Annotated in this window: 105 protein-coding genes, 2 tRNA genes, 4 pseudogenes and 1 riboswitch (2 of these 112 cut by a window edge); of the genes and pseudogenes, 57 read left to right on the top strand and 54 right to left on the bottom strand. The window is 71.5% G+C overall.

Translation table 11 applies throughout. From position 1 onward, the window contains the following. From ABZ659_RS08435 to ABZ659_RS08420, 4 genes are all read left to right on the top strand, one after another. A protein-coding gene (locus tag ABZ659_RS08435) for a UPF0182 family protein (protein WP_360215093.1) crosses the window boundary here: on the top strand, positions 1 to 1062 show its final stretch. Its footprint begins 1863 nt before the window's first position; only the last 1062 of its 2925 coding nucleotides appear in the window; its start codon lies off the left edge, out of view; it ends in the stop codon at positions 1060 to 1062. Positions 1063 to 1106: 44 nt separating this feature from the next. Beyond that, positions 1107 to 1180: transfer RNA gene (locus ABZ659_RS08430), tRNA-Met, on the top strand. 206 nt (positions 1181 to 1386) lie between these two features. Then, the gene (locus tag ABZ659_RS08425; RefSeq protein ID WP_360214890.1) at positions 1387 to 3312 is read left to right on the top strand and encodes a tetratricopeptide repeat protein; all 1926 of its coding nucleotides are present in this window, start codon (positions 1387 to 1389) and stop codon (positions 3310 to 3312) included. Positions 3313 to 3421: 109 nt separating this feature from the next. Then, a tRNA-Met gene (locus ABZ659_RS08420) sits at positions 3422 to 3495 on the top strand. 123 nt (positions 3496 to 3618) lie between these two features. Here ABZ659_RS08420 and ABZ659_RS08415 read toward each other — a convergent pair. The 3 genes from ABZ659_RS08415 to hisN all read right to left on the bottom strand — a co-directional run bounded on the left by ABZ659_RS08415 (position 3619) and on the right by hisN (position 5520). Then, on the bottom strand, positions 3619 to 4035 hold the full coding sequence (locus ABZ659_RS08415; RefSeq protein ID WP_360214887.1) for a Fur family transcriptional regulator: 417 nt from the start codon (positions 4033 to 4035) through the stop codon (positions 3619 to 3621). Positions 4036 to 4208: 173 nt separating this feature from the next. After that, complete coding sequence (locus ABZ659_RS08410) at positions 4209 to 4601, bottom strand: CBS domain-containing protein (protein WP_360214884.1); 393 nt, start codon at positions 4599 to 4601, stop codon at positions 4209 to 4211. Positions 4602 to 4719: 118 nt separating this feature from the next. Next, positions 4720 to 5520, bottom strand: coding sequence for a histidinol-phosphatase (gene hisN, locus ABZ659_RS08405; RefSeq protein ID WP_360214881.1), 801 nt, complete (start codon positions 5518 to 5520; stop codon positions 4720 to 4722). Positions 5521 to 5909: 389 nt separating this feature from the next. Here hisN and ABZ659_RS08400 point away from each other — a divergent pair, with 389 nt between their 5' ends. Then, on the top strand, positions 5910 to 6530 hold the full coding sequence (locus tag ABZ659_RS08400) for a TetR/AcrR family transcriptional regulator (RefSeq protein WP_360214878.1): 621 nt from the start codon (positions 5910 to 5912) through the stop codon (positions 6528 to 6530). Here the strand turns inward: ABZ659_RS08400 and ABZ659_RS08395 are convergent. The 4 genes from ABZ659_RS08395 to ABZ659_RS08380 all read right to left on the bottom strand — a co-directional run bounded on the left by ABZ659_RS08395 (position 6496) and on the right by ABZ659_RS08380 (position 10169). Next, a complete protein-coding gene (locus tag ABZ659_RS08395; RefSeq protein ID WP_360214875.1) occupies positions 6496 to 6819 on the bottom strand; it encodes a multidrug efflux SMR transporter in 324 nt (107 codons plus the stop codon). The genes ABZ659_RS08400 and ABZ659_RS08395 overlap by 35 nt on opposite strands. Before the next feature lie 133 nt (positions 6820 to 6952). After that, positions 6953 to 7963, bottom strand: a complete 1011-nt coding sequence (rsgA, locus tag ABZ659_RS08390) for a ribosome small subunit-dependent GTPase A (protein ID WP_360214872.1) — start codon at positions 7961 to 7963, stop codon at positions 6953 to 6955. Positions 7964 to 7979: 16 nt separating this feature from the next. Then, positions 7980 to 9320 carry a 3-phosphoshikimate 1-carboxyvinyltransferase gene (aroA, locus tag ABZ659_RS08385; protein ID WP_360214869.1) on the bottom strand — a complete coding sequence of 447 codons (1341 nt, stop codon included), beginning with the start codon at positions 9318 to 9320 and terminating at the stop codon, positions 7980 to 7982. Between the two features lie 135 nt (positions 9321 to 9455). After that, positions 9456 to 10169 (bottom strand): M50 family metallopeptidase, encoded by a 714-nt coding sequence (locus ABZ659_RS08380; RefSeq protein ID WP_360214866.1) that lies wholly within the window; start codon positions 10167 to 10169, stop codon positions 9456 to 9458. 50 nt (positions 10170 to 10219) lie between these two features. Between ABZ659_RS08380 and ABZ659_RS08375 the strand changes: the two genes are divergently transcribed. From ABZ659_RS08375 to ABZ659_RS08325, 11 genes are all read left to right on the top strand, one after another. After that, a complete protein-coding gene (locus tag ABZ659_RS08375; RefSeq protein ID WP_360215090.1) occupies positions 10220 to 11035 on the top strand; it encodes an SOS response-associated peptidase in 816 nt (271 codons plus the stop codon). A 1-nt stretch (position 11036) separates the two neighbouring features. Further along, complete coding sequence (locus tag ABZ659_RS08370; RefSeq protein ID WP_360214863.1) at positions 11037 to 11696, top strand: alpha/beta family hydrolase; 660 nt, start codon at positions 11037 to 11039, stop codon at positions 11694 to 11696. A gap of 289 nt (positions 11697 to 11985) precedes the next feature. After that, positions 11986 to 12672, top strand: coding sequence for an RNA polymerase sigma factor SigR (gene sigR / locus ABZ659_RS08365; protein WP_210926231.1), 687 nt, complete (start codon positions 11986 to 11988; stop codon positions 12670 to 12672). Next, complete coding sequence (rsrA, locus tag ABZ659_RS08360) at positions 12669 to 12980, top strand: mycothiol system anti-sigma-R factor (protein ID WP_360214860.1); 312 nt, start codon at positions 12669 to 12671, stop codon at positions 12978 to 12980. The genes sigR and rsrA overlap by 4 nt, the downstream gene beginning before the upstream one ends. Before the next feature lie 121 nt (positions 12981 to 13101). Further along, positions 13102 to 14436 (top strand): HD-GYP domain-containing protein, encoded by a 1335-nt coding sequence (locus tag ABZ659_RS08355; protein WP_360214857.1) that lies wholly within the window; start codon positions 13102 to 13104, stop codon positions 14434 to 14436. Next, on the top strand, positions 14433 to 15671 hold the full coding sequence (locus tag ABZ659_RS08350; protein WP_360214854.1) for an HDOD domain-containing protein: 1239 nt from the start codon (positions 14433 to 14435) through the stop codon (positions 15669 to 15671). The genes ABZ659_RS08355 and ABZ659_RS08350 overlap by 4 nt, the downstream gene beginning before the upstream one ends. A 102-nt stretch (positions 15672 to 15773) precedes the next feature. After that, on the top strand, positions 15774 to 16754 hold the full coding sequence (locus tag ABZ659_RS08345) for a hypothetical protein (protein ID WP_360214851.1): 981 nt from the start codon (positions 15774 to 15776) through the stop codon (positions 16752 to 16754). A 72-nt stretch (positions 16755 to 16826) separates the two neighbouring features. Then, on the top strand, positions 16827 to 17477 hold the full coding sequence (def, locus tag ABZ659_RS08340; RefSeq protein WP_360214848.1) for a peptide deformylase: 651 nt from the start codon (positions 16827 to 16829) through the stop codon (positions 17475 to 17477). Between the two features lie 275 nt (positions 17478 to 17752). After that, positions 17753 to 18838: an epi-isozizaene synthase gene (gene cyc1 / locus ABZ659_RS08335; RefSeq protein WP_360214845.1), complete on the top strand. Its 1086-nt coding sequence runs from the start codon at positions 17753 to 17755 to the stop codon at positions 18836 to 18838. Continuing rightward, positions 18835 to 20214: a cytochrome P450 gene (locus ABZ659_RS08330; RefSeq protein ID WP_360214842.1), complete on the top strand. Its 1380-nt coding sequence runs from the start codon at positions 18835 to 18837 to the stop codon at positions 20212 to 20214. Before cyc1 ends, ABZ659_RS08330 begins: the two co-directional genes overlap by 4 nt. A 63-nt stretch (positions 20215 to 20277) precedes the next feature. After that, the gene (locus tag ABZ659_RS08325) at positions 20278 to 21069 is read left to right on the top strand and encodes a hypothetical protein (RefSeq protein WP_360214839.1); all 792 of its coding nucleotides are present in this window, start codon (positions 20278 to 20280) and stop codon (positions 21067 to 21069) included. Between the two features lie 13 nt (positions 21070 to 21082). Here the strand turns inward: ABZ659_RS08325 and ABZ659_RS08320 are convergent, their stop codons facing one another. The 6 genes from ABZ659_RS08320 to ABZ659_RS08295 all read right to left on the bottom strand — a co-directional run bounded on the left by ABZ659_RS08320 (position 21083) and on the right by ABZ659_RS08295 (position 28226). Further along, the gene (locus ABZ659_RS08320; RefSeq protein WP_360214836.1) at positions 21083 to 22096 is read right to left on the bottom strand and encodes a ribonucleotide-diphosphate reductase subunit beta; all 1014 of its coding nucleotides are present in this window, start codon (positions 22094 to 22096) and stop codon (positions 21083 to 21085) included. Further along, a complete protein-coding gene (locus tag ABZ659_RS08315) occupies positions 22096 to 24459 on the bottom strand; it encodes a ribonucleoside-diphosphate reductase subunit alpha (protein WP_360214833.1) in 2364 nt (787 codons plus the stop codon). The genes ABZ659_RS08320 and ABZ659_RS08315 overlap by 1 nt, the downstream gene beginning before the upstream one ends. Positions 24460 to 24603: 144 nt before the next feature. Then, positions 24604 to 24681: riboswitch (cobalamin riboswitch) on the bottom strand. Between the two features lie 77 nt (positions 24682 to 24758). Then, positions 24759 to 25265 (bottom strand): GNAT family N-acetyltransferase, encoded by a 507-nt coding sequence (locus tag ABZ659_RS08310; RefSeq protein WP_360214830.1) that lies wholly within the window; start codon positions 25263 to 25265, stop codon positions 24759 to 24761. Positions 25266 to 25342: 77 nt separating this feature from the next. Next, positions 25343 to 26956 carry a monocarboxylate uptake permease MctP gene (gene mctP / locus ABZ659_RS08305; protein ID WP_360214827.1) on the bottom strand — a complete coding sequence of 538 codons (1614 nt, stop codon included), beginning with the start codon at positions 26954 to 26956 and terminating at the stop codon, positions 25343 to 25345. Next, positions 26953 to 27216 carry a DUF3311 domain-containing protein gene (locus ABZ659_RS08300; protein ID WP_360214824.1) on the bottom strand — a complete coding sequence of 88 codons (264 nt, stop codon included), beginning with the start codon at positions 27214 to 27216 and terminating at the stop codon, positions 26953 to 26955. The genes mctP and ABZ659_RS08300 overlap by 4 nt, the downstream gene beginning before the upstream one ends. A gap of 245 nt (positions 27217 to 27461) precedes the next feature. After that, positions 27462 to 28226, bottom strand: a complete 765-nt coding sequence (locus ABZ659_RS08295) for a GntR family transcriptional regulator (protein ID WP_360214821.1) — start codon at positions 28224 to 28226, stop codon at positions 27462 to 27464. A gap of 412 nt (positions 28227 to 28638) precedes the next feature. Here ABZ659_RS08295 and ABZ659_RS08290 point away from each other — a divergent pair, with 412 nt between their 5' ends. The 4 genes from ABZ659_RS08290 (at position 28639) to ABZ659_RS08275 (ending at position 33344) form a co-directional block, all read left to right on the top strand. Then, complete coding sequence (locus tag ABZ659_RS08290) at positions 28639 to 29922, top strand: extracellular solute-binding protein (protein ID WP_360214818.1); 1284 nt, start codon at positions 28639 to 28641, stop codon at positions 29920 to 29922. Between the two features lie 96 nt (positions 29923 to 30018). After that, positions 30019 to 31011, top strand: coding sequence for a sugar ABC transporter permease (locus tag ABZ659_RS08285; RefSeq protein ID WP_360214815.1), 993 nt, complete (start codon positions 30019 to 30021; stop codon positions 31009 to 31011). Next, the gene (locus ABZ659_RS08280; RefSeq protein WP_360214812.1) at positions 31008 to 31838 is read left to right on the top strand and encodes a carbohydrate ABC transporter permease; all 831 of its coding nucleotides are present in this window, start codon (positions 31008 to 31010) and stop codon (positions 31836 to 31838) included. Before ABZ659_RS08285 ends, ABZ659_RS08280 begins: the two co-directional genes overlap by 4 nt. A gap of 9 nt (positions 31839 to 31847) precedes the next feature. Further along, on the top strand, positions 31848 to 33344 hold the full coding sequence (locus tag ABZ659_RS08275) for a glycoside hydrolase family 3 protein (protein ID WP_360214809.1): 1497 nt from the start codon (positions 31848 to 31850) through the stop codon (positions 33342 to 33344). A 60-nt stretch (positions 33345 to 33404) separates the two neighbouring features. On the opposite strand, the gene nagB is transcribed toward ABZ659_RS08275, so the two are convergent. Next, positions 33405 to 34190 carry a glucosamine-6-phosphate deaminase gene (nagB, locus tag ABZ659_RS08270; RefSeq protein ID WP_360214806.1) on the bottom strand — a complete coding sequence of 262 codons (786 nt, stop codon included), beginning with the start codon at positions 34188 to 34190 and terminating at the stop codon, positions 33405 to 33407. Between the two features lie 166 nt (positions 34191 to 34356). Here nagB and ABZ659_RS08265 point away from each other — a divergent pair, with 166 nt between their 5' ends. Together ABZ659_RS08265 and ABZ659_RS08260 are read left to right on the top strand one after the other, a co-directional pair. Further along, entirely contained in the window at positions 34357 to 35430 is a 1074-nt protein-coding gene (locus tag ABZ659_RS08265) for an SIS domain-containing protein (RefSeq protein ID WP_360214803.1), read from the top strand. Positions 35431 to 35931: 501 nt separating this feature from the next. Further along, entirely contained in the window at positions 35932 to 37398 is a 1467-nt protein-coding gene (locus ABZ659_RS08260; protein WP_360215087.1) for a PAS domain-containing sensor histidine kinase, read from the top strand. Between the two features lie 214 nt (positions 37399 to 37612). Here ABZ659_RS08260 and ABZ659_RS08255 read toward each other — a convergent pair whose 3' ends face one another. Together ABZ659_RS08255 and ABZ659_RS08250 are read right to left on the bottom strand one after the other, a co-directional pair. Next, positions 37613 to 37870 carry a WhiB family transcriptional regulator gene (locus tag ABZ659_RS08255; protein WP_029383210.1) on the bottom strand — a complete coding sequence of 86 codons (258 nt, stop codon included), beginning with the start codon at positions 37868 to 37870 and terminating at the stop codon, positions 37613 to 37615. 320 nt (positions 37871 to 38190) lie between these two features. Beyond that, the gene (locus ABZ659_RS08250) at positions 38191 to 39159 is read right to left on the bottom strand and encodes a diacylglycerol kinase family protein (RefSeq protein WP_360214800.1); all 969 of its coding nucleotides are present in this window, start codon (positions 39157 to 39159) and stop codon (positions 38191 to 38193) included. Between the two features lie 359 nt (positions 39160 to 39518). On the opposite strand from ABZ659_RS08250, the gene ABZ659_RS08245 reads away from it, so the two are divergent. Continuing rightward, positions 39519 to 39977, top strand: coding sequence for a hypothetical protein (locus ABZ659_RS08245; RefSeq protein WP_360214797.1), 459 nt, complete (start codon positions 39519 to 39521; stop codon positions 39975 to 39977). 12 nt (positions 39978 to 39989) lie between these two features. Here ABZ659_RS08245 and ABZ659_RS08240 read toward each other — a convergent pair whose 3' ends face one another. The 3 genes from ABZ659_RS08240 to ABZ659_RS08230 form a co-directional block, all read right to left on the bottom strand. Beyond that, positions 39990 to 41102 carry an RNA polymerase sigma factor SigF gene (locus ABZ659_RS08240; protein ID WP_360214794.1) on the bottom strand — a complete coding sequence of 371 codons (1113 nt, stop codon included), beginning with the start codon at positions 41100 to 41102 and terminating at the stop codon, positions 39990 to 39992. Beyond that, positions 41099 to 41512, bottom strand: coding sequence for an anti-sigma regulatory factor (locus ABZ659_RS08235; RefSeq protein WP_004925829.1), 414 nt, complete (start codon positions 41510 to 41512; stop codon positions 41099 to 41101). Before ABZ659_RS08235 ends, ABZ659_RS08240 begins: the two co-directional genes overlap by 4 nt. Before the next feature lie 264 nt (positions 41513 to 41776). Then, on the bottom strand, positions 41777 to 42037 hold the full coding sequence (locus ABZ659_RS08230; RefSeq protein ID WP_360214790.1) for a UBP-type zinc finger domain-containing protein: 261 nt from the start codon (positions 42035 to 42037) through the stop codon (positions 41777 to 41779). Between the two features lie 61 nt (positions 42038 to 42098). Between ABZ659_RS08230 and ABZ659_RS08225 the strand changes: the two genes are divergently transcribed. Beyond that, a complete protein-coding gene (locus ABZ659_RS08225) occupies positions 42099 to 43697 on the top strand; it encodes a Na+/H+ antiporter (protein ID WP_360214787.1) in 1599 nt (532 codons plus the stop codon). A 10-nt stretch (positions 43698 to 43707) separates the two neighbouring features. On the opposite strand, the gene ABZ659_RS08220 is transcribed toward ABZ659_RS08225, so the two are convergent. Together ABZ659_RS08220 and ABZ659_RS08215 are read right to left on the bottom strand one after the other, a co-directional pair. Next, on the bottom strand, positions 43708 to 44622 hold the full coding sequence (locus tag ABZ659_RS08220) for a pyridoxal-phosphate dependent enzyme (protein ID WP_360214784.1): 915 nt from the start codon (positions 44620 to 44622) through the stop codon (positions 43708 to 43710). Positions 44623 to 44671: 49 nt separating this feature from the next. Beyond that, positions 44672 to 44803, bottom strand: a pseudogene (locus tag ABZ659_RS08215) (N-acetylmuramoyl-L-alanine amidase); the annotation flags it as partial. 354 nt (positions 44804 to 45157) lie between these two features. On the opposite strand from ABZ659_RS08215, the gene ABZ659_RS08210 reads away from it, so the two are divergent. From ABZ659_RS08210 to ABZ659_RS08200, 3 genes are all read left to right on the top strand, one after another. Continuing rightward, entirely contained in the window at positions 45158 to 46564 is a 1407-nt protein-coding gene (locus tag ABZ659_RS08210; protein WP_360214781.1) for a family 2B encapsulin nanocompartment shell protein, read from the top strand. 89 nt (positions 46565 to 46653) lie between these two features. Continuing rightward, positions 46654 to 47724 (top strand): family 2 encapsulin nanocompartment cargo protein polyprenyl transferase, encoded by a 1071-nt coding sequence (locus tag ABZ659_RS08205; RefSeq protein ID WP_360215084.1) that lies wholly within the window; start codon positions 46654 to 46656, stop codon positions 47722 to 47724. Between the two features lie 138 nt (positions 47725 to 47862). Beyond that, a complete protein-coding gene (locus tag ABZ659_RS08200) occupies positions 47863 to 48477 on the top strand; it encodes a GNAT family N-acetyltransferase (RefSeq protein WP_360214778.1) in 615 nt (204 codons plus the stop codon). Between the two features lie 29 nt (positions 48478 to 48506). Here ABZ659_RS08200 and ABZ659_RS08195 read toward each other — a convergent pair whose 3' ends face one another. After that, positions 48507 to 49103 (bottom strand): TetR family transcriptional regulator, encoded by a 597-nt coding sequence (locus tag ABZ659_RS08195; RefSeq protein ID WP_360214775.1) that lies wholly within the window; start codon positions 49101 to 49103, stop codon positions 48507 to 48509. Positions 49104 to 49234: 131 nt separating this feature from the next. Here ABZ659_RS08195 and ABZ659_RS08190 point away from each other — a divergent pair, with 131 nt between their 5' ends. Genes ABZ659_RS08190 through ABZ659_RS08175 form a run of 4 tightly spaced genes read left to right on the top strand, consistent with a single transcriptional unit; the run spans position 49235 to position 50699 of the window. Further along, positions 49235 to 49822 carry a dihydrofolate reductase family protein gene (locus ABZ659_RS08190; RefSeq protein ID WP_360214772.1) on the top strand — a complete coding sequence of 196 codons (588 nt, stop codon included), beginning with the start codon at positions 49235 to 49237 and terminating at the stop codon, positions 49820 to 49822. Between the two features lie 26 nt (positions 49823 to 49848). After that, a complete protein-coding gene (locus ABZ659_RS08185) occupies positions 49849 to 50079 on the top strand; it encodes a hypothetical protein (protein WP_360214769.1) in 231 nt (76 codons plus the stop codon). Between the two features lie 22 nt (positions 50080 to 50101). Next, complete coding sequence (locus tag ABZ659_RS08180) at positions 50102 to 50428, top strand: DUF952 domain-containing protein (RefSeq protein ID WP_360214766.1); 327 nt, start codon at positions 50102 to 50104, stop codon at positions 50426 to 50428. A 58-nt stretch (positions 50429 to 50486) separates the two neighbouring features. Continuing rightward, the gene (locus tag ABZ659_RS08175; protein ID WP_360214763.1) at positions 50487 to 50699 is read left to right on the top strand and encodes a hypothetical protein; all 213 of its coding nucleotides are present in this window, start codon (positions 50487 to 50489) and stop codon (positions 50697 to 50699) included. A gap of 358 nt (positions 50700 to 51057) precedes the next feature. On the opposite strand, the gene ABZ659_RS08170 is transcribed toward ABZ659_RS08175, so the two are convergent. From ABZ659_RS08170 to ABZ659_RS08155, 4 genes are all read right to left on the bottom strand, one after another. Further along, on the bottom strand, positions 51058 to 51321 hold the full coding sequence (locus tag ABZ659_RS08170) for a hypothetical protein (protein WP_360214761.1): 264 nt from the start codon (positions 51319 to 51321) through the stop codon (positions 51058 to 51060). Positions 51322 to 51478: 157 nt separating this feature from the next. Beyond that, entirely contained in the window at positions 51479 to 51847 is a 369-nt protein-coding gene (locus ABZ659_RS08165; protein ID WP_360214758.1) for an ASCH domain-containing protein, read from the bottom strand. Continuing rightward, positions 51844 to 52959, bottom strand: coding sequence for a hypothetical protein (locus ABZ659_RS08160; protein WP_360214756.1), 1116 nt, complete (start codon positions 52957 to 52959; stop codon positions 51844 to 51846). The genes ABZ659_RS08165 and ABZ659_RS08160 overlap by 4 nt, the downstream gene beginning before the upstream one ends. Positions 52960 to 53457: 498 nt before the next feature. Then, a complete protein-coding gene (locus ABZ659_RS08155; protein WP_360214754.1) occupies positions 53458 to 53919 on the bottom strand; it encodes an ATP-binding protein in 462 nt (153 codons plus the stop codon). Positions 53920 to 54092: 173 nt separating this feature from the next. Here ABZ659_RS08155 and ABZ659_RS08150 point away from each other — a divergent pair, with 173 nt between their 5' ends. Continuing rightward, entirely contained in the window at positions 54093 to 55337 is a 1245-nt protein-coding gene (locus ABZ659_RS08150) for an XRE family transcriptional regulator (RefSeq protein ID WP_360214752.1), read from the top strand. Positions 55338 to 55378: 41 nt separating this feature from the next. Continuing rightward, the gene (locus ABZ659_RS08145; protein WP_360214750.1) at positions 55379 to 56197 is read left to right on the top strand and encodes a class I SAM-dependent methyltransferase; all 819 of its coding nucleotides are present in this window, start codon (positions 55379 to 55381) and stop codon (positions 56195 to 56197) included. Between the two features lie 12 nt (positions 56198 to 56209). Here ABZ659_RS08145 and ABZ659_RS08140 read toward each other — a convergent pair. Continuing rightward, positions 56210 to 57228, bottom strand: a pseudogene (locus ABZ659_RS08140) (mobilization protein); the annotation flags it as partial. Between the two features lies 1 nt (position 57229). Between ABZ659_RS08140 and ABZ659_RS08135 the strand changes: the two are divergent. After that, positions 57230 to 57532: pseudogene (locus ABZ659_RS08135) on the top strand (tyrosine-type recombinase/integrase); the annotation flags it as partial. A 7-nt stretch (positions 57533 to 57539) separates the two neighbouring features. On the opposite strand, the gene sodN reads toward ABZ659_RS08135, so the two are convergent. Then, the gene (gene sodN, locus ABZ659_RS08130; RefSeq protein ID WP_360214748.1) at positions 57540 to 57935 is read right to left on the bottom strand and encodes a superoxide dismutase, Ni; all 396 of its coding nucleotides are present in this window, start codon (positions 57933 to 57935) and stop codon (positions 57540 to 57542) included. Between the two features lie 144 nt (positions 57936 to 58079). Here sodN and sodX point away from each other — a divergent pair, with 144 nt between their 5' ends. Further along, on the top strand, positions 58080 to 58514 hold the full coding sequence (gene sodX, locus ABZ659_RS08125; protein WP_360214746.1) for a nickel-type superoxide dismutase maturation protease: 435 nt from the start codon (positions 58080 to 58082) through the stop codon (positions 58512 to 58514). Here sodX and ABZ659_RS08120 read toward each other — a convergent pair. Then, a complete protein-coding gene (locus ABZ659_RS08120) occupies positions 58418 to 59047 on the bottom strand; it encodes a CGNR zinc finger domain-containing protein (RefSeq protein WP_360214744.1) in 630 nt (209 codons plus the stop codon). The genes sodX and ABZ659_RS08120 overlap by 97 nt on opposite strands. 100 nt (positions 59048 to 59147) lie before the next feature. Between ABZ659_RS08120 and ABZ659_RS08115 the strand changes: the two genes are divergently transcribed. Continuing rightward, positions 59148 to 59930: a class I SAM-dependent methyltransferase gene (locus ABZ659_RS08115; RefSeq protein ID WP_360214742.1), complete on the top strand. Its 783-nt coding sequence runs from the start codon at positions 59148 to 59150 to the stop codon at positions 59928 to 59930. A gap of 100 nt (positions 59931 to 60030) precedes the next feature. Here ABZ659_RS08115 and ABZ659_RS08110 read toward each other — a convergent pair whose 3' ends face one another. The 3 genes from ABZ659_RS08110 to ABZ659_RS08100 are packed head-to-tail and all read right to left on the bottom strand — an operon-like array spanning position 60031 to position 62765. After that, complete coding sequence (locus tag ABZ659_RS08110) at positions 60031 to 60816, bottom strand: amino acid ABC transporter ATP-binding protein (protein ID WP_360214740.1); 786 nt, start codon at positions 60814 to 60816, stop codon at positions 60031 to 60033. Next, the gene (locus tag ABZ659_RS08105) at positions 60813 to 61751 is read right to left on the bottom strand and encodes an amino acid ABC transporter permease (RefSeq protein WP_360214738.1); all 939 of its coding nucleotides are present in this window, start codon (positions 61749 to 61751) and stop codon (positions 60813 to 60815) included. The genes ABZ659_RS08110 and ABZ659_RS08105 overlap by 4 nt, the downstream gene beginning before the upstream one ends. A gap of 42 nt (positions 61752 to 61793) precedes the next feature. Next, positions 61794 to 62765, bottom strand: a complete 972-nt coding sequence (locus tag ABZ659_RS08100; RefSeq protein ID WP_360214736.1) for an ABC transporter substrate-binding protein — start codon at positions 62763 to 62765, stop codon at positions 61794 to 61796. 570 nt (positions 62766 to 63335) lie between these two features. Here ABZ659_RS08100 and ABZ659_RS08095 point away from each other — a divergent pair. From ABZ659_RS08095 to ABZ659_RS08080, 4 genes are all read left to right on the top strand, one after another. Beyond that, positions 63336 to 64565, top strand: a complete 1230-nt coding sequence (locus ABZ659_RS08095) for an NADP-dependent malic enzyme (RefSeq protein WP_360214734.1) — start codon at positions 63336 to 63338, stop codon at positions 64563 to 64565. Positions 64566 to 64749: 184 nt separating this feature from the next. Continuing rightward, positions 64750 to 65715 carry a zinc-binding dehydrogenase gene (locus tag ABZ659_RS08090; protein WP_360214732.1) on the top strand — a complete coding sequence of 322 codons (966 nt, stop codon included), beginning with the start codon at positions 64750 to 64752 and terminating at the stop codon, positions 65713 to 65715. A 137-nt stretch (positions 65716 to 65852) separates the two neighbouring features. Continuing rightward, positions 65853 to 66062: a helix-turn-helix domain-containing protein gene (locus ABZ659_RS08085; protein WP_360214730.1), complete on the top strand. Its 210-nt coding sequence runs from the start codon at positions 65853 to 65855 to the stop codon at positions 66060 to 66062. Further along, complete coding sequence (locus ABZ659_RS08080; protein ID WP_360215081.1) at positions 66062 to 66649, top strand: Clp protease N-terminal domain-containing protein; 588 nt, start codon at positions 66062 to 66064, stop codon at positions 66647 to 66649. The genes ABZ659_RS08085 and ABZ659_RS08080 overlap by 1 nt, the downstream gene beginning before the upstream one ends. 50 nt (positions 66650 to 66699) lie before the next feature. On the opposite strand, the gene ABZ659_RS08075 is transcribed toward ABZ659_RS08080, so the two are convergent. Beyond that, positions 66700 to 67767, bottom strand: coding sequence for a helix-turn-helix transcriptional regulator (locus ABZ659_RS08075; RefSeq protein WP_360214728.1), 1068 nt, complete (start codon positions 67765 to 67767; stop codon positions 66700 to 66702). A gap of 1 nt (position 67768) precedes the next feature. Next, complete coding sequence (locus tag ABZ659_RS08070; RefSeq protein WP_360214726.1) at positions 67769 to 68710, bottom strand: hypothetical protein; 942 nt, start codon at positions 68708 to 68710, stop codon at positions 67769 to 67771. 190 nt (positions 68711 to 68900) lie between these two features. Between ABZ659_RS08070 and ABZ659_RS08065 the strand changes: the two genes are divergently transcribed. Beyond that, positions 68901 to 69755: a hypothetical protein gene (locus tag ABZ659_RS08065; RefSeq protein WP_360214724.1), complete on the top strand. Its 855-nt coding sequence runs from the start codon at positions 68901 to 68903 to the stop codon at positions 69753 to 69755. Positions 69756 to 69780: 25 nt separating this feature from the next. Here ABZ659_RS08065 and ABZ659_RS08060 read toward each other — a convergent pair whose 3' ends face one another. After that, a complete protein-coding gene (locus ABZ659_RS08060; protein ID WP_003992906.1) occupies positions 69781 to 69960 on the bottom strand; it encodes a DUF6104 family protein in 180 nt (59 codons plus the stop codon). Positions 69961 to 70289: 329 nt separating this feature from the next. Between ABZ659_RS08060 and fxsT the strand changes: the two genes are divergently transcribed. Then, positions 70290 to 73958 carry an FxSxx-COOH system tetratricopeptide repeat protein gene (fxsT, locus tag ABZ659_RS08055; RefSeq protein WP_360214721.1) on the top strand — a complete coding sequence of 1223 codons (3669 nt, stop codon included), beginning with the start codon at positions 70290 to 70292 and terminating at the stop codon, positions 73956 to 73958. A gap of 64 nt (positions 73959 to 74022) precedes the next feature. Here fxsT and ABZ659_RS08050 read toward each other — a convergent pair whose 3' ends face one another. From ABZ659_RS08050 to ABZ659_RS08030, 5 genes are all read right to left on the bottom strand, one after another. Next, entirely contained in the window at positions 74023 to 77850 is a 3828-nt protein-coding gene (locus ABZ659_RS08050) for a multifunctional oxoglutarate decarboxylase/oxoglutarate dehydrogenase thiamine pyrophosphate-binding subunit/dihydrolipoyllysine-residue succinyltransferase subunit (protein ID WP_360214719.1), read from the bottom strand. A gap of 291 nt (positions 77851 to 78141) precedes the next feature. Continuing rightward, entirely contained in the window at positions 78142 to 79251 is a 1110-nt protein-coding gene (locus tag ABZ659_RS08045) for an ATP-binding protein (protein WP_360214717.1), read from the bottom strand. Further along, positions 79248 to 79988: a response regulator transcription factor gene (locus ABZ659_RS08040; protein ID WP_210923949.1), complete on the bottom strand. Its 741-nt coding sequence runs from the start codon at positions 79986 to 79988 to the stop codon at positions 79248 to 79250. Before ABZ659_RS08040 ends, ABZ659_RS08045 begins: the two co-directional genes overlap by 4 nt. Positions 79989 to 80101: 113 nt before the next feature. Continuing rightward, positions 80102 to 80779, bottom strand: a complete 678-nt coding sequence (locus ABZ659_RS08035; RefSeq protein WP_360214715.1) for a spermidine synthase — start codon at positions 80777 to 80779, stop codon at positions 80102 to 80104. A gap of 41 nt (positions 80780 to 80820) precedes the next feature. Beyond that, entirely contained in the window at positions 80821 to 81663 is an 843-nt protein-coding gene (locus ABZ659_RS08030; RefSeq protein ID WP_360214713.1) for a GNAT family N-acetyltransferase, read from the bottom strand. A gap of 177 nt (positions 81664 to 81840) precedes the next feature. Here ABZ659_RS08030 and lon point away from each other — a divergent pair, with 177 nt between their 5' ends. Beyond that, the gene (lon, locus tag ABZ659_RS08025) at positions 81841 to 84264 is read left to right on the top strand and encodes an endopeptidase La (protein WP_360214711.1); all 2424 of its coding nucleotides are present in this window, start codon (positions 81841 to 81843) and stop codon (positions 84262 to 84264) included. Between the two features lie 72 nt (positions 84265 to 84336). Here the strand turns inward: lon and ABZ659_RS08020 are convergent, their stop codons facing one another. Further along, entirely contained in the window at positions 84337 to 85164 is an 828-nt protein-coding gene (locus tag ABZ659_RS08020) for a lysozyme (protein ID WP_360214709.1), read from the bottom strand. Positions 85165 to 85411: 247 nt separating this feature from the next. Between ABZ659_RS08020 and ABZ659_RS08015 the strand changes: the two genes are divergently transcribed. Continuing rightward, a complete protein-coding gene (locus ABZ659_RS08015) occupies positions 85412 to 85903 on the top strand; it encodes a MarR family transcriptional regulator (protein WP_360214707.1) in 492 nt (163 codons plus the stop codon). Between the two features lie 81 nt (positions 85904 to 85984). Here ABZ659_RS08015 and ABZ659_RS08010 read toward each other — a convergent pair whose 3' ends face one another. Then, positions 85985 to 86773 carry a protein phosphatase 2C domain-containing protein gene (locus ABZ659_RS08010; RefSeq protein ID WP_360214705.1) on the bottom strand — a complete coding sequence of 263 codons (789 nt, stop codon included), beginning with the start codon at positions 86771 to 86773 and terminating at the stop codon, positions 85985 to 85987. A 403-nt stretch (positions 86774 to 87176) separates the two neighbouring features. Between ABZ659_RS08010 and ABZ659_RS08005 the strand changes: the two genes are divergently transcribed. The 5 genes from ABZ659_RS08005 to ABZ659_RS07985 are packed head-to-tail and all read left to right on the top strand — an operon-like array spanning position 87177 to position 92742. After that, positions 87177 to 89957: a nitrate- and nitrite sensing domain-containing protein gene (locus tag ABZ659_RS08005; RefSeq protein WP_360214703.1), complete on the top strand. Its 2781-nt coding sequence runs from the start codon at positions 87177 to 87179 to the stop codon at positions 89955 to 89957. Beyond that, a complete protein-coding gene (locus ABZ659_RS08000; RefSeq protein ID WP_360214701.1) occupies positions 89954 to 90460 on the top strand; it encodes a roadblock/LC7 domain-containing protein in 507 nt (168 codons plus the stop codon). Before ABZ659_RS08005 ends, ABZ659_RS08000 begins: the two co-directional genes overlap by 4 nt. Further along, positions 90457 to 90882, top strand: a complete 426-nt coding sequence (locus ABZ659_RS07995) for a DUF742 domain-containing protein (RefSeq protein WP_360214699.1) — start codon at positions 90457 to 90459, stop codon at positions 90880 to 90882. Before ABZ659_RS08000 ends, ABZ659_RS07995 begins: the two co-directional genes overlap by 4 nt. Then, positions 90863 to 91474 carry an ATP/GTP-binding protein gene (locus ABZ659_RS07990; protein WP_360214697.1) on the top strand — a complete coding sequence of 204 codons (612 nt, stop codon included), beginning with the start codon at positions 90863 to 90865 and terminating at the stop codon, positions 91472 to 91474. The genes ABZ659_RS07995 and ABZ659_RS07990 overlap by 20 nt, the downstream gene beginning before the upstream one ends. Before the next feature lie 14 nt (positions 91475 to 91488). Beyond that, the gene (locus tag ABZ659_RS07985) at positions 91489 to 92742 is read left to right on the top strand and encodes a styrene monooxygenase/indole monooxygenase family protein (RefSeq protein ID WP_360214695.1); all 1254 of its coding nucleotides are present in this window, start codon (positions 91489 to 91491) and stop codon (positions 92740 to 92742) included. Positions 92743 to 92828: 86 nt separating this feature from the next. On the opposite strand, the pseudogene ABZ659_RS07980 reads toward ABZ659_RS07985, so the two are convergent. The 4 genes and pseudogenes from ABZ659_RS07980 to ABZ659_RS07965 all read right to left on the bottom strand — a co-directional run. After that, positions 92829 to 93425, bottom strand: a pseudogene (locus ABZ659_RS07980) (hypothetical protein); the annotation flags it as partial. Between the two features lie 104 nt (positions 93426 to 93529). Continuing rightward, a complete protein-coding gene (locus tag ABZ659_RS07975; protein WP_360214693.1) occupies positions 93530 to 93859 on the bottom strand; it encodes a hypothetical protein in 330 nt (109 codons plus the stop codon). A 33-nt stretch (positions 93860 to 93892) separates the two neighbouring features. Next, positions 93893 to 94552, bottom strand: coding sequence for a TetR/AcrR family transcriptional regulator (locus ABZ659_RS07970; RefSeq protein WP_360214691.1), 660 nt, complete (start codon positions 94550 to 94552; stop codon positions 93893 to 93895). An 85-nt stretch (positions 94553 to 94637) separates the two neighbouring features. Further along, the gene (locus ABZ659_RS07965; protein WP_360214689.1) at positions 94638 to 95576 is read right to left on the bottom strand and encodes a diiron oxygenase; all 939 of its coding nucleotides are present in this window, start codon (positions 95574 to 95576) and stop codon (positions 94638 to 94640) included. Between the two features lie 158 nt (positions 95577 to 95734). Here ABZ659_RS07965 and ABZ659_RS07960 point away from each other — a divergent pair, with 158 nt between their 5' ends. Then, the gene (locus ABZ659_RS07960) at positions 95735 to 96862 is read left to right on the top strand and encodes a ferritin-like domain-containing protein (RefSeq protein WP_360214687.1); all 1128 of its coding nucleotides are present in this window, start codon (positions 95735 to 95737) and stop codon (positions 96860 to 96862) included. 110 nt (positions 96863 to 96972) lie between these two features. Here ABZ659_RS07960 and ABZ659_RS07955 read toward each other — a convergent pair whose 3' ends face one another. The 6 genes from ABZ659_RS07955 to ABZ659_RS07930 all read right to left on the bottom strand — a co-directional run bounded on the left by ABZ659_RS07955 (position 96973) and on the right by ABZ659_RS07930 (position 103222). Further along, on the bottom strand, positions 96973 to 98433 hold the full coding sequence (locus ABZ659_RS07955) for a penicillin-binding transpeptidase domain-containing protein (RefSeq protein WP_360215078.1): 1461 nt from the start codon (positions 98431 to 98433) through the stop codon (positions 96973 to 96975). 44 nt (positions 98434 to 98477) lie between these two features. Next, entirely contained in the window at positions 98478 to 99914 is a 1437-nt protein-coding gene (locus tag ABZ659_RS07950) for an FtsW/RodA/SpoVE family cell cycle protein (RefSeq protein ID WP_360214685.1), read from the bottom strand. A gap of 41 nt (positions 99915 to 99955) precedes the next feature. Next, complete coding sequence (locus ABZ659_RS07945; protein WP_360214683.1) at positions 99956 to 100402, bottom strand: SH3 domain-containing protein; 447 nt, start codon at positions 100400 to 100402, stop codon at positions 99956 to 99958. A 69-nt stretch (positions 100403 to 100471) separates the two neighbouring features. Beyond that, entirely contained in the window at positions 100472 to 101767 is a 1296-nt protein-coding gene (locus ABZ659_RS07940; protein ID WP_360214681.1) for an ATP-binding protein, read from the bottom strand. Next, positions 101764 to 102597 carry a hypothetical protein gene (locus tag ABZ659_RS07935; protein WP_360215075.1) on the bottom strand — a complete coding sequence of 278 codons (834 nt, stop codon included), beginning with the start codon at positions 102595 to 102597 and terminating at the stop codon, positions 101764 to 101766. Before ABZ659_RS07935 ends, ABZ659_RS07940 begins: the two co-directional genes overlap by 4 nt. Positions 102598 to 102715: 118 nt before the next feature. Beyond that, positions 102716 to 103222: a dual specificity protein phosphatase family protein gene (locus tag ABZ659_RS07930; protein ID WP_360214679.1), complete on the bottom strand. Its 507-nt coding sequence runs from the start codon at positions 103220 to 103222 to the stop codon at positions 102716 to 102718. Between the two features lie 99 nt (positions 103223 to 103321). Here ABZ659_RS07930 and ABZ659_RS07925 point away from each other — a divergent pair, with 99 nt between their 5' ends. Beyond that, complete coding sequence (locus ABZ659_RS07925) at positions 103322 to 104134, top strand: nuclease-related domain-containing protein (protein WP_360214677.1); 813 nt, start codon at positions 103322 to 103324, stop codon at positions 104132 to 104134. A 24-nt stretch (positions 104135 to 104158) separates the two neighbouring features. On the opposite strand, the gene ligD is transcribed toward ABZ659_RS07925, so the two are convergent. After that, positions 104159 to 105040 carry a non-homologous end-joining DNA ligase gene (gene ligD / locus ABZ659_RS07920; protein WP_360214675.1) on the bottom strand — a complete coding sequence of 294 codons (882 nt, stop codon included), beginning with the start codon at positions 105038 to 105040 and terminating at the stop codon, positions 104159 to 104161. A 61-nt stretch (positions 105041 to 105101) separates the two neighbouring features. Here ligD and ABZ659_RS07915 point away from each other — a divergent pair, with 61 nt between their 5' ends. From ABZ659_RS07915 to ABZ659_RS07905, 3 genes are all read left to right on the top strand, one after another. Next, the gene (locus ABZ659_RS07915; RefSeq protein ID WP_360215072.1) at positions 105102 to 106127 is read left to right on the top strand and encodes a Ku protein; all 1026 of its coding nucleotides are present in this window, start codon (positions 105102 to 105104) and stop codon (positions 106125 to 106127) included. A 67-nt stretch (positions 106128 to 106194) separates the two neighbouring features. Beyond that, a complete protein-coding gene (locus ABZ659_RS07910) occupies positions 106195 to 106692 on the top strand; it encodes a DUF4396 domain-containing protein (RefSeq protein WP_360214673.1) in 498 nt (165 codons plus the stop codon). 103 nt (positions 106693 to 106795) lie between these two features. Further along, positions 106796 to 108280 (top strand): penicillin-binding transpeptidase domain-containing protein, encoded by a 1485-nt coding sequence (locus tag ABZ659_RS07905; RefSeq protein ID WP_360214671.1) that lies wholly within the window; start codon positions 106796 to 106798, stop codon positions 108278 to 108280. A gap of 46 nt (positions 108281 to 108326) precedes the next feature. On the opposite strand, the gene ABZ659_RS07900 is transcribed toward ABZ659_RS07905, so the two are convergent. Further along, positions 108327 to 108743, bottom strand: coding sequence for a MerR family transcriptional regulator (locus ABZ659_RS07900; protein ID WP_360214669.1), 417 nt, complete (start codon positions 108741 to 108743; stop codon positions 108327 to 108329). A gap of 169 nt (positions 108744 to 108912) precedes the next feature. Between ABZ659_RS07900 and ABZ659_RS07895 the strand changes: the two genes are divergently transcribed. The 3 genes from ABZ659_RS07895 to ABZ659_RS07885 all read left to right on the top strand — a co-directional run. After that, positions 108913 to 110415 (top strand): SulP family inorganic anion transporter, encoded by a 1503-nt coding sequence (locus ABZ659_RS07895; protein ID WP_360214667.1) that lies wholly within the window; start codon positions 108913 to 108915, stop codon positions 110413 to 110415. A 109-nt stretch (positions 110416 to 110524) separates the two neighbouring features. Further along, positions 110525 to 110881, top strand: coding sequence for a hypothetical protein (locus ABZ659_RS07890; RefSeq protein WP_360214665.1), 357 nt, complete (start codon positions 110525 to 110527; stop codon positions 110879 to 110881). 86 nt (positions 110882 to 110967) lie between these two features. Beyond that, positions 110968 to 111296, top strand: partial view of an RNA-guided endonuclease TnpB family protein gene (locus tag ABZ659_RS07885; RefSeq protein ID WP_360214663.1) — the 5' end (the start) only. Its footprint extends 484 nt past the window's final position; only the first 329 of its 813 coding nucleotides appear in the window; its start codon is at positions 110968 to 110970; its stop codon lies beyond the right edge, outside the window.

Raw genomic sequence — 111296 nt, 5'->3', positions numbered from 1 at the left:
GCGGTGGTGGCCCAGCAGAACCAGGTCAACTACATCCGCAACTCGGTGAAGGCGACCGTCGACGCGTACACCGGCGAGGTCAAGCTCTACGAGTGGGACACCCAGGACCCGGTCCTGAAGACGTGGAAGAAGGCGTTCCCCGGCACGGTCGAGCCCAAGAGCGAGATCAGCGACGAGCTGATGGCACATCTGCGCTACCCGCAGGACCTGTTCAAGGTGCAGCGCGAGCTGCTCACCCGCTACCACGTGAAGGACGCCGACACGTTCCTCAGCGGCAGTGAGGTGTGGCAGGTCCCGGACGACCCGACCAACAAGGCGGGCGAGTCGGTGCCGCCGTACTACCTCAGCATGAGGATGCCGGACCAGAAGGAACAGGCGTTCTCGCTGACGACGACGTTCACACCCAACGGGCGTGACAACCTCAGCGCGTTCATGGCGGTCGACGCCGAGGCGGGCACCGAGGGGTACGGCCAGATCAGACTCCTCAAGCTGCCCACGAGTACGACCGTTTCGGGACCCAAGCAGATCCAGTCCCAGCTCAACTCCGAGCAGGACATCGCCGAGACGATCCGGCTGCTGAGAGGCGGCGACTCGGAAGTGGAGTACGGCAACCTGCTGGCCGTACCACTCGACGGCGGACTGCTGTACGTGGAGCCGGTCTACGTCCGCGGTGGCGACCTCAAGTACCCGCTGCTGCGCAAGGTGCTGGTCTCCTACGGCGGCGCCACCGCCTTCGAGGACACCCTTGATGAGGCCCTCAACAAGGTCTTCGGCGCGGACGGCGCGACCGAGACGCCGCCGGACCAGGACACGGGCACGGGCGAGGACGACGGCGGCGGGACCACGCCACCGCCGACGGCCGAGAACCCGACCGTCCAGGACGCCCTCGACGACGCCCAGAAGGCCTTCGAGGCCGGTCAGGAAGCCCTGAAGAAGGGTGACTGGGAGGCGTACGGCCGGGCGCAGGAGGATCTCCAGGACGCGTTGGAGCGGGCCGAGAAGGCCCAGTCGCAGCCGGACAGCACCGGGGGCGGTGAGGGGGCCGGCGGCTCCGAGAGCTGAGTGAAGGGTCCACCCCGCGCCGTGATACGGTTGCAGAACAACGGCGCGGGGTGGAGCAGCTCGGTAGCTCGCTGGGCTCATAACCCAGAGGTCGCAGGTTCAAATCCTGTCCCCGCTACTTGAAACGAAGGCCCGGATCCTGATCAGGATCCGGGCCTTCGTGATGTGCGAACGCATGTGCCGGGGTGGGGGATCGCCGTGCCGCCGTGGGGAGTTGGGGGATCTGTGTTTGACTTGTCTCTCTGTGGGCATGTCGACAAAACGCTGAAGTGACCTCAATGGCTGCGGTATACCAGGTGTACCCAGGTTGCAGGTGGTGCGACGATGGACGTTATGGGGGACAAGGCAACTCTGTACGAGACAGGGCGGTTTGAGCACGCTTCGGGGCGGTACGAGGTGCTCGACGCACCCCGCGCCGAGATCCCGGGCACCCCGGAGACTCCGCTGACCTCGGAGACGCCGGACGAGACGACGGACACCGCCGAGCTGGCGGCCGAGGAACTGCGCCAGCGGCTCGCGGCCGAGGCCGGTGACGTCGAGGCGATGAGCGTCCTCGGCGCCATGCTGCTGCGCCGGGGGGATCTCGACGGGGCCGAGGCCCATCTCCGTGCCGCCACCGCCGCGGGTGACCGCGCCGCCGCCAACAACCTCGGGGTCCTGCTGCACCAGCGCGGCTACGCCGACGAGGCCGCCGGATGGTGGCGCATCGCCGCCGTCGCCGGATCCGCCGCGGCGGCGCACGCGCTGGGGCGCCACCACCGTGAACGCGGGGACGAGCCCGCCGCCGAGTACTGGCTGCGGCAGTCCGCCGAACAGGGACACGTCCTGGGCGCCTACGCGCTCGCCGACCTGCTCGACCACCGAGCGGACGCCGCGGCCGAGCGGTGGATGCGGGCCGCCGCCGAACGGGGGCACCGGGAGGCGGCGTACCGGCTGGCGCGCGTGCTGGACCGGAGAGCGCCCCGCGGGGGCGAGACCGGGGGAGCGGGCGGCGTCAGACGGCGCGCTGGCGACGGCGAGCGCGGGGGCGCCGCCGACGGTCCGCTGGCGGAGGCCGAGCAGTGGTACCGGCAGGCCGCCGCACGCGGGCACCGCCGGGCCGCGCTGCACCTCGGGGCGATCCTGGAGAAGCGCGGGGAGCTGAAGGAGGCGGGGCGCTGGTACCTGACGTCAGCGAAGGACGGGGAGCCGCGCGCGGCCTGCGCGCTGGGGTTCCTGTTGCGGGACGCCGGGGACACCGAGAACGCCGCCGTGTGGTGGCTGCGGGCCGCGCAGGAGGGCGACGGCAACGCGGCCAACGCGCTCGGCGCGCTGCACGCCGAGCGCGGGGAGACCCAGACCGCCGAGCGGTGGTACCGGGCCGCGATGGACGCCGGGGACGTCAACGGCGCGTACAACCTCGGGCTGCTCTGCGCCGAGCAGGGGCGTACCCCGCAGGCCGAGCAGTGGTACCGGCGCGCGGCGTACGCCGGTCACCGGGAGGCCGCGAACGCGCTGGCCATCCTGCTGCTCCAGGGCGGGGACGCGACGGGCGCCGAGCCGTGGTTCTCCAAGGCGGCCGAGGCCGGGAGCGTGGACGCGGCGTTCAACCTGGGCATCCTGTACGCCGGGCGCGGCGCGGAGCGGGACGCGCTGCGGTGGTACGAGCGCGCCGCGGCGGCCGGGCACACCGAGGCGGCGTTGCAGGTCGGGATCGCCCGGCTGCGGGAGGGTGACGAGCGGGCCGCCGAGCGGCACCTCCGGTGCGCGGCGGGGGGCGGCAGCGCGGAGGCGGCGTACCGGCTGGCGACGGTGCTCGACGCGCGGCGACCGCGGACGTCGGGGCACGAGCTGGGGGAGTCCGTGCACCAGAAGACCGAGTGCGAGGAGTGGTACGAGCGGGCGGCCTCCCAGGGGCACCGGCGCGCGCAGGTGCGGGTGGGGATGCTCGCCGCGGCGCGGGGCGACCTGGTGGAGGCGGCGCGGTGGTACCGCTCGGCGGCGGAGGCCGGCTCGCGGAACGGGGCGTTCAACCTGGGGCTGCTGCTGGCCCGGGAGGGCAGCGAGCCGGAGGCGGCGGTGTGGTGGACGCGGGCCGCTGACGCGGGGCACGGGCGGGCGGCGCTGCGGCTGGCGCTGGTGTACGCGCGGCGGGGGGAGCTGGCGGAGGGGCAGCGGTGGGCCGACCGGGCGGTCGCGTTGGGGCCGGGGGAGGTGGCTGAGCGGGCGGCTCGGTTGCGGGACGCGCTGGGGGAGGAGCTGTCGGCGTGACGCCGCGCCCACTCGTGCCGCCGCAGGGGCGCGGCTGCCCGTAGCTACCGGGGGTAGTCGGGGGCGTTTGCTTATCGGGGCGGGGGTGACGTAGTGTTGCGTTTACCGACGCGGGGTGGAGCAGCTCGGTAGCTCGCTGGGCTCATAACCCAGAGGTCGCAGGTTCAAATCCTGTCCCCGCTACTGAAGGCCCGAGGGCCGGGATCCTGAGTTCAGCTCAGGATCCCGGCCCTCGGTTCTTGTGTACGAGAACGGCCCCGACGCTCTCAGGGCGGCCGGGGCCGTTCGTGTCGCTGTGGGGTGGGGTCAGGCCGCCGCGCAGTTCGGGCAGACGCCCCGGTAGGTGACCTCGACGTCCGACACCGTGAAGCCGAAGCGCTCCGAGGCCGGGAGGTCGGCCAGGGGGTTGCCGATGGGGTGGACGTCGCGGATGGCGCCGCACTGGGCGCAGACCAGGTGGTGGTGCGGCCGGTGCGCGTTCGGGTCGTAGCGCTTGGCGCGCTTGTCCGTGGCGACTTCGAGCACCTCGCCCAGGGAGACCAGTTCCCCGAGGGTGTTGTAGACGGTCGCCCGGGAGATCTCGGGCAGCTTGGCGACGGCCCGCGTATGCACCTCGTCGGCCGTCAGGTGGACGTGTTCGCCGTCGAGGACCTCGGCGACGACACGCCGCTGTGCGGTCATGCGCCATCCGCGTCCGCGCAGCCGTTCCAGAAGGTCACTCATGGAGTCCAGCCTAACAGTAGGGGGACCAGGTCCCGAATGGGTGTGACTTTGGATGCCTACTCGACTTAGACACTATCTATTATGGGATCGGGGCTGGCTTCAGCCAAGGGGGAGAAGCGGTACGGCGGAGGCCGGACCCTTCGGGGCCCGGCCTCCTGGTGTGTCCGGTGCGGTCAGGCGGGCGCGTGCTGCCGGGCCGGGACCCAGCAGCGGATGATGTCGCGGACCGAGACGACGCCGACGGGCTCGCTGGCGTCCAGGACGATCAGGTGGCGGAAGCCGCCGTGGGTCATCGCGCTGGCCGCCTCCTCCAGGGTCCAGGCCGGGGCGGCGAAGACGACGTCCGTGGTGGTGTGGGCGTGGGCGGGTTCGGTGTCGGGGTTCTGGCCGCGGCCGAGGGAGTTGAGGATGTCCCGCTCGGTGAGGATGCCGATGCCGTCGGCGTCGGGGTCGTGGACCACGGCCGCGCCGACGCTGCGGGCGGACATGAGTTCGGCGGCCTGGCGGAGGGTGTGGGTCGGGCCGATGGTGAGGACCACTGTGCTCATGGCGTCGCGGACAAGCATGGGTTGGAGCCACCTCCTGGAGAGTGTCCCGCCCCTTGTTCCTGGATTCACAAATTCACAAGTGGGGGGTTCTCAGAGTGGCAGGCAAAGAAGGGGTCAACAAGGGGGCGCGAAGGCGTTAGTAGCGCTCGTTGAGGTGGTCCAGGAGCGGGTCGTGCAGGAGGCCGTTCGAGGCCGCCGCGTTGCCGCTGTGCGGGCCCGGGCGTCCGTCGAGGCCGGTGAAGGCGCCGCCCGCCTCGGTGACGATGATCGCGTTGGCCGCCATGTCCCAGAGGGACAGCTCCGGTTCGGCGCACAGGTCGACCGCGCCCTCGGCGACCAGCATGTACGGCCAGAAGTCGCCGTACGCGCGCGTGCGCCAGACCTCTCGGGTGAGGTTCAGGAAGCCGTTCAGCTGGCCGCGTTCCTCCCAGCCGGAGAGGGAGGAGTAGGCGAAGGAGGCGTCGGAGAGCTTGGACACGGCGGAGACGTGCAGGCGGGTGGCGGAGGAGAGGCTGCGGCCGGTGTACGCGCCGTGGCCCTTCGCGGCCCACCAGCGGCGGCCGAGGGCGGGGGCGGAGACGACGCCGACGACGGGCTGGTAGCCGCCCTCTCCCGCCTCCATCAGGGAGATGAGGGTGGCCCAGACGGGGACGCCGCGTACGTAGTTCTTGGTGCCGTCGATGGGGTCGATGACCCAGCGGCGGGGGCCGGTGCCCTCCACTCCGTACTCCTCGCCGAGGATCGCGTCGCGGGGGCGGGCGCGGTGGAGCTGTCCGCGGATGAGCTCCTCGGCGGCCCTGTCCGCCTCACTGACCGGGGTCATGTCCGGCTTGGTCTCCACCTTGAGGTCGAGGGCCTTGAAGCGGGCGGTCGTCGCGGCGTCGGCGGCGTCTGCGAGGACGTGGGCGAGGCGGAGGTCATCGCGGTAGTCGGGCATGTCGGAACGGTATCTGGCGGGGGTGGGGTGGGGCCATGGGGGGCGGTGGGGGTACGGGGGTGGGAAGCCAGTGCTCGCTGGGTGCCGCCGCGCCCACCCGTGCCGCCCCAGCGGCATGACTGCCCGCAGCTACGGCGGATGGCGGCCTCACCGCCACGCCGCTGCCGGGTGGGCTCCGCCCCGACGGTACGGGTGCCCGCGGTCATGGCGGATGGCGGCGCCCGTGTCACGCCGCTGCCGGGTGGGCTCCGCCCCGGCGCTACGACTGCCCGCAGCCGCGCCGGCTGCGGCAGGGCGCTGCCCGCTGCCATGTCGCCCCCGCAAGGCCCCTTGACAGTGTCATGGAGGGCGTCAAACCTGGGCGGAGGGGTGGGCCCCTGAAGGAGGCGATGATGCCTGCTGCGCGGGAGTCTCTGCTGGATGCCGCCTATACGGCGTTGCTTCGGCGGCCGTGGTCCGCGGTGCGCATGGTGGACGTGGCCGCCGCCGCCGGGGTGTCCCGGCAGACGCTGTACAACGAGTTCGGCAGCAAGGAGGGCCTCGCCCGGGCACTCGTGCGCCGTGAGGCGGACGGCTACCTCGCCGGGGTCGACCGGGCGCTCGGCGCGCACGGCGACGCCCGTGAGCGGCTGACCGCGACCGCGGAGTGGACCACCGCCGTCGCCCGCGACAACGCCCTGGTGCGGGCGATGCTCACCGGCTGCTGGGGCGAGCGGCTGCCCGCGCCGACGCTGTCGTCGGTGCCGTCCTCCTCGTCCGTGCCCGCGCAGCGGCGGGCCGACGGGCCGTTGCCCTCGCCCGGGGACCTGGTCTCGATGGTGCGTGACCGTGCCGTCGCGGTGATCTCGGCGCCGGGGCCCGGGACGGGCAGCCGTGAGCTGGCCCGGTCCTGCGAACTCGCCGTCCGGCTCGCGCTGTCCTGCGTCGCCGCGCCGCCCGACGCGTGCGGGGTCGGTGAGTTGGTGCGCAGCGCGCTCAGTGCGCCGAGCCCGACAGCTGCAGGCCGATGACGCCGATGATGACCAGGCTGATCGACACGATCTTCAGCGTGGAGACCAGGTCACCGAGGAAGACCATGCCGTAGATCGCCGTGCCCGCCGCGCCGATGCCGGTCCACACCGCGTACGCCGGGCCCACGTCGAGCTTGCGCAGGGAGAGGGTGAGGAGACCGAAGCTGCCCAGCGCGAAGGCGGCGAACGCGATCGTCGGCCAGAGCCGGGTGAAGCCGTGGGACAGTTTCAGACAGACGGCGAAGCCGGTTTCGAGCAACCCGGCAACAACGACCAGCAGCCACGCCATGGCTGTCCTCCCCGTACGTGCGCACCCTCGGTGACTGCATGTCAGCTTTTGCTCGGGCTTGGTTCCAGCTTTGCGATTATGCCCTTACCGGGACCGCCCGACGACAAACCCCGCGACGCCCACCCCGTGAAGGTCAGTCATCTTCCTTCGCCTCCCGCGTCGACAGCAGCCGACGCAGGGAGTACAGCCGGGCCGGGTCGGCGTGGCCCCCCGCCACCCAGTCGTCCAGGGCGCAGTCCGGCTCGTCGTGACTGCACGCGCGGGGGCAGCCCTCCGTGCCCGGCTCCAGGTCGGGGAACGCGTGGATCACCCGGGACGGGTCGATGTGGGCCAGGCCGAAGGACCGTACGCCCGGGGTGTCGACGACCCAGCCCGTCGCGTCGGCGAGGGGGAGGGCGAGGGCGGAGGTGGTGGTGTGCCGACCGCGGCCCGTGACCGCGTTCACCAGGCCCGTCGTACGGCGGCGTTCCTCCGGCACCAGCGCGTTGACCAGCGTCGTCTTGCCGACGCCGGAGTGGCCGACGAACGCCGTGATCTTGCCGTCCAGTTCGGCGCGCACCCGGTCGGCCGCGCCGCCGTCGTCCAGCTCCTCGCGGCTGGTGACGACGTAGGGGATGTCCAGGTCGCCGTACAGCTCCAGGAGCTTGTCGGGTGGGGCGAGGTCGGACTTGGTGAGGACCAGCAGCGGGGTCAGGCCGCCGTCGAACGCCGCGACCAGGCAGCGGTCGATCAGCCGCGGGCGCGGCTCGGGGTCCGCGAGGGCGGTGACGATGGCGAGCTGGTCGGCGTTGGCGACGACCACCCGCTCGTAGGGGTCGTCGTCGTCCGCGGTGCGGCGCAGTACCGAGGTGCGCTCGGCGATGCGGACGATGCGGGCCAGGGTGTCCTTCCTGCCCGAGAGGTCACCGACCAGGGCGACCCGGTCGCCCACCACCGCGGCCTTGCGGCCCAGTTCGCGGGCCTTCATGGCGAGGACGACCCGGTCCTCGACGAGGCAGGTCAGCCGCCCCCGGTCGACGGTGAGGACCATGCCCTCGGCGGCGTCCTCGTGCTTCGGGCGGATGTTCGTCCGGGGGCGGGTGTTCCGGCGGCCGGGGCGGCTGCGGATGTCGTCCTCGTCGGTGTGCTTGCCGTAGCGGCGCATGACTGGTCCCCGCGTCCTACGCCGCCCCGAGCATCCCGGTCCACAGGTCGGGGAAGTCGGGCAGTGTCTTGGCGGTGGTCGCCACGTTCTCGATCCGTACGCCGTCGACCGCCAGGCCGATGATGGCGCCGGCCGTCGCCATGCGGTGGTCCTCGTAGGTGTGGAAGACGCCGCCGTGCAGCGGGCGCGGGCGGATGTGCAGACCGTCGGCGGTCTCGGTGACGTCGCCGCCGAGTTCGTTGATCTCCTTGGTGAGGGCCGCCAGCCGGTCCGTCTCGTGGAGGCGGAGGTGCGCGACGCCGCGCAGCGTGGACGGGGAGTCGGCGAGGGCGGCGACGGCCGCGATGCCGGGGGTCAGCTCGCCCACGTCACCGAGGTCCACGTCGATACCGTGAACGGCACCCGAACCGGTGAACTCCAGACCGTAGTCCGTCAGTTCACAGGAACCGCCCATTTCGGTGAAGATCTCGCGGAGCCGGTCCCCGGGCTGGGTGGTGCGCGCGGGCCAGTCGGGGATGAGGACCTTGCCGCCGGTCACCAGGGCCGCCGCGAGGAACGGCTGGGCGTTGGACAGGTCCGGCTCGATGGTCAGGTCCCGGCCGAGCAGCGCGCCCGGGGTGACCCGCCAGACGTTCGGCTCGCCGCCCGACTCCGGGGTGTCCACCTGCGCGCCGACCGAACGCAGCATGTCGACCGTCATCCGGATGTGGGGGAGCGAGGGGAGCGTCGCGCCGATGTGGCGGACCTCCACGCCCTGGTTGAAGCGTGGGCCGGACAGCAGCAGCGCCGACACGAACTGCGACGACGACGAGGCGTCGATCTCCACCGGGCCGCCGTCCAGGGCGCCGCCGCCGTACACCGTCATCGGCAGCGTGCCCCGGCCGTCGTCGTCGATCCGGGCGCCGAGCACGCGCAGCGCGTCGATGACGCCGTTCAGGGGACGCTCGTACGACCTCGGGTCGCCGTCGAAGCGGATGGGGCCGTCGGCGAGGGCGGCGACCGGGGGCAGGAAGCGCATCACGGTGCCCGCGTTGCCGACGTCGACCGTGGCGGGGCCGTGCAGATCGGTGGGGAGGACCCGCCATGCCTCACCGGTGACGCGCTCACCCGAGACGGAGGAGGCGGAGGACACCGTCTCCTCGATGCCGACGCCCAGGGCGCGCAGGGCGCCCGCCATCAGCAGGGTGTCGCGCGAACGCAGCGGGCGGCGCAGCCAGCCGGGCTCGGAGGCCAGCGCGGCCAGCACCAGGGCCCGGTTGGTGACCGACTTGGACCCGGGCACGTGGACCGTCGCGTTGACGGCTCCGCTCGCGTGCGGGGCGGGCCAGAGGGCGGTGTGGGCGGGGTGAACGGTCATGCGCCCCACTTTAGTGGGGGTTCGCCCTCCGGGGTTCGGTCGGGGAACGCGGTTGTGGACCGGTGGCGGGCGCGTTGTGGCTGGTCGGGCCCGCGCGCCGAGCGCCGTCGGGCGCGGCCTGGCGCCCGGTGGCGCTCAGACCCCCAGCAGCCACCGTCCCCCGCCCATCAGCGAGCACAGGGACACCGCGTGGAACAGGAACAGCCACAGCCCGGCGGGTGTGTGGGTGAGCCGGGACAACTGGTCCGCGTCCGAGTCGCCCGCGCCGCCGCGCCGCCGCTTGCCCTGGAGTTCGAAGGCCGGGCGCACCCCGCCGAGCAGCAGGAACCACACCACCGCGTACGCGAACGCCGCCTGCACCTGCGGCCCGGTCAGCCAGGAGACCAGCAGGAACGTGCCGCCGGTGAGGACGACGGTGAGCGCCCCGTAGGCGTTGCGGATCATCACCAGCATCGCCAGCAGCAGCGCCGTGGCCAGCCACAGCAGCAGTGTGATCTTCCCGGCGCCGAGCAGCGCGGCACCGCCGAGGCCGAGCAGCGGGGGCGCCGTGTACCCGGAGGCGGCCGTCAGGATCATGCCGAGGCCGTACGGCTTGCCCCGGCTGACGGTCAGGCCGCTGGTGTCGGAGTGCAGCCGTATGCCGGTCAGGGTGCGGCCGGTGAGCAGGGCGACCAGGCCGTGGCCGCCCTCGTGGGCGATGGTGACGGCGTTGCGCGAGACGCGCCAGACCGCGTGCGGCACGATCACCGCGAGCGCCGCGACCAGCGTGGCGATCACCACCCACAGGTCGGGCTCCGGCTGCGTGCCGGTCAGTTCGTCCCAGAGTGAGGTGGCTGTCGTGCTGTCCATGTGTCCGGAGCGCTCCCTCTGGTCGTACGGAGTCTGGCAGTGTGGCACGTATGTGTGGACGGTATGCATCGAGTCGTGGGCCCGAGGATCTCGCGGGAATCTTCGAGATCGAGAAGAGGGAGCCGGAGGAGACCCTCGCGCCCGACTACAACGTGGCCCCGACCAAGGACGTCTACGCCGTTCTCGACCGTCCCGTGAAGGACGCGGACGACCCGCGGCCGGTTCGGCAGCTGCGCAGGCTGAAGTGGGGGCTGGTGCCCTCCTGGTCCAAGACGCCCGAGGGCGCCGCGCGGATGATCAACGCGCGCGCCGAGACGGTGCACGAGAAGCCGTCGTACCGCCGCGCCTTCACCACCCGGCGCTGCATCATCCCCGCCGACGGCTACTACGAGTGGGTCACCGGCAAGCAGGAGCGGGACCTGGAGGTCGAGGGGAAGAAGAAGCGGCCCCGCAAGCAGCCGTACTTCGTGCTCCCCGCGGACGGGTCGGTGTTCGCGATGGCCGGGCTGTACGAGTTCTGGCGGGACCGGACGCTCCCCGACGACCACCCGCGGGCGTGGTGGGCGACCTGCTCGGTGATCACCACCGAGGCGGAGACCACCCCGCTCGCCGTGGCGCCCGCCGACGGGCCGCACGCCCTCGCCGAGATCCACCCCCGGATGCCGCTGATGCTCACCCCGGACCGCTGGGACGCCTGGCTGGACCCGGTCCGGACCGACCCCGACGACCTGCGGGAGCTGCTCGCCCCACCGCCCGCCGGACTGATGCGCGCCTACCCGGTCTCCACCGCCGTCAGCAACGTCCGCAACAACGGGCCGGAGCTGCTGAAGGAGCTGTCGGGGCCGGAAGAGGGCACACTCTTCTAGCGTGACGAGCGAGACGCCCAGGACCCGGACCAGCGGTACGGAGACCATCCACACCGAGGCCGGGGACGCCCGCGTCACCTGGCACCCGGCGGACGACGCCCGGCTCGTCCTCGCGGTGAGCCACGGCGCGGGCGGCGGCATCGAGGCCCGCGACCTCCGGGCCCTCGCGGCCGTGCTGCCGGAGCACGGGGTGAGCGTGGCGCTGGTGGAGCAGCCCTGGCGGGTCGCCGGGAAGAAGGTCGCGCCCGCGCCGAAGACCCTCGACACCGGCTGGCGCGGGATCTGGCCCGCGGTCGCCGCGCCGGGCCTGCCCGTGGTCTCCGGCGGACGCAGCGCGGGCGCCCGGGTCGCCTGCCGCACCGCCGCCGAGCTGGGCGCGCACGCCGTCCTCGCGCTCGGCTTCCCGTTGCACCCGCCGGGCCGGCCGGAGAAGTCCCGCGCCGCCGAACTGCTCGGCACCCGGGTCCCCACCCTCGTCGTCCAGGGCGGCAACGACCCCTTCGGGCGGCCGGGGGAGTTCCCCGAGGGCGACCACGAACTCGTCGAGGTGCCGTACGGCGACCACGGGTTCGCCGTGCCGAAGCGCGCGGAGGTCGGGCAGGAGGAGGCGGTGCGGATCATCACCGACGCGGTGCTCGGCTGGACCCGGAGGCTCGGGTAGGGCCCGGGAATGCGAAAGGCCCGGTCCCTGTTATGGCGGTCAGACGAAGTTCGTAGGAGAGGATGACCGCCGCATGGGTTCGACCATCTGCCCACCCGCCTCCCACCATCCCGTGGACGGGCTGCGCCAGGCAGCGTCTGATTCGAGCCGCAGCAGCCGCACTGAACTGGACTGGACAGTGCTGCACGTGGCGACGGCCACCCCTATTCAGGCGGCGGATGGACCGGATCGTCGTCTATCCTCCGATTCTGGTGGGACCGATCTCGGTCCCGCGCGGACACTGGAGGAGGTGGGTCCGGTTCCCGGTACCGACGCAGGGACCGACAACGGCCAGGCGGAGCAGCCCGAGGGCCTGGGCGGTACGGGCGCGGAGTCGACCGCGGAGCGCAGCGCGCGCTTCGAGCGGGACGCGCTCGAATTCCTCGACCAGATGTACTCGGCCGCGCTGCGCATGACGCGCAACCCGGCCGACGCCGAGGACCTGGTGCAGGAGACGTACGCCAAGGCGTACGCGTCCTTCCACCAGTTCCGCGAGGGCACCAACCTCAAGGCGTGGCTGTACCGGATCCTCACCAACACGTTCATCAACTCGTACCGCAAGAAGCAGCGTGAACCGCAGCGCAGCGCGGCCGAGGAGATCGAGGACTGGCAGCTCGCCCGCGCCGAGTCGCACATGTCGACCGGTCTGCGCTCCGCGGAGTCGCAGGCGCTCGACCACCTGCCCGACTCGGACGTGAAGGAGGCGTTGCAGGCGATCCCCGAGGAGTTCCGCATCGCCGTCTATCTCGCCGACGTAGAGGGCTTTGCGTACAAGGAGATCGCGGACATCATGGGGACACCCATCGGTACGGTGATGTCCCGGCTGCACCGGGGCCGTCGCCAACTGCGCGGCATGTTGGAGGACTACGCCCGCGAGCGGGGTCTGGTCCCGGCCGGCGCGGGAGAGTCGAACGAAGCGAAAGGCTCGGGCTCATGAGCTGCGGAGAGCCGCACGAGACGGACTGCGGTGAGGTCCTCGACCATCTGTACGAGTTCCTCGACAGTGAGATGCCGGACGTCGATCGCGCCAAGTTCAAGCAGCACTTCAGGGAGTGCTCGCCCTGTCTTGAGAAGTACGGTCTCGAACAGGCGGTGAAGAAGCTGGTCAAGCGGTGCTGCGGCCACGACGACGTGCCCACCGACCTGCGCGCCAAGGTCATGCAGCGCATCGACGTGATCCGCTCCGGACAGGCCGTCCCCGACCACGACGTGGCCGCGGGTCCGGCCGCCGCGCAGGAATCCTGACCACCTGCCCTATCACCCGAAGGTGCTAATCCGGGACGCAACCCGTCCCGGACTCCCCCCGCCCCCACCTAGGCTCCGAGCCTGAACCGACGGCCGGGCGGTGGGGAAGGGGCGCTGCGTCATGGAGGCGGTACCGGGGCGGGCACGCGTGTACGTCGCCTGTGTCGCCCTCGGCGCCCTGTTCTGTCTGCGCCCGCTCACCGCCCTGCACACGCCCTGGTGGGCCGTCGGCCTGCTCGCGGTGCTGTACGCGGGCGGCGAGCTGCTCACCCGGCGCGGTGTCGCCGGGACCTGCTACCCCGTCCTGCTCGCCGGAGCGTTCCTGCTGCCCCCGCCCGCCGCCGCGCTCGTGGCGGTACCGGGGGCGCTGCTGTCGTACGTCGGACAGCGGCCCGCCGGGCTGCGGCGGGTCTGGCGGGCCGCACAGCTCGCGCTCGCCGTGTGGGCCGCCGCCCGCACGCACTGGGCGCTCGGCGGCCGGGACGCGGTCGTGGCGCCCCACTTCCCCTACGCGCTGCTGCCCGCGGGGGCGGCGGTGCTGGTCTTCTGCCTGGTGCTCACCGCGCTCGACGGGGGCGTCCTCGTGCTCGCCGAACGGGTGCCGGCGCGCCGCGCCTGGCGGGGGCTGTTCGGGCGCTCGCTGGCGGCGGTCGCCGTGCACGGGCTCGCCGGGCTGATGATGGCCGTACTGTGGCGCAGTCCCTACGGGTCCGCCGCCGCGCTGCTTGTGCTGCTGCCGATGTGGGTGTCCTGGTGGGTGTTCGCCCAGTACCACCGGGAGCGGGCCGCGCACCGGGCGACCATCCGGGCGCTGGTGCGGGCCGTCGACATCAAGGACGGGTACACGCGCGGGCACAGCGAGCGGGTCGGCCAGGCGTCCATGATGATCGCCCGGGAGCTGGGCATGGCCGACGACCGCGTGGAGACGCTCCGCTTCGCCGGGATCCTGCACGACGTCGGCAAGCTGGGCGTGCCCACCCGGCTGCTGCGCAAGGACGGGCCGCTGACGCCCGAGGAACGCCGGGTGATCGAGCTGCACCCCGAGTACGGGCACGAGGTGGTGCGCGGCATCGCCTTCCTCGGCGAGGCCAGGGCGGCGGTCCTGCACCACCACGAGCGACTGGACGGCAGCGGGTACCCCTACGGGCTGGTCGGCGCCCAGATCCCCGAGTCCGCCCGCGTGGTCGCCGTCGCGGACGCCTTCGACGCGATGACGTCGACCCGCGCCTACCGGCGGGCCCGGCCGGTGCCCGTGGCGCTCCGGGAGCTGGAGCGGTGCGCGGGCGCGCAGTTCGACCCGCGGATGGTGGGGGCGCTGGTGCGGGTGGTACGGCGGTGGGGGTGGGGGCCGACGGTGACGGCGGACGAGGCGGGGGGCGCCCTGCCCGCGCCGCGGGCCACGGCGGTTCCGGCGGTCGGTGACCGCGGCCCCCGTTCCCTGCGGAGGGGCCCGTGAGCGCCCACCGGGTCATCCACGTCTGTGCCGTCGTCCTCGGCGGCGTCGCGGTCGGTCTCACCTTCTGGCACGGGCTCGCGGACCGGGGCGTGGCGCTCGCGTTCGGGGCGTTCGTCACGGTCGGGGAGGTGACCCGGTGGACCGGGGTCCCGCCACGGGAGGCGGCACCGCTGGGGGCCGCGGGGGCGCTGGCGTACGCGCTGCTCGGGGAGGCGGCGGGGGAGCCGACCCGGCACGGTGTCGCACAGGTCGTCGCCGTGGTGGTGGCCGCCTCGCTGGTCGGCGCCGTACCGCACCTCGCGCGCGGAGAGCGCGGCACGGCGGACCACCTGGCACGCCGGGTGCTCACCGTCGGCTTCGCCGCCGTCTGCTTCCAGCCGCTCTACAACCGGGGCGTGTTCGACGCGTGGATCGGCCCGGCCTACGCACCGCTGCTGCTCGCCCTGCTGGCGCTCACCGCGCTGTGCGACGCCGTGCTCGCCGCCGCGACGGCCCGCTCCCGCACCGGCTGGCCCTTCGGCCCGCTGCTCCGGGACGAGCTGCGCGGGCTGCTCGGCATCGGCTCCGCGGTGTGCGCCACGGGCGCGGTGGTGGCGCCGGCGGTCGCCGTGGTGGGCCTCTGGGCGCTGCCGGTGTTCTGTGTGCCGCTGTCCCTCGTCCAGCTCGCGTTCCGGCGGTACGCGGCCGTGCGGACCACCTACCGGCAGACCATCGCCTCCCTCGCCCGCGCCACCGAGGTCGCCGGGTACACCCCGGCCGGGCACGCGCGGCGGGTGGCGGCGCTCAGCCGCGCCGTGGGGCGGGAGCTGGGGCTGAAGGCGCCGGAGCTGGCCGTGCTGGAGCACGCCGCCCTGATGCACGACATCGGACAGCTCAGCCTCGTGGACCCGGTCCCGGCCGGGGCCACCGCCCGGCTCCCGGCCGCCGAACAGCGGCGGATCGCGCTGCTCGGCGGGGCCGTCGTACGGCAGACCGGGGTGGACCCGGCCGTCGCGGTGGTCGTGGAGCGGCAGGCCGACCCGTGCGCGGAGCAGCCGCTCGCCGCCCGGATCGTGCGGGCCGTGAACGCCTACGAGGAGCGGGTGAGGGAAGCCGGTCCCGGTGGGGCCCCGACGGCACTGGAGGAGCTGCGCCTGGGCGCCGGGGGTGACTACGCTCCGGAAGTGGTGGAGTCACTGGCCCGCGCGCTGGGCCGGGAGTCTGACCCCGTGCGAGGCTGGGTAACCCATGGGTAATGGGCGCCTCTCCAGTCGCACGTGGTTTGATGCCCAGGAGAAGGTGTACGGGGGCGCGAAAGGCACAGCCAGCCCACTGAACGGAACTGGCAGGCGGGAATCGTGAGGATCTTCGGCAAGGGACGGCACCGGCCCTCCGCCTCCTGGCGGCAGGCCACCGACCGCGCGTTCACCCTGATCGGCGACGGCCGGTACGAGGACGCGGGCGCGCTGCTGACACGGGCCGCCGATCTGGAGCCCTGGCTGTCGGAGTCCTGGTTCAACCTGGCGCTGCTGCACAAGTTCCGGCACGACTGGGAGCAGGCGCGGGCCGCCGGACTGCGCGCGGTGGCCCTGCTCGACCGGGAGACCGGCGCCCCCGACTGGTGGAACGTCGGCATCGCCGCCACCGCCCTGCAGGACTGGCCGCTGGCCCGCCGCGCCTGGCAGGCCTACGGCCTGGACGTGCCCGGCGGTGCCGCCGTCTCCGGTGAGCCCGTCGGCATGGACCTCGGCAGCGCGGCCGTACGGCTGTCGCCCGAGGGGGAGGCCGAGGTGGTGTGGGGCCGGCGGCTCGACCCGGCCCGGGTCGAGGTGCTGTCGATCCCGCTGCCGTCGTCGGGGCGGCGCTGGGGCGAGGTCGTCCTGCACGACGGGGTGCCGCACGGCGAGCGGACCACCGCCGCCGGGCACAGCTATCCCGTGTTCGACGAGATCGAGCTGTGGGCGCCGTCGCCGGTGCCGACCTGGGTGGTGCTCCTGGAGGCGGAGACCGAGGCCGACCGGGACGCGCTGGAGCAGCTCGCCGCGGACGCCGGGTTCGCCGCCGAGGACTGGTCGTCGTCGGTGCGGCTGCTGTGCCGGATGTGCTCGGAGTCGCGGATGCCCGCCGACGAGGGCGACGGTGAGCACCTCGACCCGCACGACCACAGCGAGCCGGGACACCCCGGGCCGCTGGGCCACCGCACGGACGGGCAGCTCTGGGTGCCGGAGCGGGAGTGCGGTCTCGCGGCCCCGGCCTCCCTGGTGCGCGGCCTGCTGGACGGCTGGGTCGCGGACAGTCCGGACACCCGGGACTGGCGGGATCTGGAAGAGGTCTGCTGAGCGGTCCCCGTACCCTGGACCAGCGTCACACCCCCTTGTTCTTGGTTTTGTGTAGGAAGGCATACGTCCGTCATGGCCCAGCAGGACACCGATCAGCAGCACGCGGGCGTGCTCCCCGTGGACGACGACGGGTTCGTCATCGACACCGAGGAGTGCGAGGAGCGCGAGACCGCCTGGCGTGCGCGAGGTACCTCGCGGCCCATCACGGTGGTCGGGAACCCGGTGCTCCACAAGGAGTGCCAGGACGTCACCGAGTTCGGCGCGGAGCTGGACCAGCTGGTCGCGGACATGTTCGCCAGCCAGCGCACCGCCGAGGGCGTGGGCCTCGCCGCCAACCAGATCGGCGTCGACCTGAAGGTCTTCGTCTACGACTGCCAGGACGACGCCGGTGTCCGGCACGTCGGCGTGGTCTGCAACCCCAGGCTGGTCGAACTCCCCGCCGACCAGCGCCGCCTGGACGACAGCAACGAGGGGTGCCTGTCGGTGCCGACCGCGTACGCCTCGCTGGCCCGCCCCGACTACGCCGAGGTCACCGGGCAGGACGAGAAGGGCCACCCGGTCCGGGTGCGCGGCACCGGCTACTTCGCCCGCTGCCTCCAGCACGAGACGGACCACCTGTACGGCTACCTCTACATCGACCGCCTCTCCAAGCGGGAACGCAAGGACGCGCTGCGGCAGATGGCGGAGAACGAGCCGCGCTACCCCGTGGTCGCGAACGACTGACGACGGGACACCGCACGACCGACGGCGTCCGGCCGGGGTGAGCCCCCGCCGGGCGCCGTTCGGGTGTCCGCCGCACGGCCGATCGCCATGGCCGGTCCGGTGATCCATAACCAGTCACACGGGGGGAGATTCTCGGCATGTTGGGGTAGTGAATGGAGCAAATCCATTCCCAGACCGGTCAGTTGTGGTGCTGAATAGGGGCGCGGGATACGCAACGGCGCACGCCCGGCACAGCGGCAGGGGCGTGCGTCATCGGCGGCTGAAAGGGGCTCGTCTTGCACGCTTTCCCACCCAGCACCACATCGACCGCAACAGCGGTCGCGGTCCCACCGTCGCTCTCTCTGCCGGTGATCGAGGCGGCCTTTCCACGGCAACTGCACCCGTATTGGCCCCGGCTTCAGGAGACAACCCGCGCATGGTTGCTGGAAAAGCGACTCATGCCCGCGGACAAGGTGGCGGAATATGCCGATGGACTGTGCTACACCGATCTCATGGCGGGGTACTACATCGGCGCCCCCGACAAGGTCATGCAGGCGATAGCGGACTACAGCGCGTGGTTCTTCGTCTGGGACGACCGGCACGACCGTGACATCGTCCACCGCCGTCCGGCAGCATGGCGGCGCCTGAAGGAGCTGCTGCACACGGCGCTCGACTCCCCCCAGCACCACCAGTGCCACGAGGACCCCTTGGTCGCGGGGTTCGCGGACAGCGTGCTGCGTCTTTACTCGTTCCTGCCGCGGACCTGGAACGCACGGTTCGCGCGGCATTTCCACGCGGTGATAGAGGCGTACGACCGGGAATTCCGGAACCGCACCGAGGGAACCGTCCCCACGGTCGAGGAGTATCTGGCGCTCCGTCGGCTCACCTTCGCCCACCGGATCTGGACCGACCTGCTGGAGCCCAGCGCGGGATGTGAACTCCCGGATTGGGTGCGCGGACATCCGGCATTCCGGCGGGCGGCACTGCTCAGTCAGGAATTCGCCGCCTGGTACAACGACCTCTGTTCGCTGCCCAAGGAGATCGCGGGCGACGAGGTGCACAATCTGGGAATCAGTCTCATCACCCATGAAGGGCTGAGCCTGGAAGAGGCAATCACCGAGGTGCGGAGACGGGTCGAGAATTGCATAACGGAATTCCTGATCGCCGAGAAGGACGCCGTACGCTTCGCCGACGACCTCGCCGACGGCACGCGGCAGGGAAAGGAACTGAGCGTTGCCGTGCGGTCCTGCCTCGCGAACATGCGGAACTGGTTCAGTTCCGTCTACTGGTTCCACCACGAGTCCGGCCGCTACATGGTCGACAGCTGGGACGACCGGTCCACACCCCCGTACGTCAACAACGAAGCGGCAGGTGAGAAATGACCGTCGAGTCAGTGCGCCCCGGGGCGGACACCCCCACTCCGGCCCGGGAACTGCGTGAACCACCCCTCGCGGGCGGCGGACTGCCGCTCCTCGGCCACGGCTGGCGGCTGATCCGCGACCCGCTGGCCTTCATGGCCCGGCTGCGCGACCACGGCGACGTGGTCCGGCTGCGGCTCGGCCCCAAGACGGTGTACGCCGTCACCACCCCCGCGCTCACCGGCGCGCTGGCACTCGACCCCGACTACGAGATCGACGGGCCGCTGTGGGAGTCCCTGGAGGGCCTGCTCGGCAAGGAGGGCGTCGCCACCGCCAACGGCCCACGGCACCGGCGCCAGCGGCGCACCGTCCAGCCCGCGTTCCGGCTGGACGCCATCCCCGCCTACGGGCCGGTCATGGAGGAGGAGGCGCACGCCCTCGTCGAGCGGTGGCGGACCGGCGGGACCGTCGACTGCACGTCGGAGTCGTTCCGGATCGCCGTGCGCATCGCGGCCCGCTGCCTGCTGCGCGGCCGGTTCATGGACGAGCGGGCGGAGCGGCTGTGCGTCGCGCTCGCCACCGTCTTCCGGGGCATGTACCGGCGGATGGTCGTACCGCTCGGGCCGCTGTACCGGCTGCCGCTCCCCGCCAACCGCGAATTCAACCGCGCGTTGGCCGATTTGCATCTCCTCGTCGACGAGATCGTGGCCGAGCGCCGCGCCTCCGCACAAAGGCCGGACGATTTGCTGACGGCTTTGCTCGCGGCGCGGGACGAGAATGGCGAGCCCATCGGGGAGCAGGAGATCCACGACCAGGTCGTGGCGATACTCACCCCGGGAAGCGAAACCGTGGCTTCCACGATCATGTGGCTGCTCCAGGTTCTCGCGGAACACCCGGAACACGCCGACAAGGTCCGGGACGAGGTGGAATCCGTGACGGGTGGCCGCCCCGTGGCATTCGACGACGTCCGCCAGCTCGGCTATACCAACAATGTCGTCACGGAGGCGATGCGGCTGCGTCCCGCCGTCTGGATTCTGACCCGGCGGGCGGTCGCCGACACCGAACTCGGTGGCTATCGCATTCCGGCCGGAGCCGACCTCGTCTACAGTCCGTACGCGATCCAGCGCGATGCGCGTTCATACGCCAACCACCTGGAGTTCGACCCCGACCGCTGGCTTCCGGAACGCGTCAAGGACGTACCCAAGTACGCCATGAGCCCCTTCAGCGTCGGCAACCGCAAGTGCCCCAGCGACCACTTCTCCATGGCCCAGCTGACGCTGATCACCGCCGCGGTGGCCACCGCCTTCCGCCTGGAGCAGGTCCCCGGTTCCGACGACACCACCCGCGTCGGCATCACCCTGCGCCCGCACCGGCTGCTGCTGCGGCCCCTGCCTCGTTGAACGACCTCCCTCCGACGCCACCGGAGCGTGTGGGTAACCTCTCCCGGACACCAGGGGAGGAACATGAGACACACCACGCGCTCCGCGCGGCGCACGGCCTGGGCCACGGCGGGCGGGGCCACCGCGCTCGTCCTGCTGACGGCCACGGGCGCCCACGCCGAAGGGGTGGGGGACGTCCGGGTCACCGGCACGGTCGTCAACGGCGGCAAGAACGTCAAGGTCGGGACCAAGGCGGTGGTGACGTTCCCGATCGCCATGACCATCAAGGACGACTCGGGGGCCAAGGGCGTCTCCCGCCTCAGCGCCTTCAACGCGTCCAACGGCTACGGCTTCTTCGACTGGACCGGCACCACCTGTGTGAAGAAGACCTCCACCACCTCCGTGTGCACGGGGACGATGAAGGTCGACCCGGCGTGGATACCGAACAGCGACGACATCAACTCCAACAAGATCGCCGGGACCTGGCAGGCCGCCGCCACCGTCAAGGCGAACGACGGTGACTACTGGATCCACGACCGAATCGCCCTGTTCAAGGTCAAGCGGGCCTCTGCGATCACGATCAACGCCGGACCCGAGCCGGCCGCCAAGGGCGGCACGCTCACCGTCGTCGGCAAGCTGTCCCGGGCCAGCTGGGAGAGCCTGAGGTACTACGGCTTCGGCGGCTCGGTGCTGCTCCAGCACCGGCCCAGCGGCGCCTCCGACTACCGCACGGTCAAGACCGTGACGACCGACGGGTCGGGCCTGCTGCGCACCAAGGTGACCGTCTCCTCGGCGGGCACCTGGCGCTGGTACTTCCCCGGCACGACGACGACCGCGCGCGCCGCGTCGGCCGGGGACTTCGTGGCGCTGAAGTAGGGCCCGCGGGACCTCAGAAGTCCTCGTCCAGGTCGACCGTGCCCTCCACGGCGACCTGGTACGCGGACGGGCGGCGCTCGAAGAAGTTGGTCAGTTCCTGGACGCCCTGCAGCTCCATGAAGGAGAACGGGTTCTCCGAGCCGTACACCGGGGCGAAGCCCAGCCGGGTCAGGCGCTGGTCGGCGACGCACTCCAGGTACTGCCGCATCGAGTCGGTGTTCATCCCCGGCAGACCCTCCCCGCACAGGTCGCGCCCGAACTGCAGCTCCGCCTCGACGGCCTCCTCCAGCATGTCGGTCACCTGCCGCTGGAGCGCGTCGTCGAACAGCTCCGGCTCCTCCTTGCGGACGGTGTCCACGACGTCGAACGCGAAGGACATGTGCATGGTCTCGTCGCGGAACACCCAGTTGGTGCCGGTCGCCAGGCCGTGCAGCAGGCCCCGGCTGCGGAACCAGTAGACGTACGCGAAGGCGCCGTAGAAGAACAGGCCCTCGATGCACGCGGCGAAGCAGATCAGGTTCAGCAGGAAGCGGCGGCGGTCGGCCCGGGTCTCCAGGCGGTCGAGCCGCTCCACCGAGTCCATCCACCGGAAGCAGAACTCCGCCTTCTCCCGGATGGAGGGGATGTTCTCCACCGCCGCGAAGGCCGCCGTGCGGTCCTCCGGGTCGGGCAGGTAGGTGTCGAGGAGCGTCAGGTAGAACTGGACGTGCACCGCCTCCTCGAAGAGCTGCCTGCTCAGGTACAGGCGCGCCTCGGGGGAGTTGATGTGCTTGTACAGCGTCAGCACCAGGTTGTTCGCCACGATGGAGTCGCCGGTCGCGAAGAAGGCGACGAGGCGGCCGATGAGGTGCTGCTCGCCGGGGCTGAGCCTGGCGAGGTCGGCGACGTCGGAGTGGAGGTCGACCTCCTCCACGGTCCAGGTGTTCTTGATGGCGTCCCGGTAGCGCTCGTAGAAGTCCGGGTAGCGCATGGGGCGCAGGGTCAGCTCGAAGCCGGGGTCGAGGAGGTTCTGGGGGCGGGTGGACATTACTGACAGGCCTCGCAGGACTCGGGGTTCTCCAGGGAGCAGGCGACCGCCTCGGGGGCCGGGACCGTGGCCCGGGCGGCGCGGGCGATGCGGGTCGCCGGGCGGGAGCGCAGGTAGTACGTCGTCTTCAGGCCCGACTTCCAGGCGTACGCGTACATCGAGGAGAGCTTGCCGATGGTCGGCGTCTCCATGAACAGGTTGAGGGACTGGGCCTGGTCGATGAACGGGGTCCGGGCCGCCGCCATGTCGATCAGGGCGCGCTGCGGGATCTCCCACGCCGTGCGGTACAGCCGCCGTACGTCCTCCGGGATCCAGGAGAAGCCCTGTACCGAGCCACCCGCCTCGCGCAGCGCCTCCCGGGTGCGGGCGTCCCAGACGCCGAGCCGCTTCAGGTCCCGTACCAGGTAGGAGTTGACCTGGAGGAACTCACCGGAGAGGGTCTCGCGCTTGAACAGGTTGGACACCTGCGGCTCGACGCACTCGTAGACGCCCGCGATCGAGGCGATCGTCGCGGTCGGCGCGACGGCGAGGAGCAGCGCGTTGCGCATCCCGACCGCCGCGATCCGCTCGCGCAGCGCCGCCCAGCGCTCCGGCCAGGTCAGCTCGGTGTCGTAGTGGTCGGGGTGCAGCACGCCCCGCGCGGTACGGGTCCTCGCCCACGCCGGGAACGGGCTGTTGCGCTGGGCGAGGTCGGCGGACGCCTCGTACGCGGCGAGCATGATCCGCTCGGCGATCCGGCTGGACAGGGCCTTCGCCTCGGCGGAGTCGAAGGGCAGCCGCAACTGGAAGAAGACGTCCTGGAGGCCCATCACGCCCAGGCCCACCGGCCGCCAGCGGGCGTTGGAGCGGCCCGCCTGCTCGGTCGGGTAGTAGTTGATGTCGACCACGCGGTCCAGGAAGGTGACCGCGGTGCGCACGGTGGCGTCCAGGCGCTCCCAGTCGATGTCCCCGCCGCCCCCGCCGCCCCCGCCGTCCCCGCCCTCGACGAACGCGCCGAGGTTGACCGAGCCCAGGTTGCACACGGCCGTCTCACCGTCGTCCGTGACCTCCAGGATCTCCGTGCACAGGTTGGAGGAGTGGATGACGTGGCCCGGCTCGGCGGTCTGGTTGGCGGTGCGGTTGGCGGCGTCCTTGAAGGTCATCCAGCCGTTGCCGGTCTGCGCGAGGGTGCGCATCATCCGGCCGTACAGCTCACGGGCCGGGACGGTCTTCCGCGCCAGCCCCGCCGCCTCGGCCGCGCGGTAGGCGGCGTCGAACTCCGCGCCCCACAGGTCGACCAGCGCGGGCACGTCGGACGGGGAGAACAGCGACCACACCCCGTCCTCGGCGACCCGGCGCATGAACTCGTCCGGCACCCAGTGCGCGAGGTTGAGGTTGTGGGTGCGGCGGGCGTCCTCACCGGTGTTGTCGCGCAGCTCCAGGAACTCCTCCACGTCGGAGTGCCAGGTCTCCAGGTAGACCGCCGCCGCGCCCTTGCGCCGACCGCCCTGGTTCACCGCCGCCACCGAGGCGTCCAGCGTCTTCAGGAACGGCACGATGCCGTTGGAGTGCCCGTTGGTCCCCCGGATCAGCGAACCGCGCGAGCGGACACGGCTGTACGACAGTCCGATGCCGCCCGCGTGCTTGGAGAGCCGGGCGACCTGGTGGTAGCGCTCGTAGAGGGAGTCCAGCTCGTCCCTGGGGGAGTCCAGGAGGTAGCAGGACGACATCTGCGGGTGGCGGGTGCCGGAGTTGAAGAGGGTGGGGGAGGACGGCAGGTAGTCGAGGCGGCTCATCAGCGCGTACAGCGCGGCGACCTCGTCCGCCGAGCGGCGGCTGTCGTCCTCCGCGAGACCGGCGGCGACGCGCAGCAGGAAGTGCTGGGGCGTCTCGATGACCTGGCGGGTCGTCGGGTGCCGGAGCAGGTAGCGGGAGTGCAGGGTGCGCAGCCCGAAGTAGCCGAAGCGGTCGTCGGCGTCCGGGTCGACGAGCGCGTCCAGGCGCTCCGCGTGGATACGGACGAAGTCCGCGGTGCGGTCGGCGATCAGACCCTCGCGGTGGCCGGTCGCGACGGACCCGGTGAACGACGTGACGCCCTGCGAGGCCGCCTCGGCGCGGATCGCGAGGGTCAGCAGCCGGGCCGCGAGCCGGGAGTACGCGGGGTCCTCCGAGATCAGCCCGGCGGCGGCCTCGGCCGCCAGCTCGCGCAGCTCCCTGTCGTCGGCCCGCGCGGACCGGCCGCGCAGCGCGGCGGCGGCGACCCGGCCGGGGTCGGCGTCGGGCAGGTCGGCGGTCAGTTCGGTCAGGGTCCGCAGCAGCGCTGCGCCCGGACCGCCGGTGTCCACGGGGGTCGCTGAAGCGGGATCCGCTGGCGCGATGGTCACGTGGGGCTCTCCCTCGCTTGGCACGGGGCCTGGCGGAGGGCAGGCGGCAGCTCACGAGCGCGCGCGGCGTCGCGTCCACCGGCCCATTCCACGAGGCCCGGACGTCATGGCACCCGGACCGGTCGGCCGGGCGCGCTGTCGGCAGGCGTTCGGACTGGACAGGCGTGCGGGAACACGCGAGTACACCGTTGCGGGACAGCTCCGGATTCGCACCGGATTCCCCTGCGGCGACAGCGAGCATGAGCATACATCTTGTGCCGGGACGGCGTGCCACCCCCAGATGTTGTGTCGAGCCGGTTTCAGAGCGTCAGTTCGTAGACGAGCAGCATGATGTCGTCCAGCTCCGGGAGCGGGTTCCAGTCACGCTCCGGGACGCGGGTGAAGCCCAGCCGTTCGTAGATGCGGTGGGCGGTGCGCATGGTGCGCTGGGTGGACAGGACGACGCCCGTGCAGCCGGCGGTGGCGCGGGCGCGGTCGACGCAGGCCCGCACCAGGGCCTCGCCCGCACCCCGGCCGCGGGCCTCGCTGGCGACGGCCAGCATCCTCATCTCGGCTTCGCCGGGGCGGGCGATGTCGGACATGGGGCCGGGGGTGGGGACGAAGGTGACGCCGCCGAGGACTCGACCGTCCGCCACGGCGACCAGTACCTCCGCGGAGGCGGCGCGCTTGGTGACGTTCCTCAGCTCGTGCAGGTAGGCGTCGTTCTCGCCGAAGTCGAGGAGGTTGTCGTGGAGGTAGGCGTTCGCCGTGATGTCGCCGAGGGTGGTGTGTTCGGTGGGGGTGACGGGGCGGATCCGGATGTCCATGGCGCGAGTGTGTACGACAGCGGGCCGCCGTAGTACTTCTTTACGGCGGCCCGCTGCGGGGTGGGGGTGGCTGGTCCCTAGCCGCGTGCGGTGTCCGCCGTGGCAGGGGGCAGCTCGACCTTCACTCCCGGGTCGCCCGCGTCCGCCGAGTAGTCCTCCGGGCTCGTCTCGTCCACGCCCTCCGGGGCCTTGAGGGCCCTGAGGACGAAGGTCAGGACGATGGTGACGGCCAGGTTGAGGACGAACGCCGTGAGGCCGATGTAGCCGATCTCGCCGATGCCCGGGATCTCCTTCGACGAGCCGCCGAAGTGCGCCTGGGTCGGCGAGGAGACGCCGTACGCGGCGATCGTGCCGTACGCCATGCCGACCGCCCAGCCCGCGAGCAGGGCCCAGCGGTGGAACCAGCGGGTGAACAGACCGCCGACCAGGGCCGGGAAGGTCTGCAGGATCCAGATGCCGCCGAGCAGCTGGAAGTTGATGGCGACGGTCTTGTCCATGCCGAGGACGAAGATCAGCGCGCCCACCTTCACCAGCAGGGACACCAGCTTGGACACCTTGGTCTCCTGGGCCGGGGTGGCGTCCGGCTTCAGGAAGTCCTTGTAGATGTTGCGGGTGAAGAGGTTGGCCGCCGCGATGGACATGATGGCCGCCGGGACCAGCGCGCCGATGCCGATCGCCGCGAAGGCCACGCCCGTGAACCAGTCGGGGAACATGTTCTCGAAGAGCTGCGGGATCGCCAGCTGCCCGTTGTCCACCTGGACGCCCGCCGCGATGGCCATGAAGCCCAGCAGGGCGAGCAGCCCCAGCAACAGCGAGTACAGCGGCAGGATGGTGGAGTTGCGGCGGATCACCTCACGGCTGCGGCTGGACAGCACGGCGGTCACGCTGTGCGGGTACATGAACAGCGCGAGCGCCGAGCCCAGCGCCAGCGTGGCGTACGTCCACTGGGAGGCGGCGGTCGGCGAGAGTCCGCCCGCGCCCGACGCCTCGTACTTCTGGCTGGCCGCGGCGAAGATGTCGTCGAAGCCGCCCAGCTTGATCGGGATGTAGATGATCGCGACCGCGATGACGAGGTAGATCAGCGTGTCCTTGACGAACGCGATCAGCGCGGGCGCGCGCAGCCCGGAGGAGTAGGTGTACGCGGCCAGCACACCGAAGGCGATCAGCAGCGGCAGGTCCTTGACGAACCAGTGGGTGTCCTCGCCGCCGCCGACGCCCATGACGTCCAGGACGGCCTGGATGCCGACGAGCTGGAGCGCGATGTAGGGCATGGTGGCGAGGATGCCGGTGACGGCGACCGCCAGCGACAGGCCCTTGGAGCCGAACCGGCCGCGGACGAAGTCCGAGGTGGTGACGTAGCCGTGCTTGTGGGAGACCGACCACAGCCGGGGCAGGAACACGAACATCATCGGGTAGATGAGGATCGTGTAGGGCACCGCGAAGAACCCGGCCGCGCCCGCCGCGTAGATCGCCGCCGGGACCGCCACGAAGGTGTACGCCGTGTAGAGGTCGCCGCCGAGCAGGAACCAGGTGATCCAGGTGCCGAAGGACCGGCCGCCCAGACCCCACTCGTCGAGGCTGTGCTCGTTGGCCGCCCGGCGCCAGCGGGAGGCGAGGAAGCCCATCGCGGTGACGGCGACGAAGAACAGGATGAAGACGGTGAGTGCGACACCGTTCACGCCGTCGTTCATTCCCCGGCACCCCCCTGCCTGCGGGCGCGCTGGTCGCGCTGCCAGAGCTGGTACGCCAGCGAGGTCAGCCCGGCCGAGACCACGACCCAGGCCATCTGGTACCAGTAGAAGAACGGGATGCCGATCAGGGTCGGGTCGGTCTTGGCGTAGGAGCCGACCCACAGCATCGATACGAAGGGTGCTATCAGGCAGACGGCGATGACGACGCGCGTGGGCGTCACCACCGCCGCTCTGCCGGCTTCAGGTGGTGCTTGTGACATCTGGCGACTCCGTCCCCTCACTGATCACCGGTGTAGCGCGCAGGCAATCTAGGTCAGGGCATGGCGCAAACGGAACCCCTCGTCCGGACAACGGTCGGCACTTCAGCGATTAGGGGGCGGCTCAGCAGCAGCGGAAGCCCTGCCGTGGGTCCGCTTCCTGTCGGTCCGTCCGGGTCCGCTCGAACGCGGTTGACGCCGGGAACGTGGAGCAGGAACAGCGGGTGCGCCACACCGTGGGCGGGCCCTTACTCCTGGGGACGCTTCAGCCTCGCCACGAACTTGTAGCGGTCCCCGCGGTACACCGAGCGGACCCACTCCACCGGCTGGCCGTCGCGGTCCCGGGAGTGCCGGGAGAGCATCAGCATCGGCAGGCCCACGTCGGTGCCGAGCAGCCCGGCCTCGCGCGGGGTGGCCAGCGAGGTCTCGATGGTCTCCTCGGCCTCGGCCAGATGGACGTCGTACACCTCGGCGAGGGCCGTGTAGAGGGAGGTGTACCTGGCCAGGGAGCGGCGCAGCGCGGGGAAGCGCTTGGCGGACAGGTGGGTGGTCTCGATCGCCATCGGCTCGGCGTTGGCCATGCGCAGGCGCTCGATGCGCAGCACCCGGCCGCCGGTGGTGATGTCGAGCAGGGCGGCGAGGGTGTCGTCGGCGGTGATGTAGCCGATGTCCAGCAGCTGGGACGTCGGTTCCAGCCCCTGGGCGCGCATGTCCTCGGTGTAGGAGGTGAGCTGGAGCGCCTGGGAGACCTTGGGCTTGGCGACGAAGGTGCCCTTGCCCTGGATGCGCTCCAGGCGGCCCTCGACGACGAGTTCCTGGAGGGCCTGGCGGACGGTGGTGCGGGAGGTGTCGAACTCGGCGGCGAGCGTGCGCTCGGGCGGCACCGGGGTGCCCGGTGCCTGGGTCTCCGTCATGTCCAGCAGGTGCTTCTTCAGGCGGTAGTACTTGGGCACGCGTGCGGTACGGACGCCTGCCCCGCCCTCGTTCTCCGCACTGCTGACGTCGGTGCTCATGCTCCGCCTTCCCGGCTCCGGGTCCGACACGGCCGACGTCGTGTCGGCCGCGGCTCACATCGTGACACGGCTGTCCGTACGGGGTTCCCGTACGGTCCGTGATCCCTCTGTATACCCCCGTGCCCATCGTTGGTCTAGTCCAGCCTTCTCGACTGGCTCTCCAGTGGTCTACCCGAAGCAGGCCCCGTCTGGCGGTGTTTTCGCGGCCTTCTTTAGTAATGGTTCCTGCATATGTAGGTCCCATAACGGCTGGTAGAGCCCTTGTTCCGGGCCCTTGACAGGCCATTTGGTCTGGGCCAAGCTCCGGGTACTGGTCTACACCATTGGTCCAGGTCCCAGGCCCCACGGACAGTACGCGTTGACGGTCACCGCGGGGACGAGGGGGGTTTGTGGCATCCCTGAGGAGGGTGGCGTGAAGCGCAAGCTGATATCCGCGATCGGTGTCGCGGCAATGATGGTCTCCATCGCGGCATGTGGGGGCGACGACGGCGACGAGGGCAACGGCGGCAAGGCCGGGGCGGACGGCTACGCGGGTCAGACCCTCACCGTGTGGGTGATGGACGGCTCCTCGCCCGACGACTGGCAGGCCGAACTGGCCACCGCCTTCGAGAAGAAGACCAAGGCGAAGGTCAAGTTCGAGGTCCAGCAGTGGAACGGCATCCAGCAGAAGCTGACCACCGCCCTGTCCGAGGAGAACCCGCCGGACGTCTTCGAGATCGGCAACACCCAGACCCCGGCCTACGCCAAGACCGGCGGCCTGGCCGACCTCGCCGACCTGAAGACCGAGATCGGCGGTGACTGGACCGAGGCGCTCAACGAGTCCTCGATCTACGAGGGCAAGCAGTACGCGGCGCCCTGGTACTTCGCCAACCGCGTGGTCATCTACAACAAGGAGATCTGGGCCGACGCCGGGATCAAGGACACCCCGAAGACCCGCGACGAGTTCTACGCCGACCTGAAGACGATCGGCGAGAAGACCGACGCCGAGCCGATCTACCTGCCCGGCCAGAACTGGTACCACTTCGTCGGCCTGGTCATCGGCGAGGGCGGCGAACTGGTCAAGAAGGACGGCGACAAGTACGTCTCCAACCTGGACGACCCGAAGGTCGCCGCGGCCATGGAGACGTACAAGAAGTTCCAGGCCCTGTCCAAGGCGCCCAAGGACAAGGACGAGGCCACCCCGCAGCAGGGCCAGGTCTTCGGCAAGGGCAACGTCGGCGCGTTCATCGGCATGGGCTGGGAAGCCGGCATCGCGATCGAGGCCGACAAGAAGATCGAGGAGCAGATCGGCTACTTCACCATCCCCGGTGCCACGGCCGACAAGCCCGAGGGCGTCTTCCTCGGCGGCTCCAACCTCGCCGTCGCCGCGGGCAGCAAGAAGCAGGACCTCGCCAAGGAGTTCCTGAAGATCGCCCTGTCCGACGAGTTCGAGGGCAAGCTCGCCAAGGCCAACGGCGTTATCCCGAACAAGGAGTCGCTGCAGGGCAACGTCGCGGGCAACGCCGCCGCCGAGGCCGCCGCCCCGGCCGCCGCGGGCGGTGGCACCACGCCGCTGATCCCCGAGTGGGCCGCGGTGGAGAACGCCCCCAACCCGGTCAAGACCTACATGACCGCCGTGCTGAACGGGAAGTCCCCGGCCAAGGCCGCCAAGCAGGTCGAGGACGAGTTCAACAAGCGCCTGTCGCAGCAGCAGTAGCGGCACGGGGGCGGGGGCCCGGTTCCGACCCGGGCCCCCGCCCCGCGTTCCGTCACGTCGAGTAGGTCGAATGGGTCGAGTAGAGAGAACGCGAGCATGACCGTGCAGACCGAACGGCCGCCCTCCGGCCCGGCTGACGTCCGCAAGGGGACGGACGGCGGGGGATCCGGCGGCAGGACGCCGCGAGCCGCGGCGCGCGTCGGCGCGCTGGGACCGTACCTGTTGCTGCTGCCCGCCTGCGTGGCCACCGTGCTGCTGCTGGGCTGGCCGCTGCTGAAGGACGTCCTGCTGTCGTTCCAGAACCTCAACATGGCGCAGCTGATCCAGCACGTCACCGAGTGGAACGGCATCGACAACTACAAGGAGGTCCTCACCGGCGAGGACTTCTGGCGCGTCACCCTGCGCTCGGTCCTGTTCACCGCGGTCAACGTCGCGCTGACCATGGGCTGCGGCTCCCTGGTCGGCCTGCTCCTGGCCCGCCTCGGCCAGCGGATGCGGCTGCTGCTGATGATCGGCCTGGTGCTGGCCTGGGCGATGCCCGTGATCGCGGCGACCACCGTCTACCAGTGGCTGTTCGCCGAGCGCTTCGGCGTCGTCAACTGGGTGCTGGACAGGCTCGGCTGGCACTCCATGGCCGACTACAGCTGGACCAGCAGCCAGATGTCGACGTTCTTCGTGGTCACCGTACTGATCGTGTGGATGTCCATCCCGTTCGTCGCCATCAACCTCTACGCGGCGACCACCACCATCCCCAGCGAGCTGTACGAGGCCGCCGCCCTCGACGGCGCGGGCGGCTGGAAGAGCTTCACCACGGTCACCCTGCCCTTCCTGCGGCCCTTCCTCTACGCCACCACGTTCCTCGAAGTCATCTGGATCTTCAAGGCGTTCGTGCAGGTCTACGTCATCAACGCGGGCGGCCCCGACCGCCTCACCGAGATCCTGCCCGTCTACGCGTACATCGAGGGCGTCGGCAACCAGCACTACGGCATGGGCGCGGCCATCGCCGTCCTGACCATCCTGATCCTGCTCGGGATCACCGCCTACTACCTGCGCCTCGTGCTCAAGCAGGACGAGGAGGGACAGCTGTGAAGCGCACGCTCTTCGGCCGCCTCTGGCCCAACGTCACGGCCGTGATCCTCTTCATCGGCTGCGTCTTCCCCGTGTACTGGATGTTCTCCACGGCCTTCAAGCCGACCGGCGACATCATCTCCGAGGACCCCGTCTGGTTCCCGACGGACATCACCTTCGAGCACTTCAGGACCGCGACCGGCGTCGACCACTTCTGGACGTACGTCACCAACTCGCTGATCGTCACCGTCCTCGCGGTGGTCTTCTCCCTCGTCATCGCGCTCGCCGGGTCGTTCGCGCTGGCCCGGATGCGGTTCAGGGGGCGGCGCGGCTTCATCGTCGGGTTCATGCTGGCCCAGATGGCGCCCTGGGAGGTCATGGTCATCGCGATCTACATGATCGTGCGGGACGCCTCCCTGCTCAACAGCCTCGTCCCGCTCACCGTGTTCTACATGATGATGATCCTGCCCTTCACCATCCTGACGCTGCGCGGCTTCGTCGCCGCCGTGCCGAAGGAGCTGGAGGAGGCGGCGATGGTCGACGGCTGCACCCGCGTCGGCGCGTTCCGCAGGGTGATCCTGCCGCTGCTCGCCCCCGGCCTGATGTCCACCTCGATGTTCGGGTTCATCACCGCCTGGAACGAGTTCCCGCTGGTCCTGGTCCTCAACAAGGACGCCGAGTCGCAGACCCTGCCGCTGTGGGTGTCCAGCTTCCGCACCGCCTTCGGCGACGACTGGGGCGCCACCATGGCCGCCTCCTCCCTCTTCGCCATCCCGATCCTGATCCTCTTCGTCTACCTCCAGCGCCGGGCCGTCAGTGGCCTGACCGCGGGCGCCGTGAAGGGATAACGCCACCCGATGACCACATTCGCGAGCGGCACGGACACCCTCACACGTGACGCCCTGACCGTTCTCCAGCCCGGCTTCACCGGCACCACCGCCCCCGACTGGCTGCTGCGCCGCCTCGGCGAGGGCCTCGCCTCGGTGGGCCTGTTCGGCCGCAACATCGCCTCCCCCGCCCAGCTGGCCGCGCTCACCGCCCAGCTGCGCGCCGAGCGCGACGACGTCCTGGTCGCCATCGACGAGGAGGGCGGCGACGTCACCCGCCTGGAGGTGCGCACCGGCTCCTCCTACCCCGGCAACCACGCCCTCGGCGCGGTCGACGACACCGAGCTGACGCACGCCGTGGCGTACGCGCTCGGCCACCGCCTCGCCGCCTGCGGGGTCAACTTCAACTGGGCCCCGTCCGCCGACGTCAACTCCAACCCGGACAACCCGGTCATCGGCGTCCGCTCCTTCGGCGCCGCCCCCGACCTGGTCGCCCGGCACACCGCCGCCTACGTCACCGGCCTCCAGGCGGCCGGGGTCGCCGCCTGCACCAAGCACTTCCCCGGGCACGGTGACACCGCCGTCGACTCCCACCACGCGATGCCCCGCATCGACGTCGGCCCGGCGGTCCTCACCGACCGTGAGCTGACCCCGTTCCGGGCCGCCATCGCCGCCGGGACGAAGGCCGTGATGAGCGCCCACATCCTGGTCCCCGCCCTGGACCCGGACCGCCCGGCGACCCTCTCGCCGCGCATCCTCACCGAGCTGCTGCGCGGCGAACTCGGCTACGACGGCCTGATCGTCACCGACGGCATGGAGATGCAGGCCATCGCGGGCACCTACGGCATCGAACGCGGCAGCGTCCTCGCCATCGCCGCCGGCGCCGACGCCATCTGCGTGGGCGGCGGCCTCGCCGACGACGACACGGTACGACGGCTGCGGGACGCCCTCGTGGCGGCCGTGCGCGCCGGGGAGCTGGCCGAGGAGCGGCTCGCGGACGCGGCGGAACGGGTGCGCAAGCTCGCCCAGTGGACGGCGGGGGTGTCCCGGCCCGCCGCCGACGCCTCCGTCTCCCGCGACGAGGTGGGCCTGCGTGCCGCCCGCCGCGCCCTGCGGGTGACCGGCGACCCCGCCCCGCTGACGGCGGCGCCGTACGTCGCCGCGCTCACGCCGGTCGCCAACATCGCCGTGGGCGACGAGACGCCCTGGGGCGTCGCGGCCGAGCTGGCGGAGCTGGTGCCCGGCACCGAGTCGGGCACCTTCACCGGCAGCGTGGCGGGCGGTGCGGTCCTCGCGGCGGCCGGGGAGCGCCGTATCGTCGCCGTCGTCCGCGACGAGCACCGGCACCCCTGGATGGCGGCGGCCGTCGGCACCCTGCTCGCGGCCCGCCCTGACACCGTTGTCGTCGAGATGGGCGTACCCCAGGCGCCGCCCCGCGGCACCCCGCACATCGCCACCTACGGCGCGGCGCGGGTGTGCGGGCGCGCGGCGGCCGAGGTCCTCGCGGGGGTCGTCACGGGGGGATGATCCACGGAGACGGCGAACGCCGGGCCCCCTCGACGGGGGCCCGGCGTTCGCCGTACGGGATCAGATGCCCTGCCACTCCGGCTTGGCGGCGTAGGTCTGCCGGAAGTAGTCGGCGAGCTTCAGCTTCGACGCGGCGGCCTCGTCGACGACGACCGTGGCGTGCGGGTGCAGCTGGAGCGCGGAGGCCGGGCAGACGGCGGCCACCGGGCCCTCGACGGTCGCGGCGACCGCGTCCGCCTTGCCCTCGCCCGTGGCCAGCAGCACCAGGTGCCGGGCCTCCAGGATCGTCCCGATGCCCTGCGTGACCACGTGGTGCGGGACCTGGTCGACGTCCCCGTCGAAGAAGCGCGCGTTGTCCACGCGGGTCTGCTCGGTGAGCGTCTTGATCCGGGTGCGCGAGGCCAGCGACGAACACGGCTCGTTGAAGCCGATGTGCCCGTCCGTGCCGATCCCCAGCAGTTGCAGGTCCACCCCGCCCGCCTCGGCCAGCGCCCTGTCGTACGCCGCGCAGGCCGCCGGTACGTCGGTGGCCTCGCCGTCGGGACCGAGGAACGCGTCCATCCCGATGCCGAGCGGCTCCAGCACCTCGCGGCGCAGCACCGAACGGTAGGACTCGGGGTGGGCCGCGGGCAGCCCCACGTACTCGTCGAGCTGGGCGATACGGGCGCGGGAGACGTCCACGGCACCGGAGCGCACCTTGGCCGCCAGCGCCTCGTACACGGGCAGCGGCGTGGACCCGGTGGCCACTCCGAGGACGGCGCCGGGCTTGCGCCCGAGCAGCTGCGCCATGGCCTCGGCTATCAGCTCGCCGCCCGCCTTGGCGTCCGGAACGATGACAACTTCCACGCTGGGCCTGCCGTTCTGAAGAGGGGGTCAGGGGACACTCTCGATGGGGGCCGGTCCGCATGTGGTTTAGACCAATCCCGGATCCCAATCTAACAGGCGCGGCGGGCCGTGGGGGAGTGCAATGGGAGGGAAGGCACGGGGGCGACCGGGTGGAGTGGAGGCTCCTATGAGCAGCGCGCCGCGCCTCGGCCACCGGGGTGACGCCCCGGGGCGGATCATGGCCCGCGAGATGGCCGAGCAGCCCGCCGTGCTCCGGCGGATCCTCGACGAGGGCGCCGGACCCGTCCGGCGGGTGGCCCGGGAGATCGCCGCCCGCGGGCCCCGCTTCGTGCTGCTGACCGCCCGCGGCACCTCCGACAACGCCGCGCTGTACGCCAAGTACCTGATCGAGATCCGGCTCGGCCTGCCCTGCGGACTCGCCTCCATGTCGACGACCACGACGTACGGCGCCCGCCCCGACCTCACCGACGTGCTGCTCGTGACCGTCAGCCAGTCGGGCGGCTCCCCGGACCTGGTCGCCTCCACCCGGGTGGCCCGCGAGGCCGGGGCCCTCACCCTCGCCGTCACCAACAACCCCGACTCCGCGCTGGCCGGGATCTCCGAGCACCACATCGACATCCTGGCCGGACCCGAGCGCGCCCTGCCCGCCACCAAGTCGTACACCGCCTCCCTGCTCGCCCTCTACCTCCTCGTCGAGGGCCTGCGCGACGGCGACGGCGCCCCCGCGCGGGCCCTGCCCGACCTCGCCGAGCGGCTGCTCGCCCGGCACGACGAGGTGCGCGCCCTGGCCGCCCGGTACCGGTTCGCCGAGCGCATGGTGATCACCTCCCGCGGCTACGGCTACCCCACGGCCAAGGAGGCCGCCCTGAAGCTGATGGAGACCAGCTACATCCCCGCCCTGTCCTACTCCGGCGCCGATCTGCTGCACGGTCCGCTCGCCATGGTCGACAACGTCTCCCCGGTGATCGCGGTGGTTCCCGACGGCAAGGGCGGTGAGGCGCTGCGGCCCGTCCTCGACCGGCTCCGCGGGCGGGGCGCCGACCTGGTCGTCATCGGCCCGCGCGAGCACGTCGAACGGGCCTCGGCCGGGTTCGTGCTGCCCACCGAGAACGTCGCGGAGGAGGTCCAGCCGGTCCTGGAGATCATCCCCCTCCAGCTGCTGGCCCACGAGGTCACCATCGCCCGCGGCCAGGACCCGGACGCGCCCCGGGCGCTGGCGAAGGTGACGGAGACCAGTTGAGGGGGGCTGGCGATGGCGATCGCCTCGTGCGGCCGGCCACCTGAGCGGCGGTCGCCACGGCTGAGCGGAGACCGGCTCAAGGGTGGGTGGAGCGGGGGGCGCACCGGCGCGTTGGCGGAAATTGGACCGACCTTCCGGCCCCACGGCCGACGCGTGCGGGTTAGGCTTGCCGGGCGTCAAGTCCAGTCAGTCTCCAACAACAAATACCGCCCGTGCATGGACACACTCCACTGGTCTAGTCCACAATCGGGTGAACGTTGAAAAGCCTCCGCCTTCCCCGCACAGGAAGGCGGATCGAGGAACCGGCGCTCTCTGCCCTGACTGCTCCGGCTCCTCTCCTTCGGCCGACCGGGACCGCACACCCCGCGGCCGTTGCTGCTCCGGGCTGCGGTGCCGGGAGGGTTGAGGGTCCCTCTCAGGCGCCGCGGCCCGCGGGTGTCTCCGGGCCCCGCGACCGTTGGGCCCCGGCTGGCCCCCAGGTACGCTCGCAGCGTGCCCTCCATGAACGAACTGGTCCGCCAGCACACCGCCCTCGACGACTCCGACCTCGAGTGGCTCCATCTGCTGGTCTCGGAGTGGCAGCTCCTCTCCGACCTCTCCTTCGCCGACCTCGTGCTCTGGGTCCCCACCAGTGACGGCACCCGCTATGTCTCCGTCGCCCAGATGCGGCCGAACACCGGCCCCACCTCCTACCAGGACGACATGGTCGGCCACCTCGTCCCGCGCGGCCGACGGCCCATGCTGGACGCCGCGCTCGACGAGGGGCGGATCGTGCGGGAGGGCGACCCGGAGTGGCGCGAGGAGGTCCCGGTCCGCGTCGAGTCCATCCCCGTACGGCGCGACGGCCGCGTCCTCGGGGTCATCGCCCGCAACACCAACCTGCTCACCGTGCGCACGCCGAGCCGACTGGAGCTGACCTACCTCCAGTCCGCCTCCGACCTCGCGCAGATGATCGCGGCCGGGTCGTTCCCGTTCCCCGACCAGCAGGTCGACATGGACGCCTCGCCCCGCGTCGGCGACGGCCTGATCCGCCTCGACGCCGACGGCACCGTCCAGTACGCCTCCCCGAACGCGCTCTCCGCCTACCACCGGATGGGCCTCGCCGCCGACCTCGTCGGCCACCACCTGGGGCAGACCACCGCCGAACTCGCCCCGTCCCGGGGGCCGGTGGACGAGGCGCTCGCCAAGGTGGCCAGCGGGTGGGCGCCGCGCGAGTTCGAGATCGAGGCCAAGGACGGGGTGATCCAGTTCCGGGCGATCCCCCTGAAGCCCAAGGGCACCCGCATCGGCTCGCTGGTGCTGCTCCGGGACGTCACCGAACTGCGCCGCCGCGAGCGTGAGTTGATCACCAAGGACGCCACCATCCGGGAGATCCACCACCGGGTGAAGAACAACCTCCAGACCGTGGCCGCCCTGCTGCGGCTCCAGGCCCGGCGCATCGAGTCCGAACGCGGGCGCGCGGCGCTGGAGGAGGCGGTGCGTCGGGTCGGCTCCATCGCCATCGTGCATGAGACGCTGTCTCAGAACCTGGACGAACGGGTGGAGTTCGACGAGATCGCCGACCGGGTGCTGGCGATGGTCGCGGAGATCTCGCCGGGCAAGGTCACCGGCCGTCGCACCGGCCGCTTCGGCATCCTGGACGCCGAGGTCGCCACGCCGCTGTCGATGGTGCTGACGGAGGTCCTCCAGAACGCGCTGGAACACGGCTTCCGGGAGGGGGACACCGGGACGGTCGAGGTGTCGGCCGTGCGGGGCGGCACCTCGAAGGAGGCGCGGCTGCTGGTCACCGTGCAGGACGACGGGGTCGGACTGCCCGCGGACTTCGACCCGCACACCTCGGGGAACCTCGGCCTCCAGATCGTACGGACGCTGGTGGAGGGCGAGTTGGGTGGCACCTTCGACATGGTCCCGGCGCCGGAGCGGGGGACGCAGGTGATCCTTGACGTGCCGGTGCGGTCGCAGAAGTAGAAGGGGGAGGAGAAGGAGGAGAAGGGCGAGGGGATCAGGGTCGACGTCGGGAAAGCAAAGGGCCCCGGACCCTTTCTCGGGTCCGAGGCCAGTGCTCGCTGCTGCTGTAAGTGCTCTAGCGCATCGGGGGTACTGCGCGCTGCGACTCGGGTGGCGGGAGATGCGTACTCGCTGTACGCGCCGCCAGGCTCAGACTGTCAGCGGGGTGGGTATGTCAGGCGGAGGCCTGACGGGCCCGGTTGCGGGCGGCGCGGCGCTTCATCGCGCGGCGCTCGTCCTCGCTGAGACCACCCCAGACGCCGGAGTCCTGACCGGACTCAAGCGCCCACTGCAGGCACTGCTCGATAACCGGGCAGCGACGGCAGACAGCCTTGGCTTCCTCGATCTGCAGCAGCGCAGGACCGGTGTTGCCGATGGGGAAGAACAGCTCGGGGTCTTCCTCGCGGCAAACGGCGCGGTGACGCCAGTCCATGGCTGCTACCTCTCCTTGGTATTACATGCTGATTGCTTGTGAATGTGAACGCTTTCACGAATCCCTCAACAAGTGAAGGGCCGACCGTCAGGTTTCCCTGGCGTGGTCCTGTGTGTTGGAGAGGGGTTCTGGTGATCTGTGGGGGCCGGTGTGTGGGGCCGTCCCGATCGCCACGTAGAGACTCGCAAACCTCAGCGGCGGATACAACCCCTTCCGAAAAGTTTTTTTTGATTCCTCGGTGTCGACTAGGTCACAGCCGTACTTCCATGGGGTGGATCCTGGCCTAAACGTTCGAGTGAAAGGACTTTAGCGTCTTCTGCTCACACAATCACACGCAGTGCACGGCGTACGCCTGTGAACGTCACGCTCGTACGCAGCCCCAGGTGGTCACCGTCCATCTGGAGGGGGAGTGGCGCCTTCGAATGCAAGGTGAAGTCGGTCAGGTCATGCAGGGAGGTGGCGTGCCTGCCATGAGGTCCGCGCTCGGGGGACGAAGTGAGCAACTGGGTGCCATACCGGGCAACCGCGGCGGTGGAAAGGCGGCTGAGGCCGAACACGTCGAGGCCGGTATCGAACGAGGCTTTAGGCGACGCGTACATGGGGCGATTGCCGAGGAACGTCCACGGGGCGGTGTTCGAGACTATGGAGAGCACCAGGCCCTCGACGGGTTCCTCGCCGTGCTGTTCGAGGGTGATCGTCCCGTGCCGCCGGTTGGTCTCGCCGAGGAGCTGGCGGACGACCTGGCGGACGTAGAGGGCGTGGGTCGACTTCCTGCCGCGCTCGCGCTGCTGCTCGACGCGGCCCACGACGCCGCCGTCGAAGCCGAGGCCGGCGTTGAAGGTGAACCAGCGCGACGGGACCGCCTCGTCCTCGCTGCCCGGGGTGCCGGCGGCGAGTCCCAGGCCGACGGTCCGCTCACTGCCCTCGCGCAGCGCGTCGAGCAGGGCGCCGGTGGCCTCCACGGCGTCGTTGGGGAGGCCGAGGGCGCGGGCGAAGACGTTGGTGGAACCGCCGGGGACCACGGCGAGGCCGGGGAGGTGCTGGGGGTCGGGGCCGTTGTGTAGCAGGCCGTTGACTACCTCGTTGACGGTGCCGTCGCCGCCGAGCGCCACGACCAGGTCTATGTCGTCGCTCTCCGCCGCCTGCCGACCGAGGTCCCGCGCGTGACCGCGGTACTCGGTGGTGACCGCCTCCAGCTTCATCTCACTGGCGAGCGCGTGGATCAGCACATCGCGCGTACGTGCGCTTGTGGTGGTTGCCGCCGGATTGACCACGAGAAGTGCACGCATGGAGGGCAGCGTACCTACTGGGTGGTACCGGGCGAACCCCGGAGTACGGATCAGCTCCCTGCCGGGGCGCCATCCACCGTTGCCGCGGGCAGTCGCCTGCGGCCTTGGCCGCGGGCAGTCGTGCCGCTGGGGCGCTGGGGACCCCTACTGCTCGGGCGAAGCCGAGAGCTAGGGGGAGAGTGGCGCGAGGGGGAGGGTGGCGCTGGGGGGGAGGGTGGCGTTGGGGGGAGGCACCCCGCGGCGCCGGGCCGCGCGACCCACCCCCACGCCAGCGGCCACGCCGGGCACCCCGTCAACGCCGGTCCCCGCGCCTCACCCCGACCCACGGCACCGCTCCCACCCCCGGCTACCCTGCTCACGTGAGTACCCCGCCGCAGACCCCGCAGGACGACCGCCCCCGCCGCCTGGTGGCCGCCGCCGCGCTCACCGCCCTGGAGGGGCTGGTGCTGTTCGGCGGCGGAGTCTGGATGCTCGTATACGGCCTGGCCGGGAGCCCCGACAACGAGCGGCAGGCCGTGACCGGCGGCATCACCCTCGCCGTCCTCGCCCTGCTGCCCCTGCTCGCCGCCCGCGGCCTGCTCGCCCGGCGGAGCTGGAGCCGCGGCCCCGCCGTCATCACCCAGCTCCTGGCGCTGCCGGTGGCCTACAACCTGCTCCAGGCCGACAGCGCGTCCATCCCCGCGGGCATCGCCCTCGCGGTCGTGGCCGTCACCGCGCTGGTGCTGCTGATGAACCCCGCCACGGCCCGGGCCCTCGGCATCCGCGGACCCGGCCGCACCGACGAAGAGGCCGACAGGACCGACACCGCCGGAAAGTGACCGGGGCGGCGGCTACTCCTCCACCAGGAGCTTCTCCCGCAGCTGCGCCAGCGTCCGCGCCAGCAGCCGCGAGACGTGCATCTGGGAGATGCCGACCTCCTGGGCGATCTGCGACTGCGTCATGTTCGCGAAGAAGCGCAGCAGCAGGATCCGCTTCTCGCGCGGCGGGAGATCCTCCAGCAGCGGCTTGAGCGACTCCCGGTACTCCACGCCCTCCAGCGCCTCGTCCTCCGCGCCGAGCGTGTCGGCGACCGCCGGGGACTCGTCGTCGGTGTCGGGGACGTCCAGGGACAGCGTGGAGTACGCGTTGGCGGACTCCAGGCCCTCCAACACCTCCTCCTCGGAGATGGCCAGCTTCTCGGCCAGCTCGTGCACCGTCGGGGAGCGGCCGTGCAGCTGGGACAGCTCCGCCGTCGCCGTGGTGAGCGACAGCCGCAGCTCCTGGAGGCGGCGCGGCACCCGGACCGCCCAGCCCTTGTCGCGGAAGTGCCGCTTGATCTCGCCGACGACGGTCGGGGTGGCGTACGTGGAGAACTCCACGCCACGGTCCGGGTCGAAGCGGTCGACGGACTTGATCAGACCGATGGTGGCGACCTGGGTGAGGTCGTCGAGCGGCTCGCCGCGGTTGCGGAAGCGGCGCGCGAGGTGCTCGACGAGCGGCAGGTGCATCCGCACCAGCTGGTTGCGCAGCTCCGCGTACTGCGGGCTGCCGTCCGGCAGCTGGCGCAGCTCGACGAAGAGCGCGCGCGCCCCACTGCGGTCCGGCGGTTCGTGCCGCGTGCCCTGCGTGCCCGGTGCGCGCAGCGCGTCCTGCTCGGAGTCTCGCTCGTGCTCGCTCATCGTCCCGCCCGTTGCCCTTCCCCGTGCCCTCGCCGCAGCTCGGACAGGGGTGACCCCGCTCCGCCGTTCCAGAGGCGCGCTCTGTTCGGCACCTCCCTGGTCGCGCTCCCCGCCGACCGGGGACTCCGCCGGGCCGCCGGTGTCGTCCTCCGGGTGCGGCCGGGCCTGCTCGGGGATGCCGTCCGCCATGTGCCTGGCTCCGCTGGAAGGTGGAATTCCGCCCTTGGCCGGCAGCTCACGTGTGCCGCGCTCTTCGTCCCGCACCGGCCCGTCCCCGTCCCTCACGCCGGACCAGGTCCCGCGCCGCGCTGTTTGTAGAGGCTGATCGATACTGTCTTGTCCTCGTCGACGGCGGAGGAGACCTTGCCCGCCAGGGCGGACAGCACGGTCCAGGCGAAGGTGTCCCGCGAGGGGGCGTGGCCGTCGGTGGTCGGCGCCGAGACGGTGACCTCCAGTGAGTCGTCGACGAGGCGGAAGACGCAGCTGAGCACCGAGCCGGGGACGGCCTGCTGGAGCAGGATCGCGCAGGCTTCGTCCACCGCGATGCGCAGGTCCTCGATCTCGTCGAGGGTGAAGTCCAAACGGGCCGCGAGACCGGCCGTGGCCGTCCGCAGCACCGACAGGTAGGCACCCGCGGCCGGCAGCCGGACTTCCACGAAGTCCTGGGTCGCGGGCTCGCCTGCGATCTGGGACACCCTCACCTCCAAGGTGGTACATGCTGTTCGGGCCGGGGGTCTCCCCGGGGGAACACGATGTGGTTCAGCGGTGACGCTACCGCGCCCTCGACGATCCTGTCCCCGGGACCCCGACCCCGTGCTGTCACTCATAGTAAACATACATATACGCACAGTGGCTAGGGGGTCTGCGGGCCCAATTGGGAGAAGCGCGCGCCGGGTTGACGTACCCACACGTCAGACGGTCGAACCGTCCTGCGGTCGGTCAGGCTCGGTCGGGTCCGGTCAGGCCAGGACGTGGTCCACGAAGCACCAGCGCCAGCTCTCGCCGGGTTCGAAGGTCCGCATCAGGGGATGGCCGGTCTCCTTGTGGTGCTCCGTCGCGTGGCGGCCCGGTGAGGAGTCGCAGCAGGCGACGTGTCCGCAGGACAGGCACAGCCGCAGCTGGACCGGGTGGGTACCGTCCGCGAGGCACACCAGGCACGTGTCGCTGAGCGGCGCGGGTTCGGGGTGTGGCAGCGCGTCGGCGTGCGTGCACTGTTTCATGATTGCCAGATTACGACGCGCGTGCGGGTGACCGTACGGAAAGAGCTGGGGGAGAGGGCGCATGGACGTGATGCCGCTGTTGTTGCTGGTGGCGGGCAGCGCGGTGGTCGCGGGGGCGGCCCGCAGGACGCCGGTGCCCGCGCCGCTGCTGCTGGTGGCGGCCGGGCTGGCGGTCTCGTACGTCCCCGGGGTGCCCGACTACCACATCGACCCGCACGTGATCCTGCCACTGGTGCTGCCCCCGCTGCTGCACCTGGCGGCGATCGACAGCTCCTACCTCGACCTGCGCGCCCAGCTCCGGCCGGTCGCGCTGCTGTCGGTGGGCTATGTGCTGTTCGCCACGGTCGCCGTCGGCTGGGCCGTCCACCTGATCGTGCCGGACCTGCCGTTGACCGCCGCCCTGGTGCTGGGCGCGGTGGTGGCGCCGCCGGACGCGGTGGCGGCCACGGCGGTCGCCCGCCGGGTGGGACTGCCGTCCCGGATCACCACGATCCTGCAGGGCGAGTCCCTGGTGAACGACGCCACCGCGATCACCGCCTACCGGGTGGCCCTCGCCGCCGCCGTGGGGGAGGGCGCCACCTGGGCGGGCGGGATCGGTGAGTTCCTGCTGGCGGCGATCGGCGGCATCGGCATCGGGCTGGTGCTGATGGTGCCGATCCACTGGCTGCGCATCCACCTGAAGGAGGCGCTGCTCCAGAACACCCTGTCGCTGCTGATCCCCTTCGTCGCCTACGCCGTCGCCGAGCAGGTGCACGCCTCCGGTGTCCTCGCGGTCGTCGTCGTGGCCCTCTACCTCGGCCACCGCGCCTGGCAGGTCGACTTCGCCACCCGCCTCCAGGAGGACGCCGTGTGGAAGATGGTCGCCTTCGTCCTGGAGTCGTCGGTGTTCGCGCTCATCGGCCTGCAGCTGCCGGTCGTCCTCAGGGAACTGGGCGAGTACGAGGGCGGCACCGCCCTCTGGTACGCGGTCGCCGTCTTCCTCGTCGTCGTCGTGGCCCGGTTCGTGTGGGTCTTCCCGGCGACCTACCTGCCGCGGCTGCTGTCGGCGCGGATCCGCGAACGCGAGGAGGACCCCACCTGGAAGGGACCGTTCATCATCTCCTGGGCCGGGATGCGCGGCGTGGTCTCCCTGGCCATCGCCTTCTCCGTCCCGGTGACAACACACCACGGGGAGCCCTTCCCCGGCCGCAACCTGATCCTCTTCCTGACCTTCACCACCGTCATCGGCACCCTCGTCCTCCAGGGCCTGACGCTGCCCGCGCTGATCCGCGTGCTGAAACTCCCCGGGCGGGACACGCAGGCCGAGACGCTCGCCGAGGCCAACGCCCAGGCGCAGGCGTCCCGGGCCGCCGAGCAGCGCCTCGACGAACTCCTCGCCGACGAGCGCAACGCCCTGCCCGAGCCGCTCGCCGACCGGCTGCGCGCCGTCCTGGAGCGCCGCCGCAACGCCGTCTGGGAACGCCTCGGCCAGCCCAACCCGATCACCGGTGAGACCGCCGACGACACCTACCGGCGACTGTCGCGCGAGATGATCGGCGCCGAGCGTGAGGTCTTCGTACGGCTCCGCGACGCCCGCTACATAGACGACGAGATGCTCCGCTCCCTGCTGCGCAGCCTGGACCTGGAGGAGGCCGCCGCCTACCGGGAGACGCACCCGTGACGCCCGGGGTTCAGGGGAAGGGGCGGCCCGTGATCACCGCCGCCACGGTGCTCCCGCGCGGGAAGGCGCCCTCCGCGGCGAGGGCCGCGAGGCCGTACAGCAATTTGGCGACATAGAGACGTTCCACGGGTAGGTCGTGGCGTTGTTCGAAGTCCGCGGCGAACGCTTCGAGTTCCGGGCCCGTGCGGGCGTAGCCGCCGAAGTGGAAGCGTTCGTCCAGGGACCAGGCGCCGCGCGGGCCGCCGAACGCCCGCTCCTGGAGCGCGCGTATCCCGGAGCCGAGGAAGCCGCCCCTGAGGACCGGCACCCCCAGCGCCCGCTGGCCGGGGCCCAGCCCCGCGGCGAGACCGGCCAGCGTGCCGCCGGTGCCGCAGGCGAGGGCCACCACGTCGGCCCGACCGCGCAGTTCCGTACCGAGGGCCGCGCAGCCACGTACGGCCTCGGCGTTGCTGCCGCCCTCCGGGACGACGTACGTCTCCTCGGCGTCCGCCGCGCGCAGGACGGCCGCCAGGGTGTCGGGCTCCGCCTTGTGGCGATACGTCGATCTGTCGACGAAGTGCAGCCGCATCCCGTCGGCGACGCACCGGGCCAGGGAGGCGTTGAGCGGCCGGTCGGCCAGCTCGTCACCGCGGACCACGCCCACCGTGGGCAGCCCGAGCAGCCGGCCCGCGGCGGCCGTGGCCCGCAGGTGGTTGGAGTAGGCGCCGCCGAAGGTGAGCACCGTACGGCCGTGCGCCGCCCGCAGGTTCGGGGCGAGCTTGCGCCACTTGTTGCCGATCAGCTCCGGGTGGATCAGATCGTCCCGCTTGAGCGCCAGACCGACGCCGTGCCGCCCGAAACGGTCGTCCGCCACCTCCTGGAGGGGAGAGGGCAGGCGAGGGCGGAGGGCGGCGAGGCCGGGCGCTTCCTGGGGGTGGCTGGGCACGGGTCCATTGTCGGGGACCGGGGGGCCGCCGGTCAGGGGCGGCCCCGTCTCACGTGAGGCGCTCGTGTATGCGCCGCCGCATCCGCTTCATCGAGAACCCGCGCGGGTCGGTCTTCCCGGGCTGCCACTCCCGGTGCCCGATGACCGACCGCTCCGTCCAGCCGTGGTGGCGGCAGTTGGCCCGCAGCCTCGCCAGGAACTTGGCCGCGGACATCGGTGAGGCCATGGCCCCGCCTCCTTCACCCGTGCGCGACGACCGCCCCGCGCGACCGTCTCGTACCGCTGGATGTACCGAAACGGAGGTGGCCGGAATCCTCGTTCGTACAGCGTGCGAGCCGATCCGGACATGATGCGGACGGGTGTGCGGAGGACCGCGCGGCGCTGGAGGGGGACCCCAGTCTGCCCTGGCGGGTGCTGATCCATTCCCGCTCTTTCGGGTAATAGCACAGACACGTTGAGTGATGGAAGGCTCTTGCACGAGATCGGTGTCCGGCACAGACCGCCGCCGGGCGCACAACCGGGAGGGCAGTTCCATATGTCGGTAGGCGAAGAGGTCCGCACGGAAGAGACCAGGCCGCAGCAGAGCCTTGGCACGGCGGCCGCGCGGAATCTGGCCACCACCACCAAGTCCGTCCCGCAGATGCAGGAGATCAGCTCGCGCTGGCTGCTGCGGATGCTGCCGTGGGTGGACGTGAAGGGCGGTACGTACCGGGTGAACCGGCGCCTCACCTACGCCGTCGGCGACGGCCGCATCACCTTCGTGCAGACCGGCGACCGCGTCGAGGTCATCCCCGCCGAACTGGGCGAGATTCCCGCGCTGCGCGGCTACGAGGACGAGGAGGTGCTCGCGGAGCTGGCCCGGCGCTGTGAGCAGCGCGAGATCGCCGCGGGCGAGGTGATCGCCGACTTCGGCAACCAGACCGACGAGGTGTACCTGCTGGCGCACGGCCGGGTGGAGAAGGTCGGCTCGGGACCCTACGGCGGCGACGAGAGCCTCGGCGTCCTCGCCGACGGCGCCCACCTGGGAGAGCAGGCGCTGCTCGACCCGGACGCCATCTGGGAGTACACGGCCCGCGCGATCACCGCGTGCACCGTCCTGGTGCTCACCCGGCAGGACGTCGAGCAGGTCGCGGAGCGCTCCGACTCGCTGCGCGAGCACCTGGAGGTGCTGCGGGCCATCCCCGAGCAGCGCACCAACAAGTACGGCGAGAAGGAGATCGACCTCGCCGCGGGCCACGAGGGCGAGCCGGACATCCCGCACACCTTCGTCGACTACGAGTCCCGACCCCGCGAGTACGAACTGAGCATCGCCCAGACCGTGCTGCGCATCCACTCGCGCGTCGCCGACCTCTACAACCAGCCGATGAACCAGACCGAGCAGCAGCTGCGGCTCACCGTCGAGGCGCTGAAGGAGCGTCAGGAGCACGAGCTGGTCAACAACCGGGAGTTCGGGCTGCTCCACAACTGCGAGTACGACCAGCGGATCCAGCCGCACGACGGCGTGCCCGGCCCGGACGACATGGACGAACTGCTCAGCAGGCGGCGCGGCACCAAGCTGTTCCTCGCCCACCCGCGCGCCATCGCCGCGTTCGGGCGTGAGCTGAACAAGCGCGGTCTGGTCCCGGAGACCATCGACATGGCCGGGAACCGCATCCCCACCTGGCGCGGTGTGCCGATCTTCCCATGCAACAAGATCCCCGTCACCGAGGCTCGTACGACCTCGATCATCGCGATGCGGCTCGGTGAGGAGGACCAGGGCGTCATCGGGCTGCGGCAGTCCGGCATCCCGGACGAGATCGAGCCGAGCCTCTCGGTGCGGTTCATGGGCATCAACGAACAGGCGATCATCAAGTACCTGGTGACGGCGTACTACTCGGCCGCGGTCCTCGTCCCGGACGCGCTCGGTGTGCTGGAGAACGTCGAGATCGGCCGCTGGCAGTGACCCTCCCGACCGGTCTGCCGTGTTCCCGCCCGAGCGGCGGGCGGGAACACGTGGCGGGGCGCGCCGACGTCCCGGAAAGGCGGCCCCCCATTCCCGTTCCCACCCCCACCGACAGCACGGCGGACGCCTCTCCGCCCGACGCGCAGGAGGCGGCGGCGATCCTGGCGGCCACCAGGGCGGTGGTCGACCCCGAGCTGCGCACGGCCGTCGGGTCGCTGCCCGCCGCCCTGCGCCGCATCGCCCGCTACCACTTCGGCTGGGAGCAGGCGGACGGCACCCCGGCGGCGGACAACCCGGGCAAGGCGGTCCGGCCCGCCCTGGTGCTGACCGCCGCCGCCACCCTCGGCGGCCCCGGGGCCCGCACCGCGGCCGTGCCCGCCGCCGCGGCGGTGGAGCTGATCCACAACTTCACCCTGCTGCACGACGACGTGATGGACCGCGACACCACCCGAAGACACCGGCCCACCGCCTGGACGGTGTTCGGCGTCGCCGACGCCATCCTCGCCGGGGACGCCCTCCAGGCGGTGGCCCAGCGGCTGCTCGCCGAGGACCCCCACCCGGCGGCCACGGAGGCCGCCGCCCGGCTCGCGTCCTGTGTCGTGGAGCTGTGCGCGGGTCAGCAGGCCGACACCGCGCTGGAGCGGTGCCCGCCCGCCGACGTCACCCTCGACGCGGTGCTCGCGATGGCCGAGGCCAAGACGGGGGCGCTCCTGGGGTGCGCCTGCGCGATCGGCGCGCTCTACGCGGGCGCGTCCGCGCGGGAGGTGGAGGCGCTGGACGCGTTCGGGCGGGAGTCCGGGCTCGCCTTCCAGCTCATCGACGACGTGATCGGCCTCTGGGGCGACCCTGGCCACACGGGCAAGGCGGCCGGGGCGGACCTCGCGGCCCGCAAGAAGACCCTGCCGGTCGTCGCCGCCCTCGCCTCCGGCACCCCGGCGGCCGAGGAACTCGCCGAGCTGTACGAGGCGCCGTACGACAAGAGCGATCTGGAGCGCACGGTGCTGGCCGTGGAGCGGGCGGGCGGGCGTGACTGGGCGCAGGTCCAGGCGGCCGACCGGATGGCGCGGGCGATGCAGGAGCTGTCCCGCGCGGTCCCTTCCCCGGAGTCGGCGGGCGGCCTGCTGGCCCTCGCCGAGTTCGTGACCCGGCGTACCAGTTGAGTCCGGTGGCCCGGCCGCGCGGTTCCTGACCCCGCACGGCCGGACCCACCCCTTGACAGTCCTCCATCGCCCACCCGTTAGGCTCAACCGCCATTCAGGCGACGCTTGTTGAGGCGTGACCGGCGGAGGGGTGGAGCAATGGGTGTGGCGATACGCACGGCGGGACCGGACGACCGTGAGCTGATCGTCCGGCTGCTGGACGCGGCCTTCCAGGACGACCCGGTGAGCGGCTGGGTCTTCCCCGGCGCGGAGTACCGCCGTACGCACCACCACAAGCTGATGGCCGCGTTCACCGACATCGTGCTGGCGGACGGGCGGATCGACCTCGCCGACGACGGCGCGGCCTGCGCCCTGTGGCTGCCGACACCGGCCGATCCGCACGGGACCGACGCCGACGCCGGCCCCCAGGACGACGGCCCCGCCCAGCTCCGCGCCGCCATAGATCCGGACAACGAACGCGTCGAACTGATCGCCGAGCTCACCGCCGCGATCCACCCCGCGGGCCGCGCCCACGAGTACCTGTGGATGATCGGCGTCTCCCCGCACCGTCAGGGAGAGGGCCTGGGCACCGCGCTCATCACCTCGGTCCTGGACCGCTGCGACCGCGCGGAACTGCCCGCCTACCTGGAGGCCAGCAGCGCCCGCAGCCGCGCCCTGTACGAGCGGCTCGGCTTCGCCCAGCACGGCGCCGCACTGCGGTTGCCCGACGGCCCCCTGATGTGGCCGATGTGGCGAGAGCCCCGCCAGCCGTAAGCCCCGACCCGCCCCGACCCGCCCCGCTCTCAGCCCCGCTCCTCCGGCACCACGGCCGCCACGATCCGCTCCACCAGCCCCTCGGGCACACCCGCCCCGGGCAGTACGCCGTCCAGCACCCCCGGCAGCGTCAGGTGCTCCACGATCAGCCCGAGCATGGCGAGGTAGAGCACGGCGACGGTCGTGTCGTCCCCGGGTAGCCCGGCGTCCCGGTGGAACTCCATGCCGTACTCCAGCTGCCCGCGCACCGACTCGGTGTAGGAGGCGCGCAGTTCGGGCCGCCGGGTGGCCTCCAGCCGTAGCTCCAGCAGGGCCAGGTGGCCGGTGCGGTCCCGGACGGCGCGGGCCATCAGGTCGTGCATCAGGGCCGTGACCAGCGTCCGGTCCCTCGGCAGGCTCATCAGCCCGGCGAGCGCCTCCGGGTCGGGGGCGAGCCGCAGGTGCACCCGGGCGTCGATCTGCCGCAGCAGGTCGTCACGCGAGGTGAAGTAGTTGGAGGCGGTGCCCACCGGCACGCCCGCCGCCGTGTCGACCGCGCGGAAGGTCAGTCCACGGGCCCCGTCCCGCGCGAGTACCTCGATCCCCGCGTCCACGAGCGCCGCCCGGCGCTCCGGATTGCCGGCCATGACGGAACCTCTCTCCTCCTCGGATCTCCTGTCCGGAAACCCCTTGCAACCACTACGCCTGGAGCACTACAACTGGAGCACTACAAGCGGAGTGCTCAACCCGCGACCGCAGCCTACGGAAAGAGACCAGCTTGCGAAAGCTCACCTACCTCGTCGCCTGCTCGCTCGACGGCTACATCGGCGACCCCGCGGGCGACGCCACGTCCATGCTCGCGTACCTGGACGAGGAGTACCTCGGCCACCTCGCCACCGAGCTGGCCGACACCCTGCCGACCCACGCCCGTCGCGGACTCGGCGTCGACGACGTACCGAACACCCGCTTCGACACCATCGTCCAGGGCCGCGCCAGCTACGACCTGGCGCTCAAGGAGGGCATCACCAGCCCGTATGCCCACCTGCGCCAGTACGTCGCCTCACGCACCCTCACCGAGTCCCCGGACCCGGACGTCGAGATCGTCGCCGACGACCTGGTGGGCAGGGTCCGCGCCCTGAAGGCCGAGGACAGCGCCCTGGACATCTACCTCTGCGGCGGCTCCCAGATCGCCGGCGAGCTGCTGGAGGAGGTCGACGAACTCGTCATCAAGAGCTACCCGCAGGTGTACGGCTCCGGAATGCCGATGTTCGCGGGCACCGGTTTCGCCGTCACCGACTTCCGTCTGGCCTCGGTGCGCGCCTTCGGCAACGGCGTGCTGATCCGCACATACGACCGGAAGCGCTGAGCCGCGGCCCGCCCTACGCTGGAAGCATGGGCAGCGAACACGACGTCTGTCCCACCTGCGGACAGCACGTCGCCACCGTGGTCAAGCGGCACAAGACACTGGGCGCCTGGGTCCCCACGTGGACGGCGGGCCCGTGCCACAACCCCGACTGCTCGGCGTACGCCGAACCGGACACCGAACCCGGAGGGGAGCACTCCAGGCGGCCGGAGGAGCCCCGCCGGACCGAACCCGTCCAGAAACCCACGGGCACCCCCTGAGCTGTCGCACTAGCGTTCAGCCATGCCGTACATCCTGCACCTCACCGAACGCTCCCTGTGGGAGGAGGCCCGCGCGCGAGGCACCTGGGAGCACTCCACGCGCGGCCGCACCCTCCAACAGGAGGGCTTCATCCACTTCTCCACCCGCGCCCAGCTCCCCGGCGTGGCCGCCCTCCTGTACGGCCCCGCCGGCGAGGGCCCCGACGACCTCGTAGTCCTGGTGGTGGACCCGACCCGACTCGACGCCCCGCTCCGGTACGAGGCCCCGGAACCGGGCGGCGAGGAGTTCCCCCACGTCTACGGCCCGGTCCCGGTGGACGCGGTGGTGGCGGTGGAACCCTGGCCGTGACACCGCACCTCTCCGGGGCGGGAGTTGAGGAGGTCGCAGTACGGAGGAGTTCGGTCGCGTGGAGACGATCGAGCTGCCCGGCACCATCTCGGTCCGGGACCCCGAGCCGGTCATCGCCCACATGGGGTCCTACCGGGCCTGGGCGGACCAGTACGGCGTGCCGTTCGAGGCGACGATCGACCGGGCCCGCCTGACCGTCGCCGATCACATCGCGCGGCACGGTGATTTCCAGGTCACCAGCCTCGCGGGCATCCTCGTCTGCCGCCGTTGAGGCCTGGGGCAAAAAAGACCGCACCCGGCCCCTCACGACGGTCACGTCCGCTGGAGTGGTGTCTCGACGGCCACTCGGAAGATCAACGCCACTGGATCCTGAAGATTAGTGAAATCCTGAAGTTACCTTTTAAGGTCGCGAAGGTGCACAGGATGCAGCGCATTCTAAGGCCGTAATTTGAAGACCGCGAGATGGTGCGGTCATCTTTTCGGCGCTGTTCGCGAGCCAGAGGCGATTTCCTGCGGCGCGGCTGTCTCGCCCGCGAATTTCGTGTGCTTGCGCGCGAGGTGTCCGGCGACCTTCGTCGAGCAGTCATTCCGTCGGCCTGGGGCGCCCGGCGGGAGGGCGTGCAGCTCCGTCAGGGCAGCGGCGTGGAAACGTCCAGCGGTGCCCGGACCAGCCGCCTGTTCGGCGCGGCTTCGTGACCAAGTCCCTGATTATGCAGGACGACCACGGCGGCGGCCTGCCGGTGAAGCGCAGCCACCATGCCCCAGCCGACCTGGAAGGGGCGGCTGTCCTCGGAAGCCGGAGCATGGTCGGCAGCGCCGCCCACCAGCAGCTCGGTCAGAGCCTGCAGACCAGGCACCGCCAACCTGTTGAGCTCCGCGAAATCCACTGTCATACGTAGAACGTCCCGCAGACTGTGCGCGGTGTGCACCGGAATTTCCCATCTGCCATGGAATCGCCTCCAGTCGCGGGGGGATTGTGTCAGGCGGCGAGGGCCACCCGGAACCGGATCGGAGCCAAAGGGGTACGCCCGAAAAGAGGCGTGGGCGTTCCTATCGCCAGCCGTCGAGGGCAGTGCGTTGGATCTCGATAGCAAGGGCGCCAAGCGCTTCTTTCTCGGGTGGGTAGATGGTGCGGATGTTGGCGAGCTGCTGCTCGCGAGTGGCGGTCGGGTTGATGTTGGCCGATCCCTCGCCGTCGAGCAGTGCCTCGAAATCGAGGTACTTGGTGACCCGCTTGACCTTGACCTCACAGGTCTCGTTAGTGCCCTTGATGCGGAAGCGGATCACGTCGCCGGCAGCGAGGTCGGCGAGGTGCGGGTATTTCACCCGCACCTCGATGGTCTTGGCGCCGGCGGCGACGAGGTCGAAGTACTGGCGGTAGAGGTTGAGTTCGCGGACGCGGGCGGTGGTGTCGGTCATGGGGTGGGAACGCTCCTGGTGGCTGGCGCGGTCATCAGGCGGCCGATCTCGGCGGCCGAGTACGAGCGGAAGAAGTGGCGGGGGTCGGACAGCAACGTATCGGTCATAACCAATAGTTGCTCGGCGTACTCCGCGACGGTGCCGGGCCACTGTCGGGTGTCGAGCATCCAGTCGCCTGCACCCTCGGGCAAGGGAACACGGCCCTCACGGATCAGCGACTTGGACAGCTTCGCGCCGGTGTCCGTGACGACCTGCGGGCAGAACAGGCGGGCGGGGAGCTGGGCGCGGGTGAGGCCGACGGCTTGGAGGGCTTCGTCGACCAGGTGGGAGCCGAAGACCCAGTCGCCGCCCTTGACCATGATGTGCAGCGTGCCGTGGGGGTTGGACGCGGAGAGTTCCTTGACCGCATTGCGGTACAGGGTGGCCAGGTCGAGGTAGGCGCCTCCGGTTGGGGTGATGGTCGCCTGGTAGGGCCCGTGGTGGAGGCACACGGCAGCGACTTGCGCGGTCTCGCGGTCGGTGAGGTGGACTCGGGTGCGTGCGGCGTGCTTCTCGGCCCAGCCGCAGTCGGAGTGCGAGCACGGGATGCGCAGGTGTGGTGTGCCAGTGGAGGGGGCGAGCCACCAGCGGGCGGCGTCGAGGCGGGGCAGGAGGCGGAGCCAGGTGCGGCGGAAGTGCTCGCCGGCCTGCTGCTGGCTGTAGGTCTCGATCCGGTGAGGGATACCCAGGCACCGAGAGAGCGCGGTGAAAAGGGGTTGGTAGAGGGCGTTGACGAGGTCGGTCAGGGCCTGGTCACCGAGCGCCTGGGCGTAGGCGCGTTGGTATCGGTGGCCGCTGACCGGGTCGGTGGTCAGTTCGTAGGGGGCGTTGTCGAGAGCGCTGAACAGGACCTCGGTGGGGATGCCGAAGCGGTCGCGCAGGCGGGCGGCCATGGCGAAGGCCAGGGACTGCACGAGGGAGGTGCCGATGTGCGGGGCGCCGTTGATCTGGGTGCCGACGACCAGCACGATCCGCTCGGGTGGGGTGGCCAGGATGCGTGGGGTCAGGACGTCCTCGGCATGGTGGAGGGCGTTCGCCAGGACGGTGTTCGGTGAGACGGGATGGGTCGTCACGGGATGTCCCCCTGGGGTGGGTTGGGGTTCATGCGGTTCGGGTGTGACCGAAGAGGAGGCGCTGGCGGAGCGTGGCGCTGTCCAGGTAGGTGTCGATCTCCGCAGGGGCGGTGCTGCGGGAGAGCGGGTCGAGGCCGACGACGATGGCCGCCGGGGTTCCTTGGCCGAGCAGCAGAGTCCAGGGGCGGCCGGTGGGGATGCGTTAGCGGTAGGGGGTGCCGTCGAAGCGCAGGGCCACTTCAGCCGGGGCGATCAGACGTAGGCGTGGCCCGATGTCTGGCGGGGGTGTGGTGGTGGGGCCGAGGTGTAGAGCTTCGGCAACGGCGCGCATGCGTTGCTCGATGACGGCCGGCGTTTCGTGGCAGCTGCGGGGCGGTTGGGGCACCAGAAGGAGGCAGCACACCGTGGCGCCGGTTGGAGTGGAGTCCAACCACGTGGTGGTGGCCAGGGAGGCGATCAGGCCGGCGGAAGGCGCGAAGGCATCCGTGAGGGCAGGCGTCAGCATGTGGGCACCGCGCTGTGGTGGAAGGCGGCCCAGACGCACTTGCCGGGGCCCTGGCGCTTCTCCACGCCCCAGTGGTCGGCGACGGCAGAGACCAGCAGGAGGCCGCGGCCGTCGTCGGGGGTGCTCGGTGGCTCCTGCTTGGCGGGTGTGCCGTTGCCGCCGTCGTGCACCTCGATGCGCAGCCCGGCAACGTGCAGTTCGACTCGTACCAGGACCTGACCGCCTGCAGGAGCTCCGTGCAGGACGGCGTTGGTGGCGAGTTCGGAGGTGCACAGCCGGATGTCGTCGAGGCGTTCGGTCCGGCCCCATTGGGTAAGGGTCTCGGCGACGAAGAAGCGGGCGGCGCCTGGGGTGGTCCGGCGTCGGTCGAAGAGCATCGATGCGTGCTCGACGGCGCCGTCGAGGGCTTGTTCCGGTGCGAGGGTGTCCGGCTCGCCGGGCAGTGTGCTGGGCATGGCCAACAGCCAACCGCCGTCGCTCGTTTGGGTCGGGAGCCAGCGTGGGGGCCATGTGGGGGGCCACTATGGGAGCCAGAGTTCGCACGCTCCTGGGAGATGGGATGGGCGACACGGGGATCGGCACGTTGCTCATACGGCTGCGCACTGGGCGTGGTTGGACCCAGCAGCGGGTGGCCGACGAGTACAACGTCTTGGAGGGGCGGGCAGCCAAGACCGGTAAGGAGATTGGGCGTTACGAGCGCGAGGCGCGCATCCCGGTTCCATACACCCGCAGGTATCTGGCGCAGGTGTTCGGCGTCGACATCGGAGTGCTCGACCGTGCTGTGGCGGTCAGCAAGGGCCGCCAGGGCAAAGACAAGGCTGCGGAGACCGTTCCGGCGCGGCCTGTGGTGCCCTCGCGATCAGGTGCTGTGTCGGCGGCGGACGCGGCGATGTCGGCGGACTTCGCCCGGTTCATCGCGCGGCGCAACGCAGATGAGTTCGTCGTCGAGCAGTTGGAGGCCGATGTCGCTCGGCTCGCTCGCGCCTACGTCAGCCATCCGCTGATGGAGTTGTACGTTGAGATCAAGCGGCTGCGCGACGGGGCGTTCGAGTTGCTACGCGGGCGCCAGCATCCCCGGCAGACTGCTGACCTGTACGTCGCGGCCTCACGGTTGTGCGGGCTGTCCGCGCACGTCTGTTTGGACCTGGGCGACTACGACTCCGCTGCCACTCACGCTCGTACTGCTCGGGCGTGTGCGGAGGCGGTCGGGCACGAGGGGATGCTGGCCTGGGTGCGGGCCGTGGAGTCCCTGATCGCCTACTGGACTGGGCGGTACGAGCAGGCGGCGCGGCTGGCGCAGGCCGGCCGCCACCACCGGGCTCCCGGCAGCATCGGAGCCCGGTTGGCGAGCCTGGAGGCGCGTGCGCTGGCCGTAGCCGGAGACCGGGTGGGCGCGGTGGCCGCCCTTGCGGATGCCGAGCGCTCCCGTGAGGCAATGCCCGGTCATGACGAGGTGCCGGGCATCTTCGCCTTTCCGGCCGCCAAGCAGTTCGCGTACGCGGGCACGAGCCACTTGGCCGTGGGCGGGAGGGGGCATGTCCAGCAGGCCATCGTCAGCGCGGACAGTGCGATCCGGCTCTACCGCAGTGCCGAGGACGATGATCAGTCGGTCGGCGACCTGTTCGCCGCCCATGTCGATCTCGCCCGCGGTCACCTGCTCCTGGGCGACCTGGACGGCACCGAGGCGATGCTCGGATTCGTCCTCGAATCCCCGCCCGAGCGCATGTCGGCCAGCATCGTGCGTCGGCTCACCGCTCTGGGCCGGGAGCTGGGAGGGCCGCAGTACGGTGGAGCCGCGCACGCCGCGCACCTAAGCGAACGACTTCAGCACACGGCCGTCCTCGCGGCCTCACCCTCCCTCACTGCCTTATAGGCGTGGGAGGTACCCCCATCCCACCCACCGGAGCTGCCGACGTGACCGAACGGTCTGCCGCACACGACGCCGCTGTCACCGACCGGAGCCGCCTTGCCGGAAGCGCCTATAACGGCGACCGGGACCTGGCTGCCCGCCAGTCGCTCTACCAGTGGCAGACACCTCGATACGACCTGCCCGGCATCGTCGCCGAACAGCTGAGCGGCGTACGCGGGCGTGTGGTCGATATCGGCTGCGGCAACGGTAAATTCATCCAGCGGCTTCGCGACGATCGGCCCGAGCTGGCCCTGCTCGGACTGGACATCGCCCCCGGCATCCTCACCAGCGTGCCCGGCCCGGTCGCCGTGGCGGATGCCACCCGCCTGCCGTTGGCCACGGCGAGCGTCGACGCGGCCCTGGCGCTGCACATGCTGTACCACGTCCCGGACATCCCGCAGGCGGTCAGGGAGGTGTCCCGCGTCGTGGCTCGTGCCGGGGCGGTGATCGTCTCCACCAACAGCGACCTGGACAAGTCCGAACTCGACGACCTGTGGCAGCGGGCGGCGGGCGATGTCCTCGGTACCGGACGCGGCCCGGCCCGCATCTCGCTCAGCGCCCGCTTCTCTCTGGAGAAGGCCCCGGCCTTCCTGGGCGAGGAGTTCGGCCGCGTGGAGGCGATCGAACTGCCCGGCACCATCGCGGTCCAGCACCCCGAGCCGGTCATCGCGCACATGGCCTCGTACCGGGCGTGGGCGGACCAGCACGACGTGCCTTTCGAGGCCACGATCGAGCGGGCCCGCGCGATCCTCGTCGATCACATCGCCCGGCATGGGGTCTTCGAGGTCACGTGCCTGGGCGGCATCCTCGTCTGCCGTCGCTGACAGCCGACTTGGCTATCGCCGTCGGCCGCGTTCCGTAGGCTGTTCGCTCACCGGCGTGGGCGTGGTCTGTGGTGTGGGCGTCACGGGTGCGGTCATGCGGGTGCTCAGCCTGCGAGCCGCCTGAGCACGCCTGTTCGGCTGCACGGCGATGTGCCAACTGAGGACCTCGGCGGGGCGATCGGCGGTGTCAAGTTCTCGCCGCGCGGCGACTTCGGCCAAGAGCCGTCGGGGGTTGTGGCTCGCGGTCTCGGCGCGGGCCAGGGTCGTGGTCAGGACCGGCCAGGCGGGATCGGTGAGGGCGCGGTCGGCGTGGTCGGGGAGGACTGCACGCAGATCCTGCTCGAAGCGGATGACAGTTGTGGCGCGCGGTGTGCGACGGGCGAGATCCGACAGGACCGACTGGGCGGCCTGCTGGTAACCGGCCTGCAGGTGGCGGAAGGCTTCTTCGGCCGCTGCGGCTTGCTGCTCGTGGCCGCGCTGCTCATGCCACTTGGCGGCCGCGTGCGCCACGTGGAGCGCGGCGAAGATCAGGGCGATGGCGAGTCCGCCCGGATCGTGTATGGCAAGGCGAGTTCCTTGGCGGCTTCCCGTAGGGCGGTGGCGGCCTGGTGATCGGCTCGGATCGCCGAGCGGCTGGCCCGGTTGAACGCCCTCGCCACGGCTTGCAGTTCGGCCCGGTGCCCCCCTTGGTGGCGAGGGCCAGGTTGTGGAGGGCGTCGCCGAAAGCATCCAGATGTCCCGGGCCATGGCGTCGTCGCCCGAGTCGAGGGTGGTGTGGGCGTCGCGGACGGCGGTCGCGGCGCGGGCCACGGTTCGGCCGGGTCCACCGCCTGCTCGGGGCGGTCAGCCAGATCCTGGGTGGGAAGGCGTTCGCGGAGGCGGTTGTAGGACAGGTCGGGAGGGAGCCGTGAGCCGCCGTACCAGACCGGCTCACCTTGGGTGGTGTCGTCGGGAGTGGCCAGGCTGTACCCGGTCACCTCGCCGGTCTCGGGGCCTGTGCGCGGCCTGACCTGGATGCCGAGGGAGCGCAACGCAGCGGAGAACGAGGCAGCCGAGCGCGAGGGCCGCCAGCCAGTCGAGCTGCCGCACATGGTGACCCACGACCTGCGCCACTTCTACTCCTCCGCCCTCATCGCCGGCGGAGCGAGCGTCAAGCAGGTCCAGCTGGTCCTCGGCCACGCGTCCGCCGTCATCACGCTCCGGATCTACGCGCACCTGTGGCCGGGCGAAGAAGACCGCACCCGGACCGTCATGGACGCCGTGCTCGGCGGCCTGCGGACCGGGTGCGGACAGGTAGGCGATGCGACCCGCGAAACCGCAGGTCAAACGGCCTAGCCATAGATCAGGCCTTCTTGGTCTCCCAGAAGATCTTGTCGATCTGGGCGACGTAGTCCAGCGCCTTCTGGCCCGTCGCCGGGTCGGTGGAACCCTTGGCGGCCGAGAGGGCCTTCAGGGTGTCGTTGACCAGCTGGTGCAGTTCGGGGTACTTCTCGAAGTGCGGGGGCTTGAAGTAGTCGCTCCAGAGCACCGAGACGTGGTGCTTGGCCAGCTCGGCGCGCTGTTCCTTGATGGTGGTGGCACGAGCCTGGAAGTGCGGGTCGTCGTTGCCGGCCATCTTCTCCTGGATGGCCTTCACCGACTCCGCCTCGATGCGGGCCTGGGCCGGGTCGTACACACCGCAGGGCAGGTCGCAGTGTGCGCTGACCTTGACCTTGGGGGCAAACAGGCGGGAAAGCATGGAGCATTCCTTCCTCGTGATCGTCTTCTCAGGTGGGACATTACTCCCTGGGGCACGGGATTTCGCGGGTGCCCCCGTGGGCTTAGGGCAAAAGTCCGGGGTGAGACTGAGACTGGTGGAGGATCCGACCGGGGAGGTGCCGGGATGCCGGAGTTGTCGCCGGAGGGCGAGCGGGGCAGGGGCGTCCCGCCGTTCGGGCTGGCCGAGGTGACGGGACCGTCGATGGTGCCGACGCTCTACCACGGGGACCGGCTGGTGCTGCGGCACCGGGCCCGCATCCGGCCGGGCGACGTGATCGTGCTGCGGCATCCGTTCCAGCAGGACCTGCTGGTCGTCAAGCGGGTGGCCGAGCGGCGGGAGAGCGGGTGGTGGGTGCTGGCCGACAACCCGTACGCCGGAGGGGACAGCACGGACTACGGGGCCGTCCCCGACGAGCTGGTGCTGGGGCGGGTCTGGTTGCGGTACCGGCCGCTCAAGCCGGGTCAGCGCTCGCCGTTGGCCGTGCTGCGCTGGGCGCTCTCGGCGGCCAGGCCCGTCTTCTCCGAGAGGTCGGCCTCCAGACGTTTGCGGGCCCGGTAGGCGGCGACGTTCGCCCGGGTGGCGCAACGGTCGGAGCAGTAGCGGCGGGAGCGGTTGGTCGAGGTGTCCAGGTAGGCGTTGCGGCACGGCGCCGCCTCGCACAGGCCGAGGCGGTCCACGCCGTACTCCGTGAGGTGGAAGGCCAGACCCATCGCCGCGATGGCCGCGTAGCCCGCGGTCGCGTTGGACGGGTGGTCCGCCAGGTGCATGTGCCACAGGGGGCGGCCGTCCTCGTCGCGGTGGTCGTGCCCGGAGATCTGGGGGCTGACCGGGAACTCCAGGAGGAGTGAGTTCAGCAGGTCCACCGCGAGGGTCTCGTCGCCCTCGTCCGCCGCCTCGAAGACCGCGCGCAGCCTGGCCCGGACCGAGCGGAACCGCGTGACGTCCGCGTCGGTGGCGCGGCGGGCCGCCGACTGGTTGCCGCCGAACAGGTCGCGGACGGCCTCGACCGAGGTCAGCGCGTCCTTGCCGCGCGCGGGCTCCTCGCTGTTGACCAGACGTACGGCGTAGTCCGAGTAATAGGCCAGTTCCACTTGTGGTCCTTACGGGGGTGGTCTATGGTCGTGCGTACGGTTGAGTAATGGCTGATCGCGTTTCCAGGGTATTACGTGGCGACTCGGACAGGGGGCAGTGATGACGGAACTGCGGACGGAAGGCGCGGGCGCCGCCGGGGGGACCGACTGGACCGCCTGGCAGGAGAGCTGGGACCGGCAGCAGGAGTGGTACCTGCCCGACCGTGAGGAGCGGTTCCGGGTCATGCTCGACATGGTGGAGGCGCTGGTCGGCACCGCACCCCGGGTCCTCGACCTCGCCTGCGGGACCGGCAGCATCACCGCCCGTCTGCTCCAGCGGTTCCCGGACGCCACCAGCACCGGCGTCGACCTCGACCCCGCGCTGCTCACGATCGCCCGCGGCACCTTCGCCGACGACGACCGCGTCACGCTCGTCGAGGCCGACCTCACCGCGCCGGAGTGGACCACGCGGCTGCCGTGCGACACGTACGACGCCGTCGTCACCGCCACCGCCCTGCACTGGCTCCGCCGCGAGCCGCTGACCCGGCTGTACGGGCGGCTCGCCGGGCTCGTCCGGCCCGGCGGGGTCTTCCTCAACGCCGACCACATGCCCGACGACACCACCCCGCGCATCAACGCCGCCGAGTCCGCGCTGCGCGCCGCCCGCCGCGAGCGGGCCGTACGCGACGGCGCCCTCGACTGGGACCAGTGGTGGGAGGTGGCCGCCGCGGACCCCGTCCTCGCCGAGCCCACGGCCCGCCGCTTCGAGATCTACGGCTCCCACGCCGACGGCGAGATGCCGTCCGCGGCCTGGCACGCGCGCGTCCTGCGCGAGCAGGGGTTCGCGGAGGCGCGGCCGGTGTGGTGCTCGCCCGCGGACACCCTGCTGCTCGCCCTGAGGTAGGGCAACACGAGGAACACGAGGAACACGAGGAACACGAGGAACAAGAGGAACAAGAGGAAGGGGCGGTACGGACATCTCCGTACCGCCCCTTCGTAGGTTCTTACAGCACCTTGGACAGGAACGACTTCGTCCGCTCGTGCTGCGGGTCCGTCAGGACGTCGCGCGGGTGGCCGGACTCGACCACCACACCGCCGTCCATGAAGACCAGGCTGTCGCCGACCTCGCGGGCGAAGCCCATCTCGTGGGTGACGACCACCATCGTCATCCCGGACTCGGCGAGGTCGCGCATGACGTCGAGGACGTCACCGACCAGCTCCGGGTCGAGCGCCGAGGTCGGCTCGTCGAACAGCATCAGCTTCGGGTCCATGGCCAGCGCCCGCGCGATGGCGACGCGCTGCTGCTGGCCGCCGGAGAGCTGCGAGGGGTAGTTGCGGGCCTTGTCGCCCAGGCCCACGCGCTCCAGCAGCTCCATCGCCCGCTCCCGGGCCTGCGCCCGGCTCACGCCCTTGACCTGCACCGGGGCCTCGATGACGTTCTCGACGGCCGTCATGTGCGGGAACAGGTTGAAGCGCTGGAAGACCATGCCGATGTCCCGGCGCTTCAGCGCGACCTCGCTGTCCTTCAGCTCGTACAGCTTGTCGCCCTTCTGGCGGTAGCCGACCAGCTCGCCGTCGACGTACAGCCGTCCGGCGTTGATCTTCTCCAGGTGGTTGATGCACCTGAGGAAGGTCGACTTGCCGGAGCCGGAGGGGCCGATGAGGCAGAACACCTCGCCGGTCCTCACCTCCAGGTCGATGCCCTTGAGGACCTCGACCGGGCCGAAGGACTTGTGGACGCCCTCCGCCTTCACCATCGGCACGGTGGCCTGCTTGTCCGTCTCGGTCATGCCGCCGCTCCCTTCCGGTTCGTCAGGGAGAGCACGTTCTTCCTGATCTTCTGCCACGGCGTCGGCGGCAGCTGCCGGGTGGAGCCGCGGGCGTAGTAGCGCTCCAGGTAGTACTGCCCGACGCTGAAGACCGAGGTCAGGACGAGGTACCAGGAGGCGGCGAGGAACAGCATCTCCGCCGGGGCGCCGGAGGTCTGGCCGATGTCCTGGGCGACCCGGAACAGCTCGGAGTACTGGACGACCGAGACCAGCGAGGTCGTCTTCAGCATGTTGATGACCTCGTTGCCCGTGGGCGGCACGATCACCCGCATCGCCTGCGGTACGACGATCCGGCGCAGGGTCCTGGAGTGGCTCATGCCCAGCGCGTGCGCCGCCTCCGTCTGGCCCTCGTCGACCGAGAGCAGACCGGCGCGGCAGATCTCCGCCATGTACGCGGCCTCGTTCAGACCGAGGCCGAGCAGCGCCGTCAGGAACGGGGTCATGAACTGCGACCACTCGTCCTTGTAGACCGGCCCGAGGTTGATGTACTCGAAGACCAGGCCCAGGTTGAACCAGACCACGAGCTGCACCAGCACCGGCGTACCGCGGAAGAACCAGATGTAGAACCACGCGATCGTGCTGGTCACCGGGTTCTTCGAGAGCCGCATCACCGCGAGCATGATGCCGCCCACCACGCCGATCAGCATGGCGAGGACGGTGATCAGCAGCGTCTTGCCGACACCGCTGAGGACACGGTCGTTGAAGAAGTAGTCCGGGATCGCGTCCCAGTTGATCCTGCCCTGGGAGAACGCGTAGACGATGGCGCCCAGCAGGGCGAGGGCGACGACGGCGGACACGTAGCGCCCGTAGTGCCGGACCGGGATGGCCTTGATGGCCTCCGGTCCGGCCGGGGGAGTGTCGGCCGGACCCGTCGTCTTGTCGATGTCAACAGTCACGGGTGTTGCCTTTCGGTGGCCGCTGGCCGGGGTGCCGAGCGATCACTTGCCACCGTTGACGACGGCCTCGTCCACGGCGCCCTCGGTGACGCCCCACTTCTCCAGGACCTTGGTGTACTCGCCGCTGGCGATGACGGCGTCCATCGCGGCCTTGAGGGCGTCGCGCAGCTGGGCGTCGTCCTTGGCGACGGCGATGCCGTACGGCGCCGCCTCGACCTGCTCGCCGACCAGCTCGAAGTCGTTGCCGCCACCGGAGGTCTTCACGGCGTACGCGGCGACCGGGAAGTCCGAGGAACCGGCGTCGGCGCCGCCCGCGCGCAGCCGGGTCTGGGCCTGCTGGTCGTTGTCGAAGGACTCGATGGTGATCTTCTTGCCGCCGGTGCACTTCTTGGCCTCGTCCTTGGCGAGGTCCTCGGAGACCGTGCCGCGCTGCACCACGAGCTTCTTGCCGCACAGGTCGGCCCAGGTCTTGATGCCCTGGTCGTCGCCCTTCTTGGTGTAGATCGAGACACCGGCGGTGAAGTAGTCGACGAAGTCGACGCCCTCGCCGACCTTCTTGCCGGTCTCGGAGTCGATGCCCTCCTGGCGCTCCTTGGTGTCGGTCATCGCGGACATGGCGATGTCGTACCGGTTGGAGCGCAGACCGGTCAGCAGGGTGTCGAACGTGCCGTTCTCGAACTCGAACTTCACGCCGAGCTGCTTGCCCATGGCGTCGGCCAGGTCGGGGTCGATGCCGACGGTCTTGCCGGAGTCGTCCTTGAACTCGACCGGGGCGTAGGCGATGTCGGAGCCGACCTTGATGACGCCCTTGTCGCGGATCGCCTGGGGGAGCTTGTCGGCCAGCGGGGCCGAGCTCTGGCTCTGGCTCGCGGTCTCGTTGCCCTCGTCCGAGCCGCCGCCCTCGGTCTGGTCACCGCAGCCGGTGAGAAGCAGGGCGCCTGCGACCGCGATCGAGCCGACCGCTGCCAGCCGGGAGCGCTTGGCGGTCGTACGACGGGTGGAGCTTGCGGTCATGGTGGGTTCCTCCGGCGGATGGGTGGAGTTGCCGATGGTCTGGTCTCGGTCGACGAGAACACACGCCTTCGAGTGTCGCGACCTTGTGTGATGACCGCATCTTGCCATTCGGACGGAACCATTCAGGTGACTCGCTATGTCAAAATCGGATAACGGGACACCCCCGAACCGCACTATCCGGTACATCACGACCGGACCATCTGCGGGCTTCTCTGCTTCCCACCGGAAGATCTTCGGCATATCTCACGATATGGATGATCGATCATTGGCCTTTCATCCGGCTTGAGTGCTAGTCAAGGGTTTGTCCAGTCCTTGTCCTGATTTCGTGGGAAGAGTCATGCCACCGGCGTGTGACCTTCGCGTTATGGGCTCGTCCAAGCCGCGGTACGTCCGGTAAGAAGGTTCTCCACACCCCTCATCCGGGGCTCAGGGCGCGTGTGCGGCGCGCCCGTCGCGTAATACCCGTCAGGCCCCCAAACGTGCCGGGGGTCAGGAAGTACGCGGTGCCCGCCCACCCCTCACCAGGAGTGGCCCACCCTCAACCTATGAATATTTAAGGGGTAAAACGAAGTGGCAGCGGAGATCGTCAATCCTCGCAGCGACAGCGACGCCAGTGCGGACCAGGAGGGCGGGGGCGAGCCCCTCGATTCCTTCGACCCGGCGTTCGCTCTGCACCGTGGCGGCAAGATGGCCGTGCAGGCCACCGTGCCGGTCCGCGACAAGGACGACCTGTCCCTGGCGTACACGCCCGGCGTCGCGAAAGTGTGCACCGCGATCGCCGAGCAGCCCGAGCTGGTGCATGACTACACCTGGAAGTCGTCCGTGGTCGCCGTCGTGACGGACGGTACGGCGGTGCTCGGGCTCGGGGACATCGGCCCCGAGGCCTCCCTTCCCGTGATGGAGGGCAAGGCCATCCTCTTCAAGCAGTTCGGCGGCGTGGACGCCGTCCCGATCGCGCTGAACTGCACCGGCGTCGACGAGATCGTCGAGACGGTGGTGCGCCTCGCGCCCTCCTTCGGCGGAGTGAACCTGGAGGACATCTCGGCGCCGCGGTGCTTCGAGATCGAGCGCCGGCTCCAGGAGGAGCTGGACATCCCGGTCTTCCACGACGACCAGCACGGCACCGCCGTGGTCACCCTGGCCGCGCTGCGCAACGCCGCCCGGCTCAGCGGCCGGGCCGTCGGCGACCTGCGCGCCGTCATCTCGGGCGCCGGGGCGGCCGGGGTCGCGATCGCCAAGATGCTGATCGAGGCCGGGATCGGGGACGTGGCGGTCACCGACCGCAAGGGCGTCGTCTCCGCCGACCGGGACGACCTCACGTCGGTCAAGCGGGAAGTCGCCGGGTTCACCAACAAGGCCGGGCTCTCCGGCTCCCTGGAGGACGCCCTCGCGGGCGCCGACGTGTTCATCGGCGTCTCCGGCGGTACGGTCCCGGAGGCGGCGGTCGCCTCCATGGCCGAGGGCGCGTTCGTGTTCGCCATGGCCAACCCGACCCCCGAGGTGCACCCCGACGTCGCGCACAAGTACGCGGCGGTGGTGGCCACGGGGCGGTCGGACTTCCCCAACCAGATCAACAACGTGCTCGCGTTCCCCGGCATCTTCGCGGGCGCGCTCCAGGTGCGGGCCTCCCGGATCACCGAGGGCATGAAGATCGCGGCGGCGGAGGCGCTGGCGGGGGTCGTCGGGGACGACCTCGCGGCCGACTACGTCATTCCCTCGCCGTTCGACGAGCGGGTCGCCCCGGCCGTGACGGCGGCGGTGGCGGCGGCGGCTCGGGCGGAGGGCGTCGCTCGGCGGTGACGTGCGTGGACGGTCCCGTCTCCTTCCGGGGGCGGGGCCGTCTTCTCGTGCGCGGGGCCGATGCGTGGTTCGGGCTCGGGTTCATGGGGCGGTTCCGCGTGGCGCTGGGGTGGGTGCGCAAGAGGGCGTGTGTCACAGGCCGGGTCGGTTTCGCTGGGGGGCGCCTGCGCCTATCGTCGGCTGCATGTTCGCCGTCTACGCCGCCCGTATCGACCGTGACCAGCCGCTGAACGGACTTGAGTTGGGGGAGCGCCCGGCCCCCGAGGTCCGACCCGGCTGGAGCACCGTCGACGTCCGTGCCGCCTCCCTCAACCACCACGACCTCTGGTCCCTGCGCGGCGTCGGTCTGCCCGAGGACCGGCTGCCGATGATCCTCGGCTGCGACGCCGCCGGGATCGACGAGGACGGCAACGAGGTCGTCCTGCACTCCGTCATCGGGCAGACCGGCCATGGCGTCGGTCCCCGGGAGCCCCGGTCGATCCTGACCGAGCGTTACCAGGGAACCTTCGCCGAGCGCGTCGCCGTACCGACGTGGAACGTGCTGCCGAAGCCGAAGGAGCTGTCCTTCGAGGAGGCCGCCTGTCTGCCGACGGCCTGGCTGACGGCGTACCGGATGCTGTTCACCAACGCGGGGGTGCGGCCCGGGGACTCCGTGCTGGTGCAGGGCGCCGGGGGCGGGGTCGCCACGGCCGCCATCGTGCTCGGCAAGGCGGCGGGGCTGCGGGTCTTCGCCACCAGCCGGGACGAGGCCAAGCGCAAGCGGGCGCTGGAGCTGGGTGCCGTGGAGGCGGTGGAGTCGGGGGCGCGGCTGCCGCAGCGGGTGGACGCCGTGATCGAGACGGTGGGCGCGGCCACCTGGTCGCACTCCGTGAAGTCGCTGCGGCCCGGCGGCACGCTCGTCATCTCCGGCGCCACCAGCGGCGACCGGCCCTCGCACGCCGAGCTGACCCGGATCTTCTTCCTGGAGCTGAAGGTCGTCGGTTCGACCATGGGGACCAAGGACGAGCTGGAGGACCTGCTGTCCTTCTGTGCCGCGACCGGCGTACGGCCCGTCATCGACGAGGTGCTGCCGATGGAGCGGGCTCGGGACGGCTTCGAGCGGATGGCGGCGGGGGAGCAGTTCGGGAAGATCGTGCTGACGAACGCCTGAGGTTCTGTCTGGGGTTTCTGTTTGGGTTTCTGGGGGCGGCGGCCGGTTCGGAGGCTTCTCCGGGTCGGCCGCCGTTTTCGTGCACGGGGTGTCAACGTCAGTTGACGTGTGTGAGGGTGTCAACGTAGGTTGACGTCATGACCGAAGCAACGGATCTCGCCGAGCGCGCGGGTGACCGGGACCCCCGGGTCGGGCTCCGGGCGGTCGCCGCGTTGCGGAGGCTGCTGGAGCAACTGGAGGCCGTGCAGGTGCGCAGTGCGCGCCAGCAGGGCTGGTCGTGGCAGGAGATCGCCGCGGAACTCGGAGTGAGCAGGCAGGCCGTGCACAAGAAGTACGGGAGGCGATGATGTTCGAACGGTTCACCAAGGACGCCCGTGCGGTGGTGAAGGGGGCGGTCGAGCACGGCGAACGGTCGGGCTCGCGGACCGTGGACCCCGAGCACCTGCTGCTCGCCCTGCTCGACAGGGAGGCGAGCCGGGCGTCCTTCGCCCTGACCTCGCTCGGGCTGTCCGGGCGGCGGGAGGGGGTGGCGCGGGCGCTGGCCGAGGCGCGCCGCCGGGCCGGACTGTCACAGGCCGACGCCGAGGCGCTGGCCGGACTGGGCATCGACGTGTCGGCGATCGTGTCCCGGGTGGAGGAGGCCCACGGCGTCGGCGCGCTCGCGGGCGACCGTGCCGCCGGTGACCCCGCCGCGGCCGGTGGCAAGGGCTGGCGGGGAGGCCACCGCCCGTTCAGCCGCGGGGCCAAGAAGGTGCTGGAGAACTCCCTGCGGATGGCGCTGGCCCACAGTGACCGCCATATCGGTGACGAGCACCTGCTCCTCGCCCTGACCGCCCTCCCCGGCGTCGCCGCGGAGGTGCTCGCCGACCACGGGGTGACGTATGAGTCGGTGACGCGGGTGCTGTATGGCGGGGGAGCGGCGAAGGCGGGGTGAGGGAAGGTGGGCACCCGCGCCCTCCCGCCCTCCCACCGCTCTTCGGGTGGCTATGCCTTCGGGGTGCGGCGCAGCAGCGCCCCGATGTGTGCCGCCGCCGTCGACAGATGACGCCGGGCGTCGCGGAGCTGGTCGTCGGTGACGCCGTGGTCCCGGGCCGCGTCGCGGATGTCGTCCCGGAACCGGTCGAGCAGCCGGTCCAGATCGCGGGCCGGGTCGCCGGTGGAGGGGTCGTCGTGGGCCCAGGCGGGCTGGTAGTCGGCTGGGAAGTCCTCCGGGGTCTGTGAGAACTCCGGCTCCTGACCCGACTTGGCGGCACCGGCACCGGCACCGGTACCGGCGCGGCCGAAGCCGAAGTCCCGGCCCAGGTCCTTGCCGAACTCCTTGCCGAAGTCCATGCCGAACTCGCCGAACTCCTTGGCCAGTTCCGTCAGGCCCTCCCGGACGCCCGTCGGCCAGTCGCCGCGCGTGAAGTGGTCCTGCACCTGTTCCTGGACCCGGCGGGCGATGCGCTGGATCCCTTCCTGGGCCAGGACGCGGGCCTGCTCCTGGGCCTCCTTGGCCTGGCGGCGGGCCCGCTGGGCCTCCTCGCGGGCGCGACGGCTCTCGTCCTTGGCACGGCGGGCCTGCTCCTTCCACTCCTGCTTGGCACGGCGCATCTCCTCCTTGGCGGTACGCCACGCCTCCTTGTCGCCGAGGGCGTCCGTGCCGTCGTCGGTGGCGCCGGTGTGCCGGGCCGCGGTCGCGGCGGCGCGCATCTCGCGGCGCAGGTCGCCCGCGGCGCCCCGTACGTCGGCACGGATCTCGGCGGCGAGTTCCGCGACGGACTCGCGGATCTCCAGCTCCAGGTCGGCCAGCTCGCCGCTGCGGTCGGCCAGCTCGGCGCGGCCCGCGTCCGTGATGGCGTACACCTTGCGGCCGCCCTCGGTGGTGTGGGTGACCAGTCCTTCGGCCTCCAGCTTGGCGAGCCGGGGGTAGACCGTGCCCGCCGAGGGGGCGTACAGCCCCTGGAAGCGTTCCTCCAGGAGGCGGATCACCTCGTAGCCGTGGCGCGGGGCCTCGTCCAGCAGCTTCAGCAGATAGAGCCGGAGGCGGCCGTGTGCGAAGACGGGGGCCATGTCAGAGCACCTTCTTGTCGGTCGTACCGTCGGCCGGGTCGCTGGTCGAGGGGGTGCCCCCGCCCGCGGCCGCAGCGGGATTCTCCCCCGGGTCGTGGTGTGGGGCGTCCTCCGGCGCCGCGTCCCCCACTCCTTCGTCCGCCTGTGGGCGGCGCAGCAGGGCGATGGAGCCGGAGACGGTGGTGGCCCTCAGCCTGCCGTTGCCCGCGCCGAGGCGGCCGGTGATGCGCTTGGCGCCCCACTGGCCGTTGACCCGCAGGTCCTCGAAGGCGTTGGAGACCGCCCCGCTCGCGGTGTTCGCCTCCACCTTGGTGTCGGCCGGGTGGGGGAGGCGGATGGCGATCTCGCCGGAGACGCTGTTGAGGGTGATGTCGGTGGGGCGGCTCGTGGGGTCGAGATCGATGATCATCGAGCCGCTCACCGAGTCGGCCCGCACCGAGGAGCCCGCCTCGACGACGGTCAGGTCCCCGGAGACGGAGTTGAACCGCAGGTCCCCGGTGAGGGCCTGGGCCTCCAGGCTCCCGGACACCGTGTCCGCGCGCACCGGCCCGGCGAGGCCGACCAGGGTGGTGTCACCGGAGACGCCCTTCACGTCCGCCCGGCCCTCGATCCCGGAGACGACCGCGGCGGCGCCGACCACGCCCACCTCGACGCGGGTCCGCGCCGGGACGGCGAGCGAGACGACGGCACCGCGCCGCCAGCCCTTGCGGTCGAGCCACTTGAGGAAGCCCTTCCAGGGCAGGTCCTCGTACGCCACCGTCAGGACGCCGTCCCGCTGGGTGACCAGCAGGGGCGGGCCGTCGATCTCGGAGACCTCCAGGCGGGCGGAACCTTCTTCCGTGCCCACCACGTTCACCGTTCCGTTGACGATGCGTACGTGGAGCTCGCTCACGGGTGCGTCGAAGGTGAGCTTGCTGGGCTCGCTGACGGACCACTCGGACATGGTGAAGACCTCCGACCTCCAGGGGCGACGCAACGCGCCATATCGCGTCTCGTGTCATTCACGATATATCGTGGCGAGGGGAAGTCAAGACACTCGTTTCGGTGACGACGGACGAGCCCGGTCGACCCTGGTCGGTTCCCCGGAAGCCGTATATCGGGCTAATGGAGGCAACCTGTCCTAGCGTGAACGTATGCCGACGGAAGAAGACCCCGCAGACGCCGCAGACCCCGCCCGTACCGCCGCCCCGGGCGCCCTGCTGCTCTGCCGGGCCGAGCCCGGTTCCGTCGCCCCTGTCGCCCCGCTGCTCCGCCAGGACACACTGCTCGCCCCGGCGGGCGAGGAGTGGAGCGTGCTGGTCCCCGAGGGCGGACCCTGGCTGTCCGGCGCCGAACCCGTCGACCGCGTCCTCACCGGCTGGGCCACCGCCCTCGCCGTCGGCGCCCCCTGGCCCGTACTCGCCCTGTGGTGGGACGCGGACCGCGCCGGGTACACCCTCGCGTCCGGCTTCCGCCGCCCCGTCGGCTACGTCTGGCTCGCGGACGGCACCCCGGCGGGGGAGGCCGAGGCCATGCGCGCCTTCGCCGCGCGCCTCGGCCTCGACCCCGTCCTGGACGTGGCGTCGCTCGACCTGCTGACCGAGGCGGACCCGCGGACCGACGCACGCGCCCGGCTGCGCGGTCTGCTCGCGGTGCTCACGCGCGCGGGGGTGTCCCTGCCCGCCGGACTCGCCCCCGGCGCCCCCGCCGACCACCTGCGCGAGGCGGTCGCGGACCGGCACGACACGCGGCGTATCGAGTGGTCCGGCTGGCGCGACACCGCACGCGCGGAACTCGACGCGGTGGACCTCAGCCGGGTCGCACCCTGTCTCCCCTGGTCCGGCGACCCCAGGGCACGGATCCTCGCCCTGGCACAGATCACCACGGGCCTCCCCCTCACCCTCTGGGGCCTACGCCGCCACAGCGCCGCCCTCACCACGGCGGGCGCGCTCCTGCTGGCCCAGGGCACGCTCGCCCTCGGCTACGACCTCACCCACCCGCGCGACTGACAGCGCCACTCGTCGTCTGGCCGAGCTACTCGTCGTCCTCGTCGTCCAGCCGCGCCAGCCAGGTCGCCAGCCGCTCCACCGGCACCTCGAAGTCAGGGTTGAGATCGACGAACGTACGCAACTGCTCGGCGAGCCACTCGAAGGTGACCTCTTCCTCGCCGCGCCGCTTCTCCAGTTCCTCGATGCCTCGGTCGGTGAAGTACAACGTGCTCTCCGTCGGGATGGTGACAGCCGGGGCTGCCGGAACGCGATACCCCCAGGATAGGCACCCCACCCGCCAGCCCCCGCCCGGTGTCAGGCCCCGCCCGCCCCGTCCTCCAGGAACCACGAGACGACGGCCCGGACCGCTCCCGACACGGCCGCGCCCAGCAGCGTGAGCGCCGCCTTGAGAGTGTGCTTGCGATGCATGGTCGCCCCCTGGGGTGATCGGTGTCTCGATTGCCCAACTCTCGGTTCGTCAGGAGGCGTTGCGCCAAGCTCTACATGTTGCGGATGCTGTGGGACACGGCTGCGGCACGACGGGGGAGAGCACGCGTGGACGAACGACCCGGCAGGGACGAGACCGACGGGACCGGCGCGCCGGACGAGGTCGTCGCCGCGGAGCTGGTCCCCTACGAGGACGGCGTCCAGGCCGTCGCCGTCGGGATCGGCCTGGCGCCCCTCACCGAGAACCTGGTGGCCGAGCGGCGCCAGCTCGCCCTGGAACTGCGTCGGTGCTTCGTGGAACTGCGGATCTCGGTGCGCGGGTACGCCGCCAAGCGCCGCTACAGCCCGAGCAGCGTCAGCCGCTACCTCAGCGGTGAGACGGTCGCCCCCGACCACTTCGTCACCGCGCTGGTCGACGACCTCGGCGGCAGACTCGGCCGCCGGATGTCCCCGGCGGCCCAGCGCCGCCTGACCGCCCTGCAACGCGCGGCACTGAAGGCGACCAACACGCGCGCGTGGCAGATCCAGGACCTGGAGGACAAGCTCGCCGCGGCCCTCCAGGAAGCGGACGTGGCGCGGACCCAGGCCGACGCGGTGGCCGTGGCCCTGCACGCGGAACGCGAACGCGCCGCCGGTCTGGAGGCCGAGCGGCAGGAACTCGCCCAAGCCGTCGCGGCGCACGGCGCCACCGAGGTCCAGGTGGAGGTGTTGCGCGCGGAGCAACACCGGGTGGGCGACGAGCGCGACGCGCTGCGCCAGCGGGTCGCCGACCTGGAAACGGCGCTGGAGGCGGCCGAGCGGCGTGTTGCGCGGGCCGAGCAACGCTGCGTGGAACTGGAACAGGAACTGCTCGCCGCGGACGAGGCCGCCGACGCCGAGGAGCGGCGCGAGGAGCAGCAGGCACAGGAGGCGCGGGAGCGGCAGGAACGGGAGTTGGAGCTCCTGCGCGCGGAGGTGGCGCGGCTGCGGGCGGAGGAGGAACGGCGGCACGCGGAGGTGGCGCGTGCGGCGGACATGGACGAGTCGGATATCGCGGTGGTGTACGCCCCGGATGACGACGACACGGACGTCGCGGCGGCGATCAGGCAGCGGCTGCTGGAACGCGGCCTGAGCGTCACCCGGCAGGTGTGGAACCCGCAGTCCAACGTCCCGCTGACCGCACGACTGCGGCTCCTGCGGACCTCGGCGGCCCGCGTGATCCTCGTACTGAGCGCGTCCTTCTTCCGGCTGAGTCCTCACACGAACGAGGAGTGGCGGGCAGCGCTCAGTCAGCTCACCTCACTCGGCGACACCCGCTTCGTCACCGTCCATGTCGGCGTCGGACCGCTGCCTCGCGTAGCCGTCGGGCTCACCCCGGTGGACGGGCGTGACGTCACCGTCGACGCACTCGAACGGGAACTGCTGTCCCGGCTCGGTCTTCCGACCGGTGGCCGAGGTACCCCGAGAGCTGAAGTCCCGGGCGGCGCGCCGCGACGCAACGCACTCTTCGTGGGGCGCGCGTCCGCCCTGTTCGAGGTCCGTGCGGGCCTGCTGGAGCGGGGCCTGGTCACCGTGTGCGGGATGCCCGGCGTGGGCAAGACGCAGCTTGTCACCGAGTACCTGCACCGTTTCCGTGCCGAGTACGACGAGGTGTGGTGGGTGCCCGCCGCATGGTGGACCGAGTTCCAGCAGAGGCTGGTCGGGGAAGGCGGGCGCTGGCTGGTGATCCTGGACGGGGCGGACGAACCGGTGAGTGTCCGGGGCTTCCACGCCGCTGGCCGTCATGTCCTCATCACCTCCCGTGATTCCTGGTGGGGCATCGACGGCGGCGCACTCGTCCGGCTGCCGGTGTTCGAGCGGCAGGAGTCGGTCGACTTCCTGATGAGCGGTGTCCTCGGGCTGTCGAAGACGGACGCCGAACAGCTCGCGGAGGCGATGGGGCACCTGCCGCTGGCGCTGGACGAGTCGGCTCGCTGGCTCACGGACACCGGCCTCCCCGTGGCGCGGTACCTGACGCTCCTGGACAACACCGACGGGGGTACGGCCGGTGTCTCCCTCGACGACTCGGCTCCGGTAGCGAGGGCCTACGAGGACCTGTTCCACCGGATACCCGGATCCCTGCCGTTGCTGGGCATCCTCGCGGTCTCCTCGGCGGACCCGCTCCCGCTGTGGCTGGTGAGAAAGGTGCTGGACGACTCCGAGCAGCACGACAAGGCACTGGAGCAGTTGGAGCGGTACGGCCTCGCCTCCGTGCAGCCCGATACGGCGGAGGGCGGGCAGGGCGAGACCGGGGGAGGAAACCTGTGGATCCCCCCGGTGGTCCGGCGTCTGGCCCTCGCACGCCTGTCTCCCCAGGACAAGCGCGCCGCCGCGGCGGTCGTCCGGCAGGCCGTGCTGGCGAGTCACCCCGGCCCGCCCTCGGACCTGGCCCGCTGGCGCCGGTACGCCGAGACCGTCCCGCACCTGGCCGGTGCCCGCGTCCCGAACAGCACCAAGCCCGAGGCACGGCGCCTGGTGCTCGACTCTCTGACGTACCTGCGGATGTCGGGTCGGTACGGCGACGGCGTCCGGCTGGCGAAAGCCGCCGTGCCCGCGGCGCGACACTGGCCCGCCCCTGACGCACGGGAGCTGTCACTGAGGTACGCGGCCCTGCTCCGCGCGGTGGGCGATCACCGGCAGGCCGAGGGCCTCGACAGGGAGGCCGTCGAAGAGCTGGGAACGGAGACGAGCGAGGCCGCGTTCGCCGCGGTCTGCGGCCTCGCCGCTGATCTGCGGGGCCTCGGCCGGTACCAGGAGGCGCTGGGAATCGCCCGCGGGGCGGCCACCCGTGCGGAGCGACGCTTCGGCCAGGAGTCCGAGGTGGCCGTCGACGCGCCGAGCGGCCTCGCCCTCTCGCTGCGGCTGGCCGGTCAGTACCACGACGCCAAGGACGTCGACCGGCGCGCCCTCACCCTCTGCCGTGCGACGCTCGGAGCCCGGCATCCCGTGACGCTCCATCAGGCCACCTCGTACGCCGTCGACCTGCGCATGGTGGGTGAGTACGCGGCGGCGCGGGCGGTCCTGCAGACGAACGTGCCGGACCTGGTGGCCGTGTTGGGAGCTGACCACCCGCACACCCTGCGCGCGCAACGCCAGTTCGCGCTGTGCGAGTACCGCGACCAGGGCCGGAGAACCAAGGACTCGCCCTTCACCGCGCTGCTGCACCGCTGCGAGGACGTCCTGGGCGGCGACCACCCCGAGATGCTGGCCGTGGCCATGGACCTCAACTGCCACGACCGTGCGAAGGGCTACGTCCACACCACGGTCAGCCAGGCCCTCGTGCAGGCGTACCAGGGCGTCTTCGGTGGGGACCATCCCTTCACGGCCGGTGCCCTCGGCAACCTCAGCCTGGCGCTGAGCGCCACCGGTGAGAAGACGGAGGCACACCACCTCGGCGCCGACGCGTTCGAGCGGATGGCCGCGACGGTGGGCGGTCACCACCCCTGGACGCTCGGGTGCGCCCTCAACCTCTCGGCCGTGCGCGGCCTCGACGGCGATCCGGAAGGCGCGGCGGAGCTGAGCTGGAACACAGCCGCGAGGGCCCGCAAGACGCTGGGTCGCTCCCACCCCCTGACCCTCTCCGCGCAGATCGCCTTGGCCGCCGACTGGCGTGCGCTGCGCAAAGAGGGGGAGGCGGAGGCGCTGGAGGGGCAGGCTCTTTCCCGGCTCGTCGCCAGCCTGGGCGCCGAGCATCCTCGTACCCTCGCGGCCCGCAGCCGCACCCGCCCCCTCTGGGACTTCGAGCCGCAGCCGAGCTGAGGCATACGCGAAGGGGGCCCCGCCAGGCGGGGCCCCCTCGTCGTGCGTGCCGTGCGTCAGCGGGTCACGCCTCGAACACCTCGCGCACCAGCTGCTCCTGCTCCGCCTGGTGCCGCTTCGCCGAGCCCACCGCCGGGGACGACGAGTGCGGGCGGGAGATGCGGCGGAGGCGTTCGCCGTGGGGGACGTCGGCGCCGACCGCGAGGTCCAGGTGGTCGATCAGGTTGAGGGCGATGAAGGGCCAGGCGCCCTGGTTCGCCGGTTCCTCCTGGGCCCACAGGTACTTCTCGGCGTTCGGGTACTTGGCGATCTCCGCCTGGAGCTCCGCACCCGGGAGGGGGTACAGGCGCTCGATGCGGATGACGGCCGTGTCCGTGACGCCGCGCTTGACGCGCTCGGTCTCCAGGTCGTAGTAGACCTTGCCGGAGGTGAAGACGACCTTGCGCACCGCCGCCGGGTCCACCGACGCGTCGCCGATGACCGGGCGGAACTGGCCCGTGGTGAACTCCTCCGCCTTCGACGCCGCGGCCTTCAGACGCAGCATCGACTTCGGGGTGAAGACGACCAGCGGCTTGTGGTGCGGGTTGTGCACCTGCCAGCGCAGCAGGTGGAAGTAGTTCGCCGGGGAGGTCGGCGCGGCGACCGTCATGTTGTTCTGGGCGCAGAGCTGGAGGAACCGCTCGATGCGGGCCGAGGAGTGGTCCGGGCCCTGGCCCTCGTAGCCGTGCGGGAGGAGGAGCACGACGCCGGACGTCTGGCCCCACTTCTGCTCGGCGGAGGAGATGAACTCGTCCACCACCGTCTGCGCGCCGTTGACGAAGTCGCCGAACTGCGCCTCCCACATCACCAGCGCGTCGGGGCGGGCCAGCGAGTAGCCGTACTCGAAGCCCATCACCGCGTACTCGGAGAGCAGGGAGTTGTAGACGTTGTAGCGGGCCTGGTCCTCCGACAGGTACAGGAGCGGGGTGTGCTCCTCGCCCGTCTCGCGGTCGATGATGACCGCGTGCCGCTGGCCGAAGGTGCCGCGCTGGGAGTCCTGGCCGGACAGCCGGACCGGGACGCCCTCCAGGAGGAGGGAGCCGACCGCGAGGGTCTCGCCCATGCCCCAGTCGATCGTGCCGTCCTCCACCATCGCCGCCCGGCGCTGGAGCTGCGGCAGCAGCCGCGGGTGGACGGTGATGTGGTCGGGGATGTTGACCTGCGACTCGGCGATCCGCTTGACGATCTCCGAGGACACCGAGGTGTTCACGGCGACCGGGAACTCGGCCTGCGTGTCGGGGGTCTGCACCGCGGCGGGCTGCGAGGTGGCCTCGCGGACCTCGGTGAAGACCTTCTCCAGCTGGCCCTGGTAGTCCTGGAGCGCCTGCTCGGCCTCCTCCAGCGTGATGTCGCCCCGGCCGATCAGCGACTCGGTGTACAGCTTGCGCACCGAGCGCTTCTTGTCGATCAGGTCGTACATCAGGGGCTGGGTGAAGGCCGGGTTGTCGGACTCGTTGTGACCGCGGCGGCGGTAGCAGATGAGGTCGATCACCACGTCCTTGTTGAACGCCTGGCGGAACTCGAAGGCCAGCCGCGCGACGCGGACCACGGCCTCCGGGTCGTCGCCGTTCACGTGGAAGATCGGGGCCTCGATCATGCGGGCCACGTCCGTGGCGTACATGGAGGAACGCGAGGACTCCGGCGCGGCCGTGAAGCCGACCTGGTTGTTGATGACGACGTGGACCGTGCCGCCGGTGCGGTAGCCGCGCAGCTGCGACATGTTCAGCGTCTCGGCCACCACGCCCTGGCCCGCGAAGGCCGCGTCGCCGTGGATCGCCACCGGCAGCACGGTGAAGTCCGTACCGCCCTTGTTGATGATGTCCTGCTTGGCGCGGCTGACGCCCTCCAGGACCGGGTCGACGGCCTCCAGGTGGGACGGGTTCGCGACCAGGCTGACCGCGATCTGCTCGCCGTCCAGGCCGGTGAAGGTGCCCTCGGCGCCCAGGTGGTACTTCACGTCGCCGGAGCCGTGCATCGACTTCGGGTCGAGGTTGCCCTCGAACTCGCGGAAGATCTGCGCGTACGACTTGCCGACGATGTTGGCGAGGACGTTGAGGCGGCCCCGGTGGGCCATGCCGATGACGACCTCGTCGAGGCGGGACTCCGCCGCCGAGTCGAGGACGGCGTCAAGCAGCGGGATGACGGACTCGCCGCCCTCCAGGGAGAAGCGCTTCTGGCCGACGTACTTCGTCTGGAGGAACGTCTCGAACGCCTCCGCCGCGTTCAGACGGCGGAGGATGCGCAGCTGCTCCTCGCGCTCCGGCTTGGCGTGCGGGCGCTCCACGCGGTCCTGGATCCACTTGCGCTGCTTGGGGTCCTGGATGTGCATGAACTCGATGCCGGTGGTGCGGCAGTACGAGTCGCGCAGCACGCCGAGGATGTCGCGCAGCTTCATCATCGACTTGCCCGCGAAGCCGCCGACGGCGAACTCGCGCTCCAGGTCCCACAGGGTGAGCCCGTGCTCGGTGATGTCCAGGTCGGGGTGCTTGCGCTGCTGGTACTCCAGCGGGTCGGTGTCGGCCATGACGTGGCCGCGGACCCGGTAGGAGTGGATCAGCTCGAAGACCCGGGCGGCCTTGGTGACGTCGTCGTCGTGGGAGGCGTCGATGTCCTTGAGCCAGCGCACCGGCTCGTAGGGGATGCGCAGCGCCTCGAAGATGTCGTCGTAGAAGCCGTTCTCGCCGAGGAGGAGGTTGGCGACCTGGCGGAGGAACTCGCCCGACGCCGCGCCCTGGATCACCCGGTGGTCGTAGGTCGACGTGAGCGTCATGACCTTGGAGATGCCGAGCTTGTTCAGGGTGTCCTGGCTGGTGCCCTGGAACTCCGCCGGGTAGTCCATGGCGCCGACGCCCATGATCACCGACTGGCCGGGCATCAGGCGCGGCACCGAGTGGACGGTGCCGAGGCCGCCGGGGTTGGTCAGGGAGACCGTGACGCCGGTGAAGTCGGCCATCGTCAGCTTGTTGTCGCGGGCGCGACGGACGATGTCCTCGTAGGCCTGCCAGAACTCGAAGAAGTTCAGCGTCTCGGCCTTCTTGATCGCCGCGACGACGAGCTGGCGGTCGCCGTTGGGCTTGACCAGGTCGATGGCGAGACCGAGGTTGACGTGCTCCGGCTTGACCAGGGTGGGCTTGCCGTCCTTGGTCTGGAAGGACCAGTTCATCGCCGGCATGGCCTTGATGGCCTGCACCATCGCGTACCCGATGAGGTGCGTGAAGGAGATCTTCCCGCCGCGGGCGCGCTTGAGGTGGTTGTTGATGACGATGCGGTTGTCGAACAGCAGCTTCACCGGGACGGCGCGCACGGACGTGGCCGTGGGCATCTCCAGCGAGGCGTCCATGTTCTTCGCCACGGCGGCGGAGGGGCCGCGCAGGGTCACCAGCTCGGGGCCCTCGGGGGCCTCGGTGGCGGGCTCGGCCTTCTTCGGCGCGGCGGCGGCCGGGGCCGGGGCGGCGACGGCGGGCTTGGAGGCCGGGGCGGCGGGAGCGGCCGGGGCAGGCGCGGGCTGCGCCTGGACCGCGGGCTGCGCCTGCGCCTGAGGCCGCGCCTGGGCCTGCGCCTGGGTCGGCGCCTGAGCCGGAGCGGCGGCGGGGGCGGCCGGAGCGGGACGCGTGGTGTCCGGGCCCCCCGTGGTCGCCGGACCCGCCGGAGCCGGGGCGGCGGGCGCTCCCGGCTTGTAGTCGGCGAAGAAGTCCCACCAGGCACGGTCTACCGAATTCGGGTCCTGGAGGTACTGCTGATAGATCTCGTCGACGAGCCACTCGTTCGGACCGAACGCGGCAGCGGGATTCTTGCCCGCTTGGTCTGCGTCGGTCGAGATGCTCGATGCGTTACTGGGGGACTGTGGCGACACGGCGGCAACCGCCCTCTTCCGCTTCACAAGGTGATGGACAGCGGGAATAAAGGCTACGCCCCCATGACCGAGAAGGTCAGGCCCGGCCGGTTCATCGTCGTGTAAGTCACATCCAACCCCGTGTTTCGGTGCCGATAATGGCGGGAAACAAGCGGGGTTTCGGTTTCGAAGGCGTAGAACGGGTACGACGACTCCGGCCCGGCGCGCTGGGTGACGCTGGCCTCTGCCTGATCACACGTGTCCGTCAGCGTCGACGTCCGTGGATCATGTGGCTCCGCTTCGAACTTTACGTCAACTCCGGACGGACGGCAGTCCCGGAAGGGTGACGAGAATCCGGCAGCCCCGCTCGGATTCGGCCACCCGGATCCGGCCGCCGTGCAGATCCACCGCCCAGCGGGCGATCGCCAGGCCCAGTCCGGTGCCGCCGTCGCCGCCCGGACCGTGCGGCCGGTTCGCCGCTCCCCGGTTGAACCGCTCGAACACCCGGTGCCACTCCGAGCGCGGGATGCCGGGCCCCTCGTCCAGGACCTCCAGCTCCAGCGAGCCCGGCCGGTCCCCGCCCCGCGCCTTCACCGTCACCCGGCCGTGTGGCGGGCTGTGCTTGACGGCGTTGTCGATCAGGTTGGCGACGACCTGGTGGATCCGCTCCGGGTCGGCGTGCGCGCTCAGCTCCGGCGGGAAGACGTCGAGGCGCAGATGGACGTCCGTACGGGTGTGGCTGCCGGAGTCGGAGGCGATGCCCGCGCGCGCGGACGCGACCATGTTGGCCTCCTTCAGCACGCCCGAGAGGTACGGCCACACCTCGAACCGGCGCTGCCGCAGCGGGACGACGCCGTCGTCCAGGCGGGACAGGTCGAGCAGCGTCTCCACCAGGCGGCCGAGCCGCTCGGTCTGCTTCAGCGCCGTGCGCATGGTCTCGGGGTCGGCCTCGGCGATGCCGTCGACGACGTTCTCCAGGACCGCCCGCAGCCCCGCGATGGGGGTGCGCAGCTCGTGCGAGACGTTCGCCACCAGCTCCTTGCGCTGGCGGTCCTGCGCCTCCAGCTCGTCGGCCATCCGGTTGATGGTGACGGCGAGGTCGCCCAGCTCGTCCCAGCGGTTCTCCCGCACCCGGCGGGTGTAGTCGCCGTGTGAGATGGACCGGGCCACGGCGTTCATCTCGTCCAGGGGCGCGATGAGCGACTGCGCCACGAACTGGGTCACCAGCAGGGTGGCGATCATGGAGAAGACCATGATGAAGCGCACCTCCGTCTGGAAGCGCACCGCGTTCACCGAGAGACCGGTGGTGATCAGCACCGCGATGACGACCAGGACGCCCAGCTTGGTCCTGATCGAGAACGGCCGCACACGGACCCAGGGCGGACCCCCGGGCCCCCGTCGACCGGCCGGACCCTCGCTCATGGCGTCGGCGTCTCCAGGGCGTACCCGACGCCGTGCACCGTGCGGATCCGCTCGGCGCCGATCTTCCGGCGCAGTGCCTTGATGTGGCTGTCGACGGTCCGGGTGCCGGAGGCGTCCGCCCAGTCCCATACCTCGGCCAGCAGCTGCTCACGCGAGAGCACCGCGCGCGGGGTGTTCGCCAGGCAGACCAGCAGGTCGAACTCGGTGGGGGTGAGGTGGACGTCCTCGCTGCGCACCCGGACCCTGCGCTGCGCGTGGTCGATCTCCAGCTCGCCGAGGCGCAGGATCCCGCTGCGCGGCGTCGAGGCGGCGATCGCGGCCCGCTCCACGCGGCGCAGCAGCACGTGCACGCGCGCCGCCAGCTCCCGCATGGAGAACGGCTTGGTCATGTAGTCGTCGGCGCCGACGCCGAGCCCGACCAGCATGTCGGTCTCGTCGTCGCGGGCGGTGAGCATCAGCACCGGCACCGGACGGGCGGCCTGCACCCGGCGGCAGACCTCCAGGCCGTCGAAGCCGGGCAGCATGATGTCGAGGATCAGCAGGTCGGGCTGCCAGGCCTCGGCCGTGTCGACGGCGGCCGGCCCGTCACCGGCGGTCTGTACGAGAAATCCCTCGGCGCGCAGACGGGCCGCGATGGCGTCGACGATCGTCGCGTCGTCCTCGACCACCAGGACCCGGCGCTGGGCGCCCGGGGTGGTCGCCGCCGTGCCGTTGTGGGAGGTGTGTGTCTGCTCCATCGCCCGCCCCTGAAGTGTGCTTTCCGGAATCCGTGGGGTGATCCCATGACTGCGCTTGACGCTTGAATGATCCGCGTCAGGCAAGCAGGGTACGGGGAGTCACCATGGCTCGGCTATCCAGGTCGGACGCCGAGATGAATGACGTCCGGAACGCCCCGGGCAACGGGGATCTCTTCGGTACGCACGTGCTGGAATCCGGCATTCCGCAAGGTTCCTTCAAATTCCGGTGAGGGTTTGGCCGACCATACGGCCAGTACGCCACCGGGCCTCAACACCCGTGTGCAGGCGGTCAGTCCGGCGGGTGAGTAGAGGCTGTCGTTGGCTTCCGTGACGGTCCAGTCGGGGCCGTTGTCGATGTCGAGGCAGAGGGCGTCGAAAGTGGTGGACGTCTCATGGACGTAACCGATCAGGTCCGCCCGCACGATGTGCGCGCGCGGGTCGGCGAGCGCCTCGCGCGAGAGGGCGGACAGCGGCCCGTCGACGTGCCAGTCGATGACGGCCGGTTCGCGCTCGACCACCGTGATCCGGCCCCAGCGCGGGTTGCCGGTGGCATGTGCGAGTGAGAATCCGACGCCGAGTCCGCCGATGAGGACATGGGGTGCGGGGCGTCCGTCCAGCGCGTCGAGGGCGGCGTCGACCAGCAGTCTCTCCGAGCGGCCGTCGGAGGTGTCCATCAGGAAGCAGCCGTTGGCGATGATCTGGAGCAACTCGCCGTGCCGGCGCAGCACCACCTCGCCGTAAGGGCCCTCGCGCCGGTCCAGGACTTCGGGGATGTCGTATGCGGTGGCCATGGGGCCATCCTGACACCGGCGTTCACCGGGTGCGGGGGGAATTACCGGTGGGCGGTGGGCGTACGGCGTCCCGGTGCGGTGTCCCAGGCGCCGCCGCCGGTGAACTTCGCGGAGGTCAGCGGGGCCTCCGTCCGCCAGCCCAGGTGCTCGTACAGCGCCCGCCCCGCCGGGGTCCCCGCGAGGACCAGCGTCCCGACGCCCTGCTCGGCGGCCCTGCCGTGCAGCACGCTCATCACGTGACTGCCGAGCCCCTTGCGCCGGTGTGCGGGTGCCGTCTCTATCTGGTCCACGACACCGGTCACGCCGCCGTCGGCGAACTGCCCGCGTGCCCCGGTCGCGCCGCCGTCGGTCAGCTGGCCGTGGCCCGTGGTCATGCCGCTGTGGGTGTGCTGCCCGCGTGCCCCGGTCACGCCGCCGTCGGCGAACTGCCCGCGTGCCCCGGTCGCGCCGCCGACCGCGAGCTGCCCGCGTGCCGCCAGGGAGCCGTCCGGCGCGGCGAGCAGGACGCGCGTGACGCCCGCGCGGGTCCACACGCGCAGTCGGAAGCCCTCGGGGACGGCCGGTGCGGCGGGGGTGCCCTCCGGTACGCGGCAGGTCATCAGGTAGCCCGGTTCGGGGTCGATCCACCAGCCCGGGCCCAGCCAGCCGCCCACGCGCGCGGGGTCGTCGAAGACCTTCAGCCAGACCCCGGCGCCGGTCACGGCGTCGGCCACCTCCCGGACGGTGGCCTCCTCGACGGCGTCGCCGGTGGCGGCGAGGACATGGCGGCTGACGTGCTCGGCCTGGCCCATGTCGATAGTCCAGCCCCACGGCTCCACCCGCGGCGGGGCGGCCCCGCGCGAGACGACCCAGCCGTCGACCCAGGTTCCGACGAGGCTGTCCATGAGACCCTCCGTAATACTCCAAAGCCACTTTCACCTATTACCTCGCGACCGTATGCGCATCCCTCGTCGCCCGCCAGGGGTGATCGCCCACAGCGAACGCCCGGAAAGTCGGGGAACATTCAAGGACCCCCGAGCATTGAGTCGGCATAGCTCAACTTGACTGCCGAAGGGGAGATCATGCCTGCTGAGTCCGCAGCGTTCACACCGCTCACCCTGCCCGTGCTGCCGCTCGACGACGAGGTCGTGCTGCCCGGGATGGTGGTCCCGCTGGACCTGAGCGACTCCGAGGTGCGGGCCGCGGTGGAGGCCGCGCAGGCCGCCGCCCGGACGGAGCCCGGAAAGCCCAGGGTGCTGCTGGTGCCACGCGTCGACGGGACCTACGCGCGCATCGGCGTGCTCGGCACCGTGGAGCAGGTCGGCCGCCTGGCCGACGGTGACCCCGGCGCCCTGATCCGCGGTCGCGGCCGCGTGCGCATCGGGGCCGGGACCACCGGACCCGGCGCGGCGCTGTGGGTCGAGGGCACCCGGATCGACGACGAGACGCCCGAACCGCTGCCCGGCCAGGTCGCCGACCTGGTCAAGGAGTACAAGGCGCTCGCCACCGCCTGGCTGAAGAAGCGCGGCGCCTGGCAGGTCGTGGACCGCGTCCAGGCGATCGACGGCGTCTCCGCGCTCGCCGACAACTCCGGTTACTCGCCGTTCCTGACCACCGAGCAGAAGGTGGAGCTGCTGGAGACCACCGACCCGGTGGCCCGCCTCCGCCTCGCCACCCAGCAACTCCGCGACCACCTCGCCGAGCAGGACGTGGCCGAGACCATCGCGAAGGACGTCCAGGAGGGCGTCGACAAGCAGCAGCGGGAGTTCCTGCTCCGCCGCCAGCTGGAGGCCGTACGCAAGGAACTGCGCGAGCTGAACGGCGAGCAGGACGGCGAGGAGTCGGACGACTACCGCGCCCGCGTGGAGGCCGCCGACCTGCCCGAGAAGGTCCGCGAGGCCGCGCTCAAGGAGGTCGACAAGCTGGAGCGCTCCTCCGACCAGTCCCCGGAGGGCGGCTGGATCCGCACCTGGCTGGACACGGTCCTGGAGATGCCGTGGAACGAACGGACCCAGGACGAGTACGACATCCAGGGCGCCCGGCGCGTGCTCGACGCCGAGCACTCCGGACTCGACGACGTGAAGGACCGGATCACCGAGTACCTGGCGGTGCGCAAGCGGCGCGCCGACCGGGGCCTGGGGATCGTCGGCGGGCGGCGCGGGGGTGCCGTGCTCGCGCTCGTCGGGCCGCCCGGCGTCGGCAAGACCAGCCTGGGGGAGTCCGTGGCACACGCCATGGGCCGCAAGTTCGTCCGGGTCGCCCTCGGCGGCGTCCGCGACGAGGCCGAGATCCGCGGCCACCGCCGTACGTACGTCGGCGCGCTGCCCGGCCGGATCGTGCGGGCCGTCAAGGAGGCCGGGTCGATGAACCCGGTGGTGCTGCTCGACGAGATCGACAAGGTCGGCTCCGACTTCCGCGGGGACCCGGCCGCGGCGCTCCTCGAAGTCCTGGACCCGGCGCAGAACCACACCTTCCGCGACCACTACCTGGAGGTCGAACTCGACCTCTCCGACGTGGTCTTCCTCGCCACCGCCAACGTCCTGGAGGCCATCCCGGAGGCGCTGCTCGACCGGATGGAGCTGGTCCGGCTCGACGGCTACACCGAGGACGAGAAGGTCGTCATCGCCCGCGACCACCTGCTGCCCCGGCAGCTGGAGCGCGCCGGGCTCGACAAGGACGAGGTGACCCTCGACGAGGGCGCGCTGCGCAAGCTGGCGGGCGAGTACACGCGCGAGGCGGGCGTGCGCACCCTGGAGCGGTCCATCGCGCGGCTGCTGCGCAAGGTCGCGGCCCAGCACGAACTGGGCGAGCGGAAGCTGCCGTTCACCGTCACCCCCGACGACCTGCGGGGCCTGATCGGACGGCCGCACCACGTGCCCGAGTCCGCGCAGGACCCGGCGGAGCGGCGCACGGCGGTACCGGGCGTGGCCACCGGCCTCGCGGTGACCGGCGCGGGCGGTGACGTGCTGTTCGTGGAGGCGTCCCTGGCCGACCCGGAGACGGGCGCGGCGGGACTGACCCTGACCGGCCAGCTCGGTGACGTGATGAAGGAGTCGGCGCAGATCGCGCTGAGCTTCCTGCGCTCGCACGGCGCCGAACTGGAGCTGCCGGTCGCCGACCTGAGGGACCGGGGCGTGCACATCCACTTCCCGGCGGGCGCGGTGCCGAAGGACGGCCCGAGCGCGGGCGTCACCATGACGACCGCCCTCGCCTCGCTGCTCTCCGGACGGCTGGTCCGCACGGACGTGGCGATGACCGGGGAGGTCTCGCTGACCGGGCGGGTGCTGCCGATCGGCGGGGTGAAGCAGAAGCTGCTCGCCGCCCACCGCGCCGGGGTGACCACCGTCGTCATCCCCAAGCGCAACGAACCCGACCTGGACGACGTCCCGGCGGAGGTGCTGGACAAGCTCGACGTGCACGCCGTCACCGACGTCCGCCAGGTCCTGGAACTGGCGCTGACGCCCGCCACCAGCGGGGCGGCGCCCAGGATTCCGGCCGCGGCGTGACCGAGGCGGCCGGATGAGGCGAAGGCCCGGGTTCTCGTGAGGGAGGCCCGGGCCTTCACCGACCGCGGAAGGTCAGCCGAGGGCGAGTGCCTGGACGCGGTCCAGGGCGCCGTTGAAGCGGTTGTGGTCGCCGACCGTCGGGCCCGTCGACGTGTACTGCCACATCGTGTAGTACGACCAGCCCGCGGGCAGCGTGCCGACAGTGGAGGAGTACCGGGCGATCCACAGCGGGTTGTAGGCCGCGAAGCCGCCGTAGTTGCCGGTGCACTGGGTCCACCAGCTGGTGGCGGTGTAGATGACGGCGTCCCGGCCGGTGCGGGCCTTGTAGGTGTTCAGGAAGTCGCGGATCCAGGAGACCATCCCGCTCTGGGTCTTGCCGTAGCAGGTGGCGCCGTACGGGTTCCACTCGATGTCGAGGGCGCCGGGCAGGGTCTTGCCGTCGCGGGACCAGCCGCCGCCGTGGTCGACGAAGTAGTTGGCCTGGGTGGCGCCGCTGGTGGTGTCCGGAGTGGCGAAGTGGTAGGCGCCGCGGATCATGCCGACGTTGTAGGAGCCGTTGTACTGCTGGGCGAAGTAGGGGTTCGTGTAGTACGTCCCCTCGGTCGCCTTGGCGTAGGCCCAGCGGACGCCGCTGTTCCACAGGGTCGTCCAGGCGACGTTGCCCTGGTGGCTGCTGACGTCGACGCCCTCGGTCTGGGTGGCGTCGCCGGGGGTGGGGGTGCCGTGCTGGCCGTCGTGGGGGATCACGCCCATGCCCATGTGGGCGGAGCCGCGGGGCGGGACGTCCGCGGCGCCGGCCGGGGTGGCGGGAGTACCGAGCGTGACGGCGAGGGCGGCGAGCAGGATCCCGGCGAGCGTGAGGCGGCGGGACCGGGTGGTTCCGGGTCTGCGCACGAGCATGGCGTGCCTCTCTGGACTCGGTGGTGCTCGGTGGGGGGGAACGGGGCGGGCCGTGGGGGGTGGGAGGTGCGCTGTGGCGTGCTCATGCCATTTCCGTTCCTCGTTGACGCTACGCACGTAGAAGACACGGAAGGAAGGCTTCCGAAAGCTGCCGTTGGTCTAAGCCTGCGAAATACTGACCGAACTGCGGCGATGGCCGCCCGTGGCGGAAACTTTCAGGAACGGGAAACCGGGCAGGGGTGCTGACGTGCACGAGGACGGAAACGGCGAGGGACACCGGGGAGTACCCGGTGCGTCGGCGGCTGGCGCGGACCAGGCGTTCCTGGCGCTGGAGCGCGAGTTGACGGTGTTCCTGCGCCGGGCCCGCGCCAGCCAGGGCGAGATGGCCCGCGCGGTCCATCCGGAACTGGAGTCCGCCGCGTACGGACTGCTCGTCCGGCTCGACGAGTGCGGACGCCAGCGCGCCACCGAACTCGCCGCCTACATCGGCGTCGGCAAGGCCACCATGTCCCGGCAGCTGCGCGCCCTGGAGGGCCTCGGCCTGGTCGCCAGGGAGCCCGACCCGGCGGATGGCCGCGCCTGGCTCGTCCACCTCACCGAGGAGGGCCGCACCCGCGTCCAGCACGTCCGCGAGGCCCGCCGCGCCCGCTACGTCGACAAACTCGCCGACTGGGACCGCACCGAGGTCGCCGAACTGGCCCGCCTCCTCCACCAGCTCAACCGCGGCATGGAGAAGTGACCGGAGCCCTCCCAGCTCGGAGAGGCGACCGAGGCCCACGCGACTCCGAGAAGTGACCGAGGGCGGGCTCGCGGGCCCCGCTCACAACTCCGCGTACACCACCGTCGCGTCGTCGTGCGTCTTGCCGCGCCCCAGCCACGCCCGCCGCTCCCGGTCGGCGCCCTCCAGGGCCCGCACCCGCTCCACCAGCGCCCCCGCGCCCTCCTTGCGGACGACGTCCAGGCACCGTGCCCAGTCGCCCTCGCCGAACTTCTCCACCCAGCGGGCCGCCCCGTCCGTCAGCGCGGTCAGGGAGCGCACGCCCGCGCGCGGCAGCGTGCCGGTGACCGCGCGGGACGCCACCGACGCGTCCGCGGCGGCCGTGTAGAAGCCGCCCTCCTTGTTGCGGAACCTCGCGTCGACCACCGCGTCCGAGGCCCGCTCGGCGCGCGGGATGAGCGACAGCCGGTCGTCCAGGTACGGCGTCACCGTGCCGTCGGCCGACTCCACCAGCAGCGCCGAGTCGGCCAGCAGCAGGTACTCGACCGTGTCCGGCGTCCAGCGGGCCAGGGTCACCGTCGCCTGCGGTGTGCGCGGGTGAGAAAGGTCACAGGTTTGGGCATGGGCCCCGGCGGTACGTGTGATCGCCCGGGACAGCGCGTCGGACAGGGGAACATCCGGGAGTGAAACGGTCAGTTCGGTCAGCGCACCGCCGAGCCGCGCGGTGTACCAGGGGACGGAATGCAGACAGCCCGTCCCGCCCGCCGGCGGCGTCACCCCGTCGAGCACGACGAGTGAACCGCCCTGCCCGGACGCGGGTAGTCCGACGGCGGCGAAGTCCTCGTTGGGGCGGTCCGGGTCACCGGGCTCCGAGACAAGTTCCGTTCGCATCCGGTCAGTCTGCACCAGCCCTTCACAACGTCCGCAAAAGACCGGCAAGCCGCCGTGATCCAGCACGCCCTCGCAGGTCAGCTGCCGGTTTTGGGCGGGAATGGCGCACTCCGGCAACGCGTGGCGGCGAATACTGCCAAAGCCCGCCGCCGACGTCCAACCGGCCCGCCGTACCGGGCCCTCGGACGCGCCGCGGTGACTTGCCCACCAACTCCCCCACGGTATTCACTCCTTCGGGTGGCGGGTCAGGTGATGCGCGACCACCGCCCACCGCCACTGGGAGGGTTCGTCACCGGTGGGGGTCCTCCCGCCCGACCGCGGTCAGCAGCCGGGGGAGGCACGCGCACAGTTGACGGCGCCTCACCCGGGCCCATGGGTACACGAGTCAGGAATGCGAGCACCGGTGCAGAAGACGCGGCCTCGGCGCACAGGCAAGCAGACGGCCTCGGAAGGGGGCGCGGAGCAGCCCTCCGTCGGCACGTCCGTCGGCACGTCCGTCGGCACCTCCGCCGACACCCCCGTCGGCAGGGGCCGTCCCACGCACGTACGCAACCGGCTGATCGTGGCCGCGGCCGTGGTGGCCGCCGCCATCGCCGGAGCGGGCGCGCCCTCCGTGATCGCCGCCTCCGGCGAACTGAACGACTCCCAGGAGCTGGTGACGCTCGCCGAGCAGACCAGGGACGCGCTCATGCTGGCCCACGCGCTGGCCGACGAGCGCGACGAGGTCACCTCCTACGTCGCCGCCGGGCGCCCCAAGTCCAAGGCGCCCGCGGAGGAACGCAGCGCCCGCGTGGACCGGCAGGTGGAGGAGCTGCGCACCGACGCCGACACCCCCGCCGCGCTCCGCGCCGACCTGGAGGACATCGCCGCCGTCCGCAGGGCGGCCCTCACCGGCAAGAGCAGCGCCCTCGAGGCGCACGAGGCGTACTCGGCGGCCATCACCGAACTCCACCGGCTCGCCGGGGAACTGGCCGAGCGGACCCCGCCGCGCGCGGGCTCCGGCGACCACGCCCTCGCCGAACTCGACTCCGCCGTCCAGCAGGCCGCCGCCGTCCGCGGACTGCTGCTCGCCGCGCTGAGCGTGCCGAGCACCACGGAGACCGTCTACGACCCGATCACCGGCCTGCCCTCCGAGACCACCGTCACCTCCGAGGACGACACCAAGCAGCGCGCCGCCCTCACCGCCGCCGCCCAGCAGGCCCGGCTGCGCTCCGACGCCGCCCTCGCCGACTTCCGCGCGGGCGCGCCCCAGGCCGCCAAGGTGTCGTACGACTCCACGGTCACGGGCCCCGAGGTCAACTCCGCCGAGAAGTACCTCGCCGACCTCACCGACCAGCCCACCCTCACCGACGGTGAACTCGGCACCGACCCCGGGAAGCTGGACGCCGCGCTCTCCGCCCGCGTCGACTCGATGCGCGGCGCCGAGTCCGCCCTCTACGACCGGCGCGCCAAGGACCTCGCCCAGCTGCGCGACGACGACGTCACCGCGCTGGAGATCCGGGTCGCCGTCCTCGGCGCGCTGATGCTGCTCGCCGTCGGTGTCGCCACCGCCATGGCCCGCACCCTCACCCGCCCGCTCGCCGTGCTGCGGATCGGCTCGGCGCGGCTCGCCGGCGCGGAGAACCCGCTCGCCGAGGAACCCGTCAGGTTCACCGGCCGCAACGACGAGTTCGCGCAGGTCGTCCGCTCGGTCAACGCCCTGCACGCGCACGCCGCAGCCCTCCACGAGCGCGTCAACACCCTGGAGTCCGACCGCAAGCACCTGGTCGGCCAGCGGCAGAGGATGGCCGACGCCCGCGAGGACCTGCGCTCCGAACTCGCCGACTCCGCCGCCCAGCTGGAGCGGCTGCGGGGCAGCATCGGCTCCACCTTCGTCAACCTCGCGCTGCGCACCCTGGGCCTGGTGGAGCGGCAGCTCGCCGTCATCGAGGGACTGGAGGAGCGCGAGCAGGACCCGGACCGGCTCGCCACCCTCTTCAAGCTCGACCACTTCGCCACCGTCATGCGGCGGCACAGCGAGAACCTGCTCGTCCTCGCCGGTACCGAACACGTCCAGCAGAGCGCCGGGCCGGTGCCGCTGGTCGACGTGATCCGCGCCGCGGTCAGCGAGATCGAGCGCTACGAGCGGGTGCGGATCGCCGCGCTGCCGCCGCACGCGCACATCGCCGGGTTCGCCGCGGACGACCTGTCCCACCTGCTCGCCGAACTCATGGAGAACGCCACCTCGTTCTCGCCGCCGGAGCTGGCCGTCGAGGTCTCCGGCTGGCTGCTGGAGAACGGCGAGGTGATGCTCTCCGTGCAGGACGAGGGCATCGGCATGACCGACGAGCGCATGAGCCGCCTCAACGCCCGGCTCGGCGACTTCGACCCGGACTCGCCGTACGACCACGAGGGCGAGGACGGCCTCGGGCTCGGCCTGTACGTCGTCGCCCGGCTCGCCCACCGGCACGGGGTGCGGGTGCAGCTGCGCGAGCAGAAGCAGGGCGGTGTCGCGGCGGTCGTCGTCCTGCCGGAGTCCCTGCTCACCTCCGGGTCCCCCGCCGCCCCCTCGTCCGACGCCACCGGCACCTTCAGCCTCCCCGGCGCCGACGCCGAGGCCAACTCCAACGTCCTGCCGGGCCGGACCGGCGGGGACGGCGACCCGCTGGTCGCGCTGGCCGAGAAGGCCGTACGGGAGCAGGGCGAAACGGCCGGTACGCGGGCCACGGACCGCACGGACACCGAACCGCCCGCCGAGCCGAACGCGCCCGAGCGGCCCGCCGAGACCACCATGGAACTCCTCCTCCCGGAGGCACCGGAGGCACCGGAGGCACCCGCCGAGCCCGAAGCCGAGCAAGAGCCCGAAGCAAGGAAAGCACCCCGAGAGCCCGATGCCGGGCATGAGCCCGACGCACCCGCGGCCGAACCCAGCCCCTACGCCATCGGCCCCGACGCACACGACCGCACCCCCGACGAGGGCGGCGAGCCGGTCACCGACAAGGGGCTGCCCAAGCGGACCCCGAAGATCACTTCCCCCGTCTCGGCCCCACGTCCGAGGTCGGGTTCCGTCGACGCCGACGCGCTCCGGCGCCGTCTGGGAGGTTTCCGTCGGGGGGCGGAGGCCGGACGGCGCGATGTGGAGGCCGAGATCAACGACCACGCTGAAAACGCCACGGGGGGCACAGTCGAGGAGGCAAGCAGTTGACCGCGCCCAGTACCTTCGGACTGAGCAGTGAAGCCCGCAACCTGCACTGGCTGCTGACCAACCTGGTCGAGGAGGTGCCCGGCCTCCTCTCGGTCGCGGTCGTCTCCTCCGACGGCCTGCTGCTGCTCTCCTCCGACCCGGGGCGGAACGAGGCGGCCCGCCAGCCCGCGGAGGGTCGGCCCGCCGGCCCGCGCGGCTCCGCCGCCGACCTGGCCACCATCGTCTCCGGCATCGGCAGCCTCACCGTGGGCGCCGCGAAGCTGATGGACTACGGCGGCGTCAAGCACTCCATGGTCGCGATGGAGGAGGGCAGCCTGTTCGTGATGTCGATCAGCGACGGCTCACTGCTCGGTGTGCACGGCTCCGCGGACTGCGACATGAGCGTGGTGGCGTACCACATGGCGCTCTTCGTCGGCCGCGCCGGACATGTGCTCACCCCGGAACTCCGCAGTGAGCTGCGTAAATCGCTGGAGTCCGCGGAGTCGACCGGGAGCGCCCGATGACCCACAGGCCCCATCTCCCCGTCCGCGGCGGTGACCGCAAACCCGCCCGCGTCCGCCCCTACTCGCTCACCGGCGGCCGTACCCGCTTCGGCCACGTGCTCCTCGTGGAGACCTTCGTCGGCGCCACGGAGGGCGTCGCGGAGCTGGAGGCCGGGCCGGAGCGCAGGGAGCTGACGAACGGCTCGCTCAGCACCCGGATCATGCCGGAGATGCGGGCCATCGTCGAACTCTGCCGCCGTATGCGTACGGTGGCCGAGATCGCCGCGCTGCTGAAGATGCCGCTCGGTGTCGTCCGCGTCCTCCTGAGCGATCTCGCGGACCAGGGAAAGATCCGTGTGTACGGCACCGGAACCGGTCACGGCACCGGCCGTCCGGACCGCGCTCTGCTCGAAAGGGTGCTGAGTGGACTCCGTCGTCTTTGAAGACACCGACGAGGACCTGAGGTCCTGGCAGACGGACCGCAGTCGCGCCCCCGTCGCCACGAAGATCGTGATCGCCGGCGGCTTCGGCGTCGGCAAGACCACGCTGGTGACCGCCGTCTCGGAGATCACGCCCCTCCAGACGGAGGCGCTGATGACCGAGGCGAGCGAGGAGACCGACGACCTCACCGCCACGCCCGGCAAGGTCAGCACCACCGTGGCCATGGACTTCGGCCGCATCACGCTCGACGACGACCTGGTGCTGTACCTGTTCGGCACGCCGGGCCAGCAGCGGTTCTGGTTCATGTGGGACGACCTGGTGCGCGGCGCGATCGGCGCCGTCGTCCTGGTCGACACCCGGCGGCTGAAGGACAGCTGGCCCGCCCTCGACTACTTCGAGAGCTGCGGACTGCCGTACGTCGTCGCGGTCAACCACTTCGACGGCAGTGAGCTGTTCGAGCCGGAGGACGTGCGGGAGGCGCTGACCATCCCGCGCCACATACCTGTCATGATCATGGATGCGCGTCGCCGGATCTCCGCGATCGAGACCCTGCTGGCCCTGGTGGGCCACGCGCTCGACGAAACCCCCGAGTAGGAGACGGACTTCGTATGCGGAAGATACTCGTCGTCGGAGCCGGGCAGTCCGGGCTCCAGCTCGCCCTCGGCCTCCAGTCCCACGGCTACGAGGTCACCCTCATGTCGAACCGGACGGCGGACGAGATCCGGTCAGGGCGGGTCATGTCGACGCAGTGCATGTTCGACACCGCCCTCCAGCACGAGCGTGACCTGGGCATCAACTTCTGGGAGTCCCAGGCCCCGAAGGTCGCGGGCCTCGGCGTCTCCGTCGCCGCGCCCGGCTCGCACGACCCGGGTCCGACCCAGCGCGCGATCGACTGGGTGGGCACGCTCGACGCGTACGCGCAGTCCGTGGACCAGCGGGTGAAGATGGCGGGCTGGATGGAGACCTTCGCCCAGCGCGGCGGCCAGCTCGTCATCCACGGCGCGGCGGTCGGCGACCTCGACTACTTCTCCCGCACCTACGACCTGGTGCTGGTCTCGGCGGGCAAGGGCGAACTCGTCCAGATGTTCGCCCGGGACCCCGAGCGCTCCCCCTACAGCGAGCCCATGCGCGCCCTCGCCGTCGCCTACGTGCACGGCCTCGGCCCGCGCCCCGAGCACCCCGACATGGAGGCCGTGCGCTGCGACCTGGTGCCCGGCGTCGGCGAGATGTTCATCATACCGACGCTGACCACCTCCGGCCGGGCCGACATCCTCTTCTGGGAGGGCATCCCCGGCGGCCCCCTCGACGTCTTCCGTGACGTGAAGGACCCGGCCGAGCACCTCTCCCTCACCCTGGAGCTGATGGAGAAGTTCCTGCCCTGGGAGTACGCGCGGGCCACCAAGGTCGAGCTGACCGACGCGGGCGGCACGCTGTCCGGACGGTACGCGCCCACCGTCCGCAACCCCGTCGGGCGGCTGCCCGGCGGCGGTCTGGTGCTGGGCGTGGCGGACGTCGTCGTCGCCAACGACCCGATCACCGGCCAGGGCTCCAACAGCGCCTCGAAGTGCGCGGCCAGCTACCTCGCCGCCATCCTGGAGCAGGGCGAGAAGCCGTTCGACGAGGACTGGATGCGGGCGACGTTCGACCGGTACTGGGAGACGGCGCGGCACGTCACGAAGTGGACCAACGCGATGCTGGCGCCGCCGCCGGAGCACGTGCTGAACCTGATCGGTGCGGCGGGGCAGCTCCCGGCGGTCGCCGACCGGTTCGTCAACGGGTTCAACAACCCGGCCGACTTCGAGTCGTACTTCTACGAGCCGTCGAAGGCGGAGGCGTATCTGGCGTCTGTCGCGGGCGCCTAGGCACCGCTGGGGGCGCGGGGGGTCGGTGGCTGCCCGTCGTGGGTGGTGGGTCGCGCGGTTCCCCGCGCCCCTTCCGCGGGTCCCGTCACGGCGTCGACCTGGGCCGGGGTGAGGGAGGCGAGGAGCTTCTCCACGTCGTTGAGGCGGGCGCGGACCTCGTCGCGCTGCCTCTTGTGCTGGCGGGCCAGGGTGAGTTGGCGGTCCAGGGCCTCGCGGGACTCGCGGGCGAGTTCGTGGGCCTTGTGCTCGGTGCCGGTGAGGCGGTTCAGCGTCCCGGCCCGGTGGCGTGCCAGGCGGCCGATCACATGGCCCTGGTCGAGCGCGTGCTGCGGGTCGCGGGCGAGCAGCAGCCGTACGTACGGGGAGAGGTCGCTGGTCGCCTGGTACTGCTGTCGGGCCAGGCGCCCCGCCGCGCCCCGGCTGTCCTGGAGGGCGAGGCGGGCGCGGGCCAGCGCGCCGTCCAGGCGGGCGACCTCGGCACGCTGGGCGCGCAGCCTGCGGTCCGTGGCGCGGTAGGTCGCGGTGGCCTTCTCGACCTGCCGGTACCGCTGCCGAAGGTCCGTCAGCAGGTCGGGAAGCGCGCGTGGTTCGGGCGCGGCGGTCGCGGGGGCGACCGTCAGGGTGGCGGCCTGGACCGCTACGGCCGCCACCGTGCACACCAGTCGTACGAGCCTGCCTGACACGCCCTCACCTCCGTTGCCCGGAGCGGCGTCTCCGCTCCGCACCGCGAGGATGAGCCCGGCGGGCGCGGTCCGCGCGGCGAGCGTGCGCGGGATGGCGTAACGGGTCACCCGTCGGCGTCGTCGGACGTGCCGCCCGGCGTGGCGTCGGGGCCGGGGGGCGCCGGGCGTGGTGTCGACCAGGGCCAGCGGACGCCGCCCGCGCCGCCCCGCGCCCCGGTGGGGTCGTAGGCGTACTTCCAGCGGTGGGTCAGGCCGGGGCGTCCGCCCTCGACGCGGGGCACCCGGCGGTAGACGAGCACCGTGGGCGGGCCGTCGTCCGGGGCGGGGACCGGGATGCGGTACGTCTTGGGCGGGTGCCCGGTGATGCCCAGCAGCACCGGCAGGACGCGACCGTCCATGGGCCCGCCCTCGAACGGGGTCTCTTCGCTCTTCACGGCACCAGTGTCGGTGATCGGGTGGCCGGTGCCTCAGCCGGCGGGCGCCGTGCCGAGGGCCGCCACCACCGCCGCCGTCTGGGGGTCGCGGGACGCGGTCACCGTGAGGACGGCCACGAACTGGTCCACGAGCCAGTCCCGCAGCTCGTCCGCGGGCGGCTGCTTCTCCTCGTCGAGCCAGATCAGGGACGCCGCCTCGACCGCGGTGATCCACATCCGGACGGTCATCCGCAGCCGGGGGCCCGGGTCGGTGACGTCGAGGTGGCGCATGATGTGCTCGGCGGCGGCCCGCCGCACGCCGTCGACGATGGCCGTCGTCCGGGAGGTCTCGACGACGCTGCCGCCCTGGAGCAGCGCGCTGAACCCGGCGTCGTGGCCGTCGACGAAGGCGAGGTACCGGTCGAGGGCGCGGTGCAGCCGGGGGAGCAGCGGGCCCTGCCTCGGCTCGTCGAAGCAGTTGCGCAGCTCCTCGGCGGCGGAGCGCAGGGCGGCCTCGTAGAGCTGCTGCTTGCCGCCGGGGAAGTACCGGTACACCAGGGGGCGGGAGACCCCGGCGACCTCCGCCACGTCGTCCAGCGAGACCTCTTCGGGCGCGCGGTGGGCGAAGAGGGTGAGGGCGGCGTCGAGGAGTTGGCTGCGACGTTCCTCGACGCTGAGACGACGGTAGGCGGGGGTGGCGGCCTGCTGGCTCATGACCAGCAGCGTAACCGCCCGCGGGGGCGGGCGGTCGGCGTCCGGGCGGCGGCTCATGTTTCCGGCCAGCGGTGGGGCGCGCCGGTCAGGCCAGCAGGCCCGAGGACCGCCACAGCCGTCGTCCGACGCCCCGCAGGACGCCGATGTCGTCGAGGAAGTCCGTCAGCCGCTTGGCGCCGGTCTGCATGATCTCCCGGCGGTGGCCGCTGGCCTTGACCTGGGCCATGGCCTCGCGCTTGTCGAGACCCACGTTGCTGTAGACCTCGGGGTTGACGAAGGCGACCGAGAAGACGCGGGCGAACTCGCCGGAGGTGACCCGGGTGAACTCCTGCGACCACTTCGGGGCGGTGACCATCTGGCGGCGCAGCTCCTCACGGGCGTACCGCACGTGCCGGGCCTCCTCGATGACGTGGATCCGCGTCACGCCGCGGATCAGCGGCTGGACGCGCTCGTCGGGGAAGGTCAGCCGCTGCATCCAGTCGAGGATCTCCTCGCCGAGCAGGGTGGCGGTGAAGGAGCCCGGGGTGGTGGAGATGGTCTTGAAGAGGCGGCCGAGCTGCTGGTGTGTCCGGTTGACCGGGTACCAGGGCGTCTCACCGCGGGATATCAGCCGGGCGAACATCTTGGAGTGGCGGCACTCGTCCTCGATCTCGGTGAGGGCGTAGCGGACGTGGGCGCTGGTGGCGGACTTGTCGTAGACGTGCCGGACCAGCAGCTGCATCAGGATGAGTTCGAACCAGATGCCGAGGGAGGCGAGCGCGGCGGCCTCGTGCTGGGAGAGCAGGATGCGCTGCTCCTCGCTCATCCGCCGCCACATCGGGGTGTCGTACAGGGAGACCAGCTCCGGGGGCCAGAACCACTTGCCCTCTTCGAAGGGGGCGTCCCAGTCGAGTTCCTCGTCCGGGTCGAAGGAGTGCTTCGCCGAGGACTCGAGCAGCCGTTCGGCCACCTGCTCGCGGTCCTTGAGCAGGCCGAGCGCGTCGCGCAGCCCTTCCAGCGCGTCGGCTTCCGTCAGGGTCGTCATGGCTGTCCACCTCGTCGTACGGGAGGGCATGGGAAAGGCAGGGAACCCCACGGGAGTTACCCGCGGGTCACCGTCTTATGAGACTGCTTGTCAGCAAGCTCGTCAATCCCCTGCGCGGCATCTTGTTGACTTGGCGTCTACGTGTGACCCTGCGAGACATGCCGACCTCAGACGTGTACGCCATGGACCCCGGAGAGCCCCACTGGCAGGTGCCCGCGACCGGCGCGGCGCGCTTCAGCTGGGAGGCCATGTTTCCCGGCCAGGAGAACGGCTCCGGCCGCGAACGTCTCCTCGCCCTCTACCAGAAGGGCAAGGACAAGCAGTGGGACGGCGCCAAGCGCATCGACTGGGACCTGGAGGTCGACCCCTACGACCCCCTCGGCACCCCCGACGAGGCGCTGGCGCTGCACGGCACCCCCTACTGGGCCAAGCTCAGCGAGAAGGACAAGAGCGAACTGCGCCGCCACTACGCCTCCTGGCAGTTCAGCCAGTTCCTGCACGGCGAGCAGGGCGCCATGGTCTGCGCCGCGCGGATCGTGGAGTCCGTCCCCGACCTGGACGCCAAGTTCTACTCGGCCACCCAGACGATGGACGAGGCCCGGCACGCCGAGATCTACGCCCGCTTCCTGCACGACAAGGTCGGGATGCTCTACCCGATCAACGACAACCTCCAGTCCCTGCTCGGCGACACCCTGCGCGACGCCCGCTGGGACATGCCCTACCTCGGGATGCAGGTCCTCATCGAGGGCCTCGCGCTGGCCGCCTTCGGCCTGATCCGCGACACCACCGACAAGCCGCTGCCCAAGCAGATCCTCGCCTACGTCATGCAGGACGAGGCCCGCCACGTCGCCTTCGGACGGATGGCCCTGCGCGACTACTACAAGCAGCTCTCCGACGCCGAACTGCGCGAACGCGAGGAGTTCGTCATCGAGGGCTGCTACCTGATGCGGGACCGGCTGCGCGGCGTCGAGGTGCTGGAGAACTTCGGCATCCCGACGGCCGAGGCGGAGGAGTACAGCGAGCAGTCCGAGTTCCTCGCCATGTTCCGCAAGCTGCTCTTCTCCCGCATCGTCCCCTGCGTCAAGGACATCGGCCTGTGGGGCAAGCGCCTCCAGCAGGCGTACGTCGACATGGGCGTCCTGGAGCTGGGCGACTCCAGCCTCGACCTGCTGATGCGCGAGGACGAGGAGATCGCCGAACGCCTGGACGCGGAACGGTTCGCGGCGGAGGAGCGGGAGCGCGTGGCGGAGGTGACGGAGGCGATAGCGGCGGGACGGGAGGGGTGACGCCGGTCACCGGCACCTGAGCACCGCCGCCATCACCGGGACCCGAGGACCGCCGCCATCACCGGGACCCGAGGACCGCCGCCATCACCGGGACCCGAGGACCGCCGCCATCACCGGGACCCGAGGACCGCCGCCATCACCGAGCGCGCGATCGGCGCCGCCACCCCGCCCCCGGTGATCTCCCGGCGCCGGGCCGACGCGTCCTCCACCACCACCGCGACCGCCACCGCGGGCTCCACCGCCCCGTCGGCCTGCGCCCAGGAGACGAACCAGGCGTACGGCGTGCCGGTGTTGCCCAGGCCGTGCTGGGCGGTGCCGGTCTTGCCGCCGACGGTGGCGCGGGGCAGGGCGGCGTTGCGGCCGGTGCCCCGGTCGACGACGTCCCGCATCAGTTCGCGCAGCTTGGCGGCCGTGGACGGCTTCATCACCTGCCGGGCGGGGCGCGGACCGGTCGCAGAGAGGGTCGTGCCGTGCGCCGTCACCCTCCGTTCCACCAGGTAGGGCGCACGCGACTGCCCGCCGCTCGCGACCGCACCCGCCACCACGGCCATCTGGAGCGGCGTCGCCCGGGTGTTGTACTGCCCGATGGACGACAGGGCCAGCTGCGCCCGGTCCACCGTGGTGTCGAAGGTGCTCGGCGCGACCGGGTAGGGGATGCGCAGCCCGGTGTCGTTGAAGCCGAACGCCTCGGCCTCGGCCGCCATCGCGCGCGCCCCCACGTCCACCCCCAGCTTGGCGAAGACCGTGTTGCACGACCAGGTGAACGCGTCCCGCAGCGAGACGTCCCGGCAGCCCTCCGACTCGTTGGTCAGCCGGGTCGTCGTGCCGGGCAGGGTGTACGGGGCGGGGGAGCGGGTCTTGGCGTCCAGATCCCTGATCACGCCCGCGTCCAGCGCCGCCGCCGCGGTGACCACCTTGAACGTCGAGCCCGGCGGGTACGTCCGCCGGGCCGCCCGGTTCAGCATCGGCTTGTCAGGATCCGCGTTCAGCCGGGCCCAGGCGCGCTTCACGGCCCCGTCGTTGCCCGACAGCAGGCCGGGATCGTACGACGGTGTGGAGACCAGGGCGAGGATCCGCCCGGTGGACGGTTCGACGGCGGCCACCGCGCCGGTGCGGTCGCCGAGGCCCCGGTACGCCGCCCGCTGCGCGGCCCGGTCCAGGGTGGTGACGACGTCGCCGCCGTCGCCGCGGGTGCGGGCCAGGTCGCTCCAGAGGGGCAGCGCGGACAGCATCGGGTCGGTGCCGGACAGCACCGGGTCCTCGGTGCGTTCGAGGAGCGTCTCGCCGTACCGCTGGGAGGCGAAGCCGGTGACGGGGGCGTACAACGGGCCGTCGGTGTACGTGCGTTCGTAGCGGAGCTGCTCGCCGGTGTCCTCCGACCCGGTGACCGCCCGGCCGCCCACCAGGATGTCGCCGCGCGGCTGGCCGTACCGGGCGATGGTGGGGCGCCGGTCGGCCGGGTTGACGTCCTCGCCGGCGGGCTGGACGACCTGGACGCGGGCGGCGTTGACGAGGAGGGCGGCCAGCAGCACGCCGCTGAAGACGGTGGTGTGCCGGATGCAGCGGGTCATCGCCCGCCGCTCGGCACCGCTCATCGGCCGCTCCCGTCTCCCGCTCACGCGACCACCCCGTGCCGGTTCCCGTCCCCGTGCGCCGCGTCGGGCGACACCTCGCGCCGTGGGTCGTAGTGCCGCCGCGCCGAGTGGCTGACGCGGATCAGCAGGGCGAGGATCGCCCAGTTGGTGACCACCGACGAACCGCCCTGCGCCAGGAACGGCATGGCCATCCCGGTCAGCGGGATCAGGGCGGTCACCCCGCCCGCGATGACGAAGACCTGGAGCGCCACGATCGAGGCGAGGCCCACCGCGAGGAGCCGTCCGAACGGGTCGCGCAGGGCGAGCCCGGCCCGCAGACCGCGCTCCACGAGGAGGCCGTAGAGCAGGAAGATCGCGGAGAGGCCCACCCAGCCCAGCTCCTCGCCCGCCGTCGCCAGGATGAAGTCGCTCTTGACGGCGAACCCGATCAGCACCGAGTGGCCGAGCCCGAGACCGGAGCCCAGCAGTCCGCCCGCCCGGAACGCGAACAGGGACTGGGCGAGCTGGCCCGGCCCCTGGCCCGCCTCGATCGACGCGTACGGGTGCAGCCAGTCCTGGATGCGCGTGGCGACATGCGGTTCGAGCCGCCCCACCGCCACCGCCCCGAGCAGCGCGAGCAGCAGCCCGACCGCGATCCAGCCGGTGCGGCCGGTGGCCACGTAGAGCAGGACGACGAAGAGCCCGAAGAACAGCAGCGAGGTGCCGAGGTCGCGCTCCACCACCAGCACGCCGACGCTGACCAGCCAGATCGCGACGACCGGCCCGAGCACCCGCCCGGTGGGCAGCTGGAGCCGCCAGATCCGGCGCCCGGTGTACGCCAGCGCGGTGCGGTTGGCGGACAGGTACGCGGCGAAGAACACCGCCAGCAGCACCTTCGCGAACTCGCCTGGCTGGATGGAGAACCCGGCCACCCGGATCCAGATGCGGGCGCCGTTGACCGCCGGGAACAGGATCGGCAGGGTGAGCAGCGCGAGAGCGGCGGCGACACAGACGTAGGCGTACCGCTGGAGCAGCCGGTGGTCGCGCAGGACCAGGACGACCAGGATGAACAGCGCCACCCCGAGCGTCGACCAGACCAGTTGGGCCGGGGCCGCCCGGTCCCCCGGCGTCTCCAGGTCCAGGCGGTAGATCAGCACCAGGCCGAGACCGTTGAGCAGCACCCCGATGGGCAGCAGCAGCGGGTCGGCGTAGGGGGCGCGCAGCCGTACCACGCCGTGCGCCAGCAGGGCGAGCACGCCGAGCCCGGCGCCGTAACCGGCGGCGCCGGGCGGGACGGCGCCGTGCCGGGCCAGCCCGACCTCGCAGTAGCCGTACACCGACAGCAGTACGGCGACGAGGACCAGGGCGAGTTCGATGCCACGGCGCCGGGGGAGACGTACGGCGGGCGGGGGAGGGCCCGCCGTGACGAGGGGTCCGGCCTGGGTGGTGCTGGCCTGGTTGGTTCCGGCCTGGTTCATGTCCGGAACTTACCTAAATACAACCGGTTGTGCCCGGTGGGTCAGCACCAGCGCGGCGCCGGGCCGATGTTGTCGATGTAGCGGGCCGCGCCCCAGGCCCAGGTGCCGTCCGTGAGCAGGTACCACAGCGGGTTGCCGTTGACGTTCTGGCCCACCGTCTTGCAGTAGATCTTGACGATCTCACCGCGGTGGGCGGTCCGGATGACCCGGCTGCCCCGGTTGGGCGCGCTGCGCAGCAGCAGCGTGCGGGCGGTGACGACGCCCTTGTAGAGGTGTGGCTTGTGGCCGCCGTGGTGGCCCGCGCTGTCGTGCCGCGGGTCGTACTGGTCGCTGACGACGGTGCCGCCGTCGCCGCCGAGGCCGTTGCCGCCGAGTTCCTCACCGCTCCAGTCGTCCCCGGCGACCGCGGGGGTGACCGCGGTGGCGGTGGCGAGGGCGCCGGCGGCGGTGGCTATGGCGAGGCGGGTGAGTGCGGAGCGCACGGACATGAGATACCTCCGTGAAGGGGGCGAAGTTGACTAATCGCCACATTAGGAGGGGTAACCGGACGCCGCCCGTCACACTGGGCCATCGGGGCGCGGCCCCCGGACCGGTGGCCGCCGGGGAAGCGTCAGCCGGGCCCGCGCTCCGCCGTCCGCCGGGTTGGCGAACTCCAGCCGGGCGCCCAGCACCTCCGCCTGGCCGAGCGCGATCGTCAGCCCGAGCCCGTGCCCCTTGGCGCCCCCGTCGCTACGGAACCGCTGCGGGCCGTGCGCCACCAGGTACTCCGGATAGCCGTCCCCGTGGTCCCGTACGGTGATGACCGGACCGTCCACCGTCAGCGTCACCGGCGGACGCCCGTGGTGGCGGGCGTTGGCGACCAGGTTCCCGAGCACCCGCTCCAGACGGCGCCGGTCGGTCTCCACCCGCGCGTCGCGCACCACCCGCACCTCCGTGCCGCCGCCCGCCGCGCGCACCACCCGGCGCGCCAGCGCGCCCAGCTCCTCGGTGTCCACCTCCAGGCGCTCCCGGCCGGTGTCCAGCCGGGAGATCTCCAGCAGGTCCTCGGTGAGGGTGCGCAGCGCCGCCACCCGGTCCCGCACCAGCTCGGTCGGGCGGCCCGGCGGCAGCAGCTCCGCCGCCGCGTGCAGACCGGTCAGCGGGGTGCGCAGCTCATGGGCGACGTCCGCGGTGAACCGCTGCTCGCTGAGCAGCTTGCCCTGCAACGAGGCGGCCATGGAGTCCAGCGCGGCGGCGACCGCGGCGACCTCGTCCCTCCCCCGCGGCTCCCGCGCCCGGTCGTCGCCGACGCGGGCGTCCAGGTAACCGGCGCTGATCCGGCGCGCGACCCGGGCCGTGGCGTCCAGACGCCGGGTCACCCGGGTCACCGCGAAGGCGCCCACCAGCAGCGTCGTCCCGATCGCGGGCACCGCGGACCAGAGGATCGCCCGGTCCAGGCCGTCGATGGTGCGGGCCTGCTCAGAGTAGTCGACCGCCACGGCGAGGGCCTGCCCGTCGCCCGCGGGGCCCGCCGCCCACATCGTGGGCCGACCGCGGTGCTCGGCGACCACCGTGCCGCGCTCCCCGCGCACCGCCAGCGCGCGCAGCGCGGGCGGCAGCCCCTCCGGGTCGATCCCGGCCCCCGGCGTCAGCGAGTCCCCGGCCTGGTACGCCCGCGCCGCCTCCGTCAGCCGGGACAGCGCCCGGTCACGGGCCTGGCCGACGGTCTGGTTGGTCACCGAGACGTGCACCAGGGCGCCGAGCAGGGCGGCGAGCCCGCAGCACATCACCGTGATGAAGACGGCCGCCTTACCGGCGAGGGTGCGGGTCCAGCGGGGGAGCGGCAGCCGCGTCCGGTGTGCGGCGCGCCTCATCGCGGGCTCGCGGGGGACGGGGGGTTGCCGGAAGGCAGGTGGCTCGCGGGAGGCGTGGGGTTCCCGGAAGGCACGGGGTTCCCGGAGGACGCGGGGCTTCCGGAAGACGTGGGGCTCCCGGGGGGAGTGCGTCCGGGCCGGGTGGAGCGTTGCGGCCGGGGCAGGTGCTGGCCGTCGTCCGTGCGCAGCATCTCGTCGTGGGTGAGCAGCATCGCCCGCTGGTCCGCGGCCCAGGTCCACTGGAGCCGGTACTCGTACCCCGCGACCTCCGACGGCGCCCGGATGATCACCGACCGGTCGGCCAGCTCGACCCCGCTCACGGCGTCCTCGTAGGCCATGATCCGCGTCAGCCGGTGCTCGTCCACGGTGTAGACGCGGACGGCGGTCAGCTTCGCCGGCGGCAGCCGGAAGCCCAGGGTCAGCTCCGGCCGCCCGTCGCCGGTGAGGTCCCGGTAGTAGGGCCGCAGGACGGGGCACCGGCCGCCCTCCCCGGCGTGCCCGCACCCCTCGACGCGGGGGGACGTGTCGCGGTACGGCGCCCGGGCGCCCGTGTAGTCGTCCGGGTGCGCGGCGATCTCCGCCCGTACCACCGCCACCGGATCCGCCTCCCGGATGTCGTCGCCGGGCACGGGCACGCCCCTGACGGCCTCCCGGTCGACCTCCCCGATGTCGAACGCCGGGCTCGACGCGGGCGTCAGGTCCGGCCACAGCCGGTCGGGGCTCACGGCGGTGGGCGTCCGCCCGTCCCGCACCAGACCGCCCGCGTCCCCGCACCCCGAGGCGACCGTCACCAGCAGGCAGACGGCGGCGACGGCGGCCGTGCGCCGCACGGCGGGACCGCGGCGGGGGCGGGTGGGCTGCACGGGGCGGGGCTCCTGGGGCGTGGTCACGGCTGGCCCGACACACCTTATGCGCGGCGGCCGACCCGCGCCGTGCGCCCGGCTCCCGCTACTCGGTCAGCTCCTCCAGCAGCCGCGCTGTCGGCAGACCGGCCCGCAGGTACTCCACGAACAGGTCGTTGTGCAGCGCCCACGGCGAGCGCCGGGCCCGGATCAGCCGTACCGCCTCCTCGGCGGACCGCCCCCGGCGGATCAGCGCGTGGGCGACCACGAGCCCGGAGCGGTTGTAGCCGTGGAAGCAGCGCACGAGCACCCGGCGGCCCTGGTCGAGCGCCGTGCAGACGGCCTCGGCGAGCCGGATCACGCCCGCCAGCTGGGTGCCGTCCAGCGGCCCGTCCGGGATCGGCCACACCTGGTGCTCGACGCCCGGGTCAGGACCGTGCTCGGGCAGCCGCAGCAGGCTCTGCACCAGGTCGAACTCGTCCCGGACGACCGCGAACTCCAGCCGCCCGGGCCCTCTCGCGAACTGGTGCCCGCCCATCCACAGCCCCGGCACGATCTCGTTCCACGGGCTGTCCGGAGCCGGAACCTCGTCTTCCTGACCGCGGGTACGCACCGGCGCCTCCCAACCGCACCACCCAACTCCTGACAAAGGTAGCCGGGTTCTTGCCCGCGCAGCACCCCGCCTGTTCCCATGGTCGTGGGGTGATGGTGCATGAGCGGAACAAGCGGCCTGCGCGTCATACCGGCCTGGCGGCACGGCCAGGAACGGCTCTACGTCTGTCGTACCGACGGCAGGAACCTCGCCTGGTACGACCGTGAGGCGGCCCGGGTGAACCTCCTCAGCGACGACCGCAGGGACGACGTACTCGAAGCCCTCGCCCCCTTCCTCACCGGCCAGGTCACCGTGGGCCCGCCGCCCCTGCCGACCTCCGCCGAGCTGGCCCGGCTCTCCCTGCACCCCGACGACGACCTGGCCCCCAACCGCCCCGGCGAGGCCCTCCTGGTCGCCCTCGACCGGGACCCCGGCCCCGCCCACAGGCTCCGCGCCGACCCACGGAGGCAGGCGCTGACCGCCGAGCAGACCGTGGGGGAGGCGCTGGACCGGATGGACGCGGCGGGCTGGCATGCCCTGCACTCCGTCCCGCTGCCCGGCGGCGACCGCGTCCACCACCTGCTGATCGGCCCCGGCGGACTCTTCGCCGTCCACACCCTGTACGCCCGTAAGCAGCGCGTCCGGATCGCCGACCCCATGGTCACGCCGGGCCGCCGTGAGCCGCGCCCGCTGCTGCGCCGGGTGCGCGCCGACGCCGCCCGCGCGTCCCACGCCCTGACCGCCGAGGTGCGTCCGGTGCTGGCCGTCGTCCAGCCCAGCGCCGTCACCTTCACCCTGCGGCCCCCCGAGGTCCGCGTCCTCACCGACGCCGACCTCGGCGCGCTGGCCCGACTGGGCGGCGTACTCAAGCCCGCCGACGTGGAGACCCTGCACGCGATGGCCCGGGACCGGGGGGTGTGGGCGGGGTTGTGAGAGGCGCGGCCCCTGTCCCCGCGCTCAGGGCAGCGGACCGGCGTGGTCCGGATCGAGCAGCGGGGCCAGCAGATCGCCGTGGTACCGCACCCGGGGCCCGAGGTCGGAGGCGGTGAACGCCAGCTGTCCGGGCGCCCCGCACTCCTCGACCTCCTCCCAGGTCACCGGCGCCGACACCAGCGGCTGGGGGCGGGCCCGCAGGGTGTAGGGGGCGGCCGTGGTCTTCCGCGCGGCGTTCTGGCTCCAGTCGACGAACACCTTCCCCGGCCGCAGGCTGCGCGTCATCCGGTGGACGACCAGCCGGGGCAGCGCCCGCTCCGCCTCGACCGCGAGCCCCTTGGCGTACTCCGTCACCCGTTCGGAGGAGGCCGAACGCACCTCCGCCAGCAGGTGCAGCCCCTTGGACCCCGAGGTCTTCGGGTACGCCTCGATCCCGTCCACCGCGAGCCGCTCCCGCAGCCACAGCGCGACCTCGCAGCACTCGACGACCGTCGCGGGTGAACCGGGGTCGAGGTCGAACACCAGCCGGTCGGCCTCACCGGGCGTGCCGACCAGCCACTGCGGGGTGTGGAACTCCGTGACCAGGTTGGCCGCCCACATCAGCGACGCCAGGTCCTGCACCAGCACCATCCGCGAGGGCCCCTCCACCCGGGGCACCTCGGCGGTCGTGACCCAGTCGGGCGTGCCCGGCGGCACGTTCTTGGCGAAGAACACCTGACCGTCGGGCCCGTCGGGGTAGCGCAGGAAGGACACCGGCCGGTCGCGCAGATGGGGCAGCAGGACCTCGGCGGCCGTCGCGTAGTAGTGCAGCACCTCGGCCTTGGTGAACCCGGTCGCCGGATACAGCACCTTCTCCAGGTTGCTCAGCGCGATCCGTCGCCCCTCCACGTCTGCGATGGGAGCCATACGATGAGAATCCCACGTACAGGTGACAACACACGCAAAGGACGCGAAAGGGGTGCTGCTCGTGCGGTCCATCTGGAACGGCGCCATCTCGTTCGGCCTGGTCAGCATCCCGATCAAGCTGGTGAACGCCACACAGAGCCACTCGATCTCGTTCCGCCAGATCCACACCGAGGACGGCGGCCGGATCCGCTACCGCAAGGTCTGCGAACTGGAGGAGCGCGAGGTCACCCAGTCGGAGATCGGCAAGGGCTACGAGGACGCGGACGGCACGATCATCCCGATCACCGACGACGACCTCGCCCACCTGCCGCTGCCGACCGCCAGGACCATCGAGATCGTCGCCTTCGTCCCGGCCGACCGGATCGACCCGCTCCAGATGGACGCCGCGTACTACCTCGCGGCGAGCGGAGCGCCCGCCGCCAAGCCGTACACCCTGCTGCGGGAGGCGCTCAAGCGCAGCAACCGGGTGGCCATCGCCAAGTTCGCGCTGCGCGGCCGGGAACGCCTCGGGATGCTCCGGGTGGTCGGTGACGCCATCGCCATGCACGGCCTGCTCTGGCCCGACGAGGTGCGCGCCCCGGAGGGCGTCGCCCCCGACACCGGCGTCACGGTCCGCGACCAGGAACTGGACCTCGCGGACGCCCTGATGGACACCCTCGGCGAGGTCGACCTCGCCGACCTGCACGACGAGTACCGGGAGGCCGTCGAGGAGGTCGTCGCCGCGAAGGCCGCCGGGGAGACGCCGCCCGAGGCGCCCGAGCCCGCGAAGGGCGGCAAGGTCCTCGACCTGATGGCCGCCCTGGAGAGCAGTGTCCGGGCGGCCCAGGAGTCCCGCGGCGAGGCGTCCGAGGCGGACGCCGAGGTCAGATCCCTCCCGCGGCGCAGCCGCCCGGAGCCCAAGGAGACGGGCGGCAAGAAGTCGACGTCCACCGCGAAGAGGACGGCGGCCAAGAAGACGGCGGCGAAGAAGGCGACCGCGAAGTCCACCGCGAAGAAGACACCCGCCAAGAAGGCGACCGGCACCAAGGCGGCGACCGGCAAGAAGACGGCCGCGAAGAAGACGTCCTCCCGGAAACGCTCGGCCTGACCGGGATCCCCACGCACACGACGAAACCCCTTGCCTGCATACCCCCAGGGGGTATACGGTCCCGTTCATGGACCACGCAGCGCACCACCACCACGACGCGGCACACGACCACACCACTCACGGAGCCGGGGGCGCCTCCTGGAGCATGGCGACGAAGGCCACGCTCCACTGCCTCACCGGCTGCGCCATCGGCGAGATCCTCGGCATGGTGATCGGCACGGCCCTGGGCTGGGGCAACGTACCGACGATGGTGCTCGCGATAGCCCTGGCGTTCGCCTTCGGCTACTCCCTCACCCTGTCCGCCGTCCTGCGCGCCGGTCTCGACCTCGGGGCCGCGATCAAGGTGGCGTTGGCCGCCGACACCGTCTCCATCGCCGTGATGGAGCTGGTCGACAACGCGATCGTCGCCGTCACCCCGGGCGCGATGGACGCCCAGCTCTCCGAGGGCCTGTTCTGGTACGCCCTGCTCGGCGGCTTCGTGGTGGCCTTCGCCCTCACCACCCCGGTCAACAAGTGGATGATCGGCCGCGGCAAGGGGCACGCCGTGGTCCACGCCTTCCACTGACCGGCGGGGCGGCCTTTGTGACACCCCTGTTTCACGGCACCGGTTGATCATGAGGCATCCTCGTAGGGACCGACCCGACCCACGCCCGAATAGGCGGTGACGCGTGAACAAGCCGCTGCGGCGCATAGCCATCTTCTGCGGTCTGCTCGTCCTGGCCCTGCTGGTCCGAGCCAACTGGCTCCAGTACGTGAACGCCGAGGACCTGGCGACGGACGACCGCAACCGGCGCGTACTGATCAACCAGTACGCGGTTCCCCGGGGTGACATCATCGTCGCCGGCAAGCCCGTCACCGGCTCCGCGAAGGTCAAGGGGTCCGACCTCCAGTACAAGCGCACGTACGTGGACGGCCCGATGTACGCCCCCGTCACCGGGTACGCCTCCCAGGCCGTCGGCATGACCCTGCTGGAGAGCACCTACGACAGCGTGCTCAGCGGGCAGGACGACCGGCTGGCGTTCGAACGGGTCACCGATGTCGTCACCGGCAAGGAACGCCGCGGCGGCGACATCATCACGACGATCGACCCCGGCGCCCAGAAGGCCGGTTACCAGGGGCTCACCGACCTCGGCGCCCGTGGCTCGGTGGTCGCCCTCGACCCGCGTACCGGCAAGGTCCTGGCCCTGGTCTCCACCCCGTCCGCGGACCCCGGCACCTTCGCGGGCAACTCGCTGAAGGAGGGCGAGCTGTTCGGGAAGCTCGCCGACGAGAAGAGCAAGCCGCTCGCCAACCGCGGGATGCGCGAGACCTTCCCGCCCGGCTCCACCTTCAAGATCCTCACCGCCGCGGCGGCCCTGGAGCACGGCGTGGTGACGGACGTCAACGCCCGCACCGACGCCGAGTCGCCCTACCAGCTCCCGCAGTCGAGCAACAAGATCGGCAGCCAGGCCGGTGACACGGTGTGCGACAAGGCGTCCATGAAGACGGCCATGCAGTACTCCTGCAACAACGTCTTCCTGGACGCGGCCCTGGAGGTCGGCGCCGACAGGATGCGCGAGACGGCCGAGAAGTTCGGCTTCAACGAGGACGTCTACTCCTCCGACTTCGGCGACCTGCGCGCCGTCAAGAGCCTCTACCCCGAGGGCCTCGACAAGCCCGGCACCGCGCTGACCGGTATGGGGCAGGGCAGCCTCACCAGCACCCCGATGCAGATGGCCATGGTCGCCGCGGCGATGGCCAACGACGGCAAGGTCATGCAGCCGTACATCGTCGACGAGGTGCGCACCCCGAACTCCGACACCCTGGAGAAGAACGAGCCCGAGGTGATGAGCGAGGCGGTCTCCTCCGGGACGGCCGCCAAGGTCCGGGAGATGATGGAGTTCACCGCGAGCGAGGGCAGCGCCAAGAGCGCCCTCATCGACGGCATCACGGTCGGCGGCAAGACCGGCACCGCCCAGCGCGGCGTGAACGTCCAGGACAAGGTGCCCTACGGCTGGTTCGTCTCGTACGGCATGAAGCCCGACGGCCAGTCGGTCGCCGTGGCCGTCTTCATCGACCCGACGGCGATGGACATCTCCCGCGACCAGATCTCCGGCGGCGGCCTGGCCGGCCCGATCGCGCGGAGCGTGATGCAGGCGGTGCTGGAGGACTGAGGCGGGGGCCGGGGACCGCTCGCCGTGTCCGCCCACCGGTCAGGGCTCAGGAAGCGGTGGACCGCACGTCCTCCCGCAACCGCTGCCGCAGGGTCCCGGCGAACTCCTCGGCCATCTCCAGCCGGGCCCGAAGGCTCTCACACCGCTCGTCGGCGACCCGCCGGTAGGAGTCCAGCCGCGCCCGCAACCTCTCACGCTCCTCACCCCCGGGCTTGTCCCCGGCGACGCCCAGCCGATCGGTGATCTCCAGGAGATCGCGCATCTCCTCAAGGGAGAAGTCGAGGGGCTTCATCCGCCGGATCACCATCAGCCGGTCGACGTCGGACTCGGTGTAGAGCCGGAACCCCCCCTTGCTGCGGGCGGAGGGAATGACGAGGCCGACTTCCTCGTAATGACGGATGGTGCGCAGCGACAGACCGGTCCGCTCGGCCACCTCACCGATCTGCATGTGCCCCTCGCTCATCGCCGCGCCTTCTCCTCGGCTCGATGTCACACTCTCCCCTCACGTAAGGGTAGAGTTTCTCCCTGGTGCCCCACGGCCCCCTGAAGTCTCCCTGAAGTCTCCCGGGCAATGATGCCCGGCGACCCGCACGCGGTCGCCCGCCACGTACGCCCGAACAGAGAAAGACCCCATGCCCTCACCGCTGCCCACGACGGCTTTCCGGCCGCGTCCGTCCCGCCCCGACTGGCTGGCCTCCCCGAAGGTATTCCGTACCGAGGTACTGGCGGGCCTGGTCGTCGCCCTGGCGCTGATCCCCGAGGCGATCTCCTTCTCGATCATCGCGGGCGTGGACCCCAGCGTCGGCCTGTTCGCGTCGTTCACCATGGCGGTGGTGATCTCGGTCGTCGGCGGCCGCAAGGCGATGATCTCCGCCGCGACCGGCGCGGTGGCCCTGGTCATCGCCCCCCTGAACCGCGAACACGGCCTCGGCTACCTGGTCGCCGCGGTCATCCTCGCGGGCGTCTTCCAGGTGGTCCTGGGCACCCTGGGCGTGGCGAGGCTCATGCGCTTCGTCCCCCGCTCGGTGATGGTCGGCTTCGTCAACGCCCTCGCCATCCTGATCTTCATGGCCCAGGTACCGGAACTACGGGACGTCCCGTGGCAGGTCTACCCCCTGGTGGTGGCGGGCCTGACCCTGATGGTCCTGTTCCCGAGGGTCACGAAGGTGATCCCGGCCCCCCTGGTGTCGATCATCACCCTCACCCTGGTCACGATCGCCGCCGGGATCGCCGTCCCCACGGTCGGCGACAAGGGCACCCTGCCCTCGTCCCTCCCGACCCCGGGCCTCCCGGACGTCCCTTTCACCACAGACACCCTGACCACGATCGCCCCCTACGCGCTGGCGATGGCGCTGGTGGGCCTGATGGAGTCCCTGATGACGGCCAAGCTGGTCGACGACATCACCGACACCCGCTCGGGCAAGACGCGGGAGTCCATCGGCCAGGGCATCGCCAACATCGTCACCGGCCTCTTCGGCGGCATGGGCGGCTGCGCCATGATCGGCCAGACGATGATCAACGTACGCGTCTCCGGCGCCCGCACCCGCCTCTCGACCTTCCTGGCGGGCGTCTTCCTGATGGTGCTGTGCATCGCGTTCGGCCCGGTGGTCTCCGACATCCCGATGGCGGCGCTGGTGGCGGTGATGGTGATGGTCTCGGCGGCGACGTTCGACTGGCACTCGATCACCCCGAAGACGCTGAAGCGGATGCCGCCGGGGGAGACCCTGGTCATGGCGTCGACGGTGGTCGTCGTGGTCGCCACCCACAACCTGGCCATCGGCGTGGTCGTGGGCTCGGTCACCGCGATGATCATCTTCGCCAGGCGCGTCGCCCACATGGCCAACGTCTCCAGCGTCCTCGACCCCGACGGCAACCAGATCGTCTACGCGGTCACCGGCGAACTCTTCTTCGCGTCGTCCAACGACCTGGTCTACCAGTTCGACTACAAGGCCGACCCGGACACCATCATCATCGACCTCTCGGCCACCCACATCTGGGACGCCTCGTCGGTAGCCGCCCTGGACGCCATCGAGACGAAGTACGCCCACCACGGCAAGAAGGTCACGTTCACGGGCCTGAACGCCCCCAGCGCGACGATGCACGACCGTCTGACGGGTCAACTGACGGGCCACTAACGGCTCCGAAGCCCTGCCGCACATCACCTCCAGCCACCGTCACGAACTCCTCCAGGGCATCCCGAGCCCGCGCCCCCCACGCCCTCAACTCGGCCCTGTCACCTGCCTTGTGCACGGAATCGGCCATGTCATAGGCACTCTTGGCGGCATCGACCACCACCTGCCCACTGGCGATGAGCTGCACCCGAAACAGCGCGTGCAGAGCGACCCCCCGAAGCCGGTACGCCTCGACCCGAGCCTCGAAGCGAGCGGGCCCGTCCGGATCCTCGTTCTTCCGATGCCACCGATCGTGCTGCCCCCGCCTGAACTCGGTCAGGGCCCCCGCGAAGTCACTGTAGGCAGCCATACGCTCGGCCCGAAGCTGCTGCTGAGCCATGAACACCTGATCCCGAGCAGCAGACCGCCGCTGGAACAGATGCGTCACGGCAACACCGAGCAACGTCCCCAGAACAGCGATCAGAGCTGACAGAACACCGGCCACGCCCCCAGGACATCACATCGCCCGAGACACCCGCACCTGATGTGACGTCACATGACAGTCAGCACGGCGGCATGATGACCAAGTACTCGCACACCCCAGGCATCGACCTCGGCGTGAAGACCCTCGCCGTGATGGCCGACAGCACGGGCGAGATCCGAACCGTCGCGAATCCCCGGCACTATGACGCCGGGCGCAGGCAACTGCGCCGCGCCTCGCGGACCGTGTCCCGCCGCCAGGGCCCCGACCGGCGCACCGGGCGCAAGCCGTCGAAGCGGTGGGAGAAGGTCAACGCCGCCCGCAACAAGGTGCATCACCGGGTCGCGAACCTTCGCGAAGACGCCCTCCACAAGCTCACCACGAGCGTGGCCGCCGAGTACGGCACCGTCGTGGTCGAGGACCC

Source organism: Streptomyces sp. NPDC006997 (assembly GCF_040635175.1).
GTDB lineage: Bacteria > Actinomycetota > Actinomycetes > Streptomycetales > Streptomycetaceae > Streptomyces.
Note: the sequence above shows the minus strand (reverse complement) of the source record. Positions and strands in the feature narration are given on the sequence as shown.

Bases quoted from the DNA above. Each gene is read 5' to 3' on its own strand.
- ABZ659_RS08275 (WP_360214809.1), top strand. From the start codon at position 31,848: ATGACCACATTCGCGAGCGGCACGGACACCCTCACACGTGACGCCCTG.
- ABZ659_RS08285 (WP_360214815.1), top strand. From the start codon at position 30,019: ATGACCGTGCAGACCGAACGGCCGCCCTCCGGCCCGGCTGACGTCCGC.
- ABZ659_RS08110 (WP_360214740.1), bottom strand. From the start codon at position 60,816: ATGACCGAGACGGACAAGCAGGCCACCGTGCCGATGGTGAAGGCGGAG.
- sodX (WP_360214746.1), top strand. From the start codon at position 58,080: ATGCCGGAGTTGTCGCCGGAGGGCGAGCGGGGCAGGGGCGTCCCGCCG.
- ABZ659_RS08210 (WP_360214781.1), top strand. From the start codon at position 45,158: ATGTCGGTAGGCGAAGAGGTCCGCACGGAAGAGACCAGGCCGCAGCAG.
- ABZ659_RS08100 (WP_360214736.1), bottom strand. From the start codon at position 62,765: ATGACCGCAAGCTCCACCCGTCGTACGACCGCCAAGCGCTCCCGGCTG.
- ABZ659_RS08325 (WP_360214839.1), top strand. From the start codon at position 20,278: ATGAGACACACCACGCGCTCCGCGCGGCGCACGGCCTGGGCCACGGCG.
- ABZ659_RS08165 (WP_360214758.1), bottom strand. From the start codon at position 51,847: ATGACCGACACCACCGCCCGCGTCCGCGAACTCAACCTCTACCGCCAG.
- ABZ659_RS07940 (WP_360214681.1), bottom strand. From the start codon at position 101,767: ATGAGGCGCGCCGCACACCGGACGCGGCTGCCGCTCCCCCGCTGGACC.
- rsgA (WP_360214872.1), bottom strand. From the start codon at position 7,963: ATGCGCCGCTACGGCAAGCACACCGACGAGGACGACATCCGCAGCCGC.
- ABZ659_RS08035 (WP_360214715.1), bottom strand. From the start codon at position 80,779: ATGGCCACCGCATACGACATCCCCGAAGTCCTGGACCGGCGCGAGGGC.
- ABZ659_RS08250 (WP_360214800.1), bottom strand. From the start codon at position 39,159: ATGCGTGCACTTCTCGTGGTCAATCCGGCGGCAACCACCACAAGCGCA.
- ABZ659_RS07900 (WP_360214669.1), bottom strand. From the start codon at position 108,743: ATGAGCGAGGGGCACATGCAGATCGGTGAGGTGGCCGAGCGGACCGGT.
- ABZ659_RS07960 (WP_360214687.1), top strand. From the start codon at position 95,735: ATGCCGACCTCAGACGTGTACGCCATGGACCCCGGAGAGCCCCACTGG.
- sodN (WP_360214748.1), bottom strand. From the start codon at position 57,935: ATGCTTTCCCGCCTGTTTGCCCCCAAGGTCAAGGTCAGCGCACACTGC.
- ABZ659_RS08040 (WP_210923949.1), bottom strand. From the start codon at position 79,988: ATGGAGCAGACACACACCTCCCACAACGGCACGGCGGCGACCACCCCG.
- ABZ659_RS08380 (WP_360214866.1), bottom strand. From the start codon at position 10,169: ATGGACAGCACGACAGCCACCTCACTCTGGGACGAACTGACCGGCACG.
- ABZ659_RS08075 (WP_360214728.1), bottom strand. From the start codon at position 67,767: ATGGCCCCCGTCTTCGCACACGGCCGCCTCCGGCTCTATCTGCTGAAG.
- ABZ659_RS08030 (WP_360214713.1), bottom strand. From the start codon at position 81,663: ATGGACAGCCTCGTCGGAACCTGGGTCGACGGCTGGGTCGTCTCGCGC.
- ABZ659_RS08090 (WP_360214732.1), top strand. From the start codon at position 64,750: ATGTTCGCCGTCTACGCCGCCCGTATCGACCGTGACCAGCCGCTGAAC.
- hisN (WP_360214881.1), bottom strand. From the start codon at position 5,520: ATGCCCGACTACCGCGATGACCTCCGCCTCGCCCACGTCCTCGCAGAC.
- ABZ659_RS08115 (WP_360214742.1), top strand. From the start codon at position 59,148: ATGACGGAACTGCGGACGGAAGGCGCGGGCGCCGCCGGGGGGACCGAC.
- ABZ659_RS07985 (WP_360214695.1), top strand. From the start codon at position 91,489: ATGCGGAAGATACTCGTCGTCGGAGCCGGGCAGTCCGGGCTCCAGCTC.
- mctP (WP_360214827.1), bottom strand. From the start codon at position 26,956: ATGAACGACGGCGTGAACGGTGTCGCACTCACCGTCTTCATCCTGTTC.
- ABZ659_RS07950 (WP_360214685.1), bottom strand. From the start codon at position 99,914: ATGAACCAGGCCGGAACCAACCAGGCCAGCACCACCCAGGCCGGACCC.
- ABZ659_RS08070 (WP_360214726.1), bottom strand. From the start codon at position 68,710: ATGTCCGAGTGGTCCGTCAGCGAGCCCAGCAAGCTCACCTTCGACGCA.
- ABZ659_RS08155 (WP_360214754.1), bottom strand. From the start codon at position 53,919: ATGCCCAGCACACTGCCCGGCGAGCCGGACACCCTCGCACCGGAACAA.
- ABZ659_RS07965 (WP_360214689.1), bottom strand. From the start codon at position 95,576: ATGACGACCCTGACGGAAGCCGACGCGCTGGAAGGGCTGCGCGACGCG.
- ABZ659_RS08265 (WP_360214803.1), top strand. From the start codon at position 34,357: ATGAGCAGCGCGCCGCGCCTCGGCCACCGGGGTGACGCCCCGGGGCGG.
- ABZ659_RS08425 (WP_360214890.1), top strand. From the start codon at position 1,387: ATGGACGTTATGGGGGACAAGGCAACTCTGTACGAGACAGGGCGGTTT.
- ABZ659_RS08020 (WP_360214709.1), bottom strand. From the start codon at position 85,164: ATGCTCGTGCGCAGACCCGGAACCACCCGGTCCCGCCGCCTCACGCTC.
- ABZ659_RS07995 (WP_360214699.1), top strand. From the start codon at position 90,457: ATGACCCACAGGCCCCATCTCCCCGTCCGCGGCGGTGACCGCAAACCC.
- ABZ659_RS08320 (WP_360214836.1), bottom strand. From the start codon at position 22,096: ATGTCCACCCGCCCCCAGAACCTCCTCGACCCCGGCTTCGAGCTGACC.
- ABZ659_RS08260 (WP_360215087.1), top strand. From the start codon at position 35,932: ATGAACGAACTGGTCCGCCAGCACACCGCCCTCGACGACTCCGACCTC.
- ABZ659_RS08355 (WP_360214857.1), top strand. From the start codon at position 13,102: ATGGAGGCGGTACCGGGGCGGGCACGCGTGTACGTCGCCTGTGTCGCC.
- ABZ659_RS08255 (WP_029383210.1), bottom strand. From the start codon at position 37,870: ATGGACTGGCGTCACCGCGCCGTTTGCCGCGAGGAAGACCCCGAGCTG.
- ABZ659_RS08400 (WP_360214878.1), top strand. From the start codon at position 5,910: ATGATGCCTGCTGCGCGGGAGTCTCTGCTGGATGCCGCCTATACGGCG.
- ABZ659_RS08085 (WP_360214730.1), top strand. From the start codon at position 65,853: ATGACCGAAGCAACGGATCTCGCCGAGCGCGCGGGTGACCGGGACCCC.
- ABZ659_RS08330 (WP_360214842.1), top strand. From the start codon at position 18,835: ATGACCGTCGAGTCAGTGCGCCCCGGGGCGGACACCCCCACTCCGGCC.
- ABZ659_RS08065 (WP_360214724.1), top strand. From the start codon at position 68,901: ATGCCGACGGAAGAAGACCCCGCAGACGCCGCAGACCCCGCCCGTACC.
- ABZ659_RS08180 (WP_360214766.1), top strand. From the start codon at position 50,102: ATGCCGTACATCCTGCACCTCACCGAACGCTCCCTGTGGGAGGAGGCC.
- ABZ659_RS07925 (WP_360214677.1), top strand. From the start codon at position 103,322: ATGAGCGGAACAAGCGGCCTGCGCGTCATACCGGCCTGGCGGCACGGC.
- ABZ659_RS07895 (WP_360214667.1), top strand. From the start codon at position 108,913: ATGCCCTCACCGCTGCCCACGACGGCTTTCCGGCCGCGTCCGTCCCGC.
- ABZ659_RS08375 (WP_360215090.1), top strand. From the start codon at position 10,220: ATGTGTGGACGGTATGCATCGAGTCGTGGGCCCGAGGATCTCGCGGGA.
- ABZ659_RS08230 (WP_360214790.1), bottom strand. From the start codon at position 42,037: ATGAAACAGTGCACGCACGCCGACGCGCTGCCACACCCCGAACCCGCG.
- ABZ659_RS08295 (WP_360214821.1), bottom strand. From the start codon at position 28,226: ATGAGCACCGACGTCAGCAGTGCGGAGAACGAGGGCGGGGCAGGCGTC.
- ABZ659_RS08080 (WP_360215081.1), top strand. From the start codon at position 66,062: ATGTTCGAACGGTTCACCAAGGACGCCCGTGCGGTGGTGAAGGGGGCG.
- ABZ659_RS08170 (WP_360214761.1), bottom strand. From the start codon at position 51,321: ATGACAGTGGATTTCGCGGAGCTCAACAGGTTGGCGGTGCCTGGTCTG.
- ABZ659_RS08185 (WP_360214769.1), top strand. From the start codon at position 49,849: ATGGGCAGCGAACACGACGTCTGTCCCACCTGCGGACAGCACGTCGCC.
- ABZ659_RS08310 (WP_360214830.1), bottom strand. From the start codon at position 25,265: ATGGACATCCGGATCCGCCCCGTCACCCCCACCGAACACACCACCCTC.
- def (WP_360214848.1), top strand. From the start codon at position 16,827: ATGGCCCAGCAGGACACCGATCAGCAGCACGCGGGCGTGCTCCCCGTG.
- ABZ659_RS08200 (WP_360214778.1), top strand. From the start codon at position 47,863: ATGGGTGTGGCGATACGCACGGCGGGACCGGACGACCGTGAGCTGATC.
- ABZ659_RS08410 (WP_360214884.1), bottom strand. From the start codon at position 4,601: ATGCTTGTCCGCGACGCCATGAGCACAGTGGTCCTCACCATCGGCCCG.
- ABZ659_RS07945 (WP_360214683.1), bottom strand. From the start codon at position 100,402: ATGTCCGTGCGCTCCGCACTCACCCGCCTCGCCATAGCCACCGCCGCC.
- ABZ659_RS08045 (WP_360214717.1), bottom strand. From the start codon at position 79,251: ATGAGCGAGGGTCCGGCCGGTCGACGGGGGCCCGGGGGTCCGCCCTGG.
- rsrA (WP_360214860.1), top strand. From the start codon at position 12,669: ATGAGCTGCGGAGAGCCGCACGAGACGGACTGCGGTGAGGTCCTCGAC.
- lon (WP_360214711.1), top strand. From the start codon at position 81,841: ATGCCTGCTGAGTCCGCAGCGTTCACACCGCTCACCCTGCCCGTGCTG.
- ABZ659_RS08010 (WP_360214705.1), bottom strand. From the start codon at position 86,773: ATGCGAACGGAACTTGTCTCGGAGCCCGGTGACCCGGACCGCCCCAAC.
- ABZ659_RS08225 (WP_360214787.1), top strand. From the start codon at position 42,099: ATGGACGTGATGCCGCTGTTGTTGCTGGTGGCGGGCAGCGCGGTGGTC.
- ABZ659_RS08415 (WP_360214887.1), bottom strand. From the start codon at position 4,035: ATGAGTGACCTTCTGGAACGGCTGCGCGGACGCGGATGGCGCATGACC.
- ABZ659_RS08300 (WP_360214824.1), bottom strand. From the start codon at position 27,216: ATGTCACAAGCACCACCTGAAGCCGGCAGAGCGGCGGTGGTGACGCCC.
- aroA (WP_360214869.1), bottom strand. From the start codon at position 9,320: ATGACCGTTCACCCCGCCCACACCGCCCTCTGGCCCGCCCCGCACGCG.
- ABZ659_RS07955 (WP_360215078.1), bottom strand. From the start codon at position 98,433: ATGACCCGCTGCATCCGGCACACCACCGTCTTCAGCGGCGTGCTGCTG.
- ABZ659_RS08395 (WP_360214875.1), bottom strand. From the start codon at position 6,819: ATGGCGTGGCTGCTGGTCGTTGTTGCCGGGTTGCTCGAAACCGGCTTC.
- ABZ659_RS08195 (WP_360214775.1), bottom strand. From the start codon at position 49,103: ATGGCCGGCAATCCGGAGCGCCGGGCGGCGCTCGTGGACGCGGGGATC.
- ABZ659_RS07910 (WP_360214673.1), top strand. From the start codon at position 106,195: ATGGACCACGCAGCGCACCACCACCACGACGCGGCACACGACCACACC.
- ligD (WP_360214675.1), bottom strand. From the start codon at position 105,040: ATGGCTCCCATCGCAGACGTGGAGGGGCGACGGATCGCGCTGAGCAAC.
- ABZ659_RS07970 (WP_360214691.1), bottom strand. From the start codon at position 94,552: ATGAGCCAGCAGGCCGCCACCCCCGCCTACCGTCGTCTCAGCGTCGAG.